The organism is Vibrio sp. WZ-1, from assembly GCF_052037695.1.
GTDB lineage: Bacteria > Pseudomonadota > Gammaproteobacteria > Enterobacterales > Vibrionaceae > Vibrio.
The window spans coordinates 1-115343 of sequence record NZ_JBQEQR010000067.1 but is presented as its reverse complement, the minus strand read 5'-3'; the positions used below and the strand labels follow the sequence as shown (position 1 = coordinate 115343).

Below are 115343 nucleotides of genomic sequence, written 5' to 3'. Positions count from 1 at the left end.
AGAAAGCTGAGCTGTTGCTTGATGTGATGAATATCGCGTAGGTCATCGTCGGTACTGGGTATTCGAATACGTTGTGCCAATCAAAGAAAAGGGTCAGTGATTACACTGACCCTTTTTAGTATCTGTTTCTTTTTAATTGTTACAGACCCTAGCTAGCCCGTATGCACTGCAATCTTCGGTGGATTGATGCCGTGCTTCTTAAACTCTTTCATGACGCGCAGGGTAATGTCGGTTTCAAACAGTTTCTCATACGCGGTATCAACGACATAAGCCTTACACGTTAGCTGTATGGCCAAGTAGTTATCGGTAATGGTCTGTTTTACGAGAACCGTTACTGGTTTCGGTAGGTGGATGTAACGGCTCGAAGACGCGGCTTCCTGAATCAGATCACGTGCGAGCGTAATGTCTTCATTCATGCCGACGTAGAAGGGAATGACCACCTGCATATCGAGCGCACCATAGTTACCGCTGACCACTACTTCACTCAAAAACTTGTTGTTTGGAATGGTAATAATATCATCGGTCAACGTTCGCATTCGTACAGAGCGCAAACCAATTGCAATAACATCACCATAGTTACCTTCAAATGTGACGCGGTCACCAACTTGGAACGGTCTATCCACCATAACCGTCATACCCGCGATGAAGGATGCGGCTAGGTCTTTCAAGGCGAAACCAACCGAAACCGCTAACGTACCACCAATCAAAGCAAGGATTTGATCGTTAATACGGAAGCTCATCATAAACACGACAGAGCCAGCGGTTAAGTAGATAAAGAACTGCAAGAAAGATTGAAGCTTTTGCAGCACCATGCGGTATTGCACGAACTGGCTACCAATGCTTTCTACCATTGAGCTCATGAACTTGAGCAGAAGCCAAGTACAGGCGATAACAATGATTGAGAAGAACACACCACTCCAGCGAATCAAACTGGCAATTTGTGAAATATTATCCACACTTGCGATTTCTTCAGTCGCCAATACAGAAGTACTTAATAGAGAAAGAGCCAATAAGGTGAGTAGTTTTTTCATCATTATTTCACCAATAAATGTTGACGGTCGAGAACGTTAGTAATGTGGCGGAACCAGTGATCCGACACGCGCGCTTTGTCTTCGCTCCATTCAATAAAGCCTCGGCTCTGGAAGTAACGTAGCGTACCAATCACTTCAGCAATACTTAGCTGGGTACACTCAGACAACTCATCTGGCGATGCCACCTCAAGCTGAACAATCGAGCGCAATACAGCCAGCATCGGCTTCGGCATTTTTTCCAGTTCTTGTGACTCGGGCGCATGGAACAAACGCACAACCACTTGCTGGGTCTCTTTGTTCTGGCGAAGCGACAGACGGAAGAAGCGCAAACCTACCGTCGGGTTGCCATCAGAATAGTGCCAAAGAATGCGGTAGAAACCTTGCTTCGCCCGTTCTTCTTCCGTGATATCTTCTTGATCCCATTGTTTAGGTACGACAAGACCATCAAACGTCACAGGGTTCTCAATCTGTTGGTTAATCCGGGTGTCAAACAGCGCAGACAGCTGTTTCTCACTCCAACGCGGCATAAACGCCACCCAGTCAAACAACAGACGTTCGCCACGTGCACGGTCTACGAAACGCCAGCTCGCTTTTTCAATTGCCATCACAACACGGTGATTCTTCTTAGAGCGACGAAGTAGGTTAGTAAGCTTAATCAAACCATTCAAGCCGCCCACCATTGGTTTCACTAGCCGCTGTGCATTATCGACGGCAATAAGATAAGGGGTATCACTTTTACGCAGTAGAGAAAGTACTTGAATCTCAGATGCGTCCTCTTCTAAACCGAGTTGTAAGGCTAACTCTTTAAGCAGCTCACCGTAACCAGCGTAAGGGCAGTTTAGGTAAAGCGGTTCGGCATTTTTAACTTTGCTCAGTATTGTGCGAAGTAAAGTTGTCGTACCAACGCCACGCTCACCAGAGATTACACACACGGCAGGGCTGTCGGTCAGCAAGTATTTAGACAACTGCTTGATCTCGTCAGAAGCGTAATCCACTAATTCACTGTCTTCGCTGCCCGGCAAGATGTACTCAAACGCTTGATCACCTTTTACGCGTACGAGGTTGGTGTCTGAGCCATTGCTTCCTGTTTGTTTGGCAACTTCGATACGGAACAAATACGCCAATGCTTGGCTAAACATGGTGTAGTTTGAAAGCATTGCCACAATACGGTGCTTAAAACTGTGAAGCATAATCCACGAAGCAGCGATGGCTGTGCCGACAATACTCAGTAATAGGGCATCTTTGCGACGAATTGCCCAGTTCACCCACACCGGTCTTTCAGAAAGTTTTTCCGCGACCTCAAACACTTTATTACGCCATAAACGCAATACTGACAGCGTCACCAGCACAAACCAGAAGAACAGTGCACTGTAGATCCAAGAGTAAATGGTGCCTTTACCTAGCGTTCGCATAGAGATTTGTAGAATCACACCGGCCACGATCGCGCTCCATACGTAGCGACGAATGGTCGAAAGGCGCAGGGCAATCACTTCTTGGTTGGTGCTGCGACTGTTACGGTAGGCAAACTCTAATATAAAGCTGATTGCAATAGAGCCACCTAGCACCCACCAAGTGAAGATCTCGAGAATGATCAAATGCTGCAAACTTGGAATTTCGGACAAAACACGCAAAGAAAGCGTAATTGCAATCAACCAAGCAATTGCACGATGCGCACGGCTGATGTACCAAATCAAACGAACCCAAATCGGCGGTTTCGCAACATTGTCCAGTTGCGTCTCGCGGAATAGGGTAATAATGCGCTTGCTGTTGGTTAACCACCAAACTAAACCAAAGTAAATGAAGAGAACTTTAAGTCCTGCCCAAAGTACGGGAATTGGTGAAATCAGAATCTCTTTAATCAGAGACTGAAACGAGCGGATTTGGAAGAACAACAAGTATTCTGCATTCAACTGTGTCTGACGCCACTCTTGCTTGAACTGAGTTACACCGTACGGGCCAAAGCCTGTTAGTTTGTCGTGTGTAATAGGATCAGTCAGTTCTAACAAACGTTCTTTGCTTTGACCAAGACTGTTGAGTGTTAGATGGCTTGATTGAGTTTCAAACCACTCTTTATCCTCACCAGACTCTCGATACGTCTTTAAATGCTGATCAAAGATAAGGGTTTGCTTGCGCTGTTCAGTCATCACAGCATTCAGCAGTTGATTGACCTTGCGTTTGTCTTGGTCAGACATGAACAATGGTTCAGGAAGCTTACTTATCTCCTGAGTGATCTCTTGTGCCACTGGTAATATTTGAGGCTCAGGTTGAAATTCGTACTCCCAATCAGCTTGTGCTGGTAACGAAAGTACGAGACCGACTAGCATTAATATGCGCGCCATGAAATGCATAAAATTCTCTTAAAACTTAGAAGGTTAGAGTTAGTGTAGTTGTTTTGTCGCGTATTGCGAGTTTTGCCAATGAACCAAAATCCACATTTAAACGTTCACAATAAACGCATAGTGTACGGATTTGGCAAAAAGGGGACGCACTATAAACCTAATTTCATGGGATATGTCAATGGTTAGTCATGACGGATATATGTCTCAGATTTGAGCCAGTTAGAATAAGATATGTTTTGTAACACAAGCTTTATGCCACCTAAATCCCCAAAATTAGCCCATTGAGATAGGCTTTTTCTCATTAATTAATAAAAACAAAACTTGAAGTGTGTAGCCTTAAGCAGTAACGTTGCGCGGTTTTTCCCAATAAACTTGAATTGCTAAGGTAAAGGTTTTGATTTCCACAGCGAATATTACTCAACAATTTGGCGCTAAGCCGCTATTTGAAAACATCTCAGTTAAGTTTGGCGAAGGTAACCGCTATGGCTTAATCGGGGCTAACGGTTGTGGTAAATCAACCTTTATGAAGATCTTGAGCGGTGAGCTTGAGCAAACAAGCGGTAACGTAAGCTACGACCCAAATGAGCGCGTTGCAAAACTGAACCAGGACCAGTTCGCGTACGAAGAATTCACTGTAATCGATACAGTAATCATGGGGCATAAAGAGCTATGGGAAGTGAAGCAAGAGCGTGACCGCATCTACTCACTTGCTGAAATGAGCGAAGAAGACGGCATGAAAGTGGCTGACCTAGAAGTTCAGTTCGCGGAAATGGACGGTTACATGGCAGAAGCGAAAGCGGGTGAGCTTCTTCTTGCTGTTGGTATCCCAATGGAGCAACACTTCGGTCTAATGAGTGAAGTTGCACCGGGTTGGAAACTTCGTGTCCTTCTAGCACAGGTTCTATTTGCAGACCCAGACGTAATGCTTCTTGACGAACCAACCAACAACTTGGATATGGACACTATCCGTTGGTTGGAAGATACGCTAAACGCGCGTAACTGCACTATGATCATTATCTCGCACGACCGTCACTTCCTAAACTCAGTATGTACGCACATGGCTGACTTGGATTACGGTGAGCTACGTGTTTACCCAGGTAACTACGACGAGTACATGACTGCGGCTTCTCAAGCGCGTGAACGTCTACTAAATGACAACGCGAAGAAGAAAGCACAAATCGCTGAGCTACAAACGTTCGTTGCACGTTTCTCTGCAAACGCATCGAAAGCAAAACAAGCGACATCTCGTGCTAAGCAAATCGACAAGATCAAACTTGACGAAGTGAAAGCGTCTAGCCGTCAAAACCCATTCATTCGTTTTGAACAGTCTAAAGAGCTATTCCGTAACGCTCTGATTGTTGAAAACCTAAGCCAGGGTTTTGAAGACGACCTGTTTGCTAACTTCAATGCGATTTTTGAAGTAGGCGAGCGCGTTGCTATCATCGGTGAGAACGGTGTGGGTAAAACAACCCTACTAAACACACTTGCTGGTGTACTAGAACCACGTACTGGTGAGTTCAAATGGTCTGAAAACGCGAACATCGGTTACTACGCGCAAGACCACGCACACGACTTCGAAGAAGACCTAAACCTAACTGATTGGATGGGTCAATGGCGTCAAGAAGGCGATGATGAGCAAGTGGTTCGTAGCTTCCTAGGTCGTATGTTGTTTGGTCAAGACGATATTAAGAAGTCAGTAAAAGTACTGTCTGGTGGTGAGCAAGGTCGTATGCTGCTTGGTAAGCTAATGATGCACAAACCAAACATGCTACTAATGGATGAACCAACCAACCACATGGACATGGAATCGATCGAATCTTTGAACACGGCACTAGAGCAGTACAAAGGCACATTGTTCTTCGTATCGCACGACCGTGTGTTCGTAGACTCGCTTGCAACTCGTATTATTGAAATCCGTGATGGCAAAATCACAGACTTCAAAGGCACTTACTCTGAGTTCCTAAAATCTCGTGGCATTGAAGGCTAACGCCTCTACTGTCCCGTCCCAAAATAAAAAGTCTAAAGATAAAAAGCCCCAAGCATGCCTTATGCTTGGGGCTTTTTTATGTCCCCAAGAATCGAATATCAAAAACAGGTACATATTGTGCAAAGGAGAACTTAGAAAGCGAATCTTCGAGCTTTATCGTATTTTGAAATTCAAAATGAGAATAGGGACGAGAATATATGCCAGATTATAGAACAAGCTTGAAAGTAATAGCCTTTGGTTTTGTGCTGTTGACATGCTTAGTGCTCATGTTTGCATGGTTCGCTTTTTCTACATCTCAAGCACAAATGTATTGGCAAAGTTGCACGGAAGTTTGGGCACATAGAGGTCTTACAACAAGAGCGGAAGAAAATACCATTCCAGCGTTTAATGAAGCGTTGAAAGCGGGAGCGAAAGGTATTGAAATTGATGTGTTCTACGATGCGGCACAGCAGCGCTTTTTGGTAAAACACGACCCAGAACCTAAAGGGATAGAACTGACTTTAGAGCGTGTATTTGTGACGTTTGGAGGCTCTACACAATATTGGTTGGACTTTAAAAATCTCTCTCAACTCGATCTCGATGATCGTAACAGTGCTTTGGAACACTTGGTTAGTCTTGCTGACCCCAATATTAGTCGTCGACAAATCGTCATCGAATCGGTGAATGAACATGCGCTATCTACATTTACAAGCCAAGGCTTCAACACGAGTTATTGGTTAAACTTGAATGATGATATCAGTGACGGGCAGTACTTTATCTATGCGGTCAAAACCCATATTAAGTATTGGTTGGGTTGGTTTACATCAGTTTCTACCGACATTAACTATTACACAGACCGATTTCGTATTGCTTTCTCTGATATCCCTACTTTACTGTTCACCGTGAATCAGCCAATGGTGATAAGAGAAGTTGAGCACCCCAACGTAAAGGTTGTTCTAACCGATATCCCTATATATTCGCAGTTTTCTCATTGCCACCAACAAGGAGGTGAGTCATGAGTTCATTCCGCTGGGTTAGTTCACAACACCTTCTATGTGCAGTCGTAATGCTTGTATGTATCACTTATGCCTATGTAACAAATATCGATAAGTTTCACGTCTCAGCTGTGAAGGCGGTGATACACGTTCTATTTCAATCTATGTTGCTCTTTGGTTTAGTGGTTTCATTAAACGTCATGAAACCGTTGAAATGGCTGGTTTTGCTGTTCCTTGGTATCGTGTTCTTCACACACCTGGCCTACCAAGCGCCACTTTCGATTAGTACAGTCTTCAGCGTGTTCAATGCGCCAACCGAAGAGTCAGCGAGCTTCGTCGCTGAGCATGGCTGGGAAATGCTAAGTACTACGCTTTGGGTTATCGTGCTCGCGTTACTTAGCTCCTCTATAACGGCAAGCAAATGGTGGCGATGCTCTCTCTATGCTGGTTCGATATACCTGTTATTACCTTTTCTTGTTCAGATACCCAAGGTATATAGCGGGAATGAATTTGCGGACTATATGAACAAAGGTACCGCGCGCGGTTATTCGCGGTCTTACACCGCTGCTGAGTACACCATACACAAACTGTCTTTGCGCTTTCCGGCCTTTCAAAGCGTGATAGCCATTAAAGATTCTGTAAGTCTGATGACACTGCAAAACGATAATGAGGCGACGTGGACGAACGTGGGAGCATCAATTGATGCGCCAAAAGTCCTCGTTATTGGTATAGGAGAGTCTCTTCGAGCCGGTAACATGAGTTTGTATGGGTATGAGAGAAAGACAACCCCAAAACTCGATGCAATTAAGAGTGAGTTGACGGTCGTGAATCAACCGTATGCGGCAGGGAGTAACACTTGGGGCTCGATACCTGCAATGCTGACAAAAACTAGCAATATGCCGAACTTCTCACAGTCAGTTATTCTTCTCGCGAAGGCGGCGGGCTACCAAACTTTCTGGTTGTCGAATCAAGCACAGTTCGGTCAGTGGGACTTTTCCATCTCAACATTGGCTCAGCAAGCGGACATCAACTACTTTGCCTCAAAGGAAGAGGGAGGGGCTCTGTATGATGATGTTCTACTCGAACAATTGTCAGTAGCTCTTGAACAACGCTCTCAACGTAAATTAATCGTCCTACATTTCTATGGCTCTCATATGAATTTCTCCGATCGCTACCCTGCGGAGTTTGATTTGTTTAGCTCGGGAGAGAAGAGGCTCGACCAATACGATAACAGTGTTTTGTACACTGATTTTTTGCAGGCTGAGATCATTGAAATGGTGAAAAAAGCGGGCGGAGAATATGTCTTTTTCTCCGATCATGGGCTTGGTTCTCCTTCAGGAGCTTTACCGCTTAAACACGACGTCAGAACTCCACCGGATATCGAGTCTCTATACGTACCATTTTTCTTCACGGGAAATCGAAATATTCCTGATATTAATCATCAACCATTTTCTCTGTTTTACTTTGAGTGTTTCTTTTCCAACTGGTCAGGGATTACGGCGCAAGAGTTGTCGGAAGATTATTGTGCGAAAAGTGTTAGCAATGATTTTATCGTGTATATGGATTCTAATATGGCAGTGCGTACGCAAAGGAAAGCAGAACTGAATAGCGATCAACTGGCGTTAAGCAAATAGAGCGGGGAAACGCTGATCTTCCCCGTAGCTATGCTTTTTCCATTAATACTTAAATTGACCAAGTAGCGTCTGTAATCTTGAACTTACGCTCTCAACCTCGTTACTCGACGTAGAAGATTGGGCAACGAGTTGATGGGTCTCACTGGCTAGTACCGCGATTTGGGTAATATTACGGTCAATCTCACTAGACACTGTGCTTTGCTCTTCGGATGCAGCGGATATTTGGGAATTCATATCGAATAAGGTATCCACTTGCGTAGTGATTGACTCTATTGAGCCTTGAGCTTTTGAACTGATCGAATTGGTTTCTTCGGCTTGCTCGAAACTGGTCTGCATCATGTTTACGGCTTGTTGCACACCCATGCCAAGCTGACTAATCGTGGTTTCAATTTGATGGGTTGAATCATTGGTAAGTATTGCCAATTGTCTTACTTCATCGGCCACGACTGCGAATCCTCGTCCACTATCACCAGCTCTTGCTGCTTCAATAGCCGCATTAAGTGCGAGTAAGTTTGTTTGTTCTGCAATACGCTGAATAGAGGAGACGATATGGTTGATCTCTTGGCTCTGTCCTTCCAAATCTTCAACGGTAGATTTGGAGGCATGGATATGCTCCATTAGAGTTGTGGTGCTCTGCTTCGATTGCTCAGTTAAAGAAAGTGTTTCTATTGCACTACGACGAACTTCGCTTGCTGTTTGCGCCGCAGCATCGATATTGTTGTTGATCTCATTACTCGTCATCACCAACTCATTGACCGCCGTTGCGACAGACTCCGCTTCGACCTTTTGCAATTGGCTATTATTCATGCTCTTGTCTGCGCTGTCCTTACACGTTGAAGCACTTACTTTAAGAATTTCCAGCACTGCAGCGAGCTCAATCATATTGTTGTGTATTTTTTCTATGAAGAAGTCAAAGGACTGAGCCAATTGTCCCAACTCATCTTTGCCTCTCGCTTCCATTCTTACGGTTAAATCACCATCACCTGATGAAATGTTGTTCATCATATGTGTGATTGCATTCAAGCGTCTCGATATGGTCACAGATAGTAAGATAAGCAATGTCGATACGAACAGTGCGATGAACGCTCCAATTATATGAAGTTGGAACTGAACTTCTTGTTGCGCATTTTTGGCCATCACTTCAATGTTCTTTTGTAGATCAAATAGCTGTTGTTCTAAGAGGTGGACATTACTTCTTAATGCCCCACTGAAACCTAGACTAGGGGTGTAGCCAATACGCTCAAAACTTGAGACTAAAGATGTTAGGGAAGATAAATAGAGGCGTGAAGAGTGTTCAAGAGAAGGGAAAGTCACGGCTTCTATATTAACTAAATCCGAGGCTTTTGAAATGAGACGCTGGCCAAGGTTCATAGATGGCTGGGAAAGATATTGATAATCCAGCTCAACTAACTCTAAGTAGGCGATTTTTGCTTGTGCGCTGTGTGTGTCTATTGTCGCTCTCTTTAGCTCTTCGCGTGCTGTTGCCAGCTGTGCATAAAAGCCGTTTGGTGTGTAGAGTTTTGTTACTTCGTTACTCAGCTCTTTGAATTGTCGTTGATACTCAAAAATACGGCTTTGAGCTTCTTGGATAGTTGAATTGTATTGCGGTGCATTTTGTGTGATAAACGTATTCAGTTCATCCAGTGACACCTCGAGCTCTTGAAAGGTTTTACTAAATCTTGAAAGGTATTTGGGATCATGACGAGCAAGAAAGTCTTTTTCATGCCTGCGTAGGGTGAGGAGTTCTATTTCGCTGAGCTGATTAACCTCGATTGCGTGCCTCAGGGAATCAAGTCTTTCAAAGCTCGCTTGCTCAATATAGGCGTATCCAGAAATGCCTATGAGAAGAATGACAATAATGGATGTAAGTTTTGCTCGGATGGATAGATTGGTAAGTCGTTCAAGTATTGGTGACCCTGGCATGGACACCTCCCTAGCTATTGACGTTTAATTTATGCACCGCAATTCATAATGAGATGTCATATATAAAACTAATAGTATATTGGAGGTGTATTGCAAGTCTGAGTGATAGAGCCGTTACGAGTTACCCTTTACGTCGAACTCAATCTTCTCTGCTCCGGTAAAGACTTGGAAGCGTAAGCCTTTCGCACGAGCGATAGTAGTAATGCCAAACTTTTTCGCCAGATCCAACCCCATTTGAGTCACACCTGAACGAGAAAGCAGGACAGGGATACCCATCTGCGCTACTTTAATCACCATCTCTGATGTAAGGCGACCTGTTGTGTAGAAAATCTTATCTTCACCGGTTTCTTGATTAAGCCACATTTCACCTGCTAGCGTATCAACCGCGTTGTGACGACCAACATCTTCCACAAAAGACAGCACTTCATTGCCTTTACATACCGCACAGCCATGCACCGCACCTGCTTTTTTGTAGGTATCGTTGTAATGCGTCAACGCTTCAAGCGCCGCGTAGATTTCAGATTGTTTCAACGGCACTTGCGGCACTTGGTAATCTTCAAGCTGCTTCATCACGTTGCCGTACATAGTGCCTTGACCACAGCCAGACGTCACAGTCTTCTTCTTCAGCGCGCCTTCTAGGTGTTCGGTATTTTCTTTGGTGATAACTGCAGCTGAGTGCGTTTCCCAGTCAATAATGACCGATTCAATCGCTTCAGGATCAGACAAGAAGCTCTGGTTCTTCAAATAACCCAACACAAGCGCTTCAGGGCGAGAGCCAAGCGTCATTAGCGTAACGACTTCCTTCCAGTTCAACATCACCGTAAGAGGACGCTCACAGGCGATCTGCTTAGTCAGCTTTTCGCCGTATTCGTCAAACACTTCTACTTCGATGGTCTGTAGGGGATTTTCACTGGTTTTAATAATATTTGGTTTTACCACAGTCATTTCCTAATGAATGAGAGAGCCAATACACGCTCTCATTAAATGGGTCTATTCGTCTTAACGCTACATACAAAGCAATTCTCATTCCAAAATAGCCGTTGTGCTGGAAATTGCGAGGCATTGGTACGATTCTGAATTAATTCTGCGATATCGCAGCGATGACACAGGTGCTAATTTGAATTTCTACTAGTTTTGAACTTATGAGCTGAGTGAAGGCTGAGCTCAGTTTGGCGCGTTTATTGCTTTGTACCGCTAAAATGGTTGAAAGCAAAGTACAAAATGTCCTTTTCTTTCTTAAAGCCAACACAGAACAAATTGGGTGAGTTATGTCGGATAAGAAACAGTTCGAGAAAAATGAAGATTCATGGCCGATTGGTGTGGATCTTGTAGAGCATGAAATCAGCACGGGTATTTGGGTTACGACCCAATGGCAACTGACGGGGTTTGAAATTAATCCAACTGAAGACACTCAGCACGTGTGCTTGCTGCAACTGCATAAAGACGAGCGCACCGATTACCGATTTAACCTGAGCTCACAACAGCCTAAGCTCTTCTTGGTAATGGATAATGTCGACTCTAGTGATACGCCTACGATTCAACTGCTTACGGCATCTCAAACTGTCGCCGCGCAATATATGGATGGCGATAACCTAGTATTATCCAATGATATGCCGTTAGCCGTTCAAGCTTGGATGGAAGCTTTTATCGGTCGCCACGGTGAATTGTTAGAAGTAAGACGTAAGAAACGCAAAGGAGCGGGTAGAGCAAATGGCAACTAGTTTTTTTAGCCGTTGGTCGAAACGTAAATTAGAAGAAACTACGACCGAGTCTACAGAGGCTAAGGTTGTGGACTCTGTTGAATCTACTGAGCCAGAAACCGCATACGCACAACAAGAATTAAGCACTGAAGCGCAAGCATCTGCTGCCGATGCTCCTGCTAAAGAGACTGAAGCTCAAGATACATCAAGCGAAACTACCAATCCTGAAGAGATGTCCGTAGCGCAGTTATTGGTTTCTGAGGCGTCAGAGAGCGTTAAGAAAGCAGCACTGCGCAAGATGTTCTTATCAGAAGAATTTAACGTTCGTGATGGTTTGGATGATTACGACGATGACTACAGTAATCTCAAGTCGCTTTCTGAAGGGGTTGCTGAAACACTTCGTGATTGGGTGAAAGAGAAAACAGAAGAAGAATCAGCAGAAGAAAACGCCCAACTCGCTGAATCTAAAGAACAAAGTGATGTTGAAGAGGCAGATGCAGAACTTACTGAAGGTGCCGAAATTCCCGAAGCACAAAAAGAACTGTATATAAACACAGTATCTAATGAAAGTGATATTCCAGAGACAAAACTAGGCCCAGCAGAGGTGGGACAAAATATACCACACAAAGAATAGGTACATTTTGACTAAACACTCAATGAACCGGTTGAGACAAAATGTCTCAGTCGGTTTTTTTATCCCTACAATTTCTAAGATAAATAGCTAACCTATTGAAAATTAGCTTATATTTAATTGGCACGACATTTGCTATCTGTTGCTCATTACCATTTTCGTTGAACTTGGCCTAATTGCTTAACAGGCAAATATGGCGAGGTCGGTACTACTCAAAAGAGGAAGTTACGGTCGAGTTAATCAGCAGAATCGCCTGCGCTAACTACAATGAATGATGGAAGAAACTATCCATGCGTATAAATGGAACTGAGCAATGTTGAAACAACTATTAGAACAAGCAACTTCCAATAACGGTAAAGCGCGTCTGTATGCGTTTGAAAATACCGTAGAGTTGACCAACCTTATTCCACCAACGGTGAGCTACGAGAGTGGCGGTAATACACTGATTGTTGGACCGACTGCCATCATTGAGAGTGCAGCCGCACAGCTTACTCAAATGAACAGCCTGACACTTCTTTCTACAGACGGAGAGAAAGGCACCAATCCAGAACTGTACTTTGCAAACTCAGTTCAAGTTTCTGGTTTCCTAGGTACGTTTGAAGTGCTTATCGAAAATAACGGTCTAACAAGCAACCTAGCAAAAGTCGCTATCAATAGTGATTGTTTCGATGTTGTTCTCGATCTTTGTCTAAGCAGCTGTATGTCAGAAGAGGTTCCGGTTCCGGGTTACTACCCAGTAGGACGCGGTTATCCAAAACTGGCAGAAGCGCTAGAAGAAATCCCGACACTAATGGGGACGTTTGATAAGCCAAAGTTCTTCCGTCTGGACACTGATCTATGTGCGCACAGTTCTCGTGGCGTAAAAGGTTGTGAGCGTTGTGTCGATGCTTGTCCTGCTGGCGCACTATCAAGTGAAGGCAGTGATAAAACAGGCCATCGCATCGAGATTAACCCATACCTATGTCAGGGCGTGGGTACTTGTGCAACGGCTTGTCCGACAGAAGCGATTCATTACGCGCTACCTAATCCTGAAGATACGCAAAAATTCATTGAACGCACGCTAGCGAACTACGAGCAAGCGGGCGGTCTGGATCCTATCGTTCTTATCTGTAGCTCTCGTCACGAGACTTACAACGTGATGGCACTGAAAGCGCTACCAGATAACGTGATTCCAATCGTGGTTGAAGAGCTTCCTTCTATCGGTATCGATACATGGTTTGCAGCTCTAGTTAATGGCGCGACGCAAGTGCTATTTGCGGCTTCTCGCTTTATGCCTGCAACCATCATTCGTGTTCTGAACAACGAAGTGGGTATCGCGCAAGAGCTTTTGGATCAACTTGGTATCGCAAAAGAGACCATCGATATCCTTTACTTGGAATCGCTTCGTGAAGGTCCTCCAACACTATGTACAGATTCATTCGATCTTGCCCTTGGCGATCTTCAAGGTAACAAGCGTCAACGTTTGTTTACTGCGCTGGATGCGATGTCTTCTTCTCGTATTCCGGTTGAGAACATTGTAGAGCTGCCTGCGAACGCCCCTTACGGCAATGTTTCTTGCGAGAGCAAAGACTGCACATTGTGTATGAGCTGTGTGGCGGTTTGTCCAACACGTGCACTTCATACTGACGGTGAATCACCGTCTCTTAAATTCGTTGAGCAAGATTGTATTCAATGTGGTTTGTGTGAAAAGGCGTGTCCAGAGAAAGTGCTGACTCTGACGCCTCGAATGAACTGGGTAAAAGAAGAGCGCCAAAAAGCGGTTGTGATTCACGAAGAGAAAGCCGCGGAATGTATTCGCTGTCATAAGCCATTCGCACCTCAGTCTATGATCGACATGCTACAAAACAAGTTACGCGGTCACTCTCATTTCTCAGATGAAGCGGCGATCAATCGTATCGCAATGTGTGAAGACTGCCGTGTGATCGACATGTTTGAGTCGATGGCAGAAGACCCAATGAAACAACTGAAATACTAGGAGCTCGCAGTGGATACACAACGAGAACAAGAACAAACACTGAGAACAGAGATCTACTTGGTTTTGTCAGCACTTTTTCGCAGTGCTCCAAGTGAAGAGATGATCGAGTTTCTAACTTCTCTGGAAGTTGAACCATCTGAAAGCGCAATGCAAAAAGCATGGATTGCGCTTCAGCAAGCGGCAAAAGATTCCAACCGCGAAGCACTAGAAGATGAATACCAAGACCTATTCATTGGTATCGGTCGTGGTGAAGTTATGCCTTTTGGCTCATGGCATCGTACAGGTGCAATGATGGAAAAACCATTGGCAGAAATTCGTCGCGACTTAGAGCTACTTGGCTTTGAGCGTGATGAGAATGTGAAAGAGCCTGAAGATCACATCGCGGCGCTTTGCGAAGTAATGTCGATGCTAACGGATGAAGAAGAAGATCTTCAACAAGCGGTGTTTAACAAACACATCGCACCTTGGTTTAGCTCTTTCACTCAGCAACTAGAAAATGCAGAGAGCGCGAACTTTTATAAGCCAGCAGCTCAGCTGTGTGAGGCGTTCTTAACACTGGAACAAGTGCGCTTTAGCGTGAACACCAAAAGCAGTAAGCACAAATTAAAAATTGATGTGAAAAACGTCACTGATTACGAGTAATCGAGCAGTACTTGGTCATATCGATAGAGGGGCAATAGCCTCCAAAGATCTACCGTAAGGTAAGGAAGCAATGATGAAAGATAATAAAGAAATAAACACAAGCCGTAGGGATCTCCTGAAAGGCTTAACGACTGCAGCCGTAGCTGGTGCGGTTGTCGCTGGTACAACAAAAGTGGCAAGCGCTTCAGAAACGGTTGAGCCTTCTGAAAAAGACGTGAAGAAGAAAGGGTATCGTGAAACTCAACACATTCGCGATTACTACGACACACTTTAGGAGATAACGGATGAAACTTGTCAAACGCTCCGACAGTGTGAGCAAAGAAACCAATCAGCTTGGCGTTTCTCGCCGTGCATTCATGAAAAACACCTCGCTTGCTGCTGGTGGTGCGGTTGTAGGTGCAAGCCTTTTTGCACCGGGCATGATGAAGAAAGCACAAGCTAAATCGGTGGATCCAGAAGCGAAAACAGAAGTAAAACGTACTATCTGTTCTCACTGTTCTGTAGGTTGTGGTATTTACGCTGAAGTTCAAAACGGCGTATGGACAGGTCAAGAACCTGCATTCGATCACCCATTCAACGCTGGTGGACACTGTGCAAAAGGCGCAGCACTGCGTGAACACGGTCACGGTGAGCGTCGTCTGAAATACCCAATGAAGCTTGAAAACGGTAAGTGGAAGAAGCTTTCTTGGGATCAAGCGATCGAAGAAATCGGTAACAAGGTGATGGACATCCGCAAAGAGTCGGGTCCAGATTCGGTTTACTGGTTGGGTAGTGCTAAGCACAACAACGAACAAGCGTACATGTTCCGTAAGATGGCGTCGCTTTGGGGTACCAACAACGTTGACCACCAAGCGCGTATCTGTCACTCAACAACCGTAGCAGGTGTAGCAAACACTTGGGGTTACGGTGCGATGACCAACTCTTTCAATGACATGCACAACTGTAAGTCGATGCTGTTCATTGGTTCAAACCCTGCAGAAGCGCACCCTGTTGCGATGCAGCACATCCTAATCGCGAAAGAGAAGAACAACTGTAAGATCGTTGTAGCGGATCCTCGTCGTACCCGTACAGCTGCGAAATCGGATCACTACGTATCTCTACGTCCGGGTTCTGACGTTGCGTTTATTTGGGGTGTGCTATGGCATGTCTTCGCGAACAACTGGGAAGATAAAGAGTTCATCCGTCAACGCGTATTCGGTATGGATGAAATCCGTGCAGAAGTGGCTAAATGGACACCAGCAGAAGTTGAGCGCGTAACTGGGGTTCCTGAGTCTGAAGTTTACCAAACAGCAAAACTGCTTTCTGAAAACCGTCCGGGTTGTATCGTGTGGTGTATGGGTGGTACTCAGCATACGACTGGTAACAACAACACACGTGCTTACTGTGTACTTGAGCTTGCGCTAGGTAACATCGGTAAGTCAGGCGGCGGTGCAAACATCTTCCGTGGCCACGATAACGTACAGGGTGCAACTGACCTTGGCGTACTATCTGATACGCTTCCAGGCTACTACGGTCTGTCTGAGGGTTCATGGCGTCACTGGTCGAAAGTGTGGGACATCGATTTTGATTGGGTAAAAGGTCGCTTTGATGACAACGCTTACGGCGGTCAAAAACCAATGAACAGTGCAGGCATTCCTGTGTCTCGTTGGGTGGATGGTGTACTTGAAAACAAAGACAACATTCGTCAACGTGAAAACATCCGTGCAATGTTCTACTGGGGTCACGCAGTAAACTCTCAGACTCGTGGTCCTGAGATGAAGAAAGCGATGCAGAAGCTGGATATGATGGTTATTGTTGACCCATACCCAACAGTCGCAGCGGTAATGAACGATCGTACTGACGGCGTTTACCTGCTTCCAGCAACGACTCAGTTCGAAACACACGGCAGTGTAACTGCTTCTAACCGCTCTATTCAGTGGCGTGATCAGGTTATCGAACCATTGTTCGAATCTAAACCTGACCACGAAATCATGTACCTGCTAACTAAGAAGCTAGGTTATGAAGATCTGCTGTTCAAGAACATCCGTGTTGAGAACAACCAGCCAGTGATTGAAGACATCACTCGCGAATTCAACAAAGGCATGTGGACGATCGGTTACACAGGTCAAAGCCCAGAGCGTCTAAAAGCGCACCAACAAAACTGGCACACATTCCACAAGACATCTCTGGAAGCAGAGGGTGGTCCTGTGAATGGTGAGACTTACGGTCTACCTTGGCCATGTTGGGGCACGCCAGAGATGAAGCACCCAGGCACACACATTCTGTACGATACGTCGAAGACGGTTGCAGAAGGTGGCGGTAACTTCCGTACGCGTTTCGGTGTCGAATTCGAAGGTCAAAGCCTACTTGCTGAAGACAGCTACTCTAAAGGCTGTGAAATCAAAGACGGCTACCCAGAGTTCTCTGACAAGCTAATCAAACAGCTTGGTTGGTGGGATGACCTAACGGCTGAAGAAAAAGCAGCAGCAGAAGGTAAAAACTGGAAAACTGACCTGTCTGGCGGTATCCAACGCGTAGCAATCAAGCACGGTTGTATCCCATTTGGTAACGCGAAAGCGCGTGCGATTGTTTGGACATTCCCAGACCGCGTACCGCTACACCGTGAGCCGTTATACACACCACGTCGTGACCTTGTAATGGATTACCCAACTTGGGACGACAAAGAAGCAATCTTCCGTGTACCAACGCTTTACAAGTCTATCCAGAAAGAAGACAAGTCTGGCGAATACCCAATCATCCTGACTTCTGGTCGCTTGGTTGAGTACGAAGGTGGTGGTGAAGAAACACGTTCAAACCCATGGCTTGCTGAACTTCAACAAGAAATGTTCGTTGAAGTGAACCCGAAAGACGCAAACGATCTTGGCTTCAAAGATGGCGATGACGTTTGGGTTGAAGGTGCAGAGAAAGGTCGCATTAAGGTGAAAGCGATGGTCACTCGTCGTGTTAAACCGGGTCTGGCGTTCATTCCATTCCACTTTGGCGGTAAGTTCGAAGGTGAAGATCTACGCCATAAGTACCCAGAAGGTACTGACCCATACGTGATTGGTGAAGCAGCGAACACTGCGACCACTTACGGTTACGACCCTGTTACTTTGATGCAGGAAACTAAAGTAACCCTATGTAACATTCGTAAAGCGTAAGGAGTCTGACAATGGCACGAATGAAATTCCTATGTGACACCAAACGCTGTATCGAGTGTAACGGCTGTGTTACTGCATGTAAGAACGAAAACGATGATGCGCTTGAGTGGGGCATTCAACGTCGTCGCGTGGTAACACTGAACGACGGTGAACCAGGTGAAAACTCAATCTCTGTTGCTTGTATGCACTGTACAGATGCGCCTTGTATGGCGGTTTGTCCAGCTGACTGTTTCGAGCATACGGAAGACGGCATCGTTCTTCACAACAAAGATCTTTGTATCGGTTGTGGTTACTGTCTGTTCGCTTGTCCATTCGGTGCGCCTCAGTTCCCGAAACAAGCATCTTTCGGTGAGCGTGGCAAAATGGACAAATGTACTTTCTGTGCAGGTGGTCCAAACACAGAACCTGGCTCTGTAGAAGAGCGTGAGAAATACGGTGCGAACCGTATTGCTGAAGGTAAGCTACCTATGTGTGCGTCACTATGTTCAACAAAAGCACTGCTAGCGGGTGATGCAGAGAAAGTATCTGATATCTTCCGTCAACGTGTGGTTGAGCGTGGTGCGAAAAACGCAGGTTGGACAGACGGTAACGATCTTTCTTACGACGCAACCAAAAGCTAAGTAGGAGAGACACATGTTAAATACTCTTAAACGTGCGTCTCTTGTAATGCTGTCTATGATGACAGCATTACTGCTGACCTTTGCTATGCCAGCGTCTGCGCAAGAAGACACTTCTCCAGTGGTACAACAGGAGATGACACAACTTGCAGGTGCAGACTTCTGGCGTCAGGTCAAAGAGGGGCAAGAAGGCTATACCACGTCGAAATCAGCGGAACACGGTGTGCTGATTAGTACTCCGGGTGAGACTTGGTACATTCTTAAAGAGAAATGGATGTCTCCTGCGGGCGCTGTCGCGATTTTCGGCAGTATCGCAATGGTTATCATGGCTTATGTATTCGTAGGTCCTCTGATGCTAAGTAAGCCACGTACTGGCAGAAAGATTAAGCGTTGGTCTCGTCTAGACCGTGCACTTCACTGGAGCATGGCGTTTACCTTCTTAACGCTGGCATTCAGTGGCTTGATGCTGGTTTACGGTAAGCACTTCTTGAAGCCGTACGTACCAACTGAGTTCTGGGGCTTCATCGTCATGTTGGCGAAGCAGTACCACAACTATATGGGCCCGCTGTTCTTCATCTTGCTGATGTTTGTTCTACTGAAATGGTGGCGCAAATCTATCCCTAACATGACTGACATTCGTTGGTTCATGAAAATGGGCGGCATGGTTGGTAAACACAAAGGCACGCACCCATCAGCTGGTTTCTCGAACGGTGGTGAAAAGGCAATTTACTGGTTGTTGATCTTCTTCGGTGCTATCGCAGCTGTGAGTGGCTTAATTCTGGATTTCCCAATTTTCGGCCAAACTCGTCGCGATATGGAACTGTCTAACCTTGTTCACGCGATTTCTGCTCTTATCCTAATTTGTGGCTTTATCTTCCACATCTACATCGGTCTATTCGGTATGGAAGGTGCACTAGAAGGCATGGTTACTGGTGAAGTTGATGAGACATGGGCGAAAGAGCACCACGATCTTTGGTATGAAGAAGTGAAATCCAAAGAAGCGATGGGCGAAACAGATACGGCAAACACGGAACCAAAAGGAGCGAAGACGAATGAACAAACCTCATAACGGGATTTGGGTTGCGTACATCCTGAGTTGTTTGACCCCGTTTACGTTCTTGATCTCAGGCGTTGTCGCAATCATTTACGCTGGGTACCGTTTGGATAAAGGCGAAGACAGCGACGTAGTGAACTCACATTACTACGGCTTGATTCGTACTTTCTTCCTATACCTAACGTTCTTTGTTGTTCTTATTGTTACGGTAGCAACATCAAATGGTGTGTTAATTGGTGTGAGTGATTATTGGATGCACAGTACGTTGTTAGACTCTGTTGCGTACTTTATCCCTTGGATTGGTATGCTGTTCGCCGCGTTGGCGATTTTAGTGTGGTTCCTACGTATGTACCAAGGTATGAACCAACTGCGCAACAATATGCCGCACAGACCGTCTACAGGTCCAAACCTTTAAAACGGTGTTTCTGTTTAAAAGCCTCGCAATCGCGGGGCTTTTTTATGCCTTGAACATAAGATTCGTCTTACAAATCTGACATTTCGTCTCAAACAAGCGAATTACTAAGGATTGTTTGATCGTTTTGATATTCATGGAGGAGCCTCAAAGATTTACTACAACGTGAGAATACCGGTTCTACGTGACGGGATATCACTCACAACACCACTATTGTTCATTTACTCAGATTTATTTGTGTCGTTAGAGTGTGTAGCGCTAAGAAAATCAGTGGTCTACAAGCGTGTCAAGGCCAGCACAAAGTTGTTATCTACAGGCAATAGTAAAGGACTAACACGTTACAGCTATGGTTCCTCAGTTCATTCTTCCCCTAATCAGTACATCTGGTGCGCTATATCATTTATCGAGTGAAAACCCACCTAATGGAGAGTTAGTCGAATTCAACTCTCTGATCGCTGCAGAAGACTTCTTACTAGGGTTTCAGGATGCAGAAGCTTCTGATATCGAAAGACTCTTCTATCAAATAGGGGAATTTCCACCACAGCTTGTTGAAACAGAATCGCCATTTGATAGCTACTTACCTCGTCTTTCAGAAGCGTTGCTCAACGGCAAATTAAAAGCTTCTTTCATCCCACCTTCAAAAGAACATGTGATGGCAACAGGGGTGACAAATCCCCCAAATTCGTCTACCAAAGTGAGTAGCAAACAACCCCTAAAAGCCGATCAAAAGCAGCAGGCTACGGTCGATGCAATGTCAGCCAAACCACAAAAAGAGAGCTGTGAAAAAGACCAAAAAGCAGGTGACCCAGTATCCTTAGTTAGTGGCGAGGAGATACTGACGTTAACGGACGTAGAACTACAGAACGGTTTTGTATGGTCGAGAACATACCGCTCGAGTGTCTCGGATACCGATCAAGGGTTGGGCTATGGTTGGAGGCACAACTTTTCATTCGATCTTAAAGATAACCATGACGAAAAAGGAACCGTAATAAATTGGGAGTTCATAAATGAACTTGCTGATGTCATCAGCTTTTCGCCAGTGTCAGTCGGTGCAACCAGTTATCAAATTTACGTTGGTGCAAGTTGTCATTTTTTAAACTCAGTGACAAGAGTTATTACTTTAGCAAACGGTAATCAATACCGATTTGAGCTGAAGCGCGAAAAGTGGTTATTAAGAGAAATTCGATCTGACATCTTTTCAAACTATCAGCTTGAGTATTCACAAAACCATCGCTTGATTCGAATTGCGACGAATAAACAACCGACGATAGAGTGTCAATATAATGATGAAGGTCGCTTGGTCGAATTATTCCTACCTAATACAGGAAAAGCGTTAGCGACTTTTGAGTACAACTCTGACTCTGATCTTGTTAAAGCGTCAAATCAATGGAAGTTGACTGAGCATTATTATTACAACCATTCACACCTCATCACCAAACGAGTTAGACCAACAGGCTTTGCCCATCATTTTGTTTGGGAGGGGGATGATACTGAAGCCGTCTGTATTAGAAACTATGGTGACCTAGGCGTATATGACTACCAATTTTCTTTTCATCCTCCACATTCATCATACTCAAATTCTTTTAATGACACGTGGAGATTTGTCCATGATGAACAGGGAAAGTTATTAGAGAAAATCAGTCCTAGTGGAAGGAAATGGACATTTGATTATGACGACTTAGGAAGGAAAGTCACCGAAACCTATCCAGACAACACCAAAACAAGTTACCAGTATAACCTTCAAGGTCAATTAGTATCGAAGTCGCATTCCTCTGGTGCGATAAATGCCTACGAGTATGACTCGCTGGGGCAACTCACTAAGGTCATTACGCCAGATGGCGAATCAGAGCAGGTTTTTTATAACTCCCTTGGACAGCGAGTATGGGACAGCGACTCTCAAGGGTGCATGACTAAGTATGAATACGACAAGTACGGTCATATCATCCGCAGCACTTGCTCTGATGGAGAGGTTAAACAATGGTGGTGGGATAAGCAGCAACGAGTCGTAGCCCACGAGCTTAATGGGACTTTGATTCGGTATAGCCACAATGAAAATGGTTGGATCAATGGTATCGCTTACCCCGATGGCTGTATTGCTTCGTTAACTTATGACGATACTGGCAAACGCACGAGCGTGCAGTTTTATAACGAGAGTGACAAAACAGGCTTTAGTGAAGAGTATTCCTACGATGAGTACAGCCGGGTAGTAAGAGTATCAACGCCCGAAGGCGTCACAAAAATTGTTTGGGGACAGCTAAACCAGCAAGAAGGTGTCGTGCTTGCTGATGGGAGTAGCTTTTTCTATGAATATGATGAGGAAAGAAACCTCACCAAACTTATACGTAGTGATGGATTGGAATTTTGCTTTTCTTACGATCAAGAAGGGGAATTGATCTCAACCCAAGGCTTTGATGGGATAGAAACCAAGTTTCGCTATGATTCGATGGGAAGGATTGCCGAAAAACAAGTTCATGAACGGACAGTGCTATACAGGTATGATGATGCAGGTTATTTGTCTAATGTTCGGGCTGGAAATGGTCGCTATATCAACGAAAGTCACTTCAGTCACACCCTAAGTGGGAAAATTACTTTTGCCTCCAATAAGCATCAAACTCTTCAATATCATTACAGCCCATCAGGAAACCAAATAAAGCGCGTCCAAGGGCAGTTCGAATTCACCCAAGAATATAGTCGCCTCGGTAAGTTGCGAGAGGTATCGTTGCCGGATCAAACGAATGTCGGATACGAATATGATCGATATGGACAAGTGTCTGCTGTCATTATTGGAGATGATGCGAGACATAAGGTGAAATTCAACTATGACAAAACCGGCAGAATCTGCGCCATTAAAAGCAATGACTTTATAGAGAATAAGGTATTCGATGGTATTGGGCGTTTGAAAGAACAATCTTGGCTCGATAGGAAAAAGAGTTACTTATTCAACGCAAGTAATCACATATCTACTATTGTCGATAGCGTGTTTGGAAAGACACATTTTCATTACGATAAACTTGGGCAGCTCATACGTGTAAATTCCCCAAGAGATATTCAGTCTTTTTGTTTTGATAGCTTTGGAAACCCCCAACTTCCTGATTGCGAAGTACATTCAGACCGAGTCGATATGTATGGCAACATGAGATACAAATATGACTCCCAGGGGAATCAAGTTTCAGCAGAAGGGAACTGTTACACCCAAACTCGAGTCTTTGACGCCTTGAATCAATTGATAGAAGTGCACTTATTCAAAGGTATATGTCAATTTGAATATGACGCTCTTGGTCGACGGACAAGGAAAATCTCCGAAAATGGAATTCGTGAGTTCTTCTGGGAAGGAGAACGTTTGATTGGTGAGTATTTTTCAGGTTCATTCCGTTGGTACTTCTATCAACCTGAAACTTATATCCCCCTAGCGTTGTATGAAGATGGCCATGCGTACTTTTATCAATGTGACCAAGTCGGAAAGCCAGAAGTACTCAAAGATATTGACGGAAGGACAGTATGGCAAGCGACTTACGACACGTTTGGATATGCGCACATTGATATTGAAGAAGTCGTTAACCCGCTCAGGTTTCAGGGGCAATACTTCGATTGCGAAACCCAGTTACATTACAATTTAGCACGTTACTATGATCCGACCCTCGGCCGCTTTATTCAACAAGACCCAATAAGCATTGCGGGCGGCATTAACCATTATCAGTATGCAATTAACCCTATTCAATGGATTGACCCTACAGGGCTACTATGCAATGAAGGTTTAAAACGTTTATCTAAAATGTTGGTTGAAATCCATTCTCAAGGCAAAGTACCCAAAGAGTTGTGCAACCGTGTATTGCAAGCAGCTAAAGAAACATCTGTTGGGGAAGATGGTGTTCGTTCACAAGTTAAGATTCGTAAACCCAATGGCAAAAACCACATCAGATATGAATACGATATCGATCATATTGATTGCCAGAAAAACGAAATCACCTTTTATCGTCACTTCAATCAGTCAGATGGCAGCAAACAAGAAGTTCGGTACGTAGTTGGTATAGAGGAGTTTGTAAATGCACATGTACTGGACTCTGAGAGGTCAGATGGCGAGCAGGGCTGCACAATCTTCACCGAAGATCTTGTACTTAATAAAGCAGAATACAAAGAAAATTCGGAACTAAACATCAACGAATATGAACTGACAGATCGCAATAAAGAAAAAATCGAGAAGTGTTTGAAGATGCGCAAAGAGGCGGTGGATGCAAGAGAAGCAGAAGGTCATAATGCTCAAATAGCCAAGATCAATGAGCAGTCTGCAAAAATTGGTGAGTTGGCGGCCGATGACTTTGTTAGAAGTAAGTATCCAACCGCCAAGCTATTGCACCCTGAAGATATCGAAACATCAGGCTCTAAGCCCGGTGACTTCGATATGGTTTATGAGGTCGAAGGCCCTCCACCAGGTGAAATCATTGTCGTAGAGGCTAAGGGAGGCAACAGCCCGTTGGGTAGCAGGAAGATTGGCAATGAAGCGTATCAGCAAGGAACGAGTAAGTATGCTGCTGCAATAATTGATCTGATGAGTGAGAAGGGGTTTGGAACAACAGAAAGGCGTGCCGGGAACAAAATTAAGAAAGCAGCCTATGACGGAACCCCAATCAAGTATTTACATGTTCAAACTCCAATAAATGATGATGTCGATACTTTGAAAGTGAGAGAATTTTCAATTAATAAAACCGCAATTAGTGAGGTCTAGGAACGTGCTCAAACTAGTTCAACGTAAGTCAAACCCTAACTTGAAACCAGAACATGAGTTGGAGTTAATCAATGAGATCAATGATGACCTTAATAAAAGGAAAAAAAGGATTTTAGTTAGGAGAGAGAACCTTAATGATATGGCTGACCTGCATAAAGATATCGTAAGGTGGTACTCATGGCTTCCCCAGTCTGATACCAATGAACAAGTCGGAACACTTTGTCTCTATGAAGCGTCACTAATGCGTTCTTTTTATCATCGGCTCGCGATGAAGACTGATGAACCTCAGAGTATTCAAATACCCGGATACCCGCTAGTGACCTGGGAAGGTAAAGGTATCCTAGATACTGGTTTTATTTCTCCTTCAATGTGGCTAGATGCTTATTTCATTTCTGTCATCGTGCGCGATAAATCCAGTATGGATCTGTTGGCGAACTTTCCGATTTCTCTCATGAAACAAAGCTCTACTAAAGCAGGAGAACTGTCTTACATGTTGGTGGATGTCATTCAGTCTTTTCATCATCGTACTTCCGATTACCCGGATAAACTAGTCGAAGCAATGGATTTGGCCATTGCTCAGGGTGACGATTGGGCAATGGAAATCGCCATGGGAATTCTAGAAACCTATGCTGCCCTGACAACCGACATTGGTTATGACTTCGAAGAAGTGCTGATTAAGAACTTGAAGCTGCAGGAACAATATCATCTTCGAGAACTTGGTCCGGAGCGAATAGGCATTCGTACATTCATCAATTTCCCTCTGCTTGGTATGGCATGTATGTGGTATGACAAAGGAAACCGATTGTCAGTAGAAACAGGTTGGCTGCCACCATATCTTATTGAAGGACGTTGGCTAGAAGACGTTAAAGCAGGGCGGATTACTCGTTAGCATATCCGAGTAACCTAAAAATGGTTAGAGAGAGTGCTTTCGTGTAAAGGTTTGAAGAACTGGGCGATCTGAGTCCAGCTCCTGAAAGCCAGTTGGAGTAGAATGGAGCGCAAATTGATAGTTATCGCGCTCCACCCAACGAAGAAGTCTAATTAAAATAGTGGCATACATTGTACCGCTGTTTTAATTTAACAGTTTCCTTTCTTAGCTTGACCCGGTGGGCAAAAATCTCCGCCATGACCCGGATGTTTATTATTATCATTGGTACTCACTTTTACTTTTACGTCGTCGAATTCACCCTCAACGTTTGTAAGCTGACACCCTGCTAAAGTACTTAATAGGATAAGGACAAGAGATACACGCCTCATTGTTTTGCCTCTCAATTTATCATTCTAGTCATGACCACTACGACCATGGTCTAATCCATATTACTACTGTTGTTATTCTTTCAGTGTTAAGCTAACGAAAAAGAACAACAAGGATAAGTTATGAATTTCCCTTATAGAAATATTGTAGTACTTACTGGCGCAGGTATCTCAGCTGAGTCTGGTATTCAAACATTTCGAGCTCAAGATGGTCTTTGGGAGAATCACCGTATCGAGGACGTAGCTACGCCAGAAGGTTTTATCCGCGATCCGGATCTTGTTCAAGGCTTCTACAATCAACGTCGCAAAAAACTGCAGGGTGAAGATATTAAACCAAACGCTGCTCATACCGCGTTAGGGCGCCTTGAAAAAGAGTTAGCAGGCAAAGTGACAATCATCACTCAAAACATTGATGATCTCCACGAGAGAGGTGGTAGCGCCAATATTATTCACATGCATGGCGAGTTACTTAAAGCGCGCTGTAGTGAGTCAAACCAAGTTATCGAGCACTCAGAGGATATTGAAACTGGGGAGTTGTGCCATTGTTGCCAGATTCCAGCCCAAATGCGCCCACACATTGTTTGGTTTGGTGAAATGCCTTTGCGTATGGGGGAGATCTACGCTGCACTAGAAGAGGCAGATTTGTTTATTTCTATCGGTACGTCCGGTGTAGTGTATCCAGCAGCTGGTTTTGTTCATGATGCCAAGATGCATGGTGCACATACGATTGAAATCAATCTGGAACCAAGTGCGGTTGAAAGTGAGTTTGAAGAAAAACGCTATGGCAAAGCCAGCATTGAAGTACCGAGGTTGGTAGACGAAATTCTTGCTCTGGAAAACCAAGCCAGCGCATAAACAAATTGGCAGGACATACAAATAAGAAAGGCATCGAAGTAATTTGATGCCTTTTTGTATTCTGGCACTTTGTCTGTCTAGCGGAGTCGCTTGAGATACAAAGCGCTTACTTCAGATACAAGAAAAGCGACCGAAGCCGCTTTTCTAAACTATTTCGACAGACTGATTAGTTGTCTACTTTTAGCTTTTGGAAGTACTCATCGTAAAGCACACTTGCTTCACCAACTTCGTCTTGCCATGTACCGCTGTCCATCACTTCTTGTGGTGGGAAGATGCTAGGATCGTTAGCAAACTCTTTCGGTAATAGGTCGTGCGCTGTTTTCACTGGAGTAGGGTAACCAATCTCTAGTGCAATTTTAGCTGCGTTCTCAGGACGTAGTAGGAAGTCGATCATCTTATGAGCAGCATCAACGTTCTTAGCACCAGCAGGAATTGCTAGGCTGTCCATCCAGAAGATAGTGCCTTTTTCTGGCCAGATGATGTCGATGTTCGCGCCTTCTTGACGAGCCATGTAAGCAGAACCATTCCAAAGCATACCAAGTGATACTTCACCCGCTAGGTAAGGGTTCGCTGGGAAGTCTGAGTTAAACACCAATACGTTTGGCATCAGCTTCTTCAGCTCTTCATAAGCCGCTTTGATTTCGTCTGGGTTAGTCGTGTTTGGTGAGTAACCAAGTTTAGTCAATGCAATGTGGAATACTTCACGAGAATCATCCATCAGCATCAGTTGGCCTTCCCACTTACTATCCCAGAAGTCATCCCATTTAGTCACAGAAGACTTATCTAGCATGTCAGCGTTGATACCAATACCAGTCGCACCCCAAATGTATGGGATAGAGTAGTTGTTATTTGGGTCGAACGGTTTGTTCAGGAAGTTAGTGTCTAGATCAGCAAAATGAGACAGTTTCTCTTTGTTGATCTCTTGCAACATGCCTTCTTTACGCATTTTTGATACGAAATAGGTAGACGGTACTACCAAGTCGTAACCAGAACCCTGAGTTTTCAACTTCGCGTACATGCTTTCATTAGACTCGTACGTAGAGTAGATAACTTTGATACCGGTTTCTTTTGTAAAGTCTTCAAGAACTTCGTTTGGAATGTATTCCGACCAGTTGTAGAAATACAGTTCTTGATCAGCAGCCATTGCAGGGGTAGCGATTAGCGTCGCCGCACACAGTGCGCTTGCGTAGAATTTACTTTTCATTTGTTTTCCGTTTTGTTCAGCAACAGGACAAATCAATACTAGTAACAAATAACGATTTGAGCCATGTTGCGATAAGCACAATTCTGTTTATCTGATTCAACAAACGTCATTACCATGTGAATAGTCAATAATGTTTGAACTTGAGTCAAATAAACCTAGCAACATACAATTATATCAGTCAATTACAAAAATAGGCAGCGTATTGCTGCCTATTTTCATTTAGTAGATGGCTTATTAAGCAAGATCAGATTATTGACCCGCTTTTAGCTTCAGGAAGTAGTCTTCGTACTTCACTGTCATATCACCAACAGAGTCTTGCCATTCAACACGGTCAAGATCTTCTTGAGAAGGGAACAGTGGTGCAACGTCTTTGAATTTAGCGTTGGACTCTGCAACCGCAGTTAGGTAACCCGTATCCGCTGAGATTTGCTCTGCGATTTCTGGACGTAGTAGGAAGTCGATCATCTTGTGAGCTGCTTCTACGTTCTTCGCACCAGAAGAGATTGCGAAGTTATCAACCCAGCCAATACCGCCTTCTTTAGGGAACACAAGCTTTAGGTTCATGCCTTCATTTTGAGCTGCTGCTGCACTGCCGTTCCAAAGCATACCGACGCCAACTTCGCCAGACATGTATGGAGCACCTGGGTTGTCAGAGTTAAATACTAGAACGTTTGGCATTAGCTTTTGTAGCTCTGCATATGCTTCGTCGATTTGTTTTGGATCCGTAGAGTTACCTGAATAACCTAGTTTGCGTAGTGCAATGTGGAACACTTCACGAGTGTCATCCATTAGCATTACTTGACCTTCAAGCTCAGGTTTCCATAGGTCAGCCCAGCTTTGGAAGTCGTTTGGATCATACATGTCAGCGTTAACCGCTAGACCTGTAATCGCAACAACGTGAGGAATAGAGTAGTCGTTATTTGGATCGTAAGGCTTATCTAGGTAGTTTGTATCTAGGTTGCCGAAGTTTTTCAGCTTAGTCTTATCGATCTTTTGTAGCATACCTTCGTCACGCATCTTCGCTACGAAGTAAGTGGAAGGTACCACTAGATCATAACCTTGGTTATGAGTTTTTAGCTTTGCATACAAAGTCTCGTTCGACTCGTAAGTCGAATAAATAACTTTGATGCCAGTTTCTTTAGTAAATTGTTCTAGGATATTACTGTTGATGTAAGGACCCCAGTTCATAAATACTAATTCTTTATCATCCGCTGCCGCTGTACCAGAGAACAGAGAAAGCGCACATGCACTACCAGCTAATAGAGTAGCCCATTTTTTCATTGACGTTAGCTCCAAACCAAACGTTGTCCAATTAATTTTGGACGGTAGATAGAAAAACAGAATGGCATGTAACCATTCTGTTTCGCGATGTTAACGGCTGCGGATTCTACTTCACTTTTTCTCTTGCTAGCAACTGAGAAATTACTACCAAGACCAAAGAAACAATCAGCATGACCGTCGCGAGGGCGTTCACTTCTGGTGAAATGCCCACCTTAACCATTGAGTAAATCTTCAATGGTAGGATTTCGTATGTTGGACCTGTTACGAACGAGCTAATAATTACGTCGTCCAGAGACAGGGTAAAGCTCAGTAACCAACCGGCAGCAACCGCTGGTTTAGCAAGAGGAAGGATGATCTGCTTCAAGATTACCCACTCACTTGCACCAAGGTCTTTTGCTGCTTCCAACATCTTCACATCAAAGCCATTTAAGCGGCTGTATACTGTCACAACCACGAAAGGTAGACAGAAGGTGATGTGTGCAATCAAAAGAGTAAAGAAGCCAAGCTGCGCACCTAAAACTAGGAACAGAGCAAGTAATGAAATCGCCATTACAATATCTGGAGACATCATTACGACAAACAACATGCCGTTTACCGCGCCTTTACCTTTGAACGAATAACGGAATAGAGCAACGGCTGTCAAGCTACCTATAATAGTAGCAGCTGTTGCGGAAAATACCGCGACGTTCAATGAGTGCCACGCAGCCTGCATTAGGCTGTCATTATTTACTAAGGTTTCGTACCATTTTGTAGTGAAACCGCCCCATTTCATGCCAAACTTATTGGCGTTAAATGAGTTAACAATTAAGACGATGATTGGTAGATACAGGAACGCATATACCAGCGCCATAAAGCTAAATCTAACTGTGCGTCCCATTAGTCTAGCTCCACTTTCTTATTCAATAGTTTGCCTGCTCTGTAGTAAGCATAAAGCATCACAGCCATTGCGAAGGTGAGGGCGATACTGGTCGCAGCACCAAATGGCCAGTCACGAGCGTTCAATACCTGGCTCTTAATCACGTTACCAATCAGTAGATTCTTCGCTCCGCCAAGAAGATCAGAGATGTAGAACATACCAAGTGCAGGTAATAGAACCAACAAACAGCCACCGATAATGCCAGGCATTGTCAGAGGTAGAATCACTCGTGTAATTGTTTGGAACTTGTTTGCACCAAGGTCTTTTGCTGCCTCGATGTAAGTGTTGTCCAACTTCTCGATCGCCGAGTAAAGCGGCAGAATCATAAATGGAAGTAGGATGTACACAAGACCAATCATTACTGCCGTTTCGGTATACATTAAACGCAACGGCTTATCGATGATTTCCATCGCCATCAACGATTTGTTCAAAATGCCCTGAGTACCGAGAACAATCTTCAGACCGTAAGTACGGATCAGAGAGTTAGTCCAGAACGGCACAATTACCAAGAACAACATGAACGGACGCCATTTCTCCGGCATTTTCGCTACGATGTAAGCAAATGGATAACCAATCACCAAACACAACAAGGTTGCAATGATCGCCATGTAGAAAGAGTGCATCAACACTTTTGCGTACAAAGGATCGAGAAGGCGAAGGTAGTTATCGAAAGTAAACGTTAATTCAATTAGGTTCGCTTCATCACGCGTCAAGAAACTCGTACCAATAATCATTAGGTTTGGTACCAACACAAACAGTGTTAGCCAGCCAACGATTAGGGTAATGATCGCGTTCTGAAGATTAAGCTTCTTGCTTATCATTTAGTACTACCTCCCAGCTCTCAACCCAAGTAATAGCGACTTTCTGGCCGAGGGAGTGGTCCACATCTGGATCATCTTCGTTAAAGAATTCGCTTACCATCACGCGCATGCCTGAATCCAACTGGATAACTGAATCAAGCGTCATACCTTTATAGGTACGCTCTGTTACGTGACCTACGATGCCTTTTTCTTCAGACTCTTTGATCTCTTCGATGCGTAAGTCTTCTGGGCGAAGTAGTACTTGTAGTTTGTCACCGGCTTGTGCTTCTTGATCGTAGTAAACAACAGATTCAACGCCTTCGATTTCTGCACGGATACGTTTCTCATCGATACGCTCTAGCATGGTTGCGTTGAATACGTTGATCTCACCGATAAAGCGAGCAACAAATAGGTTCTTAGGCTCTTCGTAAATCTCACGTGGAGAACCGTCTTGCTCGATAACACCGTCGCGCATAACAATAATGCGGTCAGACATCGATAGGGCTTCTTCCTGATCGTGCGTAACGAAGATAAAGGTAATACCAAGTTGACGCTGAAGCTGTTTAAGCTCGATTTGCATTTGTTTACGTAGTTTGTAATCAAGTGCAGATAGAGATTCATCTAGCAGCAGCACTTTCGGCTTATTAACAACCGCACGCGCAATCGCGATACGTTGTTGCTGACCACCAGAAAGTTGGTGAGGCTTACGTTGCGCCATTTTTTCAAGGCGAACCATACGTAAAGCATCCATCACTCGTGGCTCGACCTCTGCTGCAGGGGTTTTCTGCATACGAAGACCAAATGCAACGTTTTCGAATACGGTCATATGAGGGAAGAGTGCATAACTCTGAAATACCGTGTTGACGTGCCTTTGCTCTGCAGGAACCTGTGTTACATCTTGGTCATCTAGTACGATTTGTCCGTTGTCTGCCGTTTCAAAGCCCGCAATCATGCGTAAAACTGTTGTTTTACCACAACCTGATGGACCAAGAATCGTTAGAAACTCACCATGATTAACATCCAGATTTAAATTACCGATGATCTCCTTGCCATCGAAACTTTTGCTAATACCAGATAGACGAACTACTGGCTTTCCTGCTTGCTGTTTAGCGTTCAACGTCTGTATTTCTCCCACGTTCAGTTGGGGTGGATCCAATTGATGTGACATTAGTCATTCACTTTTGAGGCGCGCATCATAATCACCAAAATTGTGAAATCAAAGCATTTTCTTATCTTGAAACAGAAAAAATTTTGCAGGCAAAAGTAAACATTCCTTACCATACTGTTTTTATGACACTATTTGTGCTTTCACTATCATTTCTCTAGGTATTAATTTCGCTAGCAAATGTTTTCTATTTCATAGATTTGCGAGTGGTTAATTATCGACCAAATGATGAAATTTGCAAGCATTCAGGCGTAGTTATGATTTTAGACATGCAAAGATTTCATTTATAATGACGCCCTTATTAATTAGCTGGTTTTCCAGCATAAATTTTACAAGTTAGCCTTGGATAACATATGAACAACGATTTTGAGAAAGATTTTAATCTTGGAGGGAGTGTAGAGCGCGCTCTTTCTGGCCAATACGAACTAAAAGCCGGGGCTGTTTTTAGTGAAGCTTGGCGCATCACGATCCAACAATTCTTGTCCTTCTCTCCGGCTATTATCTTATTGCTATTCGTTCAGTTAGGCATTTTTTATATTGCACTACAACTTCAGTTAGGCAATCCAAGCATCATTCTAGATGCCCTTCAAGATCCTGAGTCATTCACAACAGATATCGTGTCTGCTATATACGTTGCGAATTTTAGCTATGAAGTGATCAGTGCGCCGATTTATGCGGGTATCAGTTTGATGGCAATGAGCCATGTTGCGGGCTTGAAGACAAAAGTACGTCACGTAGGCAAAGGTCTTCAATTTACCGTACCTGTGATTTTGGCAACACTGTTTAGTCTGATGATGCAGGGAGTGGCGGGAATGATTTTCCCATTACTATCTCTGTACCTTTCGTTGGCATTTAGTCACTCTATCTTATTGATTTGTGAGAAAAGAGTACCGCCGATGCAATCACTTCTTTTATCGCTTCGTGCAATCAATAAGAAGCTTTTTGTTATCGCAGGGCTTTACTTAGGCGTGATGTTGATGTTTATTGTTGCTGCAATGTTCTACGGAATCGGCTTGATTTTCGTGTTACCGTTCTTCTTCCATTTGAAGGGCATTCTGTACCGCGAAATGTTTGGTATCAAGTTGAAGATCGTAGCAACACAAAAAAATGATAACGATCACGATGGTAATTCTCAGGTGTTTGATGCCTAAATCTTTAAAATCTATGAGTTTACGAGTGGCGGCTATCACAATAGCCGCCACTTTAGTTTCTGTTGGACCTTATCTGCATTATGACCGAGAGTATCGCAAGGCGATTGACTCTCAAGTTGTGCATGGCCCGGTTTCACATCCAGATTTGTCCCACCTTCCTTATATTGGTGACATCCCGGATTTCAATTCGATCAAAGACACGAAAGACAAGAAAACTGCTTTCTTTGATTTCCTTAGACCGAAAATTGCTTTAGAAAATCAACGCATCGAAAAAGAGCGCTCGTTCTTAACATCTTTGAATGTTGGAGAGGTAAGTTTAGAGCAAACGTCGTACGCTGAACGTTTAGCGGCACTGTATTCTTACCCATTAAAGAACAATACAGTAACGCAAGCTTGGTTAGATGAGATGCTCAAGCGTGTCAATGTGTTACCAGAAGCCTTAGTGTTGACCCAAGCTGCCAATGAATCTGCGTGGGGAACCTCTCGTTTTGCCACACAAGCGAACAACTTATTTGGTCAATGGTGTTATAAGAAAGGCTGCGGAATTGTCCCTGCAAAACGTGGCGCAGGCAAAACACATGAAGTAGAAAAGTTTGACTCGGTACAAGAGTCCGTACACGGATACTTTATGAATGTGAACCGAAACCGCGCGTATGCGGACTTACGAGATATTCGTGCGAATTTAGCAGGGAAACACAAGGATTTGTTATCGGTGGCGACAGCATCAGAGCTGACTCATGGTTTACTCGCTTATTCTGAGCGTGGCATTGCCTACGTTAATGACTTACGTGCAATGATTCGCCACAATAACGCTTACTGGACACAATAAAGAAATAACGGATCGGATGAAGAAGTTAAGCCTAAGTATACTAGGCAGTGCGGTACTGGTCTTAGCATCGCCTGCAACTCAAGCTCAAGAATACATGTTTACGTATTCCAAGCTCTATACACAATTGAAGAACAATGCGAAAGAAGGGCATGACGACGTCAAAGTCGGCGTGTTCTTTGTTGATGCAAACACCAAGCAACTGTGCGAGATAGAAAAAGCATGGATGGAAAAAGAAGAGCATTACGAAGAATTTGTGATTCCAGCTTCTAAAGAACTTCCAATTCCGATCGACAAGAATCTTAAATCAGCGAATCCGCTTGTCTTCGTTCAGACACCAAAAGATACGCGATGTGATTACTCTTTAGTTGTGATGACCAAAGAACCATTACAGGGTAACGTATCTTACGAGCAACTCATGCCTTTAATGCCACAAATGCAGGCTCTGCTTGAAGATCTTGGTGGTATGTTTGCAGGCTGGTTCACTCCGGAAGTTCAAGGCGTGACCATGGAGTTTGCTGATGAGTTGAATGACAACATCAGATTCTCCAATGGCACAGAAAAAGCCATTGTGAATGGTAAAGTCCAAGTAGCACTAAGTGACATCGGTGCAGGGGGGCACATGACCTTGCCTCAGCCAACGACTCGTGTCCTACCTTATCTACCAAATGCGAAAAAATAATCGTGATTTGACTTTTCAAAGAGCTGCAATTGCAGCTCTTTTTAGTTTTTATTGCACATCACACTGCTTTAGAGTGTATTTATTGACGAGTCGGTCACACAAACATTTAATCCTGCGCAAAAAGCTCGTATAATCCACGCCCCAAAGAAACCCATGTTAGGAAGCCCTAGTCGATTTATCGGCGATGTGAGAGCCCGCAATGAACCAAGTAGATACAAGAAAAGAAACCCTAGAATTCAACAAGCTTCAGAAACGCCTAAGAAGAAATGTTGGAAATGCCATTACTGATTACAACATGATCGAAGAAGGTGATGTTGTGATGGCATGTATCAGCGGTGGTAAAGATTCATTCGCGATGCTTGATATCCTGCTGAATCTACAAAAGGCAGCACCGATCAAGTTTGAAGTGGTAGCGGTTAACCTTGACCAGAAACAACCAGGTTTCCCTGAGCACATTCTTCCAGACTATTTTGAAACGCTGAATATTCCTTACTACATCGTAGACAAGGACACTTATTCAGTGGTTAAAGAGAAAGTGCCAGAAGGTAAAACGACGTGTGGTCTATGTTCACGTCTTCGTCGTGGCACACTTTACTCTTTTGCAGAGAAGATAGGCGCGACTAAACTAGCACTTGGTCACCACATGGATGACATCGTAGAAACAATGTTCTTGAACATGTTCCATGGTTCTCGTCTTAAAGCGATGCCACCAAAGCTTCGTTCAGATGATGGCCGTAATGTCGTTATTCGTCCACTGACGTACTGCCGTGAAAAAGATTTGATTAAATACGCGGAACACAAAGATTTCCCTATCATCCCATGTAATCTATGTGGCTCACAAGAGAACCTTCAACGTCAATCGATCAAAGCAATGCTGATTGATTGGGACAAGAAAACGCCTGGTCGCGTAGAAGCTATCTTCAAGTCAATTCAAAACGTAAGCCCAAGTCAGCTTGCTGACCGTGAACTGTTTGATTTTGAAAACCTTCCACTAGATCGTGAGGGTAGCCGTGAAGAATACGAGTTCAGTGAAGCAGTGGTTTCTTCAACCAACATTGATGAGTCGATGTTTATCGATGTAACCAACATCTAATTCCACAATAGGAGGCTAGATGAGCCGCCTTTTGTTAGATTCATTCATTTGGATTGAATAGATAAAAAATCCCCCAACTATTGGGGGATTTTTATTTCTTGATAGCGTTAAAACTCACTAAGTCGCTGTATTTGGATCGAGCGGACTGATGTAGCCGTTTGGTTTCAATGCCAGTACATCACAATTAATTTTATCTATTACATGCTCTGCTGTGTTACCAATAAACACGGCTGAAAGCCCCGTACGTCCGGTCGTTCCCAAAATAACCATTGCTGCGTTTAGTTTTTCGGCGGTGGTAGGAATGATGTCCTCTGGTAGGCCTTGCTCAACTATCGTTTGTTCTTCATCCAGACCGTGTTTCTGACGAAGCGCTTTCATTGCCGTTAAGTGATGACCACGGACTGCATCGGTGTACGTCATCGGATCAAACTCTGGTAACTCAATAGTGATGTTAGCTGGTGTCACCGGGTATGCATTAACAAGATATGGATCGGCGTCGAGGCGACTAGAGATTTCTTTCAGACGCTCAACCATTGAGTCATTCAAGTCAATGTGGGTTGGATTCTCAGAGCCAACATGAACAGAGGCAAGAATCTTCGCATGTTCTGGCCATTCGGCATTTTTGATCAAAAGTACAGGGATAGGGCATTTACGCAATAAATGCCAATCTGTAGGAGTGAAAATGACGGATTCTAGGACGTCGTGCTTACGCGTGCCCTTAATAACGATGTCGTGACTACCGGCAAAAACTTCAGCAATAATCGCTTCATAAGGGCGATTATGCCAAACAACACAAACATCAAAGTCGAAGCTATCGTCTAAATACGGTTGGGCTATCTTACGCATCCATTGTTCACGTTGGTGGATAACACCGCGACGCATAGCATCTCTTTCATCGACCGACAGCATTGAGGTCATGTCATACGAGAAATCGTAGATTGACAGAAAGAAAGTGATTCGGCTTCTGGATACACTTTTTCGAGCGAGTTGGACCGCTCTTGCAAGTGCTGGCTGCTCATCGTTATTGATGTCAGCAACAACAAGGATCTTACTGTATATACTCATAACTAAGCCCACTTATTATTGTAAAACCAAACACTGAATTTAAGGTAAATCAGTATATTGGAGTACACAAGGTACATTTTTACTGTAGCTCAGTTTGAGAAAGAATATGAGGACTTTCGAAGGGATTTTAGAAGAAATATGATGTAGCTCATTTTCGAGCTACATCTATTGATAGGGCAAATTACTCTTTGCTAACGCCAGCTAGTTCCATCAATGCATCATGATCTAAGATGGTGATGTACTTACCTTTTACACTCAGAATTTCAGATTTCTGGAAGCGACCAAGCAAGCGGCTGATAGTTTCTACCGTTAGACCTAGGTAGTTACCGATATCACCACGCGTCATGGTTAGGCGGAACTCACGAGGGCTAAAGCCACGTTGTGAAAAACGAGTCGATAGGTTGTATAGGAAAGCAGCAAGACGTTCTTCAGCATTCTTTTTAGAAAGAAGAAGAATCATTTCCTGATCGCCCTTAATTTCGTTACTCATCAGACGCATAATCTGTTGGCGAAGCTTTGGCATTTTTCCTGACAAATCATCAAGGATTTCGTAAGGAATTTCGCAAACCATTGATGTTTCGAGTGCTTGCGCAAAACTTGGGTGTTGGTCACCCGTAATTGCATCGAAACCTACAAGGTCACCTGCTAAATGAAACGCAGTGATTTGCTCATCGCCTTGCTCTGTAATGGTGTAGCTCTTGATCGTGCCAGAGCGGATAGCGTACAGAGATTTTAGCTCATCACCTGCTTTAAAAAGCTCTTGGCCTTTTTGGATTGGCTTTTTTCGCTCGATGATTTGATCCAACTGATCCAGCTCAGACTCGTTTAGAGTGAACGGAATACATAGTTGGCTAATGCTACAATCTTGGCAATGAATCGCGCAACCACCTGATTGGATACGCTTTGTTGCAGGTTTTTCAGAAATCATAACAACCTTTCACTATTTGATATACATCAATATTTTATCACTGCTTACTCCTAAAGGGTAGCAAAAATATGATGGAAAACGACTTTGATGCTATATGAAACCAAGCATCTTCATCGCGCCGGCGGCAGTATACATGCCATAGCTTATTAGGATTAATGCTGAGATGTTTCTAAATATTAACGATTTTTGCAATTTCTGAAAGTGGCTTGCGCCGTACCCAATAGCCAACATGGATGGAAGAGTTCCGAGCCCAAAAGCTAGCATGATTAATCCACCGTTTAATGCACTTCCTGAAACGGCAGACCATGTAAGCGCTGAATAGACTAAGCCACAAGGTAGCCATCCCCAAATAAAACCAAATGGGAATGCGTGAAAGGAATGCTTTAAGGGAAGTAAGCTCTTTCCAGCTGGAGAGATAAACTTCCAGATATGTTGACCTGCTTTTTCTATGACCAATAGACCTTGCCACCATTTGGCGATATAGAGTGCAACTAAGATCATGAAAAGTGCGGCGACAAAACGAAGCCAAGCAAGAGATTGGGTTAGACCGCTCAGTTCAGAAAGGCCAGAGATTGCACCACCGACGATAGCACCAATCAATGCGTAGCTTGCAAGCCTACCTAAGTTATAGAAGAGAGGGATGGTTGGTGAAGGTTTGTTGTTTGGTGCTCCCATTGAAAGCAAAGAAGCGATACCGCCACACATTCCCATGCAATGACCGGCCCCAACGAGACCGATCATGAATGCACCAATAAAGTCTGGGCTCATAAAGTAAGCTTATGGTTTCTTGTTAGTTGTTTTTTCTTCTTCATCAAAAAGAATGTTATGACCTTGTCGCTCTAGGTCTTCAAACTGATCACTACGAACAGCCCAAAGGAAAATAGCGACGGCGACACAGACCAACACAATGGCAATAGGGATTAAAATGTAAAGACTTTCCATGCTAGATCTCTCACTTACTTCTCTTTAAGCAGACGCAATGAGTTGGATACGACGATAATAGAACTCGCAGACATACCAACTACCGCGACATATGGCGCGACTAAACCTGCGACTGCCAGCGGCAAAATTAACAGGTTGTATCCCAAAGACCAAGCCAAGTTTTCTCGGATTATCTTTCTTGTACGTATCGCAAGCAATCTAGCTTCCAATAGTTTCTCTAAATTATCGCCAAGAAGCGTCATATCTGCAGATGCTTTTGCGACATCGGTACCTCCACCCATGGCGACAGACAGGTGTGCGCCAGCTAGCGTAGGTGCGTCGTTGATACCGTCACCAACCATCATTGTGATGTCGCTCTTGTCTAGCCCTTTAAGATACGCGAGTTTATCTTCTGGTTTTGCCGATGCGATCACATGGTCAATACCCATTTCATCAGCAACAGGATTTGCGTTCTGCAAAGAGTCACCGGTTAATAGTGTCGTCTTGATACCGGCATCAGCAAAACGTTGAATGAATGCTTTGCTCTCTTTACGAATAGGATCGCGGTAGTAGAACGTCGCAGCATGTGCATCATCCACTGATAGGTATACAGCGTTACTTTCATCTCGATTGTTGCCAACAACGAAAGTAGCACTACCGATTTTTACTACCTTGTTGTCCCAAATTCCTTGAATCCCAGAACCAATAACATTTTGAACGTCACTGACGGTAACATCTTCTAGACCAAAGTCAGAAAATGCGCGAGCAATAGGGTGATTTGCGTGAGCTTCAAGCGCGGCTGCAATCGCTAGTGCTTCGGCTTCGGTTATGCTCGTAAAGGTTTTGGTTTCACTGATTTCGATATCGCCTTTGGTAAGTGTCCCCGTTTTATCAACAACAAGGTGGTTAATTTTGCACAGTGTTTCGAACACGTGTCCCTTACGTAGCAAAATACCGAAATTGCCCATACGAGACGTTGCACAAGTTAACGCAGTTGGAGTTGCTAACGAAAGGGCGCAAGGACAAGTCGCAACCAACACAGACAACATGATCCAAAATGCATCATCAGGTTTAGTTTGATGCCAGTAGAACCATGTTCCTGCGGAAATGATAAGAATCGCACCAACAAAATATCGTGCAACGACATCTGCGATCTCCGCAATCTTAGGTTTGGAGTGCTGTGCTTCGTCTTGAAGGCGTACAATATTTGAAATCATCGAATCCGCTTTTGAATTCGTCACTTCAAGCTCGAAAGATTCGTCACCATTCAACGTTCCGGCGTATACCGAGTCACCAGATTTCCTAACCACGTGAATAGATTCACCAGTGAGCATAGATTCATCGATATGGATTCGACCGGAAATCACTTTTCCATCTGCAGGAATGTGTTCGCCAGGAAGAACGCGAATACGATCGCCAACCTTTAAGGTTTTTACTGGGATTTGCTCACCGTCGAGCGTGGTAGCTATAGCAGGGATTAACTTCAGAAGGTTACCACTAGCCGCAGCCGCCTTACGACGTGCTCGCATCTCTAAGAATCGACCGACCAACAAGAAGAAGGTAAACATTGAAATGGATTCAAAGAAAACTTCACCTTGCTCGGTAACTGTCGCGACCAAACTTGCTACATAAGCGAAGATCAATGCGATGGAGACGGGGACATCCATACCAAGTGTACGACCTTTGATGCTTCGCCATGCATTAAGGTAGAAAGGAAGAGCTGAATAGAGTAGTACAGGCGTTGCAAAGATTAAACTGACCCAACGGAAGTAGTTTTTGAATTCAGGTTCTAGGTCACCAAAAACTTCAAGATATAACGCTACCGCAAGCATCATCACTTGCATTGTCGCAAGACCTGCAATACCTAATCGATAGAGATATTGCTTCATGGTTCGGTGATAGGAAGCCTCTTGTTTATCAGCTTCAAACGGAGCAGCTTTATAACCGAGTCTGTGAATCACTGAGAGCAATTCACTAAGGCGGACTTGTGTTTTGTCCCAAGCAAGTAATGCTCGGTTCGTGGTGGTGTTCACACGAATGGAGACCAGACCTTTCACTCCTGATACTTGTTTTTCGATTAGCCAAGCACATGCTGCGCATGATACGCCTTCTAATGAAAGGGTGACTTCTGATGTGTTCTCATGATGACGAACAAACTCTGACTGAACGTCTTCATTGTCATAATGAATGAGCGCTTGAAGCTGTTCTGGAACTAAATCTGCCTTTTCCGCTGGCGCAGTTCGGTATTGGTAGTAGGAGACGAGACCACTTTCAACAATGGTTTGTGCCACAGTTTCACAGCCTGGGCAGCACATGTCGCGAATTTCACCCAATATTTCTACTTTGAAATCCGTGTTGGCTGGTACATCTTCACCGCAGTGGTAACAGGATTTACACATAGACTTACTTCATCAATATTGTTGGTTGTGCAGGGAACTCGACTCGACCTTGAATCATCCATTCTTTGTTGTGTGGTTCAAGCTCGACGAACCAAGGGCCCTGCATAGAATCTTCAGGTGTTAAACGATAATTACCTTTTGCATCTGCTGTAAGCAGCTTCGTGAAGTCACGATCTGGCAACGTACGGTGTGTGAACGTTGCAGTTAAAGCAGGGAAGTGAGGCAACTCACCTTTATTGAAAGCGATAACAACAGTGTTCTTATCAGAAGAGACTGTAGCGTTAAGACCAAGGTCACGAGCGACATTCATTTTACTGATGTCGATATTGATGCCTTTGCCTTTTTTATAGTAATCCTCAGCGACCAAAGATACCGAGTTGTTGGCGAATACGACTACTGTAACGACCGTCCATACTACAACCGTCAGAGGTAGGATGATCAGGAACCACGGCCAAAATTGTTTATACCAAGGCTTTACCATAAAAAAGTTCTCAACAGCTAAATGAAAAAATGTAAGGCTTTAAATTTAAAGGAAAGACAGCCCCTATGAAAGGGGCTGTTATTGAAATGTTACTTATTGTCAGAGTTACTTAAGCTCCAAACGTATGCCGAAACAAGTTGAACCTTGTCTTCGCCTAGAATGTCCTTCCAAGCTGGCATTACACCAGAGCGACCATTCATAACTGTTTCCGTTACCGCAGCGCGCGAATCGCCGAATAACCAGTATTGATCCGTTAGGTCAGGTGCACCCACAGCAGGGTTACCTTTACCATCAGTACCGTGACAAGCAGCACACACAACGAAGCGAGCTTTACCTGCTTCTGCTTCACGTGCATTCACTTTACGTCCAGATAAGCTTAGCGTGTAGCTTACAACTTCTTGAACACCTTGTTCGCCAAGTGCATCTTTCCACGCTGGCATCTGACCGATACGGCCTTGCATGATAGTAGTAACGATAGCCGCTGGCTCGCCGCCATATAGCCATGCATTGTCGGTCAGGTTAGGGAAACCTGTCTGACCACGAGCATCAGAGCCGTGACATTGTGAACAGTTTTGTAGGAACAAACGCTGACCAACCTTAATTGCTTCAGGATCTTGCGCAATCTCAGGGATAGGGCGTAGACCATCTGCGTTATGCGCAAGGGCACGAAATGCTTCGCCGAAGTATGCGTCCGCGTCATCTAGCTCTTTAGCGTATTGGTTAAGTTGCTTGTTCTCTTGTGCTCGTGCGATGGCTTCTTTTGATTCTTCCAACGTACGTACGGTTTGATCCGAACTCTGCCAGTTTAGGAGTCCTTTAAAGTTACCTAAGCCTGGGAACAGTGCCAGATATACCGCGGCAAACACAAACGTGCTCACAAATAAGTATGTCCACCATTTTGGTAGAGGGTTGTTAAGCTCGCGAATACCATCGTACTCGTGGCCCATGTCTTCCCCTTCCTCGACGCCCATTTTATCTTTAGCGCACCAAGTCAGGAGGATCGCACAGCCAACTAGCGTACCGACAGTAATCACGATAATCCAGAGACTCCAGAATGTAGTCATTACTTCTTCACTCCTTGGTTATTTGGGGTCGTTTGTTCTTCGTCAGCAAACACCAAGTTAGCATCTTCCTCAAAACGTGCCTTACGCTTCTTACTAAATGCCCACCATACGATGCCAATAAAACTAGCGAAGAGTACAACGGTATAAATACTATGAATTGTACCGAAATCCATGTTACCCCCTTACTTCATTGCATGACCAAGAGACTGAAGATAAGCGATGATTGCATCCATCTCTGTTTTACCTTCTACTTCTTTAGTCGCATTCGCGATTTGTTCATCCGTGTACGGAACACCGAACTGGTTGCGGAATACTTCTAATTTCTTCTGCGTCAGCTTGCCGTCTAGTACGTTCTCTTCTAGCCAAGGGAAACCCGGCATGTTTGATTCTGGTACTAGCTCACGTGGATCGATTAGGTGAACACGATGCCACTCATCAGAGTAACGCCCACCTACACGCGCCAAGTCTGGACCGGTACGCTTAGAACCCCATAGGAATGGGTGCTCCCAAACGCTTTCGCCAGCAACAGAGTAGTGACCGTAGCGTTCTGTTTCAGATCTGAAAGGGCGAATCATCTGACTGTGACAAACGTTACAACCTTCACGGATATAGATGTCACGACCTTCCATTTCCAGAGGAGTGTAAGCACGTAGGTTCTCTACAGGTTCCGTCGTTTGCTTCTGGAAAATCAGAGGCGTGATTTCTACAAGCGCACCCCAACTGATTGCGAAGACAATGAAAATAGCCAACAAACCGACATTACGTTCTAGGATTTCGTGGCGATTATTCGAATTATTACTCATTCTTTAATCTCCTTATGCCGGTTGAGGGATAGCTTTTAAGCTTTCTTTAGGCGCAGTTACCGTTTTGTACGTGTTGTATGCCATTAGGAACATACCGAATAGGAAGATAAAACCACCTAGGAAACGTACGAAGTAGAACGGGTAAGATGCCTCTACAGATTCGACAAAGCTGTAAGTTAGCGTGCCGTCAGAGTTAACTGCGCGCCACATTAGGCCTTGCATTACACCAGAAATCCACATTGCTACAATGTAAAGAACGGTACCAATAGTTGCTAACCAGAAGTGAACATTGATTAGGCTAACAGAGTACATGCGCTCTTGACCGAACAGACGAGGAACGAGGTGATATACAGAACCAATTGAAACCATAGCAACCCAACCTAATGCACCAGAGTGAACGTGACCAATGGTCCAGTCTGTGTAGTGCGATAGCGCGTTTACTGTCTTAATAGACATCATTGGGCCTTCGAAAGTAGACATACCATAGAAAGACAATGAAACGATTAGGAAACGTAGGATAGGGTCGTAACGAAGCTTATGCCATGCACCAGACAGCGTCATGATACCGTTGATCATACCACCCCAAGATGGAGCAAATAGAACCAGAGACATCACCATACCAAGAGATTGAGTCCAATCAGGTAACGCTGTGTAATGTAGATGGTGAGGACCTGCCCAAATGTATAACGAAACTAGTGCCCAGAAGTGAACGATAGATAAACGGTAAGAGTAAACAGGACGTTCAGCTTGCTTAGGAACGAAGTAGTACATCATGCCGAGGAAACCAGCGGTCAATAGGAAACCTACCGCGTTGTGTCCATACCACCATTGAACCATTGCATCCACTGCACCTGAGTAAATCGAATAGGATTTACCAAGCGCAACAGGAATTGCCATGCTGTTCACGATGTGAAGTACTGCTACTGTGATGATAAAGGCACCGAAGAACCAGTTAGCAACGTAGATGTGAGAGGTATTACGCTTAACTAATGTTCCAAAGAACACCACCGCATAAGATACCCAGACAATCGCAATTGCGATATCAATAGGCCATTCTAACTCAGCGTACTCCTTACCCGAGGTAAAACCTAGAGGTAGGGTGATTGCTGCGGCTAGGATAATTGCTTGCCAACCCCAAAAGGTGAAGGCAACGAGTGGGCCACCAAAAAGACGTGTTTGACAAGTACGCTGAACAACATAATAAGATGTTGCGAACAGAGCACTGGTACCAAACGCAAAAATTACCGCATTAGTATGCAATGGACGTAAACGACTGTACGTCAACCACGGCGTATCAAAGTTTAGCTGTGGCCAAACTAACTGAGCGGCAATCAAAACACCAACAGCCATACCAACTATGCCCCATAAAATGGTCACAAGGGTAAATTGGCGAACGACTGTATAGTTGTAGTTTTGTTCAAGCTGCTTTACTTGGCTCATTTGCATGCTTCCAATTTCTAATTAACTACACTTTACTTCCAACACGACTTGCGTCGTAACACCACCCAAGTAAACTCAAGAATTCAAGTGTTATCATCACTTTATTTCCATTGCTGACTTTAATAAAAAGTGGCATTTTCAGCGAAACACTATACTTGAATTAACAATTCAATGACAGAGTAGTAACCTTACAACGCCTCTGGAAATCATTTTTTATTTAAAAAGTTTGAAGTTTGTAACAAGGATATTAGGAATTATGGCTGCACAAAAGTTAACAAAGGCAAGACTTGCACAAATCTTAATCATGCTCAGTGTTTTAATAACTGCATTTGTCTGGAGAACCTTTAACTATGAGAGTATGCGTAGCGTCGATTGTTCACAAAAAGAACGATGTGATGTAACAATTGGGCGAGAAAATATCCAAATTAGAGTGCTCTCTGACAAGATATCTATCCAAACAGCCAAAAACAGCAGAGTGAAAATTGATCTAAATCAATCTAGAAACTATGTCTCTATAAACGACGGGGAAATGGATATTCCAGTGAATGAACTTCCTGCCAATAGAATTATATTCCTACAACAAAATAGTGAAATCGTGAGCGTAACTTTATAAATCAGATCTGACGCGAGATAATTGTTTCTTATTTGTGCAATTAGCACTTTTGTCACTGGTAGATTCTGTTAGTGATGGTATAAGAGTATTGCTTCAAACAATAATTAGATAGTATGCACTGCCAATCATTATTTACACATATTGAAGATGAAGATAAAGCTGTTGCTCATTTTCGTTCAAAACTAGAAACTGAGAACCTCGCTTTTATTGTCTGTTATTACACAGAGGAGTATGACGCAGAAACGCTGTGTAGTGCTCTTTCGCGTAATTTTACCGATATACCTTTTCACGGAGCGAGTTCTTGTCACTCTATCATGACAGAACAAGGTGTTCATCATGGTCCTGTGGTTGCTATTTTGGCTATTTACGATTCTGGTTTACATGCATATGGAACTGGTATTTCGCCATTATCTTCAAATAATCTAAATATAAAGAAAACTACAAACTGTGCCTTAGATATGGCTCTCATCCATGCTGGAAGGCGGGGGGAGTTACCTAGCCTGATCCTTTTGCATTCAACACCAGGAAGCGAAGAGGAGATTATTGAAGCGATAGACCAACGATTTGGCACTCTAGTTCCTATTATTGGAGGGTCTGCTGCTGATAATAAAATTGAAGGTAAATGGTCTATTATTAGCACGCAAGGGCTAAGTGATAATGGTGTGAGTGTCACATTATTCTATGCGTCTCAACCAGTAGAAATTGCATTCGGAGCAGGGCATAGTCCTACGGAATTCAAAGGCACAGTTACTAAAGTCTCGGGTAGAAACCTACTAGAAATTGATGGTAGACCAGCATTAGAGGTTTATCGTAGCTGGACACAGCTCCACGCAGATAAAGATAAAAGTTGTTTCTTATTTGATATCGCCAGTGCTTATCCGTTAGGTCGGGTCGCTGGTAGTATTTATGAACGGCCATACTTTAAATTATCACACCCAATTAGAGAAACCTCCGAAGGGGGAATCGAGCTATTTACGACCCTCGCTGAAGGCGATGTGGTTTATCTAATGCAAGGTAGTCGGCGACACCTTATTAGTAGAGCGGCAAGAGTTGTAAATTCTGCATTGAGCCAAAAACTAGAGACATCGAAAAAAATCGGAGTAATTAATATCTTTTGTGCGGGGCCAATGCTAAATCTCAAACAGGACATCGATGATGTTTGCGACCAAATCAACATCGAACTTAATCACTTGCCATTTATATGCCCGTTCACGTTTGGGGAACAAGGGCGTTTTATTGGCGGCGAAAATGGACATGGAAACTTAATGATTTCTTCTGCAATTTTCCACAGACCCTATGAAAACTGAAAACACAGATATCTATCAACAAGAAGAGCTTCAAGAAACCTTGATTGAACTCAAACGTTCAAGAGAAAGAGAGAAGCAACTTGTTGATGAAAACAAAGCAATACTGACCGCAATCTCCTCACTTAGCGAGGCTCAAAATAAGCAGGAAATTTTTGAAGGACTCAATAGTGTTTTAACAAAATACATTGGTTTCGATGATTTTATTGTGCTGAGCCGCGATGATTCCTCTTCCAAATTTGAAACATTTTTAACGACCAATACTGCATTCACAAACACCACATGGTTACAAGGTAACGTCTTTAATCGCGCACTCAAAGGCGAGTGTATATTAATCTTTGAACCTAATAATATTACAGAGTTTCAAAAGCTTAACCCTTTTCTCATCAATCACATTTCATCCGTGCTTGTCACAGGAATTCGCACTGAAGTGACCCAAAGCGTAATTATGTTAGTAGGTTCGCGAAAAGGTCAGTTTAGCATCAATGACAAAGAAACTTATCGTCGCTTTAGGCCATTGATTGAAAGAGCATTATTCGATATCGAATACAAAGAAAAGTTACAACGTATTGTTGATTTAAGGACAGCAGAACTGGCAAAGGCTAGGGAAGAAGCGGAAAGAGCAAACCGCACTAAGTCTGAATTTTTGGCAATGATGAGCCATGAAATCCGCACACCTCTAAACTCAATTTTGGGGATGCTCGATGTACTCAAAACTTCAGAAATGGCAAGTTTTGAGGAAAACAAACTCTACCAGATGGAAACCTCTGCTGAGCTTTTGCTAGCCATTATCAGTGATATTTTAGATCTATCCAAAATTGAATCGGGTAAATTCCTTTTAAAAGAAAAATGGGCAACAATTAGTGACAGCGTAACCAATATTCTATGTCAACATAAACAAGACGCTAACCTTAAAGGCGTGGACTTTGAATATCAGTCCAATATTGAGGATATTAAGGAGTACTGGTTAGACTCTGTTAGGCTATATCAAATCATATTTAACCTTGTGGGCAATGCTGTAAAGTTTACTAACGATGGCAAAGTCTGTGTAAAAATGATTGCTACCAATAATGCTGTTGAACTCGAAGTAACGGATAGCGGGATCGGTATATCAACAGATAACATTCAGAACATCTTTAGAGCATTTCACCAGGTTGATAACTCGACAACTAGAATCTACGGCGGAACCGGTCTAGGCTTGGCCATCACAAAACACTTAGTTGATATGATGAGAGGATCAATTACTGTAACGAGTGAGCTCAATGTAGGGTCAACGTTTACGGTGAAAATTCCCGTATTGTCGAGAGATAAAAAAAATGAGCTTAAAGAGGAATCGCCGGAAAAAGCGAATTCACTTAACGTTCTAGTTGTCGAAGATACGACATCAAACCAAATGGTGATTACTTTACTATTAAAGAAGTTAGGCCATCACACATACATTGCTAATGATGGACATGAAGCCATTGCTTTTCTAGAGCAGAGAGAAGTTGATGTAGACATCATTTTAATGGATATTTCTATGCCCATAATGGATGGTTTGACGGCAACAAAACAATTGAGAAATCGCGGAATCAAAATTCCAATAGTGGCATTAACAGCTCATGCAATGGAAAGCGATAAGAAGGCATGCATAAATGTCGGAATGAACGGATTTATTTCAAAGCCTGTAAGGCAACGCGATATTCAGGAAGCTTTAGTGATCGCACAGTGTAATAGCGTTAAATCTACATAGTTATAAAACTTAATATAGATCTTACCAATCGCTAGATTGATAAGATCTATATTAAGTATTTTATGGTAAATCACCATTATGTTTAATGATGCAAAGGAATAACGTAAAAGAAGAGAAGGTTAGGCACCTTAGAAGTATCAGATTTCACGTAGCGCTACACCGTATTTAACATAACACATATAATGCGCACTGTAATAATGATTCTGATGGGCTCGAAATCACCATAACCAAGCCACCACAAGCCATTGAAATTCCTGCTAATCCAAGCCCGTTATACTTTTTTGCTATGTTTTCCCACATACCGCGAATCTCTGGATTCTCGTTGCGATCAGCGTGACAACCTAACAATGCAATTTCTGGGTCTATTCCTGATGCTTTCGCCAGAAAAACTGCTTCTGAATCAGAGATATAGCGCTTTCCTTTGCGCATTTCACTAATTCTAGACGCTTGCACGTTCAAATCAGCTGCTATTTGTTTGTCTTGTACATAGTTTTTAGCCTTTTTGTAGGCATCTAACAGTTCACTTTGATACATCTAAATTCCTCCGTTTCCAACATTCTAGCTCATCTGTTCCGATTTTTCGTATCTTGAACTTCCGGAAATTCGGAATTAGGATTCCGTTAATTCGGAATTTGACCACCTTGGTTTGGGCTCTTGCCCTTGACGCTCTTGCTCGGCCTTGGTGGTCACTCTCAACTGTCAAGGTGTTGCTATGAACAAACTTACTACCCAAGGCGCGATCATTCTCGATACGGAAACTACTGGCTTAGGCACTGATGCTCGTATTGTCGAAATATCAGGTATTTGTGCGTCTACTGGTGATGTTGTATTTAATCAGTTAGTAAATCCTCTTTGTTCAATCCCACCCGATTCACTTCGAATTCATGGCATTACCGATTCTGATGTTGAATTTATGCCTACTTTTGATGTTGTTTGGAACCAAATTAAAGAGTTCTTATTTGATAAGCATGTTCTGATTTATAACTTCGATTATGACTATCGACTAATCTCCCAATCGCTGAGCGATTTCTCATACCCTGTAAGCAATCTCTCGCACATGATTTGCGGTGAATGTGTAATGCTCTGGTATGCGGAGTTCTTCGGTGAGATTAGCTTAGTATCTGGTGATTACAGATGGCAGTCTTTATCAAATGCCTGCGCTCAACAAAATGTCGATGTGTCTGATTTAGTTGCGCACCGTGCTTTAGCTGATTGCGAAATGACTCGTCGCTTGATTCATGCGGTTAACTCACAGCTGGATAATCAAAGCCTAGCGAACTGTGACGGCGTCACTGGTAGTGAGTGCTAAGCCATGCGTGAATTAGTTGTCGACTTGGCTACGGGTAAACAGGAATACATTGAGTTTGTTCCTGTTAACTCATGGAATTCTACTGAGCGTATCCCCGATTATTTGTTTAATCACCGCTTTGATTATGTAGACCATACACGCGCCGCTTACCCAATGGCAGCGCGTGTTATGCCAACGCTCGACGCGCAAATCTATTCTCACGATAAGTCAGAATTTATTGAGCGCCCTGCTTCCAATCCTTGTTTTGACCTCCCTAAAGCGTTACACCGTAATGGCGACTTTACTCGCCATATGGTGCGCGCTTATACCGACATCATGAAAACACGTGATGCTGTGGAAGCCGCTCGATCTGTGGATGAAGCTCACACTCGTTTGACTGAGCATGGCTACAGCTATGCGATGTCAGACGATGACATTACCGCTATGGCCAAACGTAAATCACGCGACTTCTCTCGAGTGATTAATGCCATCCCCATTGAGTTTTGCGAGGCTCGCTTTAACAAAGCATGTGCTTTGCTTGATTCAATAGGCTTGGCATTTACTGAGGCTGCTATCGACTACGCAACCAGTAATTGCGAGTTGTTTTCTTTGGTTAATCGCGCACTGGATGAACATTGGCTTGTTCGCCAGCTGCGCCGCAAATGTGCTTACGAGGTTGAGCGAGTGGCTCGTGACCTTGCTCTGGTGCAACGCCGTAAGCAAGTTTATTGCTCTGATTTCTCGGTCAGTCGTCAACGTGACCGTAATACATCTAACCGCATCGCGTTAGACAACACCATTGCTTACGATGAAGCTGATCCATCTAACTACTTCACGCTTAGCGAACTGTCAGAAAAGTCTATCTCCAATCCCGCTATTCGCCGCTCTGAAATGTTCGTTCGTTTACGTGGGTTTGAGGAAATTGCGCAAGAATCTGACCATGATGCGGTGTTCTTTACCGTTACAACACCGTCTCGTTTTCACTGCGTCTCTAAAGGCTCAGTCAATTCTAACTGGTTGAACGCAGGCAAGCCCGACGCGAAAACGGCTCACGCTCACTTGATGGGTGTTTGGGCGAACCTACGTAAGTTTCTCGATAAGAACAAAGTCAAAGTTTACGGGATGCGCATTGTTGAGCCTCACCAAGACGGCACACCACATCACCACCTTTTGCTGTTCATGGAAAAGTCCGTTCGTAAGCCATTAATTGCGGAGTTTCGTCGCTTGGCCATGGCTGACAGTCCTAACGAAAAAGGCGCCAAGAAAGCGCGCTTTAAAGCCGAAGTCATTGACTGGTCAAAAGGTTCAGCGGTTGGCTATGTGGCTAAGTACCTGAGCAAAAACATTGATGGTCAGCATATCGATTCAGATAAGGGCTCGTCTCTTTCTGGCTCCGATGCGGCTGAGCGTGTCGTCACTTGGGCGCGCGTAAACCAAATCCGCCAATTCCAATTTATTGGTGGTCCATCTGTCACGGTATGGCGTGAGCTTCGTCGTCTTCGTGATGAATTCAAAGAGGACGACGCATTGTTTACCGACTTATCTCAAGACGAACACTTTCTTTTAGAAAAAGTTCGACGCTCAGCGGATGAAGGCGATTGGAAGGCGTTTTGCTATGCCATGGGCGGCGTGTTTGTTAAGCGCAAAGACCAACCTGTCAAAGCCCAATACACCGTTTCCGACTCCATTGAAAAACTCATTGCTTCGGGCGGTGAATACTCTCCTACCCGCTACGGCGATATGGCTCAAGCTCGCTTAAATGGCTTGATGTTCCATCAGATTTTTATTGCTACTCGCTTTCGTAATTGGAAGACCGAGAACAAAGAACAGTTCTTACGTGCTCAACAAGGGATCATGTCTAACGTTGTTGACTACTTTGATGCGCTCGAACGCGAACAAGAATACGAACGCATGTATGACGATTTGTATGAGCAATACGAAAAACACCTCGCGCTTTATGACGAAATGCATGCATTGATGCTCAGTGAGCCTCTGGAAATTAATGAGTCGTGTTGGGTGGGCGCAGCCCCGCCCGATACGACTCATTAATTTCCCTTGGACTTGTGTCAATAACTGTCATTTCCATTTTTAACTCACAACTCAAACGTAAAAATAAGGGCAAACCACTATGAGAATGCAAGGTTTAATTCTGGATGAATCGGACATCCAGCAAGAAACAAAAGTAGACCGTAACGGCGAACAAAAGACCGTGGGTAAGTTGCGTCTAATCACCACCAATCCAACTTCAACGATTGAGGTTCGTGTCTCCCCTGAATTGTGGGACGGCGGCAAGGCTGGCGAACTGCTCAAGCGCTGCGTTGGCAATCGCATCCTGTTCGATGTTGAGCACAAGAAAATGAGCTTTGGTAACGATGAAGGTAAGCACGTGTCGATTGACGGTTTCCACCTTTACGCACTGCCAGAACTTAATCAGAAATAAGGTTTTTTACTATGACCGACGCGCAATTTACAGAGCTAATGGCACGCATCGATAACTTCCAGTTAATGGTGTTCCTCGGGATTTGCTTTCTGTTGGTTGCGCTCGGATGGATAGCCGGAGGTCAACGATAAATGCTTTCAACTCAGTTCATGCTCGGCTGTTTTTGTGGAGCATTTATCCTTGGTTTCTCGGTTGGATTTCAAATTTTGGTATTCAAACGAGCCGCTGAGGTTTCAACTTCTTCAAACTAACCATAACGATAGGATTTTAATTATGGAAAAACAAAACAAGGTTCGTGCATCCCTTTCAAAAGCACGTGCGGTTGTAACAGATAAACGCGCTGTTATCGCTGGCGCACTTCTTACGGCTGGTTCGAGTGCTCACGCAGCACTTCCACAGGCAGCTGCTGATGCTTTCACTAGTTTAGGCACTTACGTTACTGACATGCTTACGTCTACTTGGGGTATCGCCGTTCCATTAACCGTTGGCTTTATTGGCATCAAGCTATTCAAAAAAGGTGCAAACAAAGCAACGTAATCCACTTTCTTCATTCACTTATGGGGTTGCCTTTCGGCTTCCCCATTATCAAAAAGTGCCGTTTTTATGCGTAACCATTTCATACTTCACATCGTTCTATTCTTCTTTGCTTCCTTTTCATATGCTGGCATGAATGATACGTATCAGGCGCGCCTTACTTCTGCTGTTCATTACAATAATGATTGTGTCCAAACGGGCGATTTGACCACACCTAGTGCCGTTCTTTCTTGTTTTCCAGGTGAGCATTCCAACGGTTTAACTTATGAATCTTGCCGTGTAGATAATCCTTCAGATCAACCTTCACTTTTTTGTGAATTTTCTGCTCCAGGTACTTCCGGCTCTGGTTATATCGTTTTGTTTAGTCCGCCCCCTATTACCTGTGAATCGAAACAAGGTTTAAGCCTTGGCAATAAAACTTGGTCTCTACTGACTTATGGTTCAGCGCCTAAAGTATGCTTGAAGCAATGCGAAGCGAAGATAAATACAACGGCGATATGTGCCGGTGATTCTTGTAACGCAAGCTATATCTATAGTGGTTCGGGCTGTGACTACAATGGCGCTATTACTAACGGCTCTGTTCCCAAAGTGTGCAGACGCAGCACAAACCGCACGGGCTATGATTGCCCTCGTGACGTGAATGGCGACAAAATCCCTAATGATTCCGGTGCGCCTTACGACCATGAAGCTATTTGTGGTTTCAATATTTTAGATAGCTTTGCCTGTACTGGCGGTTCATTTGACGATGGCGTCAAAGATGACGACCCCGATTTGCCCGATACACCGGACATCGACCCGCCTGATGCGGTTGACCCTGATGATGGTGACACCGTTCAACCTGATGACCCACCGGATAAACCGGACGTCGATACGCCTGATGAAACCGATAACTCAGGTGTAATAAGTGCCATCGTTGAACAAAACAAAGACATTAATACCAACTTCGACAATAGCATCACCGCTATGAACAAAGGCTTTGCCGATATCAACACCCGTCTTAATCAAGCGAACAGCAATACCAGTGCGTTAAATGACAACTTATCCAAACAGTTACTACAAGATTACAAAATATATAAGGACTTGAAAGAGAACATCAGGTTAGCAACAAAAGCGATTAATGACGGTGATGTAGAGCTAGCGAAAAAGCTGATTGCTTCAAACGATGGTGTGGCTGACAGAATAACGGATAACAACACCGAAATGGTCAACAAACTCATTGCAGCTGTTGCCTCTGCATCATCTTTTAACAACGAAGTTTCTTACGGCTCTGCCCGTGAAATAGTGAAAGCGCTTAACGATAATCTTAGACCTCGCGGGGTAACGATTTACGATGCTGTGCTTAGGTTTAACGAGTCTTTTGATGAATCAAAAAGAGACATTCAAAACATAGAGTTGCACGCTTATGAGACTAGAGATGCCGTTAATGTAATCAAAAAAAATACCAGCAGCACAAAGTCTAACACCGCAAAAATTAATACCTCGGTAAATAAGCAAGGTAACAAGCTGGATAAATCGATCAAGCAAATTAACGACACTCTTAAATCTAATGACTTAAAAGACCAACAACGATTGGAGGAGTTAAAGGCTGCACTAAGCGACCAAACAGAATCCATATCCGGTGCGCTTAGCAACATCAAGGTGGATGCGGATTTTGACGGTTTAAGTGATTCGCTCGCGTCATTGAATGGTGCTTTGGACGCGAATGCGGCGGCTATGAGTGCCGCAGCTGGCTCTATCAATGGCATCACAGGCGATTTGGAAGATTTAATTGATGAGCTCAAGCCTTGTGAGCCTAATGCTGATAACAATTACTGTGAGAATCCACACGGTTTAAACAGGCCTTATATCGCAAGTGCGTTAGGTCAAGCGACAAACCAATTCAATAAAGACCAACAGGCTTACGATGAGACCGTAACCGATGAATTGACGGCTTTAAAAGACCGAAAACTGAACCCTGATTCTGAGTATCACATTGAAAAAGTGAGCGGTTATTTTCTGGATGTTTTACCTAGGCCATCCAGTTGCTCTAACTTCTCTTTCCCTTTGACGACTGGTCATTCAGCTGTAATTGACTGCTCCTTTTCGGAAAAATTGAAAATGATCCTTTCGATACTCATTTACATTTACACGATCAAAACGCTCGTTGAAATTTTATTGACTGAGGTTACACCCGTTCCAAGCAATAAGGCTGGTTCCTCTGGGAGATATTACTAATGGTTGCTCTACTTCCGATTATTAGCAGTGTCAGTACTGCGTTACGTATCCCCGCGCTAGTCGCTTTTTTTTCTCAGATTGCGGCTACGTTGTTCGGTTGGTTTTTTATTGCTAAGTCTCGACAGCTTACTTTGAATCTTGTGATTTTGACCATGCTGGTTGGTCTTACGGCTGCCTTAACGTTGTCGATATACACCATTGCTGCAGGGCTTTCGTATGTAACTCCGCCTTATTGGTCTCAAGCCGCGGGTATGTTTATTCCTAGCAATGCGATCCCTTGCGTTAGTGCTATTTATTCAGCACGTCTTATCCGCTGGGTATGGGAATGGAAGTTCTACGCGATTGTGAGGTCAGCATAATGGCCTCCGTTTATTTCGTTACTGGCAAGCTTGGCTCAGGCAAAACGCTCACGGCGGTTGGCAAGATTCGCGAAGCCTTTATGCGTGGCGTCCCTGTTGCAACCAATCTCGATATCAACCTCAAAGAAATGCTAGGCAGAAACAAGCGCAATACTCGTTTGTATCGCCTGCCTGACAAGCCACAAGTGGAAGACTTGATGGTAATTGGCTCTGCCAACAAAAGCTATGACACATCAAAGGACGGTCTCATCGTTCTGGATGAGTGTGGGACTTGGTTTAACTCCCGAACGTGGAATGACAAAAACCGCCAGAAGTTAATCGACCACCTTTTGCACATTCGAAAGCTTGGATGGGACGTCATTTTTATCGTTCAGGACATTTCTATCGTGGACAAACAGGCGCGTTTAGCACTGGCTGAGCACACGGTGTTTTGTCGCCGTTTAGACCGTCTCCAAGTCCCCTTTTTATCAACGGCTGTCTCATTGGTTACTCTTGGCCAGTTAAAGCTCAAGTTCCCTAAGTTACACGTTGGTATTGTGAAATATGGTGACAATGCCAACTCATTAACAGTAGATAAATGGATGCTTTGGGGCACGGATTTATACAGCTCCTACGACACTAAGCAAATGTTCAGGAACAACTATGAGGACGGTGTCTATTCAGTGCTTCCCCCTTTCTATACGCATGGACGTTACACTGTCCCTTACACCATTAGGAACATTATGAGGATCACCAAAATCTATCTAAGGAAGTATTCAAGACTTACGGTATTTACGGCTGGCGTGGCGGTCTCTTTCGTCGTCTGTTCATACGTCGGTGTGTCTGAATCTCCAACGCTATCACATGAGCCCGCTGCAGAGACATCGGAAAAGCTCGCTAACGTTCTTAATGGATTCACTATTGAATCATCGATGAATCCACCAAATATAGCTCCGTCCTTTGTTCTTGTTAATGACAATGTGCGCCTGTCTTCATCGCAGCTTTACGCCATGGGATACAAAGCCGTGTCTTATGGCTCGTGTCAGATTGAGGTCTTCAAAGGTAACGATAAATTCAGGGTGAACTGCTAATGAGTCGAAACAAACGCTATGAGCAAAAGATGAAGTCTCAAGGCTTCAAAAAGGTCACGTTATGGGTTCCAACAGATAGAGAGTCCGACATCAAACAAGCGGCTTCACTGATGTGCGAAGCGGAAAATTTAACCATTGGCGTGCTCAAAGATATGGAAACGGGACGCATGGTCTCAATGCACCAATAAGCCCCCGTCACTGGTGACGCTAACAGACAATGAAAGGCAACACATTATGTCATGGATAATCCACCTACTTTGCGCCCTTACCCGTTTATCTTCGATACGTCGATTAGTACAAATTAGAGTGATGGGTATATCGCTTACTCTTGCTTTGTTATCTCCTTTGGCGCTTGCTTCGTCTTCCGCACCTTTTGAAGCAAAAGACACACCGATAGCAGACTTTGCTTCATGGTTTTCGGCTCAAACGGGACTCACGGTTGTTCTTGGCCATGGCGTAACAGGCGAAGTCAGCTTCACCGCGCCTGAACTTAATGAGAAAGACTACCCGACGTTCTTCTTGTCAGTCCTAAGAGCGCATGGTTATGAACTCTCCCATGACCATGGCATCTATACCATTGTTGTGGATGCGAATAAGGTCGAAACTATCGAGCCTTCTTTTGTAAAGCTCTACAAACTCAATCACGTTAGAAATACCAAGATAGTTGACCTTATGTCTTCGATGTTGGAAGCCACGCAAACACAAACGTTGGAGCAGAAATCGTTAAAGAACTTTAAGGTTGAAGTGCTACCCACAACGAACAGCATCATAGTGACCGGAACGCGCACCCAGCTCGAGAAGATAGACGCTTTAATTGAAGGCATCGACCAATTGCAAAGACAGGTGTTTATCGAGGCGATTATTACTGAGTCCGTATTAGGCGACTCGCAAGAGGTTGGCGTTAACATGAGCTTAGCGCTCGGTGAGGCGGGATTTATCTCTCAACCAACCGCTATCAAAAAGGCCGTAGATAACATACTGTTTTATGAAGGCGGTGACTTTAATGCGCTCATCAAGGCAGTAACTAAAAACCAAAACACTAAGCTCCTATCCCGCCCAAACATGTTCATCATGGATAGAGAGCGTGGCTACATAACCGTGGGTCAAAACGTGCCTTTCCTAACTTCAACAGAAGTCACGGATGGAGGTAAGCAAATCCAGCAAATAGAGCGTAAAGACGTCGGTGTATCTCTGGATGTGACGCCTCATGTGATGGGCAATCATGTAGTGCTTCAGATAACGCAGAAATCTGATTCGGTAACGGACTCCTCTATCGCTTCTGACATCATCACCAATACGCGCACCTTACAAACCGTTGTTAAGGTACTTGATGGCCAAACCATCACACTTGGCGGCCTCATCTCTTCTGAGCAACGTGACTCTGTCTCCGGTGTTCCAGTTCTGATGGAAATCCCTCTACTTGGTTCGTTGTTCCGTACCGAGAAGACCAACACGGTCGAGAAAGAGCTCAAAGTAGTTATCAGAACCACCATACTTTAGCCACCATAAAGTCAAGGTTCTTGCTGGCTGCTATATGCTTGCATGTAGAGTCAGTGAGAAGCCGACAAGCGATAGCGCGTCAGTTGCCATCAACAATGCTGAAGTGCAGATTTGTACTCTTTGCACTTGATGTCAGTGTCACGTTCTATGACCTTTGTAAGATGTCCCTTGTCGTAATGGCTTCTGGCTTCAAAACGAAGTAATGGGTGGTGACCTTCTAAGACGCTATTAACGTAATGATCTCTTTCTTGGCGTTTCTTTTGTCTATGGCTAGAGTCGTCTAGTTCAATAACCGCATAGACTTTTGTTTCTTTGTCTGTAATTACATAGTCCATGCGTTTGGCCCATGTCTTAGAATTATCTTTGAAGTTCAACGGTTGCACTAACGCCATTAATGAAACTTGCGTATGGATAACGTAGTCATCTGACAGGATGTCTTGCAGAACGTTATAAAACCTCCTTTCTGTCTTGGTGGCAAGGTACGTGCTTTTTTTATGTGGGACAACGACCTGTGTTGTAGTGTTGGTATTACTAGCTGAAGGAATCGGAACATCGACTGTTAGATCTCTACCTCCAAAACCTGACTTAGCTTCATAGGAATGTGGTTTGCTTATGTCTTTCTGGAAAGGTGGGGTTTCCTTCCCCATCCGGCGTCTATGTCTATTTACTCCCTTGTTCTTTTTTCCTCCCTTAATCATCAGATAGACGATGCATGAAATAGATAAAATTATTATTAATTCTGACACTTAAAGCTCCATTCTATTAAGCAAGCAAAGCGCAAATTGTAGCATATGTAAACTTGGCAAATCTAAAGGTTAACTACGTCCAGAAAAGTAAAAGTATCGCTGCAGTTAGTAATTATGGGTGAAAGTCTTCACCTATCAAGATGTCGCTGCTAGTATGTATATATATACAGTATGTGGTGATTTTATGCTGATTCGATACGTTAAAAACCATAGCGGGTCTATCCTCGACGCTAATGGTTATGATGGGTATGGTAAGTTCGTAGAAGTGCCAGCACTTCTTCGTAATGGAGAATATAAGTACGATAGATACGGCGGTGTTATCAACGCTTTTGAATGTCGTTCGTTTCAGAAGGTTAAGCTTGTTGGTTTCACTGAGTACAGCTTTGATGACGGAAAAAGCTGGATTAGAGTAGACGACAATCATTACTTGATTGGCGTTCGTAAACTTGGGGAGTTTTACATCGTACTATTCAATGGAAAACCAAGGGCATTGCCTTATGAGCCAAAGGAAGATGAGCGCTACTACAACAATGTTCATTTTATCCATAGTGGTAGTTTTTAGTTGTTTAAGCTTTAGCCCTACGAATACTGGCTAATCCTCTGTTATGTATTACGGGTGTAAAGTCCCGTTTGGCATGAAAGAGAGAAACTTGTTTCTGTGCACTTTGTTGTTTTTATACAGGTTTACTATGTATATAATCGCCCCAGTTTTTATAATAAGGCTTAATCATGCATATTTGTCACAATTGCGATACTGAATATAACCCAAACGACTCAAAATGCCCTTCATGTGATGCTACCAAAGTTTTAATCAAATCAAGTAAAAGCATGGTTGCTGTTCATGCAATGACAGTTGAGTTGGAAGTTGATAATAGTAAGTCTACTGTTGAGCCTAAATTTGGTTCACTATGGCCACTTGACGGTAAAGACGTATCATTCCAGTTCATCCAGCAAGTAGAGTTGAAATTCAAGCGCAAAAATAAGTTCCATGGTTACTATGATGAGGAAACTGGGAGTGATGTAGCAGGGTTGCTGAGTAAATACTTCACATCTTCCGTTACTCAGGAAGACTTTACGGCTTTAGTCAATTCCTTTGCTAATGAGCTAAAGAAAGCTATTTTCGATCTTAAAGTGTCTTCTAAAGTTGCTAGTTCCAAAATAGTTTTTATGCACTATAAGAGCACTCAGAATGACGACTTTGGTAGACTTTTAGCAGTAATGGTAGATAAGAAATCTGGTTTTGATTTTACTGAGGGGTCATTGCTACCAAAAACTGCGCAACACATTAACTTAGAATCGCTGAAACAAGCAATCTCCATCGATCTCGATCTTTTTGATACGTGCTATCCGGAACAGCCTAAAAATGAAGCTTACTTGAAGTTTATTCGAGGGTCTTCTTCAGCAAGTTACTTCCGAGTTGCATTCGGTTGTAAAGAGAAATCTGATAACGGCGAGTCATTGGACAATCTTTATAAGGCTATCGACTCTTACGCTACTATCAATAGTCTCGGTTTCGATTTTTGTATAGAAGCGGAAGAAAAACTTACAAACTTTGTTACAAAGATTAAGGCTTCTAACAAATCATCTTTCTCTATCGACCAAGCTGCTATTGTCATTGAGTCAGCATTACCAGAAAGTAGAAAGGAGCTCGAAAACACTTTTCCTACTTTTGTGAATGAGAGTGAGTTATTGATTAACCACTACATTGAGCCAACAGCACATCAAATAAAAGAGCATCAATGGATAGACTTCTCTGATGAACACAATGGATTGATCGCTCGTGTTCACTCATCGATTGAGATTGGTAAGAAAAACGAAGGTAAAGATGTCGAGTTCAACGAGTCAACTAGGAAGTTGGAGATCAAGATAAAGGATGCGAAAACTCGCGAAAAAATTATTAGAATGATTAACAGGGACAGTTAATGCTATGCCAGCACAGATAGTACTTAGTCTTTTTGAAAAACAAACAATTCAGTCTACTTCAGATAATGACGTTTGTATTGAGCTAGCACCGACAGAGACAACGGACACATTCATCCAAGCTATTAACGATGCTGGATATAAAGCGCCTGTTAGACTTCATGGGCAGCAATGTCAGGTAAAGACAGGGGCTATTTATTGGAATAGTGGCAAGTTCTTATTTACATCCGATGAGTCACTATTTGAAGAATGTGAGACGCAAAACAAAGTGCCTGAAGGCCTGTTGTATTTCGATAAGGGGAATAATCGGTTTATCGAGTTTGATTCGAACTTAGACCTTTACAAGCAAATTGAAATATTTCTAAAACTGCGAACATTGCTTACTGAAATAGCTGATTATTCAATTCACAATGAAGAAGTTATTTTTCTAATCAAGAATGATGATGGTGGTGTTAAGCATAAGGTATCATTATCTTTAGATTATCAATCTTTTGTTGAAGTGTTTGCAGATAAAGAAATCGATTTAGCAGAGAGTGTAAGACTGCTTGATAAGCTACAGCAGAAAGTTTCTCTAGATGATGCACAAGATAAAGAGCGTCGAAACTGTATGCGTTCCGCCTTCGATGTAATAGTCCAAGGTTTAAATAACGAAAGCGAAATCTTTCCATACACTCTTGCAAATATCGCGAAGTTTGACGCTACATATACAGCACACCACAATATGTTCTTGAGTGAATTTACTATTAATAAAGTCATTCAAGAAATTAACACGAAGGATCTGGAGTATACTGGCAAGATAAATGACATTACATCATCAGTGCAAACCAAAGCGCTAGCCATTCCTGGTGCAATGGTCGCAATTGCAGCTGTAATGAAAGTTGAGAGTTATTCTAGCGCTTTCGGTGTGATAATAGCTCTATTTTTAACTTGTTTAACTATACAAAAATCACTAGATATTTATAAAGATTCATTTAAACACTTATCCAAGCAAGTCGTTAATGTTTTCTCAAGATATCAGGTGTTAAGCCATAAATCTCAAGTTAGAGCTGAAGCAAGAACTACAGAAGACGCTTTAGCAACACTAATAGACAAAGGTGAGAATGGTCTTAAATTTGTAAGCAAAATAATTTGGGGTGTCTGGTTTGCATCTGTAATTCTAGTTTGCCTCAAGCTTGGTGAAACGTACTATGCAACTAATACTTCAAAACCTGAACTTGTTACGCCTCAAGCCGCTCTTAAAACATCAGTTAACACGACTACGACCGAAAATGATGTGATTGTTGATGGTAATAAATCTTCAGAGTTACAACAGGATAAGACAGAGGTTAAGGTGGGGGGCAAAGGAACTCCCGCCCAACTGGATATTTAGTTAAAATTAGTTCATCCGAATTAAAAGCCTCCTTTTGGAGGCTTTATTTTTTCAAAGTACTTGTAATTAGTTCATTATAGATTTCAACGCTCTAGCATATTTCAATACTTGGCCAGCTGCTTCTAAGTCAGTCAAAGCCCCAATCTCTAGCAAAGCTATCCCTGTCAAAACTTGCTGTGCAGTAACAAGCTGCCCTGTTGGCAACTCTAATCGGTCATAGTGCATTTTGAACTGCTCCCACTGTTCAGACGAACTAAGCTCCCTGCCCTTAGTCATTCGCATAAGTCGTTTACACTCTGGTGGTATTGTTTTTCCTCTATCCCAATCTTTGACCGTTCTCACATTTTTTAAACAAAGTTCAGCAGCTTGTTCGATGGATAAACCACATTCAAACTCACGAAAAATATAGTTTTTTGTCATTTCGTGATACTTCATTGAATTGTCCCTCAAAAGAGGAACATATTATTGATTTTCCATATGCAACCGCATTAAACATAAGCAGATATAATGCGCACTGTAATAATGATTCTGACGGACTCGAAATCACCATAGCCAAGCCACCACAAGCCATTGAAATTCCTGCTAATCCAAGCCCGTTATACTTTTTTGCTATGTTTTCCCACATGCCGCGAATCTCTGGATTCTCGTTGCGATCAGCGTGACAACCTAACAATGCAATCTCTGGGTCTATTCCTGATGCTTTAGCTAGAAAACAAAAGCCTTGTTGCTAGATTGAATCAAAAATAAATTCAATACGAAAACGTCGGGCTTCAATTAAGTGTGCGACTCAGTCAGTTTTAAAATAAGTTAGCCATTTACTTGCGTACTCGTTTCATTGGTTCATTGCGATTTGAATTTAGCACTGGCGTTGTTGATGTTCTTTCGGTCAATCATAAGATGCAGTACTTGGCTAAACTGCTCCTTCGTTACTTAAAAATATTTGGCGTACTTAGACTTGGTAAGACGCTTCCTTTCTTAACAGTGACGCTGTCACTTGAATCATAAACGAGCTTGACCAAGAACACGCCAATATACAATCAATTCAGTTTTCAAACTGACTCTACCTTAGAGCTCTTCTTATGTTCTATCTCTTTACCACGTCATAATATGTGGATGTCTTGATATGAGTCTCGCCCAAATTATCTAATACGATTCTTGTTCTCGTGAAAGCAGCTGTTGTTTCCGAGTTTCCTTTGGAGCTAAGGGCTTACGTAATTGTCAAAGCCGCTCATAGGCTTTATAACCATGAGTCACTCAAAGAGTTACGTTACCGTGTAACTGTAAGAGAAGCCTAGTTCCCTGCTCCACCTGTGTTTAACCGACCGTAGCCAATCTAATTCTCTTAGCACTCAATCTGCGCTACACTGTAATGCTGAGGCCTGATGGCTTTGAGAGCCTATACATAACAAAAAAGCTCGCAACGTGAGCTTTTCTTTCAACATTTATGGATGGGTCAATGTTCCTACATTGTTAATGTTAACTTTCCGGGGATTCTTGAGCGTACATCTTTAAGTGCTTCTCCCGACATCTGAACATTCGCGAACCAAAATGGCTTGTGCTTATCAACGAAGGCACTACTTTTTGTTAAGCCTTCATAGATTGAGTATGCCTTGGCTTGTGCCAATGCTGCGCCATGATCACTTCTCTCCAATATTGGTATGTTATCAAGATCTTCGATGACAGCATTTTTGATATGTAACGCGTTCTTTGGCCAGTCATATGATTCAAGAATACGGCGTGTGATGGACGCTTCCATTTCGTGTATAACTTTTGGTAAAAAGGCAGTATTGGCTTTTATGTCCGCGCAAGCATAGTACTCTTCTTTTTTTTCTGAATTCCTGTAGTTAAGCATTACCTCAACCAGTGCATCTTCAAAGGTGTAAGTAAAATGATTGACGATGACGAAATGTCCTAGCGTACGCAAAACACCGATCAAAATACCTGCATCAGGCTCTCGAACACCGGCACTTTGTAAGCGCATTCGTGTAACATTTGCAGTTACAACGAGGTGTTGCCACATTTTAGGAGCAATGAGCTTAGTATTCTGATCTGCCCATTTGAGCATCGGTCTTGCCATTAAGACTGGAAATAACAAACGGCAATTTTCAATTCCGATTTGGCCGATCGCAACTTTTGCATCTGGAACCCCCTTCGGTTTACGCCCTAGCCTTTCGCAAAATTTGGGGTTAGAAATGAGGTCTACGATTGTAGAGTTCAATTGATGACTAAGGGTCGTGAGTGTCCCTAACTTTGAAAAAGACAATGATGGAGAGTATGCAAAAGAAGCAAAATGATCAAAAAGAGGGATTCCTCCGCATAGTTTATCAATAGGATAAGACTCTAACTTACTAATCAACATGCGTTCAGCTACTCGAGAAACATCCCGCACAACTTTTCGTAGTGTTTTTTGTTTATCTTCAACAACTTGACGCCTTTCCTGTACCCGCTCTTGTTCGCACATAAGTAAAATACGTTGATTTCGGGTTATACGTTCATCTTCATTAAAGATGACGTCATCACAGTAGCGCCCTTGTAAACTCAGTAAATCATCGACCTCTGTTTGATCGACTAGGTACTTCATACTAACAAGCCATTTTGCGTGCCGAATTTCTACCTCTTTCGATACTTTACTTGCTATATCAATTGCTTCTTGCGTGTAGGTTTTCTTGGTTAGCAACAAGCTTCTATCCCTTTACTTCTTATAATGAATCTAATTGGTATAGTGTATACGATATACCAATCAATCTTAAGGTTTGTGTGATGTTAATTCAGATAAAAGTCCAACCGAATTTACTGAAGCATCAACAATCTACAACTTTGGCAAAGTAGACAGGTGAATACGAATATACTTTTCCGGGTACTGATATTTAAACTTTTTGCCTTTCTTTAGCTTCGATTTGGCAAATTTGCAAATCTTCGTATCTCCTATGCCAGTGACACGTCTTATCTTGGCTCTATTGGTGGAGTGCTCTAGCTCTATCATTACATCACAATAACCTTGGTAATCATCAAATTTCTTATCTACCTGCTTTTGGAGCTTAGACTTAATTTTCTTTGCCACAGGATTGAATTCCGAATCATCTGCAACAATGAGGTTTGAGAACAATAATAAAGAGAATAGGAGTATTGAACGCATATTCAGTCAGATAGTGTTTAGAAGCCATAAATACTGACCATATTAAGTTCTCTTTCGTAAATAAAACCGGGACGCACGTTGTGCGTCCCGGTGAATGTTTTTCCGTAAGTGATATGTTTGTTAGGCCTGCTTTTTCCCTTTGCTACTTTTAAAACCTTGGTGAGGAAAAACGTTTCTAATACGTTGCTGTACTTTCTTGGGTACCTGTTTAGAAAACACCAATCGCATACCAGTGCGCTGACTATATACTTTCAGTTGACCATCAAAAGGAAAATGTTCAGCAATATCTTGCAAGTTGTGCTTAAAAGAAGGTGGAATGTGGCCTTTCACTTTAGTCAAACTACCCTTGTCAAAGTTCACCTTTAAAACTGGGCGGTCTACAGCTATCAACCAAAAAATAACAACAGCAGCAATCAAGATTACATAAAGCATTCGGTGCTCCTTAGCTAGACAACAGTTTACTCAAGTCTTCTTTAATTGATGATACCTTAAGACTTGCCTTTTCGCTTCTTGATGCTTCGGACAATAAATATTCGATGGCATCGGATAACGTACAACCTAGCTCATTCGCTCTACTGGAGAGCTTTTCCCATACACGATAGTCAAGATCGATGGACTTCTTCTTGGTATGAACTTGCTCAGCATTAAAGTGACGTTTGCGCTTAGCGCGAATCGCTTGCTTGAGCTTATTATCGAGTTCGTCTGACATATGGTTTTCAATCCAAGTCAGAACTTGTGTTGGCTCATGCTCTATTTTACGCAACTCAGCAACTGCTGCGTCAGCTTCACTGGTGTCAATGTAGCGTGTTATCGCCTCTCCATCTTTCCATTTTTTGATGAGATACTTCCACTTCCAACCACATTCTAAATTTTCAAGTTGCTGATATTTCATCCTTTCGACCCTTAATGCGCATCTGGGTGACAGCGTAACCCAGAGATGTCAATTCAGCAATTAAAACTCGTGAAAGTATCGATGTCGATCACTTATTTGTCTAACGTTTAACCGGTGTACTGTTTCAACTTTTGGGATTGGTTAAATTGTCGCTAGGGAGTTGATCATCGTTTCGTTATAATGCTTGGTAAGATTAGATTAAGATGAATTTTAATGAACCAAGTTAACTGGCAAGATGTCACCCCTTCTTTCGAGCAATATGAAGCGCTTTTAAACAATGCTGCTTCTCTCCCGATAAAATCCTTTATTGACCTTCAGCCAAGACTTGAAGCAACCATTAATAGGTTTACTAACATCCGAGGACTAACTCGCATCCTTTTGGTCAACTGTACTGATAACGCCATATACAGGGGCTTTGTCAGTGATGTGATAAAGAGTAAAACGCCCTCTGCCGTTATTACAACTGAATCGCTAGACGCAAAAGAGTTGTTTGACCGCTATAGTGTGGCTCGAGATGGCAGCACAACATATGAATCGGGCTTGCTCTCTAAAGCCGATGAGGGTTACCTAATTGTTCCAGCAAATTTGGTTCTTGCTAATGCTGCTCGTTGGCCGAGTATCAAAGCAGCAGTTCAAGGAACCAGTTTTTCACCAATAAATCTCACTCCTGAACGCATCTCCTCTTCACCAGTTAACGCAAAAACTTACGATGTAAAACTGATAATTACAGGCGATCGTAATCAGTTGGCCGAAATTGAATACGTTGATGATGATTTTTCGGCAGGCTTAACAATGTATACAGAAGTTGAAGAGGATATTCACCTTTCTCAAGAGAACCTGAGTAACTATATTGGATTAGTAAACTGGATTTGTAAGAAATATCAGCATCCTAATTTAGATAGTAGTGCATTTGAAAGACTGATTCTTGCCGGTATGCGATACACTGAGGATCAGCACTACTTACCTCTTGGTGTGATGTGGCATAACCAATTACTCGGCCTATCACGACAATATGCTGGCGGTGATGTCATTAACTTTAATGCTATTGATCAGGCGATTGATGATAAGTACTACCGTGAGTCATACCTACCTCAGCGAGCGGTAGACGATATTCTTGACGGACAAGTGATCATTGAAACAACGGGAGAACAGGTTGGCCAAATAAACGGTTTAACCGTTATCGACATGGCTGGACACCCTGTTTCTTACGGAGAACCTGCACGTATCTCATGCGTTATACATTTTGGTGATGGTGATATTTCAGATGTTGAGCGTAAAGCGGAGCTAGGTGGTAACCTGCACGCTAAAGGGATGATGATCATGCAAGCCTTTGTGAGCTCAGCACTGGATCTTGATGAACCCCTACCATATTCCGCATCGATTGTGTTTGAACAGTCTTACAGTGAAGTTGACGGTGACAGTGCCTCATTGGCCGAGCTTTGCTGTTTAGTGAGTGCCCTGTCTGAATCTCCTGTCAATCAACAGATTGCTGTCACCGGTGCTGTGGACCAATTTGGTCGTGTCCAAGCTGTTGGTGGCCTGAATGAAAAGATCGAAGGTTTTTACCAAGTATGTAAGCACCAAGGGTTCACGGGTAAACAAGGCGTGATTATGCCAAAGTCTAACCTGAAGCATCTCGCGCTACATAAAGATGTCGTAGAAAGCATTAAGAATGGTGAGTTCCATATTTGGTCTGTTTCTACTGTTGACGAAGCCATTCCTATCCTGATGTCAAAACCATTTCGTGGAGAAGAAGATAGCGTCATTGGTAAAATTGCTGAACGTATTGAAAGTTTTGAAAGACACGAACATCCTGAAGGAATTGTGGAGCGCATCAAAAACTGGTTTGTCTAGTACTGATCGGAGTTGTTTAGCGTACACGTGTTCACTAAGATGCTGCTATCAAAAATCGGAGTAATTGATAATGCAAAACAAACGTGATTCTTATAACCGTGACGATCTTCTAGCTTCTAGCCAAGGTGAGTTGTTCGGACCTGGTTACCCTCAGCTACCAGCGCCAAACATGCTAATGATGGATCGTATTACTAAAATGTCTGAGACTGAAGGCGATTTTGGTAAGGGTTTAATTCTTGCAGAATTAGATATTACTCCGGATCTTTGGTTCTTTGATTGCCACTTCCCTGGTGACCCGGTAATGCCAGGTTGCCTTGGCCTTGACGCAATGTGGCAGCTTGTTGGTTTCTTCCTAGGCTGGGTTGGCGGTAAGGGCAAAGGTCGCGCTCTTGGAGTTGGCGAAGTGAAATTTACTGGTCAGATCCTACCAACAGCGAAAAAAGTAACTTACGAAATCCACATGAAGCGTGTTGTTAACCGTAAGTTGGTGATGGGTTTAGCTGATGGCCGTGTATGTGTAGACGGTAAAGAGATATACGTAGCAAAAGACTTGAAAGTTGGTTTGTTCCAAGACACATCTAGCTTCTAATCACCTACTCTGAAGCGTTTTATAAGGCTCCTTTTTTAAGGGGCCTTTTTGTTATCCGCAGTATTGTTTTAAAGCAAAACCTTGGCTTATGAACGCAGAAAAGGCTCTAAATGAGCCTTTTCAAATCCTTCTAGTTGTATGTGGAGAGTTATTTGTAGAGACCAGATTGTTTTTCATCTCTGGCATCACGCCAACCACCTAACCAATACGACCGAGCATCAATTTGTTGATATGGGCAAGCCTCTTGGGACCTTCCATTCAACCCAGCTTTGTAGCCTTGAGATTGAGCTCGTTCTAGGCGATCACGCTTTTGTCTCTTCATAGGTAATTCCTCATACAGGTCGTACAACTGTTATTGTGAAACTTTGATGGAGTTTTTATGACTCCACCTCTAAGAATCGATCAAAGTTTGCATTTTCTCAAGGCATAAAAAAAGCAGAGGCTCATTTCTGTGAGCCTCTGCCTGATTTAAAAAATACTGACTATTTTCTACGGAACCCAAATAACCCAAGCAGTGTCAAAGCAAACACTCCAAGTCCAGCGCCTTGTCGTTCAGCTGCTGCCTGATCGACAGATCGAGTGACAATATCTGTCGCGTTAGCGGATGCAATTGGAATTAACTTAACAGCCACAACTTTTTCAGCGTTTGCTTCACCGCCTTTGCACAAAGAGTTATGCGCAAACGTATCATAGCCATCCTTACACATGGTTGCTGTCGCAGATATTACACCGGCATCGTTAATGTCAGTAGCGTCAATGATACGGAACTGGTTGTTTTCTGCCGAGTAATCACCACCATTAGTAAGATCATCCAGGTACCAAGCACGATCTTGGAAAATATCTCTTCTTGCTTCTACTGTACCTGTTGCGTCGTAAGGTAGGATAAAGCCGCGTTTTCGACGTGCTTTACCATCAACTTCACGCGTATCTTCAGCATCTAACTGTCCAACAATTTCATTGTAATTATTAAGCCCGCCAACTTTGCCACCGATACCGTCAAAGAAGATACCGCTAGATAGGTAGCTAGCAGATGGAGAATTGATATCTTTTACAACAAACAGTCGGTTTGCTGCAGCACCACCTTCTGGTGCTCCGCCATATCGCTTGGCTTCACCTACAGCAACTTTGTTTTTGTTAATCGCTTGTACTGCGGAGTTTGTATAAACAAAATCAGAGCTAATTTCGGATGTTGCACCAGCGACAGGAAGTGATTGCCAAGTTATATCTTTAAGGGTAGTGGTATCACCAAATGTTCCTTTAAAAATAGTCGCTTGTATGTAGTTTTCACTACTGTCATAAGCGTTAAAGCCTGCGCCGTAGATAACAGACTTTCCATCTACTGTAGCCTGAATAAAATCTCGCATGCTTCCTTGAGCTAAGCGATCTCTTTCGTCGCTTGATCCTGACGGCCATGCAACAACTGAAGTATTTCCATCGTTGTCCCAAATTGCCGCTTTGGAATTATAGTAATTACCGTTATCGTTTGTCTGACCGTATGAAACACTACCCGACGTGTATTCACCATTACTAAACCAAGCTCTAGATTGATGATATGCGGTTTTCTCGTCCTTATCATCAAACTTTACATAGTTTGGTTTCGATGGAGCAACAACCTGATTACGTGTGATGAGCTTATCTCCGACAGAACCATCACCTTCAGGATTTAAAATGCTTTGATTACCAATTGCGTCTAAGTTGGCCGTCAACGTATTGATTACATTATTGTATTTGTTGTCAAAGCTCTTGCCTTCTACAAATGCAAGCGCATTGGACTGTTCACTTAACGTATCACGTTCTTGATACCATGGTTCCCAGACGCGATAAGCCCAACTCTCACACGTTGAGTAACGGAGCTCACGATTACAATACAGTTCAATATCATCAAAATCTTCGATATAGCGGAATGCTGAATCCATCGCAAATGGCGCTTCTTCACGGAAGCTAACACCATCTACCGCTTCACCCGATAGTATCTTGGTCGTTCTCGTTTCACCGGCTAGCTTGAATGTTGTTTCATCACAAGCGGCACCATTATCAAAACAACCTAACTGATATGGTGTTGTTTTGTCAGTGTTTTCGTAAACGTTACCAGCTTGGATTGCAACGCCATATGCTGTGGCATAATCGGTATTGATACCTTTTGGAGCCACCTCCACCACACGGTAAAGCGCAGCATTAGCATTCATTGCCGTACCCACCATCATCGCGACGGCGGTCAATTTGAATTTGTTACTACAATTCATGGAATTCTTAACTGTCCTGTTGCATTGCTTCGAGTTCTTCCCATCTCTCGAACGCGATTTCCAACTCCTGCTCTACGGCAGCGAGCTGTTCCAATACCGGTTGAGTCTGTTCTACAGATTTAGCGAAAAACGCTGGGTCATTCACTTGCTCTTGTAAAGCCTCAATATCCGACTCTAATTGTTCTAGTTTAGCTGGAAGAGCCTCTAATTCTCTTTGCAGCTTATACGATAATTTCTTCGAATTGTTCTTAGGCTGCGTAGTTTTGGGAGTTTCCTCAACCACTTTCGCTTTCTTCGCTGCTTTTTCAACCTGACTGCGTGAAGCAAGAGCTTGATCACGCTGCTGTTTTGCATCGTGATAACCACCAACGAACTCTTCGATTACACCATTACCTTCAAAAATCCAGCTAGTTGTTACTGTATTATCTACGAACTCACGATCGTGACTAACAAGCAGTAACGTACCCTGATAATTGGCAAGCATTTCTTCTAAAAGTTCCAACGTTTCGATGTCCAAATCGTTAGTTGGTTCGTCTAGAATAAGTAAGTTGTTAGGTTTCAATAAGATACGAGCTAGCAACAAACGGTTTTTTTCACCGCCAGATAATGCTTTTACCGGCGTGCGAGCACGTTTTGGTGCGAACAAGAAGTCCTGTAGGTAGCTCAATGCGTGACGCTGACGACCACCAACCATCACTTCTTGCTTGCCATCCGCTAGGTTATCGATAACCGTTTTTTCTGGGTCGAGAATTTCACGGTACTGGTCAAAGTAAGCTACTTCGAGTTTTGTTCCACAATGCAGACGCCCACCCTGTGTTTCTAATTGGCCTAGTAGTAGTTTGAGTACAGTACTTTTCCCGCAGCCGTTAGGGCCAATCAGTGCGATTCGATCACCACGCATGATGTTGAAGCTAAAGTCATCCACGATCTTTTTACCTTCGAAAGCAAAAGAGACGTTTTCTGCTTCAAAAACGATCTTACCTGAACGCGATGCATCATCGATATTAAGGTTAACTTTACCTTGAACTTCACGGCGGTCACGACGTTCTTCACGCAGCTTTTTAAGAGCACGAACGCGACCTTCGTTACGTGTACGACGCGCTTTAATCCCCTGACGAATCCATACTTCTTCCTGAGCTAGCTTTTTGTCGAACTCGGCATTTTGCATCTCTTCAACGCGAAGCATCTCTTCTTTGTCATTCAAGTATTGGTCATAGTTTCCAGGGAAAGAAGCCAATTGACCGCGATCTAAGTCGACAATACGTGTTGCCATCGATTTGATGAACGCACGGTCATGGGAAATAAAGATGATCGAGCCTTTGAAGTCTTTTAAGAAGTTTTCTAACCATTCGATGGTTGTTACATCAAGGTGGTTAGTAGGCTCATCAAGAAGCAGTACATCAGGATCACAAACAAGCGCACGAGCGAGCGCTGCTTTGCGTTGCCAGCCACCTGATAAATCGGTCAGTTTGGTTTCAGGACTTAGCTTTAGAGCACCAAGTACGTTCTTAACACGGTCATCAAAGCGCCAAGCATTAAGGTGATCCAGCTGTTCTTGAATCTTAGCAAGTCGGTTGATGTTCTTTTCACTTGGGTCCTGACCCACAAGATCGAGAAGATCGTGATAGATCTTTAGCTGTTCACCGATTTCAGCTAAACCACCAGATACGTACTCGTAAACCGTACCCTCTTGATTACGCGGTGGATCTTGTTCGAGTCGAGAAACAACTACGTCTTGAGTGATTTGAATCTTGCCATCGTCCAACAAAATGTCGCCGGCAAGCACTTTCATTAATGTAGACTTACCTGCACCGTTGCGACCAACTAAACAAACGCGTTCATTTTCTTGAAGAGCGAACTCTGCTTTGTCTAGCAATGGGTGGTCACCAAATGCAAGTTGTGCGTTATGAATGGTAAGTAATGCCATTATTATCCAACCAATGTGTGAGTTGTTCTAAGTCAAACGGCCAGTTCAACTCAGAATCTTGATATTTTAATACGGGAATTGTGACGCCGTAACGAGAAAAGAGAACATCGTCGAACGCAATGTCGACGATGTGAGTTTGTTCGGCGAGGCCAATCTGACCAACGAGGTCAAATGCCATCTCACAGAGATGGCACCCTTCTGTGCTGTAAAGTGTTAGCACGTTTAACATCCTTTTACTGTTCCGTCCCTATTCAGCGTGAGTAACCAACCAGCAGTTGTGAATCTGTTTGTTACGAGAGAAGTCCAGTGGAAGAGTTTGAGACGAGATATTCTGCGCTTTCAAGCCCAACTCTGCGAGCCCTGATTCATCCATCTTGAAATGACGTTTGTTGTTAGAGAACACAATCGTACCACCGGCACGTAACAGACGCTTCAGGTTTGTCATTAGCTTGATATGGTCGCGTTGTACATCGAACGACGTTTCCATACGCTTAGAGTTAGAGAACGTCGGTGGATCAATAAAGATAAGATCGTATTCACCTTTCGCATTCTCAAGCCACTGTAGACAGTCAGCTTGCTCAAAACGATGCTGGCGACCAACACAACCATTTAGCTGCATGTTGTCTTTCGCCCAGTTAAGGTAAGTGTTTGACATGTCTACCGTGGTTGTAGAACGCGCACCACCAACTGCAGCGTGCACTGTCGCACTACCAGTGTAAGCAAACAAGTTAAGGAAATCTTTACCCTTCGACATTTCACCAAGACGACGACGAGTGATCTTATGATCTAAGAACAAGCCAGTGTCTAGGTAATCGTGAAGGTTTACGATCAGCTTCACGCCATATTCGTTTACTTCAAGCGTCTCAGATACTTGACCTAATTTTTGGTACTGACTGCGACCTTTCTGCTTTTCACGAACTTTAAGTACAACTTTGTTCGCCTCTACGCCAGTTACCTGAATCGTGCCACGAATGATGTCTGTTAGACGACGTTTCGCTTTTTCTTCAGGAATGTTCTTAGGTGCCGCATATTCTTGAATCACGATTTGATCGCCGTAAACATCGATCGCTACGTTGTATTCTGGAAGGTCTGCGTCGTAGATACGGTAACAATCCAGTTTCTCTTTACGAGCCCATTTGCCAATCTTACCGATGTTCTTCTTCAAACGGTTTGAGAAGTCAGGTGCGATTTGAATATTACTATCCGCACCTTCCACTTCATCAGCACTACGCTCTGCGATGCTGTAGTTCTTTTGGTGACACGGTAACGCACCATTATTCAACTTGAACTGTTTGTCTGCACGCAGGCGAAGGCAGCTTAGTAGCTCATCAGAACTCGAGAAGATAGACGCTTTGCAACCACCAAACTCTGCTTTTAGTTGACCGCCAAACGCTGTGTATAGCGCAATCAGACCAGGCTCGGTGCCAAGACGCTCACCGTAAGGAGGGTTAGATACGATAACGCCCGCTTCGAAGCCTGCTGGACGAGTAATAGTTGCCGCATCACCTTGAGCGAATTCGATCAGCTCTTCAACGCCAGCTCTTCGAGCGTTGTCTTGTGCAACTTTCAGTACTTTCGGGTCGTTATCGAAGCCGAAAAACTTAGCGTCAACTTTTTTGACACCGCGTCGAGCCTGAACATTTGCTTCTGATTTGATCTCAGCCCACAGCTCTGGTTCAAAGTCTTCTAAAGCTTCAAAGCCCCACTGTTTACGCTTCACGCCTGGTGCCATGTTAGCAGCCATCATCGCAGCTTCAATCAGTAACGTACCAGAACCACACATTGGATCTAGCAGTGGTTGAGAGCCATCCCAGCCACAACGCATTATGATTGCCGCGGCAAGTGTTTCACGTAGCGGAGCTCGACCAGATTCTGGACGGTAGCCACGTTGATGAAGACCACTGCCCACCATATCGACACCGAGAATTGCTTTGTCTTTGTGCAAACGAACGTGAACGCGGATATCTGGAGACTCTTTGCTGATATTTGGACGAGGAAGACCTTTCTTTTCGAAACAGTCTACGATGCCATCTTTGACTTTCATTGCACCGTATTGGCTATTCCGGATTTCGCGGTTGGTACCGTTGAAGTCAACCACAAAACGTTTTGAGCTATGGAATTGATTTACCCAGTTAATCGCCGACGTCGACAGGTAAAGGTCCATGTCGTCGTTACAGGTAAACTCCGATAAAACACGTACAAATCGAGACGCCAAGCGGCTCCACAAACAGCAACGGTAGATCTGTTCATTCGTCGCCTTAAATTTAACGCCTGCCTGTACTGGTTTGGCGTTTTCAATGCCTAGTTTAGTCAGCTCATCAACAAGCAAGTTTTCCATGCCGTTTGAAGTTACCGCGAGATATTGATTCATAGTGTTCTTTCATCGATAAAAAATGGCTTTGATTATACCTGACTTTACGATCAATGCCTCGTTTTTAAAGGCTTTTTACCGTTGTTAGCACAAACAGTCACCAATCTCATCTGTTGTAAGTCAAAACACAACGCTTCCAAAGACAAAATAAGTCTCATTATCTAATTCTCATAAAAACCTACCCTACAGCGAAAGTAAATACTTATTCACTTACACTTTGGTATATACCAGATTGCATTTTAGAATGTAATTTACTTACAAAGTGTGCCTATAGAGGAATAAAAGGTGAAATATTAAGCGTCAAGTTGCCTAATTTAAGGAAACACTAAAATGAAAAAAGTGGAATAAAAGTGAGCAGGTTCAAAAATGAGATTGGGAATAGCGTGTACTTAGTGGCTAGTTTGAGACTTATACGATGAGTTAATCTAAGAATTAGGGGCAAAAAAAATCGACCTAGTACGGTCGATTAATGCAAACAAAGGAACGAAAATAAAGAAAAAATCAAAAGGAAACTAACCCACCATCGCCATTGGTGCCATCATGAATAAGTGATTAGCACATACCATGCGATCATGCATTACTTTAATCGGTTGTCCAAATGGCAGTGCTTTATTGCCATCGAGTAAGAATTCGTCCTGCCCTACATAAGCACACAGACTAGATGTTTCGCCTGGCTCGAGAACGATGAATACACCTTCTGAAAAGCGGTTTGTCAGGCATACCATGTCCCCTTCTTCTGGCTCATGCCCATCGCATTGGGCGTCGAAGAACCAGCTCTTTGGCTGAACAGGTTTATGAAAGCGTTTAGCGGCTACGCAATAAAGCGTAAGTTCGGCTTGACGATATTCGTTGATGTCGAGGCAACGGATTCTTTCGTTGTACGTTTGGAACGCGCTTGCGTCATCAACGGTGAATTCATTGTTTGAGAAGGCACAATTGACCAACAGCTTACGGCATAGATTGGTTTGGAAAATCATCTCCTCCCCCAAATCCAGCATTAGGCAAGCTTTCTGCTCGTCAAAATACCAATTCCATTTGTCGCTGGGTTTAAGCATTATTCCGTTCTCTTGTGACTAGTTAAACAGTAATAAGAGGTAAGACGCTTAATTACCTACTCATGATTCTTAAATTTTACAAACGAACGGACAAAAAAAAAGAGGAAACAGATTCCTCTTTTTCAGTAACAAGCGTTGATTTCTCAACGATTTAACAGCTGATTTTATAGATTTTTAACAATATCGCGTACGAGCGCAGGACCGTGGTAGATGAAACCAGTGTATACTTGAACAAGTTGTGCACCTGCCATCATTTTCTCTTTTGCTGCGACGTATGAGTCAACACCACCAACACCGATGATCGGAAGTTTATCCCCCAACTCTTCGTGAAGTTTGCGAACAACCTCTGTTGAACGAGATTGAACCGGGCGTCCACTTAAACCACCTGCTTCATTCGCATGCTTCATACCTTCAACAATTGTGCGATCCAAAGTCGTGTTGGTTGCAATTACACCGTCAATATTGTTCTTAACTAAAGACTCACAAATTTGGCTGATTTCATCATCACTCAAATCTGGTGCGATTTTTAGCGCCAAAGGTACGTACTTGCTGTGTTTTTCTGCAAGTTCTGCTTGTTTAACTTTCAGTTCAGACAGCAATTCGTCTAATGCTTCACCGTACTGCAGTGAACGAAGTCCTGGTGTATTTGGTGACGAGATATTTACGGCGATGTAACCCGCGTACTCGTACACTTTTTCCATACAAATTAGGTAGTCCTCTGCCCCGTTCTCAATTGGTGTATCTTTATTTTTACCAATGTTGATACCAAGGACACAGTTGTATTTTGCCTTTTTCACATTCTCAACCAGATGATCCACACCTAGATTGTTAAAGCCCATACGGTTGATGATACCTTCCGCTTCAACTAGGCGGAACAAGCGTGGCTTATCATTACCTGGTTGTGGACGAGGCGTAACAGTACCAACTTCGACAAAACCAAAGCCCATGGCATCAAATGCTTCGATACATTCGCCGTTTTTGTCCAAACCCGCAGCTAGACCTACTGGGTTACGGAATGTAAGCCCCATGCATTCTACTGGACGGTTTGGTAATTGTTGACGATAGAAAAGATCGAGAGGAGTGCCGTTAAAGCGTTGGAAATTTTTGATTGCAAGATCATGTGCCTTTTCGGCATCAAGTTGGAAAAAGCCAGTTCTGGCTAGACGGTAAAGCATTGTGCCTCCGAAAGAAAAAAGCCCCGTGTAAACGGGTCAATATTATTTACTGTTTTTCATCTCAATTCAATGAAAATGAGTGAATTAAGCAAAATAGTACCTCTTATTTAAACTTTACTTATAAAAACAGTCTATTAGCACTCTATTCTTTATGCAAAACTGATAGCTTTTTCGTTAAAAGCAAACGATTTCACGCTATAAAAACTTAAGTTACGCGTTACATTGTCACCAATAATTGTAATTTTGAATGGTTATAAACATAAAAAAGCCCCGCAATAGCGAGGCTTTTGTCAAAGTAACGTGCCCTATTCGTTTGAAGAGCAGTTTAAGTTGAGCAGAACCAATTCTCGAAGTGCAACAGAGAACTTAGCAAACTCATGGACTGAGCCAACTTTGAACTCGTTCAAGATGCTCTCCCAACGATGTAGTGAAAGCTCGTTGCTCGACATCCAATCATCAAGTGCTTGTATTACGTCTAAATCCTCTGTTGAACAACCACACGTCAGGACTTGTGCCGTCAGTTGACGTTGTTGCCAATCAAGATCTTCTCGGAATGCGGCACGTGCAAGAGCTTGCCAGTTATTGTCCACCGCTTGGCTATTGATTTGTTTCAAGAACCAGTGCAGTGACAAACGGTCACCCAAGTTAAAGTAGAGCTTCGATGCCTGCTCAACCGTTTTGCCTGTTTCAGTTGCCACGGCAGAGATATCCAGTGCTGATTGCAGGCTAGAGAGACGAGCTACGTGGTGCGCCAGTTTCTCTTCTACTCCACGTTCGATCCACTTTTGAGCCAGTTCATTATGCTCTTCCACTTCGGAAGCTACCAGCATAGTGTCAAGCGTTTCAGTAATGGTATGAACATCGTCTTTATACATTGCGATAAGATCAGTAACGGTGCTCTTAGCACTACGATTACGCAATAACCAACGTGAGATACGGCGCAATGCACGACGAACATAAAACATAATTTCATATTGTGCTTTTGCGGTCGCAATATTATCTAACGCACGAGTCTGTTTAAGAATATCCTCAAGTTCAAAGATTTCTCGTGCCGAACTATACGCGTTCGCAATATCAACCACATTCGCCCCCGTCTCCTCTTGGAGACGAGTTACAAAGTTGCACCCCATTTCGTTGACCATTTGGTTGGCCAAGGCTGTCGCGATAATTTCAGCACGCAGTGGATGGTTGACCATTTGCTCTTTATAGTTACGGCGTAACTCACTCGGGAAGTAAGCAACAAGCTGATTAGCGTGAAATGCATCGTTGGCTATTTCTTCTACAGCTAACTGCTCTTTCAGAACCATCTTTCCATAAGCAACTAAAACAGACAGCTCTGGACGTGTCAGACCAAGGCCTTGTTTTTCGCGTTCGATCAGAGTTTCATCGTCCGGAATGTACTCAAGAGCACGATCTAAGTACCCGGCTTTCTCCATCGTATGAATAAAACGAACTTGCTCTTTAACGACGCCGACACCTTGGTGCTCTGTTACCGAAATTGATTCAGATTGGCAGTACGCATCATCCAATACAATTTCACCAACTTCATCTTCCATCGATTCAAGAATTTGGTTGCGTTGTTTAACTGTTAGATCGCCATTTGATACAAGACCGTTCAAGAAGATCTTGATGTTCACTTCATTATCCGAACAATCTACACCACCAACGTTGTCAACAAAGTCGGTGTTTACACGACCACCAGTGGTTGCATATTCAATACGGCCTAACTGAGTCATACCCAAGTTACCGCCCTCACCAACGACTTTCGCTTTCAAATCACGTCCGTCGATGCGGAGTACGTCGTTTGCACGGTCGCCAACATCGGTGTGCGTCTCGCTTGATGCTTTAACGTAAGTACCGATACCGCCATTCCAAAGCAGATCCACTTCCATTTGTAGGATCATTTTAATGAGATCGTTCGGCGCAAGAGAGGCTTTCTTAGTGCCCAACATTTTTTGGATTTCAGGTGTTAATGGGATCGATTTAGAACGACGAGAGAAAATGCCACCGCCTTGCGAGATCAACTCTGCGTTGTAATCTTCCCAGCTTGATCGTGGCAAATTAAATAAGCGATTACGCTCTTCCCAACTGGTAGCTGAGTCAGGGTTTGGATCAATGAAGATGTGCATGTGGTTAAATGCTGCTTGCAGACGAATATGCTTAGATAGCAGCATACCATTGCCAAATACGTCGCCGGCCATATCACCAACACCAATTGCAGTGAAGTCAGTCGTTTGACAGTTGATCCCCATTTCACGGAAGTGACGCTTCACCGATTCCCAACCACCTTTCGCTGTGATACCCATTGCTTTGTGGTCGTAACCGTTGGAACCACCTGACGCAAACGCATCACCTAGCCAGAAGTTGTACTCATCCGACACAGAGTTCGCCAAATCAGAGAACGTCGCGGTACCTTTATCGGCTGCAACAACCAAGTATGGGTCGTCTTCATCGTGACGTACGACACTCTTCGGCGGAATAACTTCACCTTCGATGATGTTATCGGAAACATCAAGAAGCGCGCGAATGAAGCGTTTGTAACAACGCTGACCTTCAGCAAAGATGTCATCACGGTTAGTTAGAGTGTGCTGACGTTTACATACGAAGCCACCTTTTGCACCCACAGGGACAATAACAGTGTTCTTAACTTGCTGTGCTTTAACCAGTCCAAGAATCTCCGTACGGAAGTCCTCTTGACGGTCTGACCAACGCAAACCACCACGTGCGACTTTACCGCCACGTAGGTGCACACCTTCGATATCCGGTGCGTACACAAAGATTTCAAATGCAGGTACAGGTTGAGGAATATCTGGTATTTCGCTTGGCTTCATCTTCAATGATAACCAAGGTTTTGGCTGCTTATCTTCGTCCAACTGGTAGTAGTTAGTACGAAGCGTTGCTGTGATCATTTCCATGTAGCGACGGATAATACGATCATCATCCAAGCTTTCCACACGATCCAATTCTTCAGTAATCTTCTTAATGAGATCGTTCTGACCTTTCTCACTGCCCTTGTGTTTTGGATCGAATCGCTTAGCAAACAGGTTAACTAGGCCCGTAGCTAAATCCGGGTAATGGCTGAGAGTATCTTCGATATATTGTTGACTGAATGGGAAGCCAACCTGACGCATGTAACGCGCGTATGCACGAAGAATTGAGATTTCTCGACCAGATAATGAAGCGCCTAATACCAAGCGGTTAAAGCCATCACTCTCAAGGTTCCCCGCCCAAATAGCAGCAAATGCTTGTTGGAAACGATCGCGCGCTTCACGAAGATCAACCGTCTTTTCGCTCTTATGCAGCATCGAGAAATCTAGGATCCAGAACGTTTGTCCATTGTTGGTTTCGATCTCATATGGTGATTCCCCGATCACACGTAGGCCTAAGTTTTCCAGCATCGGCATCACGTCAGACAGGTGGATTGGCTCGTCGCGGTGGTATAGCTTTAAGCGAACGGCTTTGGACTCTGCTGCTTCTTCTTGCGGACGGTAGAACAGCATACCGAGTTTATTGTCATCGCTTAACGCTTCTAGACGTTCGATGTCTGCTACCGCAGAACTTGGCATCATGTCTTCTTTGTATGAACGCGGGAATGCGCTCATGTACTCTTTCGAAAGTGGAAGACCTTTGCTCTCACCAAAGTTAGCAATGATAGATTCTTTTAGGCGGTCATCCCATGAAGTCGATACTTCCATTAAGTTCTGCTCAATCTTTTTCACGTCTACATCAATGTTATTATTGTCTACACGAACAATATAATGGGTTCTCGCTAGCGGGCTTTCTGAGAAGAATGTAGTAAATTCAACTTCTTGTTCACAAGCAAAGTACTGTTTAAGAATACGTTGCGTTTGGCGACGTAGCTCCGTGTTATAACGGTCTTTTGTCACGTAAACCATGCAGCTGAAGAAGCGACCAAACGGGTCTTTACGAACAAACAGACGCAATAAGTCACGATCTTGCATCTGTACTACACCCATTCCCACTTCTAGTAGCTCTTCTTCACGAGCTTGAAGGAGTTCATCACGAGGGTAGTTTTCTAGAATATTGTGCAGTGCTTTGTAAGAGTACGATCCGTTACGGTAGCCGCTTGCTTCTAGGATACGACCCACTTTCTCGCGGATCAGAGGAATGCTTTGTACCGCTTGGTTATATACAGCAGAAGTGTAAAGACCTGTGAAACGGTGTTCACCAATGACTTTGCCGTTTTCATCAAACTTTTTAACACCAATGTAGTCGGTGTACGCTGGGCGATGAATGCGAGACGCTTGGTTGCCCTTAGTAATGATCAGTGCGTAAGGTTTTTTCGCTTCAAGGCGAGCCGAATCTGACAGCTCAGAAAGCTTGATGCTTCGAACACGCTTCTCATCAGCAAACAGGCCAAGACCTTTTTCTTGAGCTGGTTGGAGTTCAGTATCGCCGTTAACACTAACAAGATCGTATTCTTTGTAGCCCATGAAGGTGAAGTTATGATCCCCCAACCAACGTAGGTATTCGATCGTTTCGTCTAAACGATCGGTTTTCATTGAAACTCGATCTTTATTCTTCTCAAGATCATCAGTGACGATCTTGAGCTTATCAACCATTTGCTTCCAGTCATCCACCACTAGGCGAGTATCAGAAAGAATGGTCAGCAGCTCGTTTTTCAATGCTTGCATTGCATCTTTACTGGTTAAGCGGTCAACTTCGATATGGAATAGAGATTGTAGAACACCGCCCTCACCGTTAATGTCCGTCACTTGCCCCTTCTTATCGCGTTCTAGTTGCGTTGGGTTATTGAGCATCAAGTGAGAAACGAGGTCGAGTCGTGTTAACGCCATCTTGATGGAATCCACCAAAAACGGGCTGTCCGGTACAACAATTTCAACAATAGTGTGAGTCGATTGCCAGCCTTGGCGGCTGACAGTTGGGTTGAATACCCTTACAGAAATGTCTTCTGGCTTTTTTTCATTGATATGGTGCCACAGGCTAACAACGGCACCATAAAGGTCAGATTCGTTTCGCTGAATCAAGTCATCATCAGCAATGTTACTAAATAAGTGTTGAGCAAGTTTAGTTACAAGCGGTTGGTGAGAAAGCTCGAGTTTGTCTTGAATTAGTTGGTATACCTTTTCAAGCAGAACCGGCACTACATTTTCACGCGCGGTCATATTCACACTCCACATTAGAATTGTTGTTTTGTAGGGGGACTTAACTTCGGGTTTTAGCCTCGAAACTAAGCATAGGTAATGCATGCACTTATTGTAAAAGCATAATTACAAATGTTTAACAAAAAATAGCAGTGGTAGGAGGTGAAATGTCTGATTCTGTGACTAAGATTCCTGTTTAACTCACTAGGAATATCAGGCATCACAGAGTTTCTAACTTTAGAAACTTGTTATTTTGGTCAGTTGTGAGCCTAAAACGACCTCGAATGCCTAATTGACTAAGAAATGGTCGAAACTTTGATGCATCTAATTGCAGCCTCAAACCATTGTCAGTAATAACTTGCACTGAACAAGCCGCACCAGAATAGTGTGAAAGAAATGTTTGATAAGAAATGTTGAGAGAGAAGTAATACTGGTTCATGAAAATGGATTGTTGTCAGAACAAAAAACTAGGGTGATCGTAATGACCACCCTATTCTTTTGTCGATTATTCGTCTAGTGCTTTAGTCACTTTTTCGAATAAGTCTTTCGCTAGATTGTCCATCGCTTTAAGCTTTTCAAGCTCTGCACGAATAAGCGCTTGACGACCTTCATCGTATTTACGGAACTTCAGCAGAGGATCGATCATACGAGACGCTACTTGTGGGTTGCTATCGTTCAACTGACGAAGGATCTCGCCCGCAAACTTGTAGCCAGAACCAGACTTATCATGGAAGCGAACTGGGTTTGCGTTCAAGAACGAGCCAATCAAACTACGCGTACGGTTCGGGTTTTTCAAGCTAAACGCTTCGTGGCTCATGGTTTCTTTCACTTTACCAAGTGCGTTTTCTACCGGGTTGCTGCCCTGAAGAACAAACCACTTGTCCATAACCAGACCATCGTGCTTCCACTTGTCGCTGTAATCCGCCATGAGTGTTTCGCGGCATTCAAGTTGAGCACTGTTCGCAGCACTCATTGCTGCGATAGTGTCTGTCATGTTGTTTGATGACTCGTACTGTGCTTTCGCTAGCTCGTTACCCTTTTCAGTGTAAGCTAAGAACTGCAGACATTGGTTACGCAAAGCTCGTTTACCAATAGCATTGTGATCAATGCTGTACTCTGCTTGGTTCAATGCGTGGTAAGTCGCACTCAGTTCATCTTCTAATTCTTTAGAAAGTGACACTGTAATGCCATTCAGTACAGTATCTACCGCATCAATATCGATCTGCTTATACCAACCTGTGATTTCGTTGATTGAAGGCAAAGACAGAACTTGTGCGATAAACGCAGGTTCAAGATTCAAATCAAGTAACACGCCTCGGAATGCATCGATTAAGTCTTCAGATAATTTAACCTCACCACCCGCTTGAACATTGGCTACGTTTTGACGAATGTATTTCGCGAGTAGCATTTGGCTAGCGTCCCAACGAGCAAAATCGTTCGTTGCGTGCTTCATCAAGAAAATCAGTTCATCATCACTGTAATCGTATTCCAATTTAACTGGTGCAGAGAACTCACGAAGCAATGATGGCACTGGTTGTTCTGCGACGTTTTCGAATACAAAAGTCTGCTTGTCTTGCTTCACGTCTAGGACGTTGTGTACCGATTCACCGTTGATAACCAGGGGAATCACGTCACCGTTTTGTGCGTATAGCTCAATATCAAATGGAATATGTAGCGCTTGTTTTTCTGATTGTTCGTGCGTTGCTTCAGTAAATTGCTCAACCGTTAGTGCGTAAGTTTTTGTTTCCGCATTGTATTCACTGTTTACACGAAGTGTTGGCGTACCAGACTGGCTGTACCATAAGCGGAACTGCTTAAGGTCAACGCCCGTTGCGTCTTCCATTGCAGAAACGAAATCTTCACACGTTGCCGCGGTACCATCATGACGCTCGAAGTAAAGCTTCATGCCTTTTTGGAAGCCTTCTTCGCCAAGTAGCGTGTGGTACATACGGATAACTTCGCTGCCCTTTTCGTACACAGTTAGCGTGTAGAAGTTATTCATCTCAATAACTTTATCCGGACGAATTGGATGCGACATAGGGCTTGCATCTTCCGCGAACTGAGGACCACGAATAGTACGAACGTTGTCGATGCGGTTTACTGCACGCGAACCTAAATCAGATGAAAATTCTTGATCGCGGAATACCGTTAGGCCTTCTTTCAAACTCAGTTGGAACCAGTCACGACAAGTCACGCGGTTACCCGTCCAGTTGTGGAAGTACTCGTGACCGATTACCGCTTCAATACCAAGGTATTCACGGTCAGTCGCGGTTTTTTCATTCGCAAGGACAAACTTCGAGTTGAAGATGTTTAGACCTTTGTTTTCCATCGCGCCCATGTTAAAGAAATCAACCGCAACGATCATGTAGATATCAAGATCATACTCAAGACCAAAACGATCTTCGTCCCACTTCATTGAGTTGATAAGCGAAGTCATTGCATGACCTGCACGGTCAAGGTTGCCTTTATCTACAAAGATTTCTAGGTCAACTTCACGGCCAGATGTTGTCGTGTATTTGTCACGTAGAACATCAAAGTCACCAGCAACTAACGCAAACAAATAAGCAGGCTTTGGATGTGGGTCTTGCCACTGAACCCAATGACGACCGTTTTCTGCATCGCCTTCTGCAATACGGTTACCGTTACTAAGTAGGAATGGATACTCGCCTTTATCAGCGATGACTTTGGTAGTGTATTTTGCTAATACATCTGGACGGTCTAGATAGTAAGTAATTCGGCGGAAGCCTTCAGCTTCACATTGTGTACAGAATGCACCACCTGATTTATATAGACCTTCAAGAGCAGTATTCGCTTCAGGGTCAATCTTAGTGATGATTTCTAATTCAAATTCTGCAGGAAGATCTGTGATAACTAATGAAGTTTCTTTTACTTCATGGTGAGCCCAGTCTTCACCGTTCACTTTTACGGAGCGTAACTCTAGCCCTTCACCGTCAAGTTCTAAAGTGGTTGATTCACCCTTCTGAACTACTTTTGATATTGCTGTGACGATCGTGTCGTTGTCATAAAGATCGAAGGTCAAATCGATATCCGTAATGGTATGAGATGGCGCCTTATAATCTTTGCGATATTTCGCTTGGGGAGCTTGAGACATGTCCATAAATCCTTGTATATATAACCACAAAAATACCAGGACTTGAGGCTCAAACACCTCATGCTGGTATCACGATATAAGCTATTTGTAGGGGTTATGGTATCAGAATACAAGTCTTTCTATAAAAAAACGGAGCTTTTAGTGGCTTAGCTCCGCTTTCCGTTTAACATTTAATCAACATCAGAACATTTCACTATTAATCAAAGCGCACGAAATAGTTGTAGTATTTTTCTTACGGTGTTACTCGGTTAAGTACCGCGTACATATCTCCGTTAGAGTCCTCAATTGTTAAGCTATTTTGATTTAATTTATAACGAGTGCCATGCTCACCGTTCTCATACAAAAGAACTAAATGTTCTCCCTCAGTATAAAAAACACCCTGCTTGACCGATTCCTCACCTGCCTCATTCGAGACTCGGAACATAAACACAAAGTCCGGTTGTAGTATTAAGTCCATTTGGTTGATGTTGTTGGCAAGCATTCCATCGCCACCTACTTGCGAACTTGACCAGATCCCAGCTAAAGCATTTGACAAGCCCTTGGTGAAGGTCACTCCATTTAAATCGAGCGTATTATGATTATTCCGATATGCATAAATTTGCGGTTGGTCTGTGTTCAAGCCCAGGACAATAGTATCTTCGTTAGCGTTGTACATCCCTTCCCAATGGTCGATTGAGTAGTCTTGTTTTTGAATGTCGATTGAAAACGTATAATCCGAACCTAGAGTCAGCTTAATGGCTCTGAAGTTTTCAGCAGAGTCGTCAGGGTTAGGATTCATTAAATACCAATCACCAATGAGAAAAGGTGTATCAAAATGACTGAGTTCGTCTTCTTTATTTATTTCCGCACTAAAAGTACTGAAGCAGCATAAGCTAAGTACAACAACAAACCATTTCATAACGGCATCCTTATCGTTTTCTTTTAGCTTAGGCACTAGATCTCAGTTTGGCGAAACATTTGATCTAGATCACGTAAATTATTAGTGAAAATTAAGAGCAGTAATCGTCGTGTTTCATACAAACGTTGCAGTAAAAGCACATAAAAAAAGAGCGAGTCACTATGACTCACTCTTTATATTCTGAATTGCTAGTCGTTATGACTGAATACTTAGCTCTTAAGCATGTCTACCATAACTGCCACAGACTCATCTAAATAAACATCTGGAGCTTCATAGTCTTTTGGCACATCGTCTAACGTCTTGAATGGTTCTTTACCCATAGCAGCCTGACGTTCATTTATGCGTTCTAGACGTAGAGCTTCCGCTTTATCAGACTCTTCTTCACGAACTTTCTCGTTAAGAGACAACAAGTTATCGTCTTTCTCTTTACGGTACTTCTCGATATCTTCTTTGATGAAGCGGAATTCCATTTCATCAGCGATTCGTTTGTTGTGAAGCTCGGTTAGTTCAGTAACAAGTGTATCGTTGCTAGGGAAAGTCTGATATTTTGCTTTATCGATGCTATCCCAAGGCAGTGCATTATCTTCAACACTTTCACCTGTTTCACTTGGCTCAACCGGAGTTGGATAAGCAATGTCTGGTGCTACACCACGGTTCTGAGTACTGCCACCATCAATGCGATAGAACTTTTGAATCGTGTATTGAACATAGCCCAGTTCTTTATCAAACAAATCATAGATATGATTCAATGAACGGTGCTGCTGTACAGTACCCTTACCGAAAGAATTTTCGCCAAGAATGACTGCACGGTTGTAATCCTGCATTGCTGCCGCAAAGATCTCAGACGCCGAAGCACTATAGCGGTTGATCAAAACTGTAAGAGGACCATCGTAGCTAACTGCGCCATCGGTATCCGCATTCACCTTGATACGGCCATAACTATCACGAACTTGCACAACTGGACCTTCTTTAATAAAGAGACCTGTTAATGCAGTTGCTTCAGTCAATGCACCACCACCGTTGTTACGCAGATCAACGATAACGCCATCAACGTTTTTTGTTTTTAGTTCAGATAGCAGCTTATCTGTATCTTTAGAAAGACCAACATAGAAGCTAGGGACTTCAAGAACCCCTATTTTCTTGCCATCTTTCTCGATGATCTCAGATTTTACTGCGCGATCTTCTAGACGAACCTTATCACGAACAATAGTGACAACGTAACTCTTTGCATCTTTACCTTCAGGCAAGACTTGTAGGTTAACTTTGGTTCCCTTTGGACCTTTGATTAACTGAACTACATCGTCAAGACGCCAACCAATTACGTCGACAACATCTTCGCCATCTTGACCAACACCGATAATACGGTCACCCTCGCCTAGCTGTTTACTCTTCGAGGCTGGTCCACCAGCCACTAAAGATCGAATAACGGTATAGTCATCCGTCATTTGAAGTACAGCGCCAATCCCTTCTAGTGACAGGTTCATTTCAGATTGGAATTGTTCAGCGTTACGGGGAGATAAGTAGCTAGTATGTGGATCAACTTCACGAGCGAAAGCGTTCATGTAAAGTTGGAAAGCATCTTCGTTGCGAGTTTGCGTAATACGTTTCATTGCATTGTTATAACGCTTCTCTAATACCTCTTTAATCTCTGGCCATTCTTTACCAGTCATTTTTAGGTTTAGAGCATCGTACTTAACGCGCTTACGCCAAAGTTCATTCAGTTCAGCTTCATCTTTCGGCCAAGCGGCTTCAGAACGATCTAGTTCGATAAACTCATCAGTATCAAACTTGATTTCTTTATCAAGTAGCGTCAGTGCGTAGGCGAAACGATCGAAACGTTTCTGCATTGAAAGGTTATAAACATCAAATGCAATCTTGTTGTTACCAGCTTTGAGCTGGTCATCAAGGCTAATTGACCAATCTTTAAAGGAGTCGATATCTGCTTGAGTAAAAATATTTCTATTGTAGTCAAGCATTTCTACATAGCGTTCAAAGATCGCTTTAGAGAAATCATCGTTAAGATTGAAGTGCTTATAGTGAGATCTAGTGAATCGAGATGTTACACGTTTGCTGGCTGTTTCGTGCTGAACTTCAGGAGCGAGAACCGGCAAGTCATCTTTGTTTAGTTTGGCTTCTAGAGCCTGAGCTGAAGCTGCTAGCATTAAGCTAGCAGCAATCAGGGTCACTTTTGAACGGCAATTCATGCGTAGGAGTATCTCCCTTATGCGCGCAAGTGCTCCGCTTTTACAACCATTTGTAGGCCGTTAGCAAGTTGAACACGTACATCATCCTTATTGACTTCAACAATGGTCGCTGCCATGTTTCCTTTGCCCATGTTCACGTTTACTGCATTGCCAACTGTGATTTCATCAGCGTTGAGTGCGCGCGTTTCTACAGGCTTACTTTCTTTTTGTACTTTTGGTTTGTTAGTACGACGAGGCTGTTGAGGTTTTTTAGCCGCAGGTTTTGCCTTCGCTTTACCTTCTTCACGAGCCTTTTGAGCTTGCTCTTTACGACGAGCTTGCACTTTTGCTTTGCTCTCAGCTAGTGTTGCTTTAGCGTGATCTACGTGTTCTTCTTCTAGCTCACCACAAGGGTTACCATCTAGATCAACACGTACTGCACCAGGTTTTACGCCGTGTAGGTAACGCCATGATGAAGTGTACTGTCTTAACGCTGCACGAAGCTGAGTTTTGCTTACTTTTTCGTCTTCATTTAGACGTTCCGCAAGATCTTGAAAAATACCAATTTTCAGAGGCTTTGCTTCACCTTCTAAAGTAAAGCACTTAGGGAAACATTCAGCAATATATGCGATAACTTCTTTGCTGTTTTTTAACTTTTCAGTCATGAGGGTTCCTGATTTGAGCGGATTTCCGCGAAGCATTAAGAAAAATATTCTCGTATTATAGTGACATGCCAAGGAAAAACCACACTCGAGGGCGAATTTATGCGTCGTTAGCGTGCGAATTAAGCAGCTTTTCTACTTCTAACATGAAATGTGTGAGGCCTTGCTCATCAATTTCATTAAAACGACCAATACTTGGGCTATCAATATCAAGTACGCCTGCCACTACCCCATTTATCGTAAATGGTAAAACTATTTCTGAATTGCTTGCTGCATCGCACGCGATATGACCTTCAAATTCATGTACGTCGTATACCCTTTGTACAGTATTTGTTTGTGCCGCAGTCCCACAGACTCCGCGCCCCATTGGGATACGTACACAAGCGGGTTTACCTTGAAATGGACCAAGCACAAGCTCGTTTCCTTGAGTCAGATAAAATCCCGCCCAATTTAGGTCTTCTAGCTCCATAAAAAGAAGGGAACTGATATTCGCAAGGTTCGCAATTAGATCCGGTTCTGACTCGATAAGTGCAACCGCCTGTTTGGTAAGTGTTTGGTATTGTTCTATGGTCATATTAACTTCCAAATTATTCTGTTGAGGCTTCCATTATTAGTGAATACAATGCTTGCCTAAAATTTAATAGGACTTATTCTCATTACAATGACTTCACGAAATGACACTATTAGCCGTTCTTGGTTGATAACTCAAGCAAAAAAGCACAAGTCAAAACTGGTCTTGGCTAACTTTATTGCGGTTTTAGCAACTCTGATTAGTGTTCCTATCCCGCTTCTAATGCCACTTATGGTTGATGAAGTGTTGCTCGATAAGCCAGCTTCGGGGTTGGCTGCCATGAATATCGTTTTACCTGAAACATGGCATACCCCGACGGGTTATATCTTCTTTACTCTATTCCTTGTTGTACTTATGCGTGCTGCCAGTCAAGCGCTGAATATCGTGCAGAGCCGCCAGTTTACTCTTGTTTCAAAGACAATTACTTATGAAATGAGAAGCAAAATGATCGATAAGCTAGGTCGAATCAGTATTCGTCAATACGAGACAAAAGGCAGTGGTGGTATCAACGCTCACCTTATCACTGACATCGAGACCATAGATAAGTTTATTGGTTCTACGTTAGCTAAATTTGTTATTAGCTTACTCACCGTCATTGGTACGGCTATCATTCTTTTGTGGTTAGACTGGCGCCTTGGTTTGTTCATTCTTTTAGTAAACCCTATCGTTATCTACTTTTCTCGTAAGCTGGGAAGTACGGTTAAACATCTCAAGCGTAAAGAGAACCATTCATTCGAAGTTTTCCAAAACAGATTAGTTGAAACTTTAGATGGTATCTATCAACTTCGAGCGGCAAACAAAGAGCGTGAATTTCTTCAGCAGTTAAAGCTCAATGCTGACCAAGTCCGTATTGATGCAGACAAGTACGCATGGCAATCAGAAGCCGCAGGTCGTGTATCCTTTCTTCTTTTCTTAATCGGTTTTGAACTTTTCCGTGCCGTCGCAATGCTTATGGTGATGTTCAGTGATCTCACCATTGGTCAGATTTTTGCCGTGTTTGGTTATCTTTGGTTTATGTTGTCCCCAGTACAAGAGCTATTAGGTATTCAGTTTTCTTGGTACAGCGCAAAAGCAGCCCTAAAGCGAATCAATGACCTTCTTGAACTTGAGGAAGAACATAGACCTGTTTCTAAGGTAAATCCTTTCAAGAAAGACCAAGAAGTTGATGTTAAAATCGAGAATGTTGATTTTTCATACAACAGTGAGGTCAAAGTTTTGGATAACCTCTCACTGCATATCCCACCGGGCAAAAAAGTCGCTCTGGTTGGTGCTTCTGGTGGCGGTAAATCTACTCTGATCCAGCTATTGATTGGCGTTTATCGACAGAACTCGGGAAACATACGTTTCAATGATGAACTAAGTGAAGACATAAGCTTCGATGTGATTCGTAATAAAATTGCCGTTGTATTACAGCAACCTATATTATTTAACGACACGCTAAGGCATAATCTCACGCTTGGTGGTGACTTCGATGAGCTGTCTTTATGGCGCGCATTAGAAGTCGCTCAGTTACAAGACGTAATGAAACAGTTAGATAACGGTTTAAATACTCAAATCGGCCGAAACGGCATCCGATTATCTGGTGGGCAAAGGCAGAGACTGGCCATAGCTCGCATGGTTTTAAGTAACCCACAGTTTGTAATACTTGATGAAGCAACATCAGCATTAGACACAGCTACAGAAGCTGCCCTTCATAAGGCACTGACAGAGTTTTTGAACGGCAGAACTACCTTGATAGTCGCTCACAGACTGTCTGCAGTAAAACAAGCTGATTTAATTTACGTACTTGAAGATGGAAAGGTCACCCAGTCGGGCACGCATGGTGAGTTAGTTGAACAAGAAGGTTTGTACCAAACTTTATACGGGGGAGTTCAATCCCACGTTTAGCATTATCGTAGAGAGGTCATTATGACCTCTCTAGGTAAGCATGCGAATAACCCTGATAATGTCAGACTATGTCAGGGCTGCGAATTACCTGTCGATACCCTCCTTCTACCTAGAGGGAAGCACGCCTATTGCCCTCGATGTGGCACGCAGCTTTATCGTGGAGGCTCTCCTAGCCTTTCTGGGAACTTAGCAATTGCCGTCACTTGCTTATTACTGTTCATCCCTTCCCACTTCTTTGACTTCATCAGTATTCGTTTAGTTGGGGTCATGATCCCGGCAACCCTACCAGCAGGTATGATTACGTTAATGGATGAAGGTTTCGTTGCACTGTCACTTTTAATTCTTTTTTGTAGTTCTCTAGCTCCATTTATCGTATGTAGCTCTGTTGTCGTCGCTCATGCATCGATGAAGCTTCACTGGTTTAACGGTATACGAATCTCACTTTGGCTTGTTCAACACCTAAAGCATTGGGTTATGATTGACGTATTTCTTGTTAGCATCGCTATTTCATGTTTTAAGCTGCAAGATTACTCAGATATTTTCGTTGGTCCTGGGCTTATTGGCTTAGTTCTCCTTCAGTTATTTACTGTATTATTAATCACCCGTATCAGCGTCCGTCGATATTGGGAAGCCTGGCAACCAGAACGAGCTTTTCACTTCGAGCACAAAGATATTCATTGTCATGAGTGTCACCTTTCACAGCCCGAAGGTGATAAATGTCAACGATGCCATCATGCGCTATATCATAGAAAACCAAACTCCATTCAAAAAACGTGGGCGTACTTAATTGCAGCGACGATTGCAATCTTCCCCGCTAACTTAATTCCTATATCTATCTTGATCACAAATGGACGACGTTTAGAAGACACAATCTTTTCAGGGGTTGCTGGATTAGTTAAAAATGGCATGTACGGCATTGCTGTCATTATTTTCGTCGCTAGTATCATCGTCCCTGTGATTAAGATTTTAGGTTTGGCCTATATCCTGCTTTGCATCAAGTTCAAACGTTCTGTGTTTCATAAACAGCGTATGATGGTTTACTTCGCTGTAAAATGGATTGGCAAATGGTCAGTAATGGATTTATTCGTTATTTCAATAATGATGACGCTCGTCGACCGTGGACAGATTTTAGATTTCACACCAGGTTATGGTGCAGTCGCATTTGGAATAGTAGTTGTTTTAACTATGCTCGCAGCAGATAGCATAGACCCAAGGCTTATTTGGGATAATGCTCCAGACTATAAAAAAAGAGTTCATAAATGAGTGTTCAGAATAGTTCTCAAAATTCTTACTCCCCTGACGTAAAGAAAAGTATTGGCCTGTCTCCTCTTTGGCTATTACCTATTCTTACCATGGTACTTGCCGGCTGGTTAGTGGTTAAATCCATTCACGATGCAGGTCAACGAGTACAAATTTACTTTTCTGACGCTGCGGGATTAGTAGCGGGCAGAACGACGATCCGATATCAAGGGTTAGAAGTTGGTATCGTTAGAGACATCAACTTATCAGAAGATCTCAGTAATATTTACGTAGATGCCGATATATATCCAGAAGCGACAAAGCTCTTAAATGAAAACACTCGCTTTTGGCTAGTTAAACCAACAGCGAGTTTGTCTGGTGTCTCCGGCTTAGACGCCTTAGTTTCTGGTAACTATATTTCTATTCAACCAGGCAATAGCAAAGAATATGAAACCACATTTCATGCTTTAGATTCGGCACCTACTGATCTTCGCGTCACTCAAGGTCTTAATATCATACTCAAGAGTAAGGATTTGGGTGGCGTGTCGGTTGGGTCTCAGATTGTCTATAAAAAGATCCCTATCGGCGAAGTGTACAGCTACCAGTTAAATGAAGACGCAAAATCCATTTCGATCCATGCCAACATTCAAGAGCAGTACCGACACATTATTAATAACCGAAGTCGCTTTTGGAATGTGAGTGGTATTGGTGCGAGCATCGGTTTTGATGGCGTAGATGTTCGCTTAGAGAGCATGAGCGCCCTTCTTGGTGGGGCAATAGCCGTTGATTCCCCGGATGATGGTGAACCAGTAGAAGAAAACAAGCAGTTCAGACTGTATCGCGATCTAAAAACGGCTGGTCGAGGTATTCCGATTAAGATCGCACTACCCGACGACAACAATATTAGCGGTGAAGGCGCACCAATCATGTACCGCGGCATTGAGATTGGCCAAATCACAGACTTGGGGCTATCTGAGGGTAGAGAGTTAATTCTAGCCTCTGCTGCGATTCAGCCAGCGTTTAGTGACATGCTAACAACAAATACAAAGTTCATCTTAGAAGAAGCGAAAGTGTCACTCTCTGGGGTGGAAAATATCACTAACCTAGTTCGCGGTAATTTCCTGACCATCGTCCCAGAGCAAGGTGATCGCGCTCGTCGTTTCAGTGCTATTCGTAAAACAGTTTTTAATCAACAGCAAGAAAAGTCTATCGCCATTCGCTTAGTATCAGACAACTCATTTGGTTTAGATAAAGGGGCGAATGTCTTATATAAAGGTATCGTAGTAGGTTCGGTAATTAACGTTGGCTTGCTGGATAAAGAGAGCGCTACACAAGTTAAACACGAAGTGTTTATGGATGCACTCATTGACCATGAATTTAAGCACTTAATCAAATCGAATAACCGCTTCTATGTTACTGGTAGTGCTTCTGCTGAGTTAACTGAATCTGGGTTAAGCGTCACCGTACCACCAGCAAAGCAGCTTCTTACCGGTTCAATCAGTTTTGTTAGTGAAGGGAAAGAGTCCATCACTAGCGAATATCAACTGTTCCAAAGTGCCTCTCTTGCTGAATTGGCAAAATATAATCAAAGAGGGTCGCAAACTTTATCTCTCTTTGCCAACGAGCTTCCTCCTATTTCAAAAGGCAGTCCTCTACTCTACCGTAACCTTCCTGTCGGAAGTATCTCGGACTTTAACCTTGTTGATGGCGGTGTCATTGTGAAAGCGACGATTGAAAATCGCTATGCACACCTACTTACAAACCAAACGGTATTTTGGAACCGCTCTGGAGTCGAGGTTGAAGCATCATTGGCCGGTATTAGCGTCAAAGCCCATCCGTTAAAAACACTTATCAAAGGTGGTATTGCTTTCGATTCCATTCCGGGAATTGAGAATAAAATAGGACAAAACTGGAAACTTTATGATGACCAAAATAAAGCTCGTAAGTTTGGACGACTTATTGAACTCGTCACCGATGGGACCCAAGAAGTAACAAAAGGCATGCCGATTAATTACCAAGGGGTAAAAGTCGGTGAAGTTACCCTAGTTGTGCCTAACTTTAAGCAAGAGCATATCGACGTAACCGCTCGAATTCTTCCTGAGTTTGTTAAAGACGTTGCAGTTGCTGGCTCACACTTCTGGCTAACTGAACCCGAGATCGGGTTAGGTGGCGTGAAAAACTTAGGTGCTTTAGTCTCAAAATCAATCAGCGTAGAACCAGGCGATGGTGCTGCAAATTTCAAATTTGATTTAGCCAAAAGTCGACAAGCAGAACAAGGCATCTCGTTCACACTTCAAAGTGAGCAGCGAGGTTCAGTTCAGGTTGGCACCCCAATTCTATATCGTCAAATGGAAGTCGGCAGCGTGACTGATGTTCGTCTTGGCGAGTTTGCGGATCGTATTGTCACTAAGATTGAGATACAACCTGAATACGCTTACCTTGTTCGTCAAAATAGTGTGTTCTGGAATGTCTCAGGTGTAGATGTATCAATTGGTATTACGGGCGCGAACATCAAAGCAGGCACATTTGATAGCTTAGTTCGTGGCGGTATCGCTTTCTCTACTCCAGAACAGTCGCAAATTCCACCTGCGGCAAAAGATGGTCAATCATTCTTTTTGTACCCTCAAGCAGACGAGCGCTGGGCAAAATGGCGCACCGCCATTCCAAAACCTTAATCGCGAGAAGCGGTCATCATCACCATCTAAAGAGCAGCAATCGCTGCTCTTTTTTTATGACTCATCGCCGCATGACTATTCGTTTCTGAGTCGCTTTCGTATATTATTTGCAGCAAATTCTGCAATCGAGATTTCACTTTGCATCCTAATGTTTACATCCCAGAAGCTTTTCTGGAAAAAATCCAAACTATTCTCCCTGCTCACCTAAACATGGAAGACTTTATCGCATCGTGCCAAAAGCCACTGCGCAAAAGCATTCGTGTAAACACACTGAAGATAAGTGTAGAAGCGTTTCTAGAGCGCGCAGAAGCAAAAGGATGGACGCTTTCCCCTGTACCGTGGTGTGAAACGGGTTTTTGGATCGAAGCGGATGAGACGATTGTACCTCTTGGGAACACTGCTGAGCACATGTCTGGGCTTTTCTACATTCAGGAAGCCAGCTCCATGATGCCAGTCTCTGCTCTGTTCATGAATGATGAATCGTACGATGCCGTTCTAGATACAGCCGCAGCACCAGGCTCTAAAACCACGCAAATCGCCGCATTGATGAACAACGAAGGCGTGTTGGTGGCCAATGAATACGCAGCGAGTCGCGTTAAAGTGCTACACGCGAATATTGAACGTTGTGGTGTACGTAATGCTGCACTGAGTAACTTCGATGGCCGAGTGTTTGGTGGTTGGCTACCCGAACAGTTTGATGCGGTTTTGCTCGATGCGCCATGTTCCGGTGAAGGTACCGTTCGTAAAGATGAAGACGCAATGAAAAACTGGACGCAAGCGTCTGTAGTGGAAATTGCAGACACGCAGAAAGATCTAATTGAAAGTGCGTTCCATGCTCTAAAGCCTGGCGGCGTGATGGTTTATTCAACCTGTACGCTAAGCACAGAAGAAAACCAACAAGTTTGTCATCATCTCAAAGAGACATTTGGTGACGCGGTTGAATTCGAAAGCTTAAAAGATCTATTCGCAAATGCCGAAGCGGCGCTGACAGAAGAAGGCTTCTTACACATTTTCCCGCAAGTCTATGACTGTGAGGGATTTTTCGTGGCTCGTATCCGTAAACTTGCAGCAGCAGAAGCACCAAAAGTAAAAAAACGTATGGGTAAATTCCCATTTGCGAAGGCATCTAACAAAGAATCAGCAGAGATTGGCAAACAGTTGCAAAATGCGATGGATATCGAACTACCAGAAGACAGCACGGTTTGGGTTCGCGATAAAGACGTTTGGCTTTTTCCTAACGCGCTAGAGCCAATGATTGGTGAACTGCGCTTCTCTCGTATGGGCATAAAAATCGCCGAAGCACACAAAAACGGGTATCGCTGGCAACATCAAGTGGCGACGGCACTTGCAACGGGCTCAGAGAAGAAAGCTATTGAGCTGACTATTGAAGAGGCTCGTGAATGGTATATGGGACGAGACGTGCGCCCTCAAAACATTCCTTCCGATATGAAGACAGGGAAAGGTGAAGTTCTAGTTAAGTATGAAGGCACGATCATTGGTCTTGGGAAATGGGTCAGCAATCGCATTAAAAACGGTCTGCCACGCGAACTTGTACGTGATAAGAACTTATTTTAGTAGCAAATGGACATCCTATAAACAAATGAAAAGCCATCGTATTTACGATGGCTTTTTAGTTATAAAGCATGATTGGAGCTGAGCTCACTAGCGATTCGAGTGCCCTGTACTAAACTGAATGTATCAAAGCTTCGCTTTGAATAGGCATTTCTCTCAGCTATTACCAACAAGCTACGTTGGTTACTAGTTTAGCGCAGGCTCTAAAAGGAGCCGTTTCCCCTAGGCCCAAAAAAAGGACGAGTTTGGGCCATTTTTTTGGCTGCTGTATTGTCAACGTGAGCTCAAAGCTTATCCGCTATAACGAACTCAACCAGCAACCTTCTTTTTCTGAGGGGTTAGCAAGCTTGTTAAGCCAGACGGATACCGTCTTTCTCAATAACGATCTTTCCGTCCTTGTATAGCCCGCCAATGGTCTTTTTATAAGTACCTTTGCTGGTGCGGAACGCTTCAAAAATCGCTTCTGGAGAAGACTTATCGTTAAGAGGCAAGAATCCCCCTTTCTTCTCCAGTTGTTCCATGATCTTGCTCGATAGGTCATCCATCTTCGCAATACCGACTTTTTGAAGCGCTAAGTCAATTTTTCCGTCTTCACGAACCTGCTTAATGTAGCCTTTTAGCTTCTTACCGATAAACAGCTTACCAAACACATCAGATGGGAAAATCATACCCCAGTGCTCACCGTTCACAATCGCTTTGTAACCCAGTTGGCTGCGCTCTGCAATGATGAGGTTAACTTCTTCGTTTACTTCATAGTTAGCTGGTGTTTTATCTAACCATTTGTTGAATTTAGTTGTACCAACGATGCGACCGGAGGCTTTATCGGTGTAGACGTAAACCAGAATGTTTTGACCAGCAGTAAAACGAGCACGTTGCTCGCTGAATGGGATAAGAAGATCTTTCTCTTTGATACCCCAGTTAACGAACGCACCCGTATTGCTGATGCCTTCAATCTTCATAAGTCCCCACTCGCCTACTTGAGCGATTGGCTTATCCATGGTCGCAGCTAACTGACTTTCTGAATCAAAGTAAAGAAATACATCTAGGTGAGCGCCCAACTCTGTGCCTTCAGGTACATGCTTATTAGGCAGTAATACAGAACCGTAATCTTCACCATCCAGAAATACGCCAAAATCAGCCGTTTTAATGACTTCTAAGCTGTTAATTTGACCAATTTTAATCATCGAATTTGTCTCTTTTTAAATTTACAGGGAATTATACCCAAACTAACAAGAAAATCAGAGAGAAAAGCAAACCGCTCTGTTATGCTGTCATTGTCAACGATTCCCTAGCCTAAGTTAATTCAACTATCTAGATATGGTACACATTGCTTTAGCAAAATCAGGAGCCTTCCTTGGTCACTGTCGATAAACAAGATTCAATAACTTTAAAAATTAGCCACGCATTGGCGAAGAGTAAAACGCTTGATCTTGATATCTACTTTTTTGTCCCTGGAGAACTGGGACTGAACTCTGATATCATCAGTGAGTCTGAGTTCTACTATACATCGATCACCCAAAAACGTTCGTATTACAGCACTGAAGTACTTCTCCCTCTAGTGCACAGTCGTTTAGCAAAACGAGGCCGTTTATCTAACCAGCAATACCGTGTCAGTCTGAGTTTGTTTGCCTATCAGTACGTCATCGCACTCGATAAAGCAGTAGCTGCGTTGAACAAGCATGAAAGTGACAGTGTCACTGCTGAAGAGGTGGATGAGGTCATTGAGCTAACGCTAGATATTTTAAAACGCCTTCGCCGTTCGATCCCTTACGAAGAAAGCCTTAAACGCTACTACGTTAATATTGATAACTACCTATCTTGGTATACGGAGCAAAAGTTTTTGTCGTTAGTTGCTCATCTTCCACGAGAAGGTGATTACAGCACAATTAAAGAACGTTTGATTACCCTGTGTGAAAAAGAGCAAGCGCACCGTAAATTGAATAATTACAACTCTGCAAGTGTGGTTGAAGACGTAACGCGTTTATCGAATAAGATGCGTCTCTTAAGGCGTTTGATTGAGCACCCTATCGTGTTACGAGAAAAAACCATGTCGATGGGCAACAACATCAAGCGCGCAATCAAAGGGATTGCGACAGGCTTGGTGATGGTGGTTGTAACAAGTACAGTTATTCTCGCACGTGACTATCTAGGTGAGATTTCTGCGTCATTTATTATTGCTATGTCTTTCATCTATGCGTTACGTGAGATATTTAAAGATGATCTGCGTGATGCGATGTGGCGTTGGATCCGTAAAGGTAAACCAAAGTGGCGTAAGAAGTACATGGATCCGACCACAAAGAAAGTCGTTGGCCGTAAGTTGGAATGGCTCGATTACCGCTCACTATCAAGCTTGCCCGATCGCATCCAAAATATCCGTAAGAAGCGCGTCGTACAGCGTGAAGAGCAAATCCTTCACTACCATGCTAAGACGGAAATGGCGACCTCTCTCTTCTTGAGTGGTTACGAACAGACTCGCGAGACTTTGAATTTCAGCTTACGTCCAATTATTCGTCTTATGGATAAAAGCTCGAACCGTGTTTATCGCTTAACGGATGGCCAAGTGAGTAAAGAATCTGTTGAAAAACGACATCTACTCAATGTGATTGTCAAAGAAGACAACCACACCGATGAGCCAGTTTATTATCGATGGAAAGTAGTATTAAACCGCTCTAAGATTGTTTCTATCGAAAAGATCGACCTAGTCTAACTCGTAAATAAATTACATTAAGCAGCTTGTTTTTGAGCTGCTTTTTTTATGGAAAGAGTAAGGGAGAACTCAGCCATGGGCTCATCACCATGCAAACTCGGACACAAAGCCGTAATTTTCACATCTTGATTAACGCGCTCCCCGGTTTCGAGCGTTTTCTGCAACATGTCATCGATAACAGGCCCGTCATGGCAAACAAAGTGAACGTCTCCCTCTGGGCGCTTTAAGAACTCAGCCTTAACCCCTTTAAATGCTAATGAGATCCGCTCACCTTGCTCTTCCGCTTTACTCATTGCAAGAAAGCCACCAGCTACATCAGCACCAACCGCTAATGCACCAAAATACATACTATTTAGATGATTTCTTGTTCTTCGTTTCAGAGGAATTTTGACTTCAACATGCTTATCATCAATAGCTAAGATCTTTGGCCTGCATAACCAAATAAGCGGCACTTTTGTAAACCCAAACATATTTAGATAGAAGTTCGCACGACGCACTGCTGACAACATTTTTTGGTCTCCTTACCAAACTAGTCAGACCAGTTAATCAGCCAACGCCTTAAATGTCAAAGAAATGTTAATAACAAAAAACTGTAGTTAGATACAACTATGCTTGAAAGTAATAGCATTAATCCAAAGCTCAACCACTATCCATTGATCGTATTGAGCAAAATTGACATTTATAGATAAGCACTACGACTGAATACGCACTTTTTCATACGTAACTCTCTATTAACTGGGTAAGAATACCGTTAAACGGTTTATTCCTAACTGTAATTCCGTTATCTTTACTGCTTCGCAATAGAGAAAAAAGCTATAACATGCCTATTAAAACAGATGAATTGAGAACCCAACCATTGGGTCCAATGCCTACACCCGCAGAGCTTGGAAGCGTGTATCCAATTACTGACGATGTCGCGGATCGTATAGCTCAATCTCGCCGCCAAATTGAGAAAATTCTTACAGGCGAAGATGATCGCATTCTTGCTATCGTTGGCCCTTGTTCTGTACATGACACAGAAGCAGCCATCGACTACGCAACGCGCCTTGCTGATATCCAAGATAAGTACAAAGATGAACTGTTTATCGTAATGCGTACTTATTTTGAGAAGCCTCGTACCGTTGTAGGATGGAAAGGTCTAATCACTGACCCTAACCTAGACGGCTCATACGCACTTGAGGCGGGCCTTCATAAAGCACGTAAACTGCTACTTGATATCAACAAGCTTGGTCTTGCTACTGCTACTGAGTTTCTTGATATGATCACTGGTCAATACATTGCAGATCTGATTACTTGGGGAGCCATCGGCGCTCGCACCACAGAGTCTCAGATCCACCGTGAAATGGCGTCTGCCCTCTCTTGCCCAGTTGGCTTCAAGAACGGCACAAACGGTAATGTGAAAATTGCTATTGATGCGATTCGTGCGTCAAAAGCATCACATTACTTCTACTCTCCAGACAAGCATGGACGTATGACAGTTTACCGTACTAGCGGTAATCCTTATGGTCACATCATTCTTCGTGGTGGTGAAAAAGGTCCAAACTTTGATGAAGCATCTGTGAAACAAGCGTGTGATGCGCTTGCAGAGTTTGACTTGCCACAACGTTTGATTGTCGACTTCAGCCACGCTAACTGCCAAAAGCAACATCGCAAACAAATTGAAGTAGCACAAGACATTTGTGACCAAATTAAGTCAGGCAGCACTCGTATTGCTGGTATCATGGCAGAGAGCTTCATTATTGAAGGCAATCAGCCAATGACTGATATTAACAACCTTACTTATGGTCAATCTATTACTGACCCATGTCTGAGTTGGGATGACACTGTGACTATGCTAGATATGTTAGCAGAAGCAGTAAAATCCAGTAAGTAATTTCCCTATAACAAGATAATCAAGGAATCTTCATGCCATCGTTTGATATTGTTTCAGAAATCGATACCGTTGAACTACGTAACGCGGTTGATAATGCCAACCGTGAACTGTCTACTCGTTTCGATTTCCGCAATGTGAATGCGAGCTTTGAGCTAGTAGAAGAAAACGTAAAAGTGTCAGCAGAAGGCGAGTTCCAGCTTAAGCAAATGCGTGACATCCTACGTAGCCACTTGGCTAAGCGTAACATCGATGCAAATGCTATGGATGCAAAAAATCCAGAAGCAACAGGTAAGAACTGGCACCAAAACATCGCGTTCCGCCAAGGTATCGATACACCGACAGCGAAAAAAGTGGTTAAGCTAATCAAAGACGCAAAGCTTAAAGTACAGGCTTCTATTCAAGGCGACAAAGTTCGCGTTACTGGTAAGAAGCGTGATGACCTACAAGCGACGATTGCAGCGATCCGTGAAGCAGAGATGGGTATTCCATTTCAATACAACAACTTCCGTGATTAATCGCGCACTTCTAATATTCGTGTAAGCGGATAGGAAAAGTAAAATAAAAACGCCGACGAGGTTTTCGTCGGCGTTTTTGTGTAAATAGCCTAGTTGAACCCACTAAATAACTAAGTCTTTCCCTTGTAATAAAGAAAACTCACTTGTCCCCTGTGGAACAAAAACACAGACACGTAAATGTTCTTCTTTTGCTTTTCGCAGCATATTGGAAAGCTCAGCCGCATTCGAGAATGGCTCACGCTCAGCATCTCTTCTCACTAATTCCATCACATCCGACTCGCATTTTGTCGAATACAAAGCGAGTTCTGCTTGCTGCATATAGCGTACAGCTTTGATCGGCAGCATTTCGACATCTTTACCAACTTGAATCCAAGTGCAGGTTCCTTGGTTATCCAGAGGCTTCGCCATTATTTGTTGGTAAATGGTTTCAAGTTCACGGTTATCACGTGCATTTTCGACGTCTGGGTGTGAGAAATAACTCTCCCAGAATTTACGACGTAAATCGACACTAGGCAGTGCTTCCTTAATCGAGTTGCGCTTTGAATTAGCAAACTCTGCCATCAGGCCCATGTTCTGCGGCAAGATAGCTTCTAGCTTTTCACGAATGTTTCGAATCAAGACAGGTGAAGCACCACCACTAGAGATAGCAATTTGAATGCGACCTCGATTAATCATCGAAGGCGTAATGAAATCACAGTAAGGCTTGTCGTCTACGACGTTCACTAAAATGCCCAACGCCTTAGCATCTTTATAAACTTGGTGATTCAGTGCCGGATTATCCGTTGTCGCCCAAACTTGAACAAACAAGCTGGTGACAACGTCACTAGAGTAGAAGCGCTGAACCCAACGCACTTGGTGATCGTTTGCCAATTTTGCAAGAAAATCGACCAAGCTCGGGGATACAATGGTGACGTCAGCCCCTGCTTTAAGTAAAGCTTCCACTTTACGGCTGGCGACTTCACCACCGCCAACAACCAGCACGGGTTTATCAACTAAATCTAAGAACAGAGGAAAATATCGCATTTCAATCCATGATCACTTCAAATAACTACCGAAATTCATGCTACCAAAAACAGGGCAACCTGTTCACCTTGTTTTGATATCACAAATAATTTTTGTTCAAAATTTTAACTATCATAGCCAACCTACACTAATGATAGTTTTAATAACAAACTTTTATCCTTCCGTTTTAAGCTCTCTTTGATCGATTGTTCTGATGCACCAAATCGACCATTAGTTGCACTATTTACAAACAATTAACATTTCGTCATTCTAAATCTCTAGGCACTTTGTGAGTTCTCTCCAAAAACCTTTTTAAATTATATGTTTGAGAATTAGCAGATCCTTTCCTACGCTTATAACGGATTGATTTTACGATTGCCGTTTCTTCGCAAATCAATCACGTAGGACCATAACATAAACAAAATAGGACACGTTGTATCAGGTCGCTCCTGATTAAACATGGATCATACAGGAAGGATACAAATGGCAAATAAACTAACAATTCTTGCTTCCGTCGTAGCGGCTTCTACTGCAATGATGGCAACATCAGCACAAGCTGCAGACACTACTCTGGACAAAGTGACAAAACAAGGCTTTCTTACTTGTGGTGTAAGTACTGGTCTACCTGGTTTCTCTAACCCAAATTCAAAAGGTGAATGGGAAGGTATCGACGTAGAATATTGCCAAGCATTGGCAGCTGCCGTTCTTGGGGATAAAACGAAAGTTAAATATGTCCCCCTAACTGCAAAAGAACGTTTTACTGCACTTCAGTCGGGTGAGATCGATGTACTTTCACGAAACACTACCTGGACACTGCACCGTGACACCGCTCTTGGTCTAAATTTTGTTGGTGTAAACTACTATGACGGTCAGGGTTTCATGGTAATGAAAGACCTTGGCGTTTCTAGCGCTAAAGATCTTGATGGCGCGTCTGTATGTGTGCAATCGGGTACCACTACTGAGCTAAACCTCGCAGACTACTTCCGCAACCAAGGTATGGCCTACAAGCCTGTAGTCTTTGATACTGCTGCTCAAACTTCTAAAGGCTTCGATGCTGGCCGCTGTGACGTATTAACGACTGACCAATCCGGCCTTTATGCTCTTCGCTTAAATCTAAAAGATCCCGCTGCTGCAACGGTTCTACCAGAAATCATTTCGAAGGAGCCGCTGGGCCCAGTAGTTCGTCAAGGTGATGATCAGTGGTTCAATATCGCGAAGTGGACTCTATCTGCAATGGTGAACGCGGAAGAATATGGCATTACCTCGAAAAATGCTGATGAGGTGTTGAAATCAAAAGATCCAAACATCAAGCGTATTCTTGGCGTGGATGGTCCAAAGGGTAAAGGACTGGGTATTCGCGACGATTGGGGCTACCAAGTTATCAAACAAGTTGGTAACTACGGTGAAAGCTTTGAGCGTACGGTTGGTACAGGTTCACCACTGCAAATTTCCCGTGGTGTCAACGCACTTTGGAATGCTGGTGGCTTCATGTACGCGCCACCTATCCGCTAATACAACGATTATCACAGGGCGGTTTATGCCGCCCTTTTTCGTGAATAAATAAGGGTTTGAGGTTATCGCTGTATGAAACCGACGAATGATGCATCGCCAAGTACGATGTCCAAACCAAGCGGAAGTAAAAGCCTGATATACAATCCAGCCTTTCGTTCTGCTCTTTTCCAGATCATTGCTATCGCTGCACTGGTATTTTTCTTCTATACAATCATCAACAATGCACTCAACAACCTTGATGCTCGGGGTATCGCGACAGGGTTTGGTTTCCTAAGCCAAGAAGCAGGCTTTGGGATAGGTTTGACTCTTGTTGAATACGACGAAACCTTTTCTTATGGGCGTACGTTTGTTGTGGGTCTTCTTAATACCGCGCTGGTTTCAGTGTTAGGTATTATCCTTGCAACCGTAATTGGTTTTGTCATGGGTATCGCGCGCCTTTCCTCTAACTGGTTGGTGAGTCGATTAGCCGCGGTATATATTGAAACGTTCCGAAATATCCCTCTACTTCTACAAATTTTCTTTTGGTATTTCGCCGTTCTTCAAGCCCTCCCATCACCAAGACAAAGTATGAGTCTTGGCGAAGCTATTTTTCTAAATGTTCGCGGTTTATACTTCCCTGCACCTGTTATGGAAGCGGGAAGCAGTTTTGTTATCGCAGTGTTTGTCTTTGGTGTCATCGCGAGTATTTTGATCAATATATGGGCTAACAATAAGCAGCGCTTAACAGGTCAACAAACGCCGATGGGCAGAATTGTACTTGGTTTAGTTGTTGTACTTCCTTTGGTTGTATACTTCTTAGCTGGCATGCCTATTTCACTGCAATACCCAGAATTAAAAGGCTTTAACTTCCGCGGTGGTATCAGCATCATTCCGGAACTTGCCGCCCTGCTTCTTGCACTAAGTGTCTATACTGCGTCATTTATCGCCGAGATCGTACGTTCTGGTATTAATGCGGTGAGCCATGGTCAAACAGAAGCGGCTATGTCGCTCGGCTTGCCTCGCGCTAAGACGCTAAAGTTAGTCGTCATTCCGCAAGCTCTGCGTATTATCATCCCTCCTCTCACTAGCCAATATTTAAACCTTACCAAGAACTCTTCTTTGGCGATGGCAATTGGTTACCCTGACTTGGTTTCAGTATTTGCAGGCACCACACTGAACCAAACAGGACAAGCGATAGAGATTATCGCGATGACCATGGGCGTTTACTTGACGTTGAGTTTGGTGACTTCTGCGTTGATGAACTTATATAACCGCAAAGTTGCGCTGGTGGAGAGATAATATGAGCACACATCAATTTCAGCCTGATCTCCCGCCGCCAGCAAATACTGTTGGTGTAGTAGGTTGGCTGCGCAAAAACCTGTTCAATGGTCCAACAAACTCCATTGTAACACTCATCCTTGCTTACATTGTGTTTTCTGCACTCTGGAACATTGCCGATTGGGCGTTCATCAACGCCGATTGGGTTGGCAGTACACGTGACGATTGTAGCCGCGAAGGCGCATGTTGGGTGTTCATCAGTGTTCGCTGGGAGCAGTTCATGTATGGCTTCTATCCTGAGTCTGAACTATGGCGCCCTCGCCTTTTCTACATCACATTAGCGATCTTTACTGCGTTGCTAGCGTACGAGAAAACACCAAAACGTATTTGGATATGGCTGTTCTTTGTTAACATCTATCCGTTCATCATCGCTGCTCTACTATACGGTGGTGTGTTTGGTCTTGAAGTAGTTGAGACACACAAATGGGGCGGTCTATTAGTTACCTTAATCATCGCACTCGTTGGTATCGTAGTATCGCTACCTATTGGTGTTGCCTTAGCACTCGGTCGACGTTCAGATATGCCGATCATTCGCAGTATTAGCACCATTTACATCGAAGTATGGCGTGGTGTTCCACTTATCACAGTGCTGTTCATGGCGTCAGTGATGTTACCTCTATTTTTGGCAGAAGGCTCTGAAACAGACAAGCTGGTCCGTGCGCTAATAGGTGTGGTTATGTTCAGTGCCGCATACATGGCGGAGGTAGTGCGTGGTGGCTTGCAAGCGATTCCGAAAGGACAATATGAAGCGGCAGATGCTCTTGGTCTTAGCTATTGGAAGAAAATGGGACTGATTATTTTGCCGCAGGCGCTGAAGATCACTATCCCTTCAATCGTGAACACGTTCATCGGCCTGTTTAAAGATACCAGTCTTGTGCTTATTATCGGTATGTTTGACGTATTGGGCATAGGACAAGCCGCGAATACCGACCCGGAATGGTTAGGCTTCGCAACTGAAAGTTATGTATTTGTCGCGTTAGTGTTTTGGGTATTTTGTTTCGGCATGTCGCGTTACTCGATATGGCTTGAAAACAAACTGCATACCGGTCACAAACGATAACTCATCAAGATCAAGGACGTATTATGACGCAACAACAAGACTATATGATCCAGTTGAAGGACATGAACAAGTGGTATGGTGAGTTTCACGTACTAAAGAACATCAACTTAGATGTAAAAAAAGGCGAAAAGATTGTTATTTGTGGGCCTTCTGGCTCAGGTAAGTCGACCATGATTCGCTGCATCAACCGTTTGGAAGAACATCAAGCTGGCAGCATCTATGTCTCGGGCACTGAACTCACAGAAGATCTGAAGAACATCGAAGCGGTTCGCCGTGAAGTGGGTATGTGTTTTCAGCACTTCAACCTATTCCCTCACCTTACAGTATTAGAGAACTGCACTCTCGCACCAATCTGGGTGAAGAAGATGCCCAAAGAAGAGGCTGAATCAATCGCAATGCAGTACCTAGAGCGCGTTAAGATCCCAGATCAAGCCGACAAGTATCCTGGTCAGCTTTCTGGTGGTCAGCAACAACGCGTAGCAATTGCTCGTTCACTGTGCATGAACCCAAAAGTGATGCTATTTGATGAACCAACTTCAGCACTCGATCCTGAGATGGTGCGTGAGGTTTTAGATGTTATGGTCGAGCTGGCAGAAGAAGGCATGACCATGCTTTGTGTTACGCACGAGATGGGCTTTGCAAAAGAAGTAGCAGATCGCGTTATCTTTATGGATGCTGGCGAAATCATTGAAGAAAACAACCCAGTCGACTTCTTTGAAAACCCACAATCGGATCGAACTCAGAACTTCTTGGCTCAAATTCTCCATCATTAATCGTGGAGTTGCGCCAACTCTACAAACCAAGTGGAGTGAAAGATACTGAGAAACCTAAGCGCTGGAGTAAAAATCAGCGCTTTTCTTTATTCAACAACGCGCTTAAACCCAAAGTTACGAAAATCCAGTTGATTCAATACGTAGTAAATTTACACTATCTTACAAACACTTCGTGGACTGGCCTTCATCACTTTAGGTACTAGGCCATTCTTAGCTATGCAAGGTGGTAATATTGTGTTACAAGTTGCCGCATACATAACACACTATTTCTATTATTATTTTGTTCTAGAGATAGACGTGTCGGGCTTGATTTATTGAACTTTCGGGCCCATATATGTCTATATATCAAAGATAAGACGGTCCCTTATAGAGGAAGATTATGAACAGTCCTATGTTTTCACGCACTACTACTCAAGAGAGTGCTCTACAAACCAACAAAGTATTGCGTAATACATATGCACTACTTTCAATGACTTTACTATGGTCAGCACTGGTAGCTGGCGTTTCAATGGCGTTTAACTTGCCGCGTCCAGGTATTATTCTGATGTTGGTTGGTTTCTACGGCCTACTATTCTTGACTGAGAAAAACCGCAACAACAGCCTTGGTCTTGTATTCACATTCCTATTCACGGGTTTCTTGGGTTACACCATTGGTCCAATCCTGAACATGTACATCGGCGCTGGCATGGGCGACGTTGTTCTTACTGCTCTTGGTGGTACCGCTCTGTCATTCATGGCGGCTTCTGCTTACGCACTAACGACTAAACGCGACCTATCTATGATGGGTGGCCTAATGCTGTCACTATTCGTTGTTCTAGTCGTAGGTATGATTGCGAGCATCTTTATCCAATCGACTATCCTACACCTAGCAATGAGCAGCTTATTCATCGTGTTCTCAACCATGGCTATTTTGATGACCACACAAGGCATCATCCGTGGTGGTGAAACAAACTACATCTCAGCGACAATCACGCTGTATGTATCAATCTACAATATCTTCATCAGCCTACTAAGCATCCTAGGTATCATGAACGACGATTAATCTGTTAGGTTGATTTCAAAACTCAAAAGCCCGAAGTTATGCTTCGGGCTTTTTCTTTACGCTTTTTAGCAGCAACTACTCTGGTCCATAAATAGGTTCATCGTAATGAAAGCCTTCGTCACTATATGCCGTAACAATCACATCTTCGACTAATCCAGTTTCAGCTTTGACTTGGGTTTCAAAGAATTGCTGAATCTGCTTTCTACGTCCATGCGCTGACCAAGAATCTGCATCCTCCCAAATTTCATTGAACACTATTGAGTAATCATTTCTCATTGCACTCGGGTGATCAATTTGTCGAGTGAGCATATATTGAATGCATCCCTCTTCTCGATATGAATCTGGCTCCAAGGCTTTGAGTACTTCAAACAACTCGACTTCCTTTCCATCCTTTGGTTTAAATTGAGCTAAAACATAGACGCGACTTGTCATTCGATTTCCTTACTTGTTGAGTGGGGCTATCAAAAAGGTAACCGAATACTAAGAAACTTCACCCTCAGTACTGATAAAGTGCGATAGACATCGACAGCTATACTTAGATAAAGTCGGTACTAATAAAACTTAATGACAACGGCACCAGGTTCCCCTAATTAAAACAGTCTCACTATTCTTCATTCAGCATAATCATGCAAAAGTCAAAATACTGACCCCGAGAATTTTCTAACTAAATGAATATATTTACATTTCAGTGAATAAGACGCTAGAACTAGACGGCACTCACTTCTTGTCATCAACAATCCAACCCACTGTACGAATTTGATTCGCTCAGACGACAGATAAGATTCTTTTGTTGAGCATAAGCCAGCCTCTACGCTACCCTATATGTATCAATGGTTACTTAGCGGAAACAGGGCTATGTTCGTTTACAACGGCAAAGAAATTGAAACTGACGCTCAAGGCTACCTACTTGACCACACTCTGTGGGAAGAAGGCATGATTGAGCTTCTAGCAAAAGATGAAGAAATCGAGCTTACCGATGCGCATTTAGAAGTGGTTCACTTCGTTCGTGATTTTTACGAAGAGTTCAACACATCTCCTGCAGTAAGAATGTTGGTAAAAGCAATGGAAAAAGCACACGGTCCAGAGAAAGGTAACAGCAAATACCTTTTCAAGCTTTTCAAGAAAGGACCAGCGAAACAAGCAACTAAACTAGCTGGCCTGCCTAAGCCAGCGAAATGTTTGTAAAATTATAAGATTTTAAAGCCGCGGAAAGGTTTGTAAGACACACTTTCCTGAGTAACTCGATCTACTGTTGCTGTCCGCGGCCCTTCCTCTAACCATGCTGAAAAAGCAGAAATCTGCTCCTCTGTACCACAAGCTATCACTTCAACATCACCATTATTTAAGTTCTTTGCGTATCCAGTTAAACCTAACTTCAAGCCTTGATGTGACGTGTGGTATCTAAAACCTACACCCTGAACGTGACCTACAATCTGAAACTTCTCACACTTTAGTACCATCCGTATACCGCTCCCTATATTTGGGTGATATATTATTAACGTCTATTTACCCCACTAAGGATAGTGGGTTTTTTATATGGTTATAATAATTATGAAAGAAATTCCTTTCCGTTGGATAGATAAATACCTTATCCACTTAAAGATTCAGGAAAAGTTCTATTTGCTCTTCTTCCTTCCGCTCCTCGCATTAGTCATCCTCACTCTTGTTTTGAACAGTGCCGCTAACTCACTCATCTCTGATTTGTACCAAGAAGAGTTGATGCTGATGAAAGGCTTGATTGAAGCAGGCAATCTCTCGCAATCTCAAGTTGCCAGTCTAATCGCGAGTTCAGATACGATTACTCTTGGTTCTGGGCCCGACTCGGTGTCAGTAATGAACGGCACATTCAGTCTGGTTGCTAATCATGACCAGTCACTCTGGACAGCACTTTCAACCACTCAAGTAAGCATCATCCTTGTGACGCTTTTCATCATTGCGCTTGGTGTTTACTACATCATGACGTTCATCGGCGGCGCAATGTTCACAATGAATAAAGCACTAAACACGCTAGCGGATGGTGATCTAACCGCACGTATGAACTTCTTCCGTGTTCGTGATGAGTTCAGTGAAATTGCAATCACTATCGATAAAGTGGCAGATCGTGAACAAAAGATGGTTCAGTCTATTCAAGAATCTGTCGCGCTGATGCAGCAAATCAGTTCTGATCTTAACCTATCGATTCAAAACAGCTCTGAAATCTCGAATACACAGCAAGAGCACCTCAACTCTCTAGCTAGTGCAACAGAACAAATGGCATCGACTATTCGTGAAGTGGCAACACTGGCACACAGTTCAAGCACACAGACTGAAGATGCTCGCAGCGTTGCGCAGTCTGGTCAGGTGAAAGTAGAAAATACTCTTCACTCTATCTCAAATCTATCGACTGAGATCCAATCTGCGTCTCAAGCGGTTGAAGAATTAGATGCAAACGCAGCACAAATCGATGAAGTGGTTACAACCATTAATGGTATTTCTGAGCAAACTAACCTACTTGCACTGAATGCGGCTATCGAAGCGGCACGTGCAGGCGAACAAGGTCGTGGCTTTGCCGTCGTTGCTGATGAAGTTCGTGCTCTTGCAGGACGTACTCAGCAAGCAACGGTTGAAATTCAAGCGATGATTGAGGCGCTACAACGTAACAGCCAATCGCTCACTAAGCTGATGGAAGTAACGGTGCATAACGCCAACGAAGGCCAAACTCTGATGGCAGAAGTAAATCACGAGATCGGCTCACTAGCAGATAAGAACCAAACTATCTCTGACAGCAGCATTCAGATTGCAACTGCTGCGGAAGAGCAAGGCGTGGTTGCAGACAACATTGCCTCAAGCGTAGAAGAAGTTCGTGTTCAAGCAAATAACGTGTGTAATATGATCAGCACAACGTCTCAAAATGTTGAACAACTCCGTGCTCAGAGTGACACAATGGAGTCTCTACTGACAGGACTTAAAGCTTAGTTATAAGTTGAAAAATATAGGGTCACTTCGGTGGCCCTTTTTTTGTTTCCATTGCACAGGAGTATTCCCCGTCAGCTTTGCGCATCGAGCTGAAAATGAAACTTCAGCAAATGACTGGATTATCGATGGATATTGCTTTTGCGGGCAACATCCCGGACAATACGCCCCTTTCAAAATTCAACAAGAGCTAAAGAAATGACAGCTGCTATCTATTTGGTTAAAGGTCGTGAGAAATCGGTAAAGCGTAAGCACCCTTGGATCTTCTCTCGAGGCATCAGTAAAGTTGAGGGCGAACCAGCTCTTGGCGAAACCGTTGATGTATTCACTCACGACGGAAAATGGCTAGCTAAAGCTGCATACTCGCCTGCTTCTCAAATTCGAGCGCGTATCTGGAGTTTTGAAAAAGAAGAGATCAACAAAACGTTCTTCGTTAAGCGTTTCAACAACGCTCAACTTCTTCGTGAAGACGTTATCGAGCGCGATGGTCTGACTGGTTATCGTCTGATCGCAGCGGAATCTGACGGCCTACCTGGCGTTACAATCGACCGCTATCAAAACTTCTTCGTGTGTCAGCTGTTAAGTGCAGGTGCAGAATACAACAAGCAAGCGATCGTTGATGCGCTAGTGGAATGTTTCCCTGATTGCAACGTTTACGAGCGTTCAGATGTAGCAGTACGTAAGAAAGAAGGTCTGAAAGAAACGACTGGTGTGTTACACGGTGAAGAGCCACCAAAATCAGTGGTTATTGAAGAAAACGGCGTGAAGATCAGCGTAGATATCGTTGGCGGCCATAAAACAGGTTTCTACCTAGACCAACGCGATAGCCGCCAGCAAGCTGTGAAATACATGAAGAACAAAGAAGTTCTCAACTGTTTCTCTTACACTGGCGGTTTTGGTCTATACGCACTAAAAGGCGGCGCAAAGCGAGTTATTAACGCAGACGTATCCCAACCTGCACTGGATACAGCGAAGTTTAACGCCGAGCTTAATGAGTTTGATATCTCGAAAAAGCGCGCAGTGTTCCTAAATGCAGACGTATTCAAGCTGCTGCGCGAATACCGCGACCAAGGCACAAAGTTCGATGTTGTGATCATGGATCCACCAAAATTTGCTGAAAGCAAAGCACAACTGAATGGTGCATGCCGTGGTTATAAAGACATCAATATGTTAGCAATGCAAATTCTTAAGCCTGGTGGCACACTTCTGACCTACTCTTGCTCTGGTTTAATGGATCAAGTTCTGTTCCAAAAAATCATCGCTGATGCAGCAGTAGATGCTAATCGCCAAGTAAAATTCGTAGAGCGCTTTGAGCAAGCTGCTGACCACCCTACCGATACTGCATACCCTGAAGGTTTCTACCTAAAAGGCTTTGCGTGTAAGGTACTTTAATCGCTGATTAAAACTTGATTTAAAATTCAAAAACGGAGCTTGCGCTCCGTTTTTTTATTCTCTTAGTTGTTCGAGATTACTAATGAGGCTGTTTGCAATATCTGCGGCAGATGCGCCATCAAAGTTGACTTCGAGTTGTTGACCATCTTTGTTAATAGTTAACGTCGAGTTAACGCCATCATCCGTTACAGATACCGAAATATCATCAACTTGCCCAGCATAATCACCAGAGCTCAGATCATCTAACAATACAGATAAATCACTTTCTGCGATACCATCAAACAAATCTACAAAATCTAAAGAATCTCCATCACCAAAATCGGTTACCGTATCCGTAGCATTATCCATCTGTGTCCATTTAAAGACATCGTTGCCGCCCCCTCCAGTAAGCACATCGTCTCCTAGCCCACCGTTCAATATGTCATTGCCATCCGTACCGACCAACGTATCATCTTGATCAGTACCTTGAACCATATTGTTAGCTTGCATTGTTGCTACTTGAACTGCAGACACCTCTACAGCATCTACAGACACATTGGAGAACTCGATATCAACCGTTGCAGTATCAGTGCTTGTGAGCCCTCCTGAATCAACCGCTTGATAATCAAATGAATCATTTACATTATTAAAGCTCGTAATCTGTGTACCTACTAATGTAAAACTTGCTTTATCACTCGCGCTATCGGTCTCTGGGAACAAACGAATTTCGTCAAAGCTACCGCTACTAATAGCGACCGTAGCAAAGCCCTGTTGGTTTCCGGTAAATACAATGTCATCAGTTTGAATAACTTGGGTTTCAGCTAGAACCCCATCCATGTAAAGATAAACGTTTATCCATGCAGCACCACTATTAAACCGATCATTCAAGCTGGCCAAATTTAACCTTGCTTCTTTCGCTTCAAGACCGTCATCGAGATCAATGGCAATAAACTCACTGGTACTGATTTCATCACCTTGACCAGTTTCTTCTGGTGACACAACAACTAAGCCTACTTGGTGAGCAGCAAAATCAACTTTGATTTGAGCATTATTTACAAACTCGCCAGTGTTATCGATCGTTCCTCCATAAAAGCTTAACCCATTCACATCAACTGAATCCGCTAGGAAGTCTTTGTCAAACTCATCCAATAAATCTTGTGAGTCAAAACTCTGCTCATCAAAAAAGTCTTCTGTTAAGCGATACTTCACTTCAGTATTTTCATACAATTTGCTAGAAGAATCGTTTAAAAAGTCTTGATCGATAATGACTTCTTGGTTGTTCTCATCTACGAAGAAAAGCTCACCAAATGAAGGAAGTTCAACGATTTTTATTTCTATATCGCTATCATTCGCAGTGATAGCATCATCTTCTAAATCTTCTACTCTTTGATGTCCAGAAAGGGTTACACCATCAAAATCAATATCTTGAACTGGAAAAATTCCTTCCTCAATGTCTAATAAGATATTGAAATCACGTGCAGTAGGAGGAGTGTTTGGTAGATCATCATCAACAATAGTTGCTGTACCTTGTACGCCTCCTACTTCTAAGAGGAAGGTTTCATCCGGCTCGTCAATGGTGTCTTGCGTGGTATCCACTGTTGAGGTGAACATGGTGACGCCCGCTGGAACGGTGATTTGTCCGCTATTGGCGTCGTAGGTCACGCCATCACTGAACACAATGTTGGACACGTTGGTGTCGTAATCATCATCGTCGGCGGTGCCATTGACTAAGCCAATCGTGTAGGTTTGATCGCTGCTGCTGGCGTTACTTAACGTCACTTTAAATTCAGCTGCTTGACCTTCAGGCACGGTCTCACCAACCAAAGACACTTCTGTGATCACAGGTGTGTCAT

The 115343-nt window shown here is 43.3% G+C and carries 99 protein-coding genes and 1 pseudogene (1 of these 100 running past the window's edge); 52 read left to right on the top strand and 48 right to left on the bottom strand.

Features of this window, described 5'->3' with window-relative positions; all coding sequences use genetic code 11:
• Nucleotides 1-41, top strand: partial view of a sensor histidine kinase gene (locus tag ACTS60_RS09500; protein WP_440888035.1) — the 3' portion only. Its footprint begins 2002 nt before the window's first position; only the last 41 of its 2043 coding nucleotides appear in the window; its start codon lies beyond the left edge, outside the window; the stop codon is at nt 39-41.
• 111 nt (nt 42-152) lie between these two features.
• Here ACTS60_RS09500 and ACTS60_RS09495 read toward each other — a convergent pair whose 3' ends face one another.
• Together ACTS60_RS09495 and ACTS60_RS09490 are read right to left on the bottom strand one after the other, a co-directional pair.
• Complete coding sequence (locus tag ACTS60_RS09495; RefSeq protein WP_440888086.1) at nt 153-1031, bottom strand: mechanosensitive ion channel family protein; 879 nt, start codon at nt 1029-1031, stop codon at nt 153-155.
• Nucleotides 1032-1033: 2 nt separating this feature from the next.
• The gene (locus ACTS60_RS09490; RefSeq protein ID WP_440888034.1) at nt 1034-3379 is read right to left on the bottom strand and encodes an AAA family ATPase; all 2346 of its coding nucleotides are present in this window, start codon (nt 3377-3379) and stop codon (nt 1034-1036) included.
• A gap of 385 nt (nt 3380-3764) precedes the next feature.
• On the opposite strand from ACTS60_RS09490, the gene ACTS60_RS09485 reads away from it, so the two are divergent.
• The 3 genes from ACTS60_RS09485 (at nt 3765) to ACTS60_RS09475 (ending at nt 7965) form a co-directional block, all read left to right on the top strand.
• The gene (locus ACTS60_RS09485) at nt 3765-5357 is read left to right on the top strand and encodes an ABC-F family ATPase (RefSeq protein WP_005427581.1); all 1593 of its coding nucleotides are present in this window, start codon (nt 3765-3767) and stop codon (nt 5355-5357) included.
• Nucleotides 5358-5554: 197 nt separating this feature from the next.
• Nucleotides 5555-6355: a glycerophosphodiester phosphodiesterase gene (locus ACTS60_RS09480; RefSeq protein ID WP_440888033.1), complete on the top strand. Its 801-nt coding sequence runs from the start codon at nt 5555-5557 to the stop codon at nt 6353-6355.
• The gene (locus ACTS60_RS09475) at nt 6352-7965 is read left to right on the top strand and encodes a sulfatase-like hydrolase/transferase (RefSeq protein WP_440888032.1); all 1614 of its coding nucleotides are present in this window, start codon (nt 6352-6354) and stop codon (nt 7963-7965) included. The genes ACTS60_RS09480 and ACTS60_RS09475 overlap by 4 nt, the downstream gene beginning before the upstream one ends.
• Before the next feature lie 42 nt (nt 7966-8007).
• Here ACTS60_RS09475 and ACTS60_RS09470 read toward each other — a convergent pair whose 3' ends face one another.
• A complete protein-coding gene (locus ACTS60_RS09470; protein WP_409385876.1) occupies nt 8008-9888 on the bottom strand; it encodes a methyl-accepting chemotaxis protein in 1881 nt (626 codons plus the stop codon).
• 114 nt (nt 9889-10002) lie between these two features.
• A complete protein-coding gene (locus ACTS60_RS09465; protein ID WP_045389713.1) occupies nt 10003-10827 on the bottom strand; it encodes a formate dehydrogenase accessory sulfurtransferase FdhD in 825 nt (274 codons plus the stop codon).
• Between the two features lie 329 nt (nt 10828-11156).
• Here ACTS60_RS09465 and ACTS60_RS09460 point away from each other — a divergent pair, with 329 nt between their 5' ends.
• From ACTS60_RS09460 to ACTS60_RS09410, 11 genes are all read left to right on the top strand, one after another.
• Complete coding sequence (locus tag ACTS60_RS09460) at nt 11157-11609, top strand: DUF3305 domain-containing protein (protein ID WP_010447891.1); 453 nt, start codon at nt 11157-11159, stop codon at nt 11607-11609.
• Nucleotides 11599-12222: a DUF3306 domain-containing protein gene (locus ACTS60_RS09455; RefSeq protein WP_440888031.1), complete on the top strand. Its 624-nt coding sequence runs from the start codon at nt 11599-11601 to the stop codon at nt 12220-12222. Before ACTS60_RS09460 ends, ACTS60_RS09455 begins: the two co-directional genes overlap by 11 nt.
• A gap of 310 nt (nt 12223-12532) precedes the next feature.
• Nucleotides 12533-14194 (top strand): 4Fe-4S dicluster domain-containing protein, encoded by a 1662-nt coding sequence (locus ACTS60_RS09450; RefSeq protein ID WP_010447895.1) that lies wholly within the window; start codon nt 12533-12535, stop codon nt 14192-14194.
• A gap of 9 nt (nt 14195-14203) precedes the next feature.
• Entirely contained in the window at nt 14204-14836 is a 633-nt protein-coding gene (locus tag ACTS60_RS09445) for a TorD/DmsD family molecular chaperone (protein WP_038883708.1), read from the top strand.
• Between the two features lie 73 nt (nt 14837-14909).
• Complete coding sequence (locus ACTS60_RS09440; protein WP_005427585.1) at nt 14910-15110, top strand: twin-arginine translocation signal domain-containing protein; 201 nt, start codon at nt 14910-14912, stop codon at nt 15108-15110.
• 10 nt (nt 15111-15120) lie between these two features.
• The gene (locus ACTS60_RS09435; protein ID WP_440888030.1) at nt 15121-17976 is read left to right on the top strand and encodes a formate dehydrogenase subunit alpha; all 2856 of its coding nucleotides are present in this window, start codon (nt 15121-15123) and stop codon (nt 17974-17976) included.
• 11 nt (nt 17977-17987) lie between these two features.
• On the top strand, nt 17988-18596 hold the full coding sequence (fdh3B, locus tag ACTS60_RS09430; RefSeq protein WP_010447906.1) for a formate dehydrogenase FDH3 subunit beta: 609 nt from the start codon (nt 17988-17990) through the stop codon (nt 18594-18596).
• Between the two features lie 13 nt (nt 18597-18609).
• Nucleotides 18610-19662 carry a formate dehydrogenase subunit gamma gene (locus ACTS60_RS09425; protein ID WP_171306104.1) on the top strand — a complete coding sequence of 351 codons (1053 nt, stop codon included), beginning with the start codon at nt 18610-18612 and terminating at the stop codon, nt 19660-19662.
• Nucleotides 19646-20062, top strand: a complete 417-nt coding sequence (locus tag ACTS60_RS09420) for a membrane protein (protein ID WP_005427687.1) — start codon at nt 19646-19648, stop codon at nt 20060-20062. Before ACTS60_RS09425 ends, ACTS60_RS09420 begins: the two co-directional genes overlap by 17 nt.
• A gap of 343 nt (nt 20063-20405) precedes the next feature.
• Entirely contained in the window at nt 20406-24782 is a 4377-nt protein-coding gene (locus tag ACTS60_RS09415) for an RHS repeat-associated core domain-containing protein (protein ID WP_440888029.1), read from the top strand.
• A complete protein-coding gene (locus ACTS60_RS09410) occupies nt 24772-25671 on the top strand; it encodes an immunity 49 family protein (RefSeq protein ID WP_440888028.1) in 900 nt (299 codons plus the stop codon). Before ACTS60_RS09415 ends, ACTS60_RS09410 begins: the two co-directional genes overlap by 11 nt.
• 188 nt (nt 25672-25859) lie before the next feature.
• On the opposite strand, the gene ACTS60_RS09405 is transcribed toward ACTS60_RS09410, so the two are convergent.
• Nucleotides 25860-26039, bottom strand: coding sequence for a hypothetical protein (locus ACTS60_RS09405; protein ID WP_045389674.1), 180 nt, complete (start codon nt 26037-26039; stop codon nt 25860-25862).
• Between the two features lie 120 nt (nt 26040-26159).
• Here ACTS60_RS09405 and cobB point away from each other — a divergent pair, with 120 nt between their 5' ends.
• Complete coding sequence (cobB, locus tag ACTS60_RS09400) at nt 26160-26891, top strand: Sir2 family NAD+-dependent deacetylase (protein WP_440888027.1); 732 nt, start codon at nt 26160-26162, stop codon at nt 26889-26891.
• Nucleotides 26892-27057: 166 nt separating this feature from the next.
• Here the strand turns inward: cobB and ACTS60_RS09395 are convergent, their stop codons facing one another.
• From ACTS60_RS09395 to potA, 5 genes are all read right to left on the bottom strand, one after another.
• Nucleotides 27058-28095 (bottom strand): extracellular solute-binding protein, encoded by a 1038-nt coding sequence (locus ACTS60_RS09395; protein WP_440888026.1) that lies wholly within the window; start codon nt 28093-28095, stop codon nt 27058-27060.
• Nucleotides 28096-28344: 249 nt separating this feature from the next.
• Complete coding sequence (locus ACTS60_RS09390) at nt 28345-29376, bottom strand: extracellular solute-binding protein (RefSeq protein WP_010447915.1); 1032 nt, start codon at nt 29374-29376, stop codon at nt 28345-28347.
• Nucleotides 29377-29482: 106 nt separating this feature from the next.
• Nucleotides 29483-30253, bottom strand: a complete 771-nt coding sequence (gene potC, locus ACTS60_RS09385) for a spermidine/putrescine ABC transporter permease PotC (protein ID WP_005389180.1) — start codon at nt 30251-30253, stop codon at nt 29483-29485.
• Complete coding sequence (gene potB / locus ACTS60_RS09380; protein WP_440888025.1) at nt 30253-31113, bottom strand: spermidine/putrescine ABC transporter permease PotB; 861 nt, start codon at nt 31111-31113, stop codon at nt 30253-30255. The genes potC and potB overlap by 1 nt, the downstream gene beginning before the upstream one ends.
• Entirely contained in the window at nt 31094-32260 is a 1167-nt protein-coding gene (potA, locus tag ACTS60_RS09375; RefSeq protein ID WP_440888024.1) for a spermidine/putrescine ABC transporter ATP-binding protein PotA, read from the bottom strand. The genes potB and potA overlap by 20 nt, the downstream gene beginning before the upstream one ends.
• A gap of 350 nt (nt 32261-32610) precedes the next feature.
• Here potA and ACTS60_RS09370 point away from each other — a divergent pair, with 350 nt between their 5' ends.
• The 4 genes from ACTS60_RS09370 to ttcA all read left to right on the top strand — a co-directional run bounded on the left by ACTS60_RS09370 (nt 32611) and on the right by ttcA (nt 36009).
• Nucleotides 32611-33408: a hypothetical protein gene (locus ACTS60_RS09370; protein ID WP_440888023.1), complete on the top strand. Its 798-nt coding sequence runs from the start codon at nt 32611-32613 to the stop codon at nt 33406-33408.
• Nucleotides 33401-34237 carry a glucosaminidase domain-containing protein gene (locus ACTS60_RS09365; RefSeq protein WP_440888022.1) on the top strand — a complete coding sequence of 279 codons (837 nt, stop codon included), beginning with the start codon at nt 33401-33403 and terminating at the stop codon, nt 34235-34237. Before ACTS60_RS09370 ends, ACTS60_RS09365 begins: the two co-directional genes overlap by 8 nt.
• 16 nt (nt 34238-34253) lie before the next feature.
• On the top strand, nt 34254-34916 hold the full coding sequence (locus ACTS60_RS09360; RefSeq protein ID WP_440888021.1) for a DUF2987 domain-containing protein: 663 nt from the start codon (nt 34254-34256) through the stop codon (nt 34914-34916).
• Nucleotides 34917-35115: 199 nt separating this feature from the next.
• Complete coding sequence (gene ttcA, locus ACTS60_RS09355) at nt 35116-36009, top strand: tRNA 2-thiocytidine(32) synthetase TtcA (RefSeq protein ID WP_440888020.1); 894 nt, start codon at nt 35116-35118, stop codon at nt 36007-36009.
• 117 nt (nt 36010-36126) lie between these two features.
• Here ttcA and uspE read toward each other — a convergent pair whose 3' ends face one another.
• The 10 genes from uspE to ccoN all read right to left on the bottom strand — a co-directional run bounded on the left by uspE (nt 36127) and on the right by ccoN (nt 45110).
• On the bottom strand, nt 36127-37074 hold the full coding sequence (gene uspE, locus ACTS60_RS09350; RefSeq protein WP_440888019.1) for a universal stress protein UspE: 948 nt from the start codon (nt 37072-37074) through the stop codon (nt 36127-36129).
• 181 nt (nt 37075-37255) lie between these two features.
• Nucleotides 37256-38002, bottom strand: coding sequence for an FNR family transcription factor (locus tag ACTS60_RS09345; RefSeq protein ID WP_440888018.1), 747 nt, complete (start codon nt 38000-38002; stop codon nt 37256-37258).
• A gap of 90 nt (nt 38003-38092) precedes the next feature.
• Nucleotides 38093-38770, bottom strand: a complete 678-nt coding sequence (locus ACTS60_RS09340; RefSeq protein ID WP_440888017.1) for a sulfite exporter TauE/SafE family protein — start codon at nt 38768-38770, stop codon at nt 38093-38095.
• 9 nt (nt 38771-38779) lie between these two features.
• Nucleotides 38780-38944, bottom strand: coding sequence for a cbb3-type cytochrome oxidase assembly protein CcoS (gene ccoS / locus ACTS60_RS09335; RefSeq protein ID WP_440888016.1), 165 nt, complete (start codon nt 38942-38944; stop codon nt 38780-38782).
• A 14-nt stretch (nt 38945-38958) separates the two neighbouring features.
• Nucleotides 38959-41322: a heavy metal translocating P-type ATPase gene (locus ACTS60_RS09330; protein WP_440888015.1), complete on the bottom strand. Its 2364-nt coding sequence runs from the start codon at nt 41320-41322 to the stop codon at nt 38959-38961.
• A 4-nt stretch (nt 41323-41326) separates the two neighbouring features.
• Entirely contained in the window at nt 41327-41803 is a 477-nt protein-coding gene (locus ACTS60_RS09325; protein WP_440888014.1) for a FixH family protein, read from the bottom strand.
• Between the two features lie 89 nt (nt 41804-41892).
• The gene (gene ccoP / locus ACTS60_RS09320; protein ID WP_440888013.1) at nt 41893-42867 is read right to left on the bottom strand and encodes a cytochrome-c oxidase, cbb3-type subunit III; all 975 of its coding nucleotides are present in this window, start codon (nt 42865-42867) and stop codon (nt 41893-41895) included.
• A complete protein-coding gene (locus ACTS60_RS09315) occupies nt 42867-43040 on the bottom strand; it encodes a cbb3-type cytochrome oxidase subunit 3 (protein WP_005396487.1) in 174 nt (57 codons plus the stop codon). Before ACTS60_RS09315 ends, ccoP begins: the two co-directional genes overlap by 1 nt.
• Nucleotides 43041-43049: 9 nt before the next feature.
• Nucleotides 43050-43670, bottom strand: coding sequence for a cytochrome-c oxidase, cbb3-type subunit II (ccoO, locus tag ACTS60_RS09310; protein WP_440888012.1), 621 nt, complete (start codon nt 43668-43670; stop codon nt 43050-43052).
• 12 nt (nt 43671-43682) lie between these two features.
• Nucleotides 43683-45110 (bottom strand): cytochrome-c oxidase, cbb3-type subunit I, encoded by a 1428-nt coding sequence (gene ccoN, locus ACTS60_RS09305; protein WP_010447944.1) that lies wholly within the window; start codon nt 45108-45110, stop codon nt 43683-43685.
• Between the two features lie 256 nt (nt 45111-45366).
• Here ccoN and ACTS60_RS09300 point away from each other — a divergent pair, with 256 nt between their 5' ends.
• The 3 genes from ACTS60_RS09300 (at nt 45367) to ACTS60_RS09290 (ending at nt 48759) form a co-directional block, all read left to right on the top strand.
• Nucleotides 45367-45723: a hypothetical protein gene (locus ACTS60_RS09300; protein ID WP_440888011.1), complete on the top strand. Its 357-nt coding sequence runs from the start codon at nt 45367-45369 to the stop codon at nt 45721-45723.
• A gap of 113 nt (nt 45724-45836) precedes the next feature.
• Nucleotides 45837-47030 carry an FIST signal transduction protein gene (locus ACTS60_RS09295; protein ID WP_440888010.1) on the top strand — a complete coding sequence of 398 codons (1194 nt, stop codon included), beginning with the start codon at nt 45837-45839 and terminating at the stop codon, nt 47028-47030.
• Entirely contained in the window at nt 47020-48759 is a 1740-nt protein-coding gene (locus ACTS60_RS09290; protein WP_440888009.1) for an ATP-binding protein, read from the top strand. The genes ACTS60_RS09295 and ACTS60_RS09290 overlap by 11 nt, the downstream gene beginning before the upstream one ends.
• A 165-nt stretch (nt 48760-48924) precedes the next feature.
• Here ACTS60_RS09290 and ACTS60_RS09285 read toward each other — a convergent pair whose 3' ends face one another.
• Entirely contained in the window at nt 48925-49293 is a 369-nt protein-coding gene (locus ACTS60_RS09285; protein WP_440888008.1) for a DUF3693 domain-containing protein, read from the bottom strand.
• 178 nt (nt 49294-49471) lie between these two features.
• On the opposite strand from ACTS60_RS09285, the gene ACTS60_RS09280 reads away from it, so the two are divergent.
• The 9 genes from ACTS60_RS09280 (at nt 49472) to ACTS60_RS09240 (ending at nt 58164) form a co-directional block, all read left to right on the top strand.
• Nucleotides 49472-50068 carry a 3'-5' exonuclease gene (locus ACTS60_RS09280; RefSeq protein WP_440888007.1) on the top strand — a complete coding sequence of 199 codons (597 nt, stop codon included), beginning with the start codon at nt 49472-49474 and terminating at the stop codon, nt 50066-50068.
• A 3-nt stretch (nt 50069-50071) separates the two neighbouring features.
• The gene (locus tag ACTS60_RS09275; RefSeq protein ID WP_440888006.1) at nt 50072-52096 is read left to right on the top strand and encodes a replication endonuclease; all 2025 of its coding nucleotides are present in this window, start codon (nt 50072-50074) and stop codon (nt 52094-52096) included.
• Between the two features lie 79 nt (nt 52097-52175).
• Nucleotides 52176-52487 carry a chemotaxis protein gene (locus tag ACTS60_RS09270; protein WP_071236613.1) on the top strand — a complete coding sequence of 104 codons (312 nt, stop codon included), beginning with the start codon at nt 52176-52178 and terminating at the stop codon, nt 52485-52487.
• A gap of 273 nt (nt 52488-52760) precedes the next feature.
• Complete coding sequence (locus ACTS60_RS09265) at nt 52761-53024, top strand: major coat protein (protein ID WP_440888005.1); 264 nt, start codon at nt 52761-52763, stop codon at nt 53022-53024.
• Nucleotides 53025-53090: 66 nt separating this feature from the next.
• Nucleotides 53091-55235 (top strand): hypothetical protein, encoded by a 2145-nt coding sequence (locus tag ACTS60_RS09260; protein ID WP_440888004.1) that lies wholly within the window; start codon nt 53091-53093, stop codon nt 55233-55235.
• The gene (locus tag ACTS60_RS09255) at nt 55235-55594 is read left to right on the top strand and encodes a DUF5455 family protein (protein WP_440888003.1); all 360 of its coding nucleotides are present in this window, start codon (nt 55235-55237) and stop codon (nt 55592-55594) included. The genes ACTS60_RS09260 and ACTS60_RS09255 overlap by 1 nt, the downstream gene beginning before the upstream one ends.
• The gene (locus ACTS60_RS09250) at nt 55594-56664 is read left to right on the top strand and encodes a zonular occludens toxin domain-containing protein (protein WP_440888002.1); all 1071 of its coding nucleotides are present in this window, start codon (nt 55594-55596) and stop codon (nt 56662-56664) included. The genes ACTS60_RS09255 and ACTS60_RS09250 overlap by 1 nt, the downstream gene beginning before the upstream one ends.
• Nucleotides 56664-56852: an antitoxin MazE-like protein gene (locus tag ACTS60_RS09245; RefSeq protein WP_440888001.1), complete on the top strand. Its 189-nt coding sequence runs from the start codon at nt 56664-56666 to the stop codon at nt 56850-56852. Before ACTS60_RS09250 ends, ACTS60_RS09245 begins: the two co-directional genes overlap by 1 nt.
• Before the next feature lie 46 nt (nt 56853-56898).
• A complete protein-coding gene (locus tag ACTS60_RS09240) occupies nt 56899-58164 on the top strand; it encodes a secretin N-terminal domain-containing protein (RefSeq protein ID WP_440888000.1) in 1266 nt (421 codons plus the stop codon).
• Between the two features lie 89 nt (nt 58165-58253).
• Here the strand turns inward: ACTS60_RS09240 and ACTS60_RS09235 are convergent, their stop codons facing one another.
• Nucleotides 58254-58910: a DUF2726 domain-containing protein gene (locus ACTS60_RS09235; RefSeq protein WP_440887999.1), complete on the bottom strand. Its 657-nt coding sequence runs from the start codon at nt 58908-58910 to the stop codon at nt 58254-58256.
• Nucleotides 58911-59094: 184 nt separating this feature from the next.
• Here ACTS60_RS09235 and ACTS60_RS09230 point away from each other — a divergent pair, with 184 nt between their 5' ends.
• The 3 genes from ACTS60_RS09230 (at nt 59095) to ACTS60_RS09220 (ending at nt 62199) form a co-directional block, all read left to right on the top strand.
• Nucleotides 59095-59472 (top strand): hypothetical protein, encoded by a 378-nt coding sequence (locus ACTS60_RS09230; RefSeq protein ID WP_440887998.1) that lies wholly within the window; start codon nt 59095-59097, stop codon nt 59470-59472.
• Between the two features lie 266 nt (nt 59473-59738).
• Complete coding sequence (locus ACTS60_RS09225; protein ID WP_440887997.1) at nt 59739-60833, top strand: hypothetical protein; 1095 nt, start codon at nt 59739-59741, stop codon at nt 60831-60833.
• A 4-nt stretch (nt 60834-60837) separates the two neighbouring features.
• On the top strand, nt 60838-62199 hold the full coding sequence (locus tag ACTS60_RS09220) for a hypothetical protein (protein WP_440887996.1): 1362 nt from the start codon (nt 60838-60840) through the stop codon (nt 62197-62199).
• A 66-nt stretch (nt 62200-62265) separates the two neighbouring features.
• Here the strand turns inward: ACTS60_RS09220 and ACTS60_RS09215 are convergent, their stop codons facing one another.
• The 6 genes and pseudogenes from ACTS60_RS09215 to matP all read right to left on the bottom strand — a co-directional run bounded on the left by ACTS60_RS09215 (nt 62266) and on the right by matP (nt 66227).
• Nucleotides 62266-62634, bottom strand: coding sequence for a regulator (locus ACTS60_RS09215; RefSeq protein WP_440887995.1), 369 nt, complete (start codon nt 62632-62634; stop codon nt 62266-62268).
• A pseudogene (locus ACTS60_RS09210) lies at nt 62594-62911 on the bottom strand (DUF3693 domain-containing protein); the annotation flags it as partial. The gene ACTS60_RS09215 and the pseudogene ACTS60_RS09210, both read right to left, overlap by 41 nt.
• Nucleotides 62912-63661: 750 nt before the next feature.
• Complete coding sequence (locus ACTS60_RS09205) at nt 63662-64879, bottom strand: HDOD domain-containing protein (protein ID WP_440887994.1); 1218 nt, start codon at nt 64877-64879, stop codon at nt 63662-63664.
• Between the two features lie 129 nt (nt 64880-65008).
• Nucleotides 65009-65335, bottom strand: a complete 327-nt coding sequence (locus ACTS60_RS09200) for a hypothetical protein (protein WP_440887993.1) — start codon at nt 65333-65335, stop codon at nt 65009-65011.
• Between the two features lie 120 nt (nt 65336-65455).
• Complete coding sequence (locus ACTS60_RS09195; protein ID WP_010448001.1) at nt 65456-65767, bottom strand: DUF3634 family protein; 312 nt, start codon at nt 65765-65767, stop codon at nt 65456-65458.
• Between the two features lie 10 nt (nt 65768-65777).
• The gene (matP, locus tag ACTS60_RS09190; RefSeq protein WP_010448003.1) at nt 65778-66227 is read right to left on the bottom strand and encodes a macrodomain Ter protein MatP; all 450 of its coding nucleotides are present in this window, start codon (nt 66225-66227) and stop codon (nt 65778-65780) included.
• A 213-nt stretch (nt 66228-66440) separates the two neighbouring features.
• On the opposite strand from matP, the gene ACTS60_RS09185 reads away from it, so the two are divergent.
• On the top strand, nt 66441-68081 hold the full coding sequence (locus ACTS60_RS09185; protein ID WP_440887992.1) for a S16 family serine protease: 1641 nt from the start codon (nt 66441-66443) through the stop codon (nt 68079-68081).
• A 70-nt stretch (nt 68082-68151) separates the two neighbouring features.
• Nucleotides 68152-68670, top strand: coding sequence for a bifunctional 3-hydroxydecanoyl-ACP dehydratase/trans-2-decenoyl-ACP isomerase (gene fabA, locus ACTS60_RS09180; protein ID WP_010448008.1), 519 nt, complete (start codon nt 68152-68154; stop codon nt 68668-68670).
• Between the two features lie 148 nt (nt 68671-68818).
• Here fabA and rmf read toward each other — a convergent pair whose 3' ends face one another.
• The 14 genes from rmf to ACTS60_RS09110 all read right to left on the bottom strand — a co-directional run bounded on the left by rmf (nt 68819) and on the right by ACTS60_RS09110 (nt 89996).
• Nucleotides 68819-68992 (bottom strand): ribosome modulation factor, encoded by a 174-nt coding sequence (gene rmf, locus ACTS60_RS09175; protein WP_005532367.1) that lies wholly within the window; start codon nt 68990-68992, stop codon nt 68819-68821.
• Between the two features lie 160 nt (nt 68993-69152).
• Nucleotides 69153-70913: a DUF3466 family protein gene (locus ACTS60_RS09170; RefSeq protein ID WP_440887991.1), complete on the bottom strand. Its 1761-nt coding sequence runs from the start codon at nt 70911-70913 to the stop codon at nt 69153-69155.
• 7 nt (nt 70914-70920) lie between these two features.
• Nucleotides 70921-72840, bottom strand: coding sequence for an ABC transporter ATP-binding protein (locus ACTS60_RS09165; RefSeq protein ID WP_440887990.1), 1920 nt, complete (start codon nt 72838-72840; stop codon nt 70921-70923).
• On the bottom strand, nt 72818-73069 hold the full coding sequence (locus ACTS60_RS09160) for a glutaredoxin family protein (protein WP_012128011.1): 252 nt from the start codon (nt 73067-73069) through the stop codon (nt 72818-72820). Before ACTS60_RS09160 ends, ACTS60_RS09165 begins: the two co-directional genes overlap by 23 nt.
• Before the next feature lie 18 nt (nt 73070-73087).
• Entirely contained in the window at nt 73088-75211 is a 2124-nt protein-coding gene (gene rlmKL, locus ACTS60_RS09155; RefSeq protein ID WP_440887989.1) for a bifunctional 23S rRNA (guanine(2069)-N(7))-methyltransferase RlmK/23S rRNA (guanine(2445)-N(2))-methyltransferase RlmL, read from the bottom strand.
• Nucleotides 75212-75723: 512 nt separating this feature from the next.
• The gene (locus ACTS60_RS09150; protein ID WP_440887988.1) at nt 75724-76266 is read right to left on the bottom strand and encodes a cell division protein ZapC; all 543 of its coding nucleotides are present in this window, start codon (nt 76264-76266) and stop codon (nt 75724-75726) included.
• 164 nt (nt 76267-76430) lie between these two features.
• Entirely contained in the window at nt 76431-77441 is a 1011-nt protein-coding gene (gene pyrD / locus ACTS60_RS09145; RefSeq protein ID WP_440887987.1) for a quinone-dependent dihydroorotate dehydrogenase, read from the bottom strand.
• 305 nt (nt 77442-77746) lie between these two features.
• Nucleotides 77747-82588, bottom strand: a complete 4842-nt coding sequence (locus ACTS60_RS09140) for an NAD-glutamate dehydrogenase (protein ID WP_440887986.1) — start codon at nt 82586-82588, stop codon at nt 77747-77749.
• A gap of 199 nt (nt 82589-82787) precedes the next feature.
• On the bottom strand, nt 82788-83006 hold the full coding sequence (locus tag ACTS60_RS09135; protein WP_440887985.1) for a DUF2835 domain-containing protein: 219 nt from the start codon (nt 83004-83006) through the stop codon (nt 82788-82790).
• A gap of 66 nt (nt 83007-83072) precedes the next feature.
• Nucleotides 83073-85679 (bottom strand): aminopeptidase N, encoded by a 2607-nt coding sequence (pepN, locus tag ACTS60_RS09130; protein ID WP_440887984.1) that lies wholly within the window; start codon nt 85677-85679, stop codon nt 83073-83075.
• Between the two features lie 232 nt (nt 85680-85911).
• Nucleotides 85912-86577: a hypothetical protein gene (locus ACTS60_RS09125; RefSeq protein WP_440887983.1), complete on the bottom strand. Its 666-nt coding sequence runs from the start codon at nt 86575-86577 to the stop codon at nt 85912-85914.
• A 209-nt stretch (nt 86578-86786) separates the two neighbouring features.
• Nucleotides 86787-88781: a carboxy terminal-processing peptidase gene (gene prc / locus ACTS60_RS09120; protein WP_440887982.1), complete on the bottom strand. Its 1995-nt coding sequence runs from the start codon at nt 88779-88781 to the stop codon at nt 86787-86789.
• A 17-nt stretch (nt 88782-88798) separates the two neighbouring features.
• Nucleotides 88799-89425, bottom strand: a complete 627-nt coding sequence (gene proQ, locus ACTS60_RS09115; RefSeq protein ID WP_440887981.1) for an RNA chaperone ProQ — start codon at nt 89423-89425, stop codon at nt 88799-88801.
• A 97-nt stretch (nt 89426-89522) separates the two neighbouring features.
• Nucleotides 89523-89996, bottom strand: a complete 474-nt coding sequence (locus ACTS60_RS09110; RefSeq protein ID WP_440887980.1) for a GAF domain-containing protein — start codon at nt 89994-89996, stop codon at nt 89523-89525.
• Between the two features lie 87 nt (nt 89997-90083).
• Here ACTS60_RS09110 and ACTS60_RS09105 point away from each other — a divergent pair, with 87 nt between their 5' ends.
• The 4 genes from ACTS60_RS09105 (at nt 90084) to rsmF (ending at nt 97369) form a co-directional block, all read left to right on the top strand.
• Nucleotides 90084-91880, top strand: coding sequence for an ABC transporter ATP-binding protein (locus ACTS60_RS09105; RefSeq protein WP_440887979.1), 1797 nt, complete (start codon nt 90084-90086; stop codon nt 91878-91880).
• 21 nt (nt 91881-91901) lie between these two features.
• Nucleotides 91902-93143, top strand: coding sequence for a PqiA/YebS family transporter subunit (locus ACTS60_RS09100; protein ID WP_440887978.1), 1242 nt, complete (start codon nt 91902-91904; stop codon nt 93141-93143).
• Nucleotides 93140-95794 carry an MlaD family protein gene (locus ACTS60_RS09095; RefSeq protein ID WP_440887977.1) on the top strand — a complete coding sequence of 885 codons (2655 nt, stop codon included), beginning with the start codon at nt 93140-93142 and terminating at the stop codon, nt 95792-95794. Before ACTS60_RS09100 ends, ACTS60_RS09095 begins: the two co-directional genes overlap by 4 nt.
• 138 nt (nt 95795-95932) lie before the next feature.
• Nucleotides 95933-97369, top strand: a complete 1437-nt coding sequence (gene rsmF / locus ACTS60_RS09090) for a 16S rRNA (cytosine(1407)-C(5))-methyltransferase RsmF (RefSeq protein WP_440887976.1) — start codon at nt 95933-95935, stop codon at nt 97367-97369.
• Between the two features lie 347 nt (nt 97370-97716).
• On the opposite strand, the gene ACTS60_RS09085 is transcribed toward rsmF, so the two are convergent.
• Complete coding sequence (locus ACTS60_RS09085; RefSeq protein ID WP_440887975.1) at nt 97717-98550, bottom strand: CvfB family protein; 834 nt, start codon at nt 98548-98550, stop codon at nt 97717-97719.
• A gap of 170 nt (nt 98551-98720) precedes the next feature.
• Between ACTS60_RS09085 and ACTS60_RS09080 the strand changes: the two genes are divergently transcribed.
• Complete coding sequence (locus ACTS60_RS09080) at nt 98721-100073, top strand: hypothetical protein (RefSeq protein WP_440887974.1); 1353 nt, start codon at nt 98721-98723, stop codon at nt 100071-100073.
• Nucleotides 100074-100090: 17 nt separating this feature from the next.
• Here ACTS60_RS09080 and ACTS60_RS09075 read toward each other — a convergent pair whose 3' ends face one another.
• Nucleotides 100091-100582 (bottom strand): DUF4442 domain-containing protein, encoded by a 492-nt coding sequence (locus ACTS60_RS09075; RefSeq protein WP_440887973.1) that lies wholly within the window; start codon nt 100580-100582, stop codon nt 100091-100093.
• Nucleotides 100583-100893: 311 nt separating this feature from the next.
• Between ACTS60_RS09075 and ACTS60_RS09070 the strand changes: the two genes are divergently transcribed.
• Together ACTS60_RS09070 and ACTS60_RS09065 are read left to right on the top strand one after the other, a co-directional pair.
• Nucleotides 100894-101946 (top strand): 3-deoxy-7-phosphoheptulonate synthase, encoded by a 1053-nt coding sequence (locus ACTS60_RS09070; RefSeq protein ID WP_440887972.1) that lies wholly within the window; start codon nt 100894-100896, stop codon nt 101944-101946.
• 32 nt (nt 101947-101978) lie between these two features.
• On the top strand, nt 101979-102461 hold the full coding sequence (locus ACTS60_RS09065; protein WP_440887971.1) for a YajQ family cyclic di-GMP-binding protein: 483 nt from the start codon (nt 101979-101981) through the stop codon (nt 102459-102461).
• 102 nt (nt 102462-102563) lie between these two features.
• Here the strand turns inward: ACTS60_RS09065 and ACTS60_RS09060 are convergent, their stop codons facing one another.
• Nucleotides 102564-103484: a precorrin-2 dehydrogenase/sirohydrochlorin ferrochelatase family protein gene (locus ACTS60_RS09060; RefSeq protein ID WP_440887970.1), complete on the bottom strand. Its 921-nt coding sequence runs from the start codon at nt 103482-103484 to the stop codon at nt 102564-102566.
• A gap of 462 nt (nt 103485-103946) precedes the next feature.
• Here ACTS60_RS09060 and ACTS60_RS09055 point away from each other — a divergent pair, with 462 nt between their 5' ends.
• The 5 genes from ACTS60_RS09055 to ACTS60_RS09035 all read left to right on the top strand — a co-directional run bounded on the left by ACTS60_RS09055 (nt 103947) and on the right by ACTS60_RS09035 (nt 109167).
• Nucleotides 103947-104975, top strand: a complete 1029-nt coding sequence (locus ACTS60_RS09055) for an amino acid ABC transporter substrate-binding protein (protein WP_440887969.1) — start codon at nt 103947-103949, stop codon at nt 104973-104975.
• 72 nt (nt 104976-105047) lie between these two features.
• A complete protein-coding gene (locus tag ACTS60_RS09050; RefSeq protein WP_440887968.1) occupies nt 105048-106253 on the top strand; it encodes an amino acid ABC transporter permease in 1206 nt (401 codons plus the stop codon).
• A gap of 1 nt (nt 106254) precedes the next feature.
• Nucleotides 106255-107352, top strand: coding sequence for an amino acid ABC transporter permease (locus ACTS60_RS09045; protein WP_440887967.1), 1098 nt, complete (start codon nt 106255-106257; stop codon nt 107350-107352).
• 23 nt (nt 107353-107375) lie between these two features.
• Nucleotides 107376-108125 (top strand): amino acid ABC transporter ATP-binding protein, encoded by a 750-nt coding sequence (locus ACTS60_RS09040; protein ID WP_029560978.1) that lies wholly within the window; start codon nt 107376-107378, stop codon nt 108123-108125.
• A 379-nt stretch (nt 108126-108504) separates the two neighbouring features.
• Nucleotides 108505-109167, top strand: a complete 663-nt coding sequence (locus tag ACTS60_RS09035; protein ID WP_071236421.1) for a Bax inhibitor-1/YccA family protein — start codon at nt 108505-108507, stop codon at nt 109165-109167.
• Nucleotides 109168-109242: 75 nt separating this feature from the next.
• Here the strand turns inward: ACTS60_RS09035 and ACTS60_RS09030 are convergent, their stop codons facing one another.
• On the bottom strand, nt 109243-109599 hold the full coding sequence (locus ACTS60_RS09030; protein ID WP_440887966.1) for a putative quinol monooxygenase: 357 nt from the start codon (nt 109597-109599) through the stop codon (nt 109243-109245).
• Between the two features lie 423 nt (nt 109600-110022).
• Here ACTS60_RS09030 and ACTS60_RS09025 point away from each other — a divergent pair, with 423 nt between their 5' ends.
• On the top strand, nt 110023-110352 hold the full coding sequence (locus tag ACTS60_RS09025) for a TusE/DsrC/DsvC family sulfur relay protein (RefSeq protein ID WP_440887965.1): 330 nt from the start codon (nt 110023-110025) through the stop codon (nt 110350-110352).
• 2 nt (nt 110353-110354) lie between these two features.
• On the opposite strand, the gene yccX is transcribed toward ACTS60_RS09025, so the two are convergent.
• Nucleotides 110355-110627, bottom strand: coding sequence for an acylphosphatase (gene yccX, locus ACTS60_RS09020; protein WP_440887964.1), 273 nt, complete (start codon nt 110625-110627; stop codon nt 110355-110357).
• Between the two features lie 91 nt (nt 110628-110718).
• Between yccX and ACTS60_RS09015 the strand changes: the two genes are divergently transcribed.
• Both ACTS60_RS09015 and ACTS60_RS09010 read left to right on the top strand, forming a co-directional pair.
• Entirely contained in the window at nt 110719-112122 is a 1404-nt protein-coding gene (locus ACTS60_RS09015) for a methyl-accepting chemotaxis protein (RefSeq protein ID WP_440887963.1), read from the top strand.
• Between the two features lie 195 nt (nt 112123-112317).
• Nucleotides 112318-113511, top strand: a complete 1194-nt coding sequence (locus ACTS60_RS09010) for a class I SAM-dependent methyltransferase (RefSeq protein WP_010448074.1) — start codon at nt 112318-112320, stop codon at nt 113509-113511.
• Between the two features lie 54 nt (nt 113512-113565).
• Here the strand turns inward: ACTS60_RS09010 and ACTS60_RS09005 are convergent.
• The coding region (locus ACTS60_RS09005) for a calcium-binding protein (protein ID WP_440887962.1) at nt 113566-115343 on the bottom strand (1778 nt) is incomplete at its 5' end.

Bases quoted from the DNA above. Each gene is read 5' to 3' on its own strand.
- ACTS60_RS09495 (WP_440888086.1), bottom strand. From the start codon at position 1,031: ATGAAAAAACTACTCACCTTATTGGCTCTTTCTCTATTAAGTACTTCT.
- ACTS60_RS09490 (WP_440888034.1), bottom strand. From the start codon at position 3,379: ATGCATTTCATGGCGCGCATATTAATGCTAGTCGGTCTCGTACTTTCG.
- ACTS60_RS09480 (WP_440888033.1), top strand. From the start codon at position 5,555: ATGCCAGATTATAGAACAAGCTTGAAAGTAATAGCCTTTGGTTTTGTG.
- ACTS60_RS09475 (WP_440888032.1), top strand. From the start codon at position 6,352: ATGAGTTCATTCCGCTGGGTTAGTTCACAACACCTTCTATGTGCAGTC.
- ACTS60_RS09470 (WP_409385876.1), bottom strand. From the start codon at position 9,888: ATGCCAGGGTCACCAATACTTGAACGACTTACCAATCTATCCATCCGA.
- ACTS60_RS09460 (WP_010447891.1), top strand. From the start codon at position 11,157: ATGTCGGATAAGAAACAGTTCGAGAAAAATGAAGATTCATGGCCGATT.
- ACTS60_RS09455 (WP_440888031.1), top strand. From the start codon at position 11,599: ATGGCAACTAGTTTTTTTAGCCGTTGGTCGAAACGTAAATTAGAAGAA.
- ACTS60_RS09450 (WP_010447895.1), top strand. From the start codon at position 12,533: ATGTTGAAACAACTATTAGAACAAGCAACTTCCAATAACGGTAAAGCG.
- ACTS60_RS09440 (WP_005427585.1), top strand. From the start codon at position 14,910: ATGAAAGATAATAAAGAAATAAACACAAGCCGTAGGGATCTCCTGAAA.
- ACTS60_RS09435 (WP_440888030.1), top strand. From the start codon at position 15,121: ATGAAACTTGTCAAACGCTCCGACAGTGTGAGCAAAGAAACCAATCAG.
- fdh3B (WP_010447906.1), top strand. From the start codon at position 17,988: ATGGCACGAATGAAATTCCTATGTGACACCAAACGCTGTATCGAGTGT.
- ACTS60_RS09425 (WP_171306104.1), top strand. From the start codon at position 18,610: ATGTTAAATACTCTTAAACGTGCGTCTCTTGTAATGCTGTCTATGATG.
- ACTS60_RS09420 (WP_005427687.1), top strand. From the start codon at position 19,646: ATGAACAAACCTCATAACGGGATTTGGGTTGCGTACATCCTGAGTTGT.
- ACTS60_RS09415 (WP_440888029.1), top strand. From the start codon at position 20,406: ATGGTTCCTCAGTTCATTCTTCCCCTAATCAGTACATCTGGTGCGCTA.
- ACTS60_RS09405 (WP_045389674.1), bottom strand. From the start codon at position 26,039: ATGAGGCGTGTATCTCTTGTCCTTATCCTATTAAGTACTTTAGCAGGG.
- cobB (WP_440888027.1), top strand. From the start codon at position 26,160: ATGAATTTCCCTTATAGAAATATTGTAGTACTTACTGGCGCAGGTATC.
- ACTS60_RS09395 (WP_440888026.1), bottom strand. From the start codon at position 28,095: ATGAAAAGTAAATTCTACGCAAGCGCACTGTGTGCGGCGACGCTAATC.
- ACTS60_RS09390 (WP_010447915.1), bottom strand. From the start codon at position 29,376: ATGAAAAAATGGGCTACTCTATTAGCTGGTAGTGCATGTGCGCTTTCT.
- potC (WP_005389180.1), bottom strand. From the start codon at position 30,253: ATGGGACGCACAGTTAGATTTAGCTTTATGGCGCTGGTATATGCGTTC.
- potB (WP_440888025.1), bottom strand. From the start codon at position 31,113: ATGATAAGCAAGAAGCTTAATCTTCAGAACGCGATCATTACCCTAATC.
- potA (WP_440888024.1), bottom strand. From the start codon at position 32,260: ATGTCACATCAATTGGATCCACCCCAACTGAACGTGGGAGAAATACAG.
- ACTS60_RS09370 (WP_440888023.1), top strand. From the start codon at position 32,611: ATGAACAACGATTTTGAGAAAGATTTTAATCTTGGAGGGAGTGTAGAG.
- ACTS60_RS09365 (WP_440888022.1), top strand. From the start codon at position 33,401: ATGCCTAAATCTTTAAAATCTATGAGTTTACGAGTGGCGGCTATCACA.
- ACTS60_RS09360 (WP_440888021.1), top strand. From the start codon at position 34,254: ATGAAGAAGTTAAGCCTAAGTATACTAGGCAGTGCGGTACTGGTCTTA.
- ttcA (WP_440888020.1), top strand. From the start codon at position 35,116: ATGAACCAAGTAGATACAAGAAAAGAAACCCTAGAATTCAACAAGCTT.
- uspE (WP_440888019.1), bottom strand. From the start codon at position 37,074: ATGAGTATATACAGTAAGATCCTTGTTGTTGCTGACATCAATAACGAT.
- ACTS60_RS09345 (WP_440888018.1), bottom strand. From the start codon at position 38,002: ATGATTTCTGAAAAACCTGCAACAAAGCGTATCCAATCAGGTGGTTGC.
- ACTS60_RS09340 (WP_440888017.1), bottom strand. From the start codon at position 38,770: ATGAGCCCAGACTTTATTGGTGCATTCATGATCGGTCTCGTTGGGGCC.
- ccoS (WP_440888016.1), bottom strand. From the start codon at position 38,944: ATGGAAAGTCTTTACATTTTAATCCCTATTGCCATTGTGTTGGTCTGT.
- ACTS60_RS09330 (WP_440888015.1), bottom strand. From the start codon at position 41,322: ATGTGTAAATCCTGTTACCACTGCGGTGAAGATGTACCAGCCAACACG.
- ACTS60_RS09325 (WP_440888014.1), bottom strand. From the start codon at position 41,803: ATGGTAAAGCCTTGGTATAAACAATTTTGGCCGTGGTTCCTGATCATC.
- ccoP (WP_440888013.1), bottom strand. From the start codon at position 42,867: ATGACTACATTCTGGAGTCTCTGGATTATCGTGATTACTGTCGGTACG.
- ACTS60_RS09315 (WP_005396487.1), bottom strand. From the start codon at position 43,040: ATGGATTTCGGTACAATTCATAGTATTTATACCGTTGTACTCTTCGCT.
- ccoO (WP_440888012.1), bottom strand. From the start codon at position 43,670: ATGAGTAATAATTCGAATAATCGCCACGAAATCCTAGAACGTAATGTC.
- ccoN (WP_010447944.1), bottom strand. From the start codon at position 45,110: ATGAGCCAAGTAAAGCAGCTTGAACAAAACTACAACTATACAGTCGTT.
- ACTS60_RS09300 (WP_440888011.1), top strand. From the start codon at position 45,367: ATGGCTGCACAAAAGTTAACAAAGGCAAGACTTGCACAAATCTTAATC.
- ACTS60_RS09295 (WP_440888010.1), top strand. From the start codon at position 45,837: ATGCACTGCCAATCATTATTTACACATATTGAAGATGAAGATAAAGCT.
- ACTS60_RS09290 (WP_440888009.1), top strand. From the start codon at position 47,020: ATGAAAACTGAAAACACAGATATCTATCAACAAGAAGAGCTTCAAGAA.
- ACTS60_RS09285 (WP_440888008.1), bottom strand. From the start codon at position 49,293: ATGTATCAAAGTGAACTGTTAGATGCCTACAAAAAGGCTAAAAACTAT.
- ACTS60_RS09280 (WP_440888007.1), top strand. From the start codon at position 49,472: ATGAACAAACTTACTACCCAAGGCGCGATCATTCTCGATACGGAAACT.
- ACTS60_RS09275 (WP_440888006.1), top strand. From the start codon at position 50,072: ATGCGTGAATTAGTTGTCGACTTGGCTACGGGTAAACAGGAATACATT.
- ACTS60_RS09270 (WP_071236613.1), top strand. From the start codon at position 52,176: ATGAGAATGCAAGGTTTAATTCTGGATGAATCGGACATCCAGCAAGAA.
- ACTS60_RS09265 (WP_440888005.1), top strand. From the start codon at position 52,761: ATGGAAAAACAAAACAAGGTTCGTGCATCCCTTTCAAAAGCACGTGCG.
- ACTS60_RS09260 (WP_440888004.1), top strand. From the start codon at position 53,091: ATGCGTAACCATTTCATACTTCACATCGTTCTATTCTTCTTTGCTTCC.
- ACTS60_RS09255 (WP_440888003.1), top strand. From the start codon at position 55,235: ATGGTTGCTCTACTTCCGATTATTAGCAGTGTCAGTACTGCGTTACGT.
- ACTS60_RS09250 (WP_440888002.1), top strand. From the start codon at position 55,594: ATGGCCTCCGTTTATTTCGTTACTGGCAAGCTTGGCTCAGGCAAAACG.
- ACTS60_RS09245 (WP_440888001.1), top strand. From the start codon at position 56,664: ATGAGTCGAAACAAACGCTATGAGCAAAAGATGAAGTCTCAAGGCTTC.
- ACTS60_RS09240 (WP_440888000.1), top strand. From the start codon at position 56,899: ATGTCATGGATAATCCACCTACTTTGCGCCCTTACCCGTTTATCTTCG.
- ACTS60_RS09230 (WP_440887998.1), top strand. From the start codon at position 59,095: ATGCTGATTCGATACGTTAAAAACCATAGCGGGTCTATCCTCGACGCT.
- ACTS60_RS09225 (WP_440887997.1), top strand. From the start codon at position 59,739: ATGGTTGCTGTTCATGCAATGACAGTTGAGTTGGAAGTTGATAATAGT.
- ACTS60_RS09220 (WP_440887996.1), top strand. From the start codon at position 60,838: ATGCCAGCACAGATAGTACTTAGTCTTTTTGAAAAACAAACAATTCAG.
- ACTS60_RS09215 (WP_440887995.1), bottom strand. From the start codon at position 62,634: ATGAAGTATCACGAAATGACAAAAAACTATATTTTTCGTGAGTTTGAA.
- ACTS60_RS09200 (WP_440887993.1), bottom strand. From the start codon at position 65,335: ATGCGTTCAATACTCCTATTCTCTTTATTATTGTTCTCAAACCTCATT.
- ACTS60_RS09195 (WP_010448001.1), bottom strand. From the start codon at position 65,767: ATGCTTTATGTAATCTTGATTGCTGCTGTTGTTATTTTTTGGTTGATA.
- matP (WP_010448003.1), bottom strand. From the start codon at position 66,227: ATGAAATATCAGCAACTTGAAAATTTAGAATGTGGTTGGAAGTGGAAG.
- ACTS60_RS09185 (WP_440887992.1), top strand. From the start codon at position 66,441: ATGAACCAAGTTAACTGGCAAGATGTCACCCCTTCTTTCGAGCAATAT.
- fabA (WP_010448008.1), top strand. From the start codon at position 68,152: ATGCAAAACAAACGTGATTCTTATAACCGTGACGATCTTCTAGCTTCT.
- rmf (WP_005532367.1), bottom strand. From the start codon at position 68,992: ATGAAGAGACAAAAGCGTGATCGCCTAGAACGAGCTCAATCTCAAGGC.
- ACTS60_RS09170 (WP_440887991.1), bottom strand. From the start codon at position 70,913: ATGAATTGTAGTAACAAATTCAAATTGACCGCCGTCGCGATGATGGTG.
- ACTS60_RS09165 (WP_440887990.1), bottom strand. From the start codon at position 72,840: ATGGCATTACTTACCATTCATAACGCACAACTTGCATTTGGTGACCAC.
- ACTS60_RS09160 (WP_012128011.1), bottom strand. From the start codon at position 73,069: ATGTTAAACGTGCTAACACTTTACAGCACAGAAGGGTGCCATCTCTGT.
- rlmKL (WP_440887989.1), bottom strand. From the start codon at position 75,211: ATGAATCAATATCTCGCGGTAACTTCAAACGGCATGGAAAACTTGCTT.
- ACTS60_RS09150 (WP_440887988.1), bottom strand. From the start codon at position 76,266: ATGCTTAAACCCAGCGACAAATGGAATTGGTATTTTGACGAGCAGAAA.
- pyrD (WP_440887987.1), bottom strand. From the start codon at position 77,441: ATGCTTTACCGTCTAGCCAGAACTGGCTTTTTCCAACTTGATGCCGAA.
- ACTS60_RS09140 (WP_440887986.1), bottom strand. From the start codon at position 82,588: ATGACCGCGCGTGAAAATGTAGTGCCGGTTCTGCTTGAAAAGGTATAC.
- ACTS60_RS09135 (WP_440887985.1), bottom strand. From the start codon at position 83,006: ATGAACCAGTATTACTTCTCTCTCAACATTTCTTATCAAACATTTCTT.
- pepN (WP_440887984.1), bottom strand. From the start codon at position 85,679: ATGTCTCAAGCTCCCCAAGCGAAATATCGCAAAGATTATAAGGCGCCA.
- ACTS60_RS09125 (WP_440887983.1), bottom strand. From the start codon at position 86,577: ATGAAATGGTTTGTTGTTGTACTTAGCTTATGCTGCTTCAGTACTTTT.
- prc (WP_440887982.1), bottom strand. From the start codon at position 88,781: ATGAATTGCCGTTCAAAAGTGACCCTGATTGCTGCTAGCTTAATGCTA.
- proQ (WP_440887981.1), bottom strand. From the start codon at position 89,425: ATGACTGAAAAGTTAAAAAACAGCAAAGAAGTTATCGCATATATTGCT.
- ACTS60_RS09110 (WP_440887980.1), bottom strand. From the start codon at position 89,996: ATGACCATAGAACAATACCAAACACTTACCAAACAGGCGGTTGCACTT.
- ACTS60_RS09105 (WP_440887979.1), top strand. From the start codon at position 90,084: ATGACTTCACGAAATGACACTATTAGCCGTTCTTGGTTGATAACTCAA.
- ACTS60_RS09100 (WP_440887978.1), top strand. From the start codon at position 91,902: ATGACCTCTCTAGGTAAGCATGCGAATAACCCTGATAATGTCAGACTA.
- ACTS60_RS09095 (WP_440887977.1), top strand. From the start codon at position 93,140: ATGAGTGTTCAGAATAGTTCTCAAAATTCTTACTCCCCTGACGTAAAG.
- ACTS60_RS09085 (WP_440887975.1), bottom strand. From the start codon at position 98,550: ATGATTAAAATTGGTCAAATTAACAGCTTAGAAGTCATTAAAACGGCT.
- ACTS60_RS09075 (WP_440887973.1), bottom strand. From the start codon at position 100,582: ATGTTGTCAGCAGTGCGTCGTGCGAACTTCTATCTAAATATGTTTGGG.
- ACTS60_RS09070 (WP_440887972.1), top strand. From the start codon at position 100,894: ATGCCTATTAAAACAGATGAATTGAGAACCCAACCATTGGGTCCAATG.
- ACTS60_RS09065 (WP_440887971.1), top strand. From the start codon at position 101,979: ATGCCATCGTTTGATATTGTTTCAGAAATCGATACCGTTGAACTACGT.
- ACTS60_RS09060 (WP_440887970.1), bottom strand. From the start codon at position 103,484: ATGCGATATTTTCCTCTGTTCTTAGATTTAGTTGATAAACCCGTGCTG.
- ACTS60_RS09055 (WP_440887969.1), top strand. From the start codon at position 103,947: ATGGCAAATAAACTAACAATTCTTGCTTCCGTCGTAGCGGCTTCTACT.
- ACTS60_RS09050 (WP_440887968.1), top strand. From the start codon at position 105,048: ATGAAACCGACGAATGATGCATCGCCAAGTACGATGTCCAAACCAAGC.
- ACTS60_RS09045 (WP_440887967.1), top strand. From the start codon at position 106,255: ATGAGCACACATCAATTTCAGCCTGATCTCCCGCCGCCAGCAAATACT.
- ACTS60_RS09040 (WP_029560978.1), top strand. From the start codon at position 107,376: ATGACGCAACAACAAGACTATATGATCCAGTTGAAGGACATGAACAAG.
- ACTS60_RS09035 (WP_071236421.1), top strand. From the start codon at position 108,505: ATGAACAGTCCTATGTTTTCACGCACTACTACTCAAGAGAGTGCTCTA.
- ACTS60_RS09030 (WP_440887966.1), bottom strand. From the start codon at position 109,599: ATGACAAGTCGCGTCTATGTTTTAGCTCAATTTAAACCAAAGGATGGA.
- ACTS60_RS09025 (WP_440887965.1), top strand. From the start codon at position 110,023: ATGTTCGTTTACAACGGCAAAGAAATTGAAACTGACGCTCAAGGCTAC.
- yccX (WP_440887964.1), bottom strand. From the start codon at position 110,627: ATGGTACTAAAGTGTGAGAAGTTTCAGATTGTAGGTCACGTTCAGGGT.
- ACTS60_RS09015 (WP_440887963.1), top strand. From the start codon at position 110,719: ATGAAAGAAATTCCTTTCCGTTGGATAGATAAATACCTTATCCACTTA.
- ACTS60_RS09010 (WP_010448074.1), top strand. From the start codon at position 112,318: ATGACAGCTGCTATCTATTTGGTTAAAGGTCGTGAGAAATCGGTAAAG.